The organism is Rhizobium sp. R634, from assembly GCF_002211305.1.
Taxonomy (GTDB): Bacteria; Pseudomonadota; Alphaproteobacteria; order Rhizobiales; family Rhizobiaceae; genus Rhizobium.
The window spans coordinates 1-109,202 of record NZ_LOKW01000010.1 but is presented as its reverse complement, the minus strand read 5'-3'; the positions used below and the strand labels follow the sequence as shown (position 1 = coordinate 109,202).

Below are 109,202 nucleotides of genomic sequence, written 5' to 3'. Positions count from 1 at the left end.
GAGCGCCGAAACGATGCCAGCGGTAACGGTCCATTCGAAACCGAGCGGATTGCCGATCGCAATCGCGATATGCCCCCTGCGCAGACGCTGGGAATCCCCGAGCTTCGCCCAGGCGCCGGTGCCGGAATTGGCGCGGATGAGCGCGATATCCGTATCGACATCCCGGCCGAGCACCCGCCCCTCGGTGACGAACCCATCCGGCGTGGTGACCTTGGCGTCGTCGACCACATGGCTGTTGGTGATGATGAGCCCGTCCGGCGAAATGGCAAAGCCCGACCCATGCCCCTGCCGGCCACCCACCCTCTCGATCCGGCTGACCGCCGGCCCGACCATATCGACCGCCGCCGCGATCGATTGCGAATAGGCATCGATCAGCGCCCCATCACTCTGGGGCACGATGTCCTTATCCATATAACCCATAATCTGATCCTCAGGCGGCAAAACGGCCGCCCCGCCGCCGGCGAAGCAATCACGATTGCAACAGTCCGCCATGGCGATGCTTTATGAGGATTAGATGGTTGGGGTATGGGTTGGGTTCAAGTGAGGGACAGGTCTGTGCCTTTGCGGGCGCCCTCCCGTTCAACGCGTTTGGCGCGCCGACTTCTGTTCCTAACTTTCAGACCTGCCTGCCTGTGCCTTGAATACCAGCACAGCCGCTGATAAGGCCACCTGTGTGGAGGCGCTATGGCTGCAGATCGGGCATCTTATAGAAATCGCGGTGGATTGGTTCAGCGGCTTGTGACGGCCTATAAGCGGTTCCGCTATTTCACCTCCGCCGGCAAGAACCTTGTCGTCAAAAGCAGCGTCGAGTTTAGGATGGTGGACCACGCAATCCTCGAGGTCGGTGAAAACGTCACGATTCAGGACTACTCATTTTTTCAGCTGACCATGCCGGAGCCTAAGGTCTTCATCGGCAACAATACCGTCATCGGCCGGAGAAACATCATCACCGCAAAAAACCGAATTTCAATCGGCAGCGACGTCCTGATCGGTTCCGATGTGCAGATCATCGACCACAGCCACGGCGTCCGCCGAGATACGCCGATAAGGCTGCAAAAGGCAGAGATAGGGTTCGTAGAAATCGGCGACGATGTCTGGATCGGCGTAGGCGCCAGAGTACTGATGAACGTCACAATCGGAAAAGGCGCCGTTATAGGCGCAAACTCCGTCGTCACCTCCGACATTCCGGAATATGCGATTGCGGTCGGCTCCCCGGCAAAGGTGGTAAAGTACCGGTCTTAGGATCGCCAAGAGTGTGACCCATCTGATCGGCATCACCTGCCAAGCCGTCGTGCAATCAACGCACCTGCGTCGCCAATCACAATGGCGGGAACCAGCACCAGCGCCATGCTATGAATGTCCGGAGGAACATCGATTACAATGAGATGAAGCCCGAACCACGGATTGACGATCTGGACGAGATAGATTGACGCCCACCAGATGCCGAAGGGAACCACGATCAGCCAACGCCCGACCCGCGTCGCGCTCCAGCGGTCGGCAGCCTCGGCAACGGCGATATCGCGGGCAGCCTCTATACCCTTGATCGCCTGCTCTGCAGCCAGGCGCTTCTCATCGCTGTCAGCCTCGAGCTTCGCCTTCCATGCCGAAAGCAGCGGCGTGGTAAACATCTCCATGGCACCGCCAAACAGAAGCTTCGCAAGCCAGCTCATCGCGCCCACCCCAACCGGCTGGCAAGATAATACCAGGTTTCAGCACAGAGACCGATGAGGGCGCCGGCCGCGATTTCGAGCATCATGGAAATATCGGGATCGCTCGAGAGCAACCCTCCGATCTCTGGCGAGAAGAGGCCTCTCGCCACCAGCGCGGCGGCGAGATAACGAAGGGCAATACGAATGAGGACGCTTGTCATATCGGATGTCTCCTTGGGCCGCCTTCCATTTCATCCCAGAAAAGTTGAGTCTTGAACTAGGGCGTCACAACAATTTGATTCCGACGGGATCGCGAGAGACTGAATATGCATAGCGCCAGATTGGCGGAGATGTTGTCGCAGCGTGGGCCGATAGGCCGTGGCTTATTCGGAGAAAGCGGCTGGAAATCTATATCGAACGCACAGGTCAAACCGGTGACGTGAAGAGGATCACGCCTAGGAGTTAGGTCAGACGGTAAAGCCCTTTTCGTGCTTCTCGATCGCGTGCGCGTCATGAACGGAAGCGGTATCGACACGCTCAACGGCAGCATCGTCAACATCTTTTTCAATTGGCGCTGCCACCGCATAATATTTCATGATAAGCATCTTCTTTATGCTCCGCGCAGCAGAATGCGACGGCTTTTCGATGTAACGATAGAACGGATAAATCAAAGCCAAAGCCAGCGGGCATACTAGGAGAGGATCAGTCGCAACAAATTTCGCAACTGCAGCGGCTGCAACCACATGCATCAGATAGATCGAAAAACACGCGGCCCCAATGGTTTCGAGAGGCCTCACGGCGCCAAATTCCTCGGCCGCGTTAATTTCCGAAAGCATCCAGCAGGCTGCCAAAACGGCGAAGGGCGTCATCGTCAAATAAAACCCCGCTGGCGTATTGAGTGTTGCCCAGTAGAGAACGGAAGCGGTAACCGCAGTTGCAAAGCGCCAGAAAAGTAAGGGTCCAGGCATTCTCCATCGATCAAAATGCTCAGCAAGATAACAGCCGATGAGCCATGCCGGAAGACCGACCAACCAGTTGAGTTGCGGTCCGTACTTGTGAGCATTGCCGTACTGGTCCGATCCATGGCCAATCGCGACCGCGTAGGATGCTGCAATCGACATTGCGATGATCGGCAACCACCCGATCTTGCGCGACAGCGGCAGGATCAGCGGATAAAGGCAGTAATAAATCGCTTCACAGACGACCGACCAGAGAATGTAGCCGTCAACCACATTGTAGGTTTTGATCCCCGCCGTCTGAGCCAGCGCGAAGGCGACAATTGTCGGAGGCACGATACGCAGAAAGCGGCCGGCTAGGAATGGCAGGGCGTGCATCTCTCTTTGTCGATACGGATAATGGATACAGAAGCCTGAAACAACGAAGAAAGCAATGACAGCAGGATGCCCGGTAAAAATGTACTTGGTAATCCCGGGCATCGAAGGGCCGAGCAGATGAGCAAATACGACCGACAGTGCGGCAATCGCCCTGACGGAGTCTAAGCCTTCGACCCTTTGCGCACTTTGAACTGATGCCATTATGGCAAATAAACGCTAGGCGCAGATGAGCGCAACAGGAATCGCCCGACGGATTTTATTTATTCGCAATGTTGTTTTCCTGGCAACGATCATCATAGCAGATACCAGTCACCACTGACGCGCTTCCCACTCTTCCATGGTTTCAGGGTCCTGCTTGTATTCCCATCTGCCATCTTGATGTCTTCGTCGGCGCCAGAGCTGTCCGTGCGTTGACCATGCACCGCTGGCGAGCCGCACTTTCGGTCGGGAAAGCAAACCGTATTTGTGCCAGTTATAGTCCGTTGGCTTTGGTTTTGTGCGGAAAATCGCCTCGAATAGGTAAATTGGAACGAAGTCGATAAAGGACTGAAGACGGTTTAGGTATTCCAAAAACATCAATTATCCCGCTATTCGATAAATGGGAAAAATTCCCATTTATCGAATAGCGTGTCCGGGGATAGAAATCCATGAGGAATCGATGTCCGAACCGGATTGACGATCGGGTGTTTATCGAACGAACGGCGCGACAGAACCCGATACGAGAATTTTGAACGCGGCACTGACTGCCAGGACGACTACAGGGGTAAGAACGGCCCAAATCGCCTTCCCGATTCTGTTCGCCAGCTTGTCGACGCTTCCCTCGATCCGCGCAAGAGCGGCATTAATATGCGGCTGCTGCGCTTCCAGATTGAGAACGCGCTCCTTCAATCCGCTCACCCTTTCGTGCAGCTTCTCGATCTCGGCCCTGACTTGCTGATCCATGAATCTATTCCGTCCGATTTCCTCTGTCACATAGGCGCCGCTTGTTAATCCGGCGACGCATCAAGAGGCGGGTTGGATAAGCGCAGCCCAGCGCCAAAGATCATCCATCTGGACAGGGGTGATGCGCATGGCTTGGCCAAGGAGGTCGATCCGCGGATCCTCCCGGTGATAGGCCTGAATATCCTCGACCATGATCCTGATCGCCTCTTTCTCCTGCGAAGTCTTGTCGGCCAAGGCGGAAATGGCCTGCAAGATGTCGGCCTTGTAGACAGGTGGCTCCAACTCCAGAGCGGCGAGCCAGAGCTGCCACTTGTAAAGCACGGGGAAGCCAGCCTGAGAGTGAAGATAGGCTTGAACGTCCGGATGCTCCTCGGGAAGAGTCTCGACAGAAGAGCTTTCGGGCCTTCCATAGAAGATCCCATTGAGCTTTCCTGTCACTGCGTTTCTGCTGATGTAGACCGTGTTCATCCGCCCATCCTCGGTACTGTGTAATCATCCCACCCATGACTGGTCAGAGCACAGTCGCCAGTCCCGATTTGAATATCGAAGCGCGCCCAGAATAGGCCGGCGGCTGTCGTTCGCACCTTGCCTCCAATCTGGATTCGTGTATTGCTTATGACATTGACATAAAGGCTAGCATCGGCATTCGCGCCCGAGTGCTCCTCGGTATCGCACCGAAAATTGACTGCTGAACCGTTGCCACCCTGCGCTTGTATGAGCATGCGAGCATCCACCGATATACCATCAGGGAGGCCAATCGGGTTGTAAGCAGGAAAATCAAATGGTGACGACGTATTAATCTCAGCGATAGCCCCCAAGAGCTTCACCCGACTCCCATACTGCTTGAACCCGACAATTTGCGAACTGCCATTCGTCAAAAAAGACCCAATCCGGCTGCTCGGCAGAATCTCCCAGCCCGCCGGCACCGTCACGCCCGACGAAACGTTCGAAAGCGACGCGATGAAATCGCCCACCGTGATGTCGGCAAGCTTGCGCAGCACATAGATATGGTAGGTCTTGCTTGCCGCAACGGCGCCGGTGTCGAGGAAGCCGCCGTTCGAGCCTGCGGACCAGGCGGCGTTCAGCCTCTTGGTCAGGGTCCCGGCAAAGGAGATGTATTTCCCGCCGAAGCGCGCATCGCCAGCGCTGATATCGAGGCTGGTGAGCGGCACGCCGGCATTCGGGTTCGGAACCAGCCCGCGAACGAAATCGGGCATGACGAGCTTGGCTGCGATGGCGTCCTTGTCGGCTTGCAAATCGGAGATCTTCGCGGCCGTCACGGTTCCGTCCGTCGGCACCCAGCCGGCGCCGCCATAGACGCGCATGGCCTGGTCCGCGCTGTTGAAATAGAGATCGCCCACCTGCAGCGCCGATCCGTCAGCCCTGAGAATGGGATTGACCACGGAAGCGCCGAGATAGACATCGGCGAAATTCCTGACGTCCCCGATATTGGCCGCGACGGTCTCGACATCCCCCGTAACGCCCGCAACCGCGACGGTCTGCGCCGCGATTGCCGCAACGGCGGCCACCTCCGCCGCAACCGTCGCAACGGTGGCGATCTCAGCCGCGACATCGGCCGCCGGCGGGATGCTCTGCGCCACGCCCGCCAGTTCCGTCACCGCCTCGATGATCGAGGCCAGCCGCAAGACGCCGTTGATCAGCTCGGCGATCTCCGTTGGCGTCGAGGTCGGAGAGACGACGATCGCCCGGTCTAGCCGCTCGCTCAGCTGCAGGTCGCGCTGGGCGGCGACATCGAGCGCGGTTTCGATCGTCTTTGCCGAAAACGGCCCCTGGTTCTCCAGTTCCGTTTCCTGGGTAAACGGCACGTTGAGCAGCAGGGTGATCGTTTCCGCGGCAGTCGGAGCGCCGCCCGCCGCGGTATCGATCGAGCCGCCCTCGGGATTGCCGACGCCGGAGACGCTGTAGTCGGCGTCGAGCGTCAGGATCTCCTCATCGCCATTGGCGCGCCGCTTGATGACGAGCAGATGCCGCTCGTCGGCGATGAAGAAATCATAGTCGAATACTGTGGTCACCGCATTGCCGGGATAGGGACCGGACCGGCTGTTCGTGCTTGAAATCGTCATGTGCCGTCACTCGCTTGGGTTTCAGGAAGACCATAAGCGCCGATGGTTGTTTCCCCATCTGGCCGGGGTGGATATTGCGAAAGAAACATCAACGCCTATCGATTATCCGCGCCGCCCGATCCGGCAGAGAGCTTCGCAAAGCTATTCGAAGAGATCGTAGGAAACAAAACGCGGAACGCATGGAGGGTGACCTGAAAGTCACTCCCCAGCGCGTCCGCCCGGCGGAACTGAGGGCTTTGGCCCTCAAGGCGCGTTCTTTTAAATGCGCCGTGCCTTTCGATTGACACGGGCGGCTTCCGCGCCTTTATCGAAGCCCTCCACAGCGCGCCGCGCTTGCTCATTAACATCGACGGATGCGGCGTTTCTGGAGGTTTTCGTCTCATAGCGCCTCGCCTTTCCATTGACGGGAGCGATCTCGGCGTCCTTATCCACCCCCTCGACTGCGCGCCGCGCCCGCTCCTCCACATTCACGGCCTCGCCATCTCCGGGCGCTTCCTTCACGAAGCGACGGGCCTTGCGATTAACGCGGGCGGTTTCAGCATCCTTCGCCGTACCCTCGACTGCTTCACGGGCCTGCTGATCGACGCGGGCATCCTCCGCATCTTTCTGCGGTTCCTCCCCGCGCCGCTCAGGATCGGAAGCCTGCTTCGCCGAGACGTCGGCAGGGTGCCGCCGTGCATTCTCTGTAAAGAAAGCGTCGTGTTCGGAGCCGGCAATTTTTGCGGCATACGTCGCCGTTGGGATTTTCAGATCTCCGCCGGCGGCGATCGCCGCGTCAAGATCGCTGCGGCTGATCCAGCCGAGGCGGTCGATTTCCGAGAGTTGATCGATCCCTCGTTTCTTTAAATAATCAACGAATTGGTCGGCCGGAACGTAAATGCTCTCAGCAGGAGTGTTCCGCGTCGCCTGATCAACAAACTGACGAAATGTCTCTGGATCGCGTTGACGCAGATTCGATTCCTGGGCATTTTTTGATATTTCCCCGACGGTCGCTTCCGTCCTCGCAGTTCCCCCACCGGGCGGCGGGCTGCCGGGACTATTTTGGAGTTTTGCGCCTTTTATCATCGCGCGAACGGCCAATTCCATCACCGTGATAGCGGCGCCTGCGGAAAAATTGGCAGCTACGCCGTCCATCAGGCTCTTGTCAGGCTCATAGAAATATTTTGCGATTGCGTTCTGCAACGCTTGCTGACCGACATTCTGAGTTCCCGAAACCGCTGCTTGCAGGCCGACATATTTGAGAAACGCCGTGGCGCCTGCTTTCACGACAGGAGCGGAAATCCAGCGACCGAAGGGAATGCTGCCAAAGAGGCCTGGAGCGATGCCGCTATAGGCAGCCATCGTCTGCATATGCTCGTCCTTGCCAGCCTTACGGGCCGCTGAGGCTGCGTCGCCCGCGTTCTGCGCCACATTATAGGCGACCGCGGCGCTGCCACCGGACGCAAGGGTAATGGCAAGCAGCGGTAACATGGAACCTAAAGCCTCTCCAAACTTGCGACCGGCACTATTCTCCATTCCGGGTCGAGCCTTCAAAAGACGCCCACCAAAGTCCTGGGTCGACGCGCCACCGGACTGCAAGGCCAATGCCAGTGCTTTAAAAGGAGCCTCAAGCCTTGCCGCGGCGCCTTCCGGTGTCTCGTCGCCGGCTAATAGGTCGCTGACCACGGATTGCGCAATATTCGGGTTGATCTCGCCCTGGGCCCATATCTGATCGCGTAGCTCTTTTTCCTGTTCTCGAGATAGTGTTTTACCGTGGATCCCGATAATGGCCGCTGCCAAAGCGGTGCGGGAGGCAGAGTCCGCTGATGTGACTGAAGCGAGAACCTGACCGGTACCTTCCATCGCCTTTCCGACCGACCCAACGGCGCCGCCGGGAACCGCTTTCGCCGCCTCAGCAACCTCCAAAGCGGCTTGGGGTGTCTTCGGATTGAGCACAGCCAGGGCTTCTTCACCCGTACTTACACCGGCTAGCACCTCCTGGAGTACCGATAGAAAGTCCTCCCGCGGGAGATCCAGCTGCTGATTTATCCGGTCCTGTAGCGCAACGATCTCCTCTTTGCTCTTGCCCTTAGCGCCGGCGACCTCTTCTGAGAGCACCTGTTTGACCGTCTTCTCAGGTGGGGCTGGAGTGCTCCCGTTGGGCTGGGCAGCCGGCGGCCTACCGACACTGGAGCCGTCCGCCTTCGCCATGTTCCCAGGTGGCCCGCCGAGCCGTTCGAAATACGCGAGCGTCGCCACGTCATCGCCAGCCAAAGCAGTGTTTTCGGGGGAAAGCAGCCAGTTGGCCAGAACCGGCGCCTGGGAAAGAATCTTCGCGTTTTGCGCCTCCTGCAATGTCTGCCGGAAGCTGTCGCGATATTGCTTCACCAGCGCTAGCGGTGGCACCGGACCGCCCGTCGCCCCCGCATAGTCCTCAGCAAGGCGGAGATCGCTCGCCACTTGATCGGGATCTTCATTCGAAGAGCGAATGACGATACCCGCAGCGGCAGCGTCGGTTCCTAGCGGAGGGATAGTCGGTTTTGTTGGTTCCGGCACAGGGCGGGCTGTCGCCTCCGCCCCGGCGCCGGCTGGCAGAAGATCGCTCGCGGGCTGTTCAGCATGCTCACCGGCACCGGCGGCTTTGGTCCCAGGCCCGCCCGTAGTTGGTATTTTCGCTTCCGGCAGCGTTTCCAATAGCTTGTCTCCAAATATTGTTGGGAGACAAGCTTAGAATCGAGACGGTTGGCATCATGAATGGCGGATGCCGCCATCAGCCCCGGCAGCCAGCGCCAGAAGCGAGGCGATCCCCTTGTAATAGCCCATCGCCTCCGCCTCGTTCGGCTCCCTGCCGAGATCGCGCGAAAGTTCGGATGCCAGCGCTTGCCGGGCTTCGGGCGGGAGATCCGCCCAGTCGGCCAGCTCAAGCACGGGGGTTTCCTTCACCGGTTCCGGCTCGCGCAGCACGAGCGGCAGCAGCAGCTTGTTGCGGATCGATGCAATATCGAACTCGTTCGGCATCTTGCCGTTGTTTTCGTTCTTGAAGGCCGCGATCTCGGAAGCGAACGCGTTCTGAAACCGCGCAACCTGCTGGATCGCGGCCTGCCGCTCGGCGCCGAACCTGCCATTTGCAGTAATGCCGATGGATTCGAGCTGCTTTTGCGATTGCGCGAAGGCGTCGGCCAGCTGCAGGCCTTCGCGTTTCGTCGCTGCCTGCCCGCTCAGCGCGCCGTTCTGCAGCTCCGACATTTCACGGAATGCCTCAGTACCCAGCCGGCCGCGGTAATCGCTGAGATCGATTCCGGCAAATCCATCCGGATCCATCGCAGCATATCTGCGCATATCGTAAAGCAGCACCTCGTCCACCTGCCCCGCCCGACCTTTCGCGGCCGTCTGCATGTAGTTCCACGCTGCCGAGACCGCCTCCATGCCAGCCACCTGGCGGATCTCCCGCGGCACGTCGTCGGGCGTCTTGCCTTCGTCGATCGCCCGCCAGAGTTCGGCCTTGGCCTGCTTGATCCGTGCGTCCTCGGCCCTCGCCTGCGTCTCCAGCGTCGTCTGGATGCGCCGTTGCGTGAGCTGACGGACCTTCTCGTCGCGGATATCGGCAAGGCTCCTGTCGATATCGTCGGCGGAAGGGCCGAGCGCGCGCGGCGAAACCTTGTTGCCGCGCGGCGCCACCGTGCCGCCGCGCGTCGAAAACGGCGCGGCCTGCTCGGGATCGTCGATCAGCGGAAAATACATGCCGTAGCGAGCGGCATTGTCATGGATGTAGTCGAACACCTCCCTCGGCCCGGCCCCGGATTTCAGCGGCCGCCCGTTCCAGCCGAGATCGACGGCATTCGCCGCCCCCTTCGCGCTGCCGATGATCTGAAGCCCGTCGCGAATGGCGGGCGGCGCATCCTCGATCATCGCCGCAAGGTTCGTGGCGAAGCTTTCGTCCAGCCTGTCGACGGCTTCCGCGCCGCCGCCGGCAGCCCGCGCCGCAAGCGCCTGGCGAAACCGTGTCGGCCCGGCATCTGCCACCGTGCGGCCAGCCGGCTCTCCGGCATCCACGAGATCGCCGACGGCATCGGCCGCCGGTCCAGGAACCTGCCTGCCCCTGGTCAGAATCGCGCCCGCCTTGCGCTTGGAGTGCTCGTTGCGGATCTCGCCTTCGAGCGCTTCCGTCAGCATGTCGCTGTCGGCGCCGGTCATCTGCCCGGCATGGTCGTTCCGATAGCGGTCGGCGGCGATCGGATCGTCCTCGGCCAGCCGCAGCGTGATATCCCTGTGGACGCCGGAGACGAACGCGCTGCCGCGCGCCATCATGGTGTCGCCGCTCCAGCCTTCCAGCCGCCCCTGCTCCTGCAGTTCCAGAAGGCCGGCCGCGACGTTCTTCGTCACCAGATCGGGCCGGGTGAAATTCACCACCGCATCCCTGGCGAAGCTGTCGACGCGCTGGGCGGCATTCTGCTGAAACCAGACCTTGCGCTGCTGGCCGGAATAGACGACGGCGCTCTGCAGTGAGGCATTGATCCTGGCGTCGGCTGCACGGCCATAGAGCTCCGCCGCCTCGCCCGTCAGGCCGGCGCCGATTTCCTTGCGCTTTTCCATCAGCCGCCGCTCGTAATCGGCCCGGCCATCGACTGCCGCCTGGCCAGTGAGCGTCATGAACCCGCCCTCGCCGTATCGGGCGTTGCGGTCCCAGGCCGCAAGCTGGGTCTCGCGGTCCTTGGCGCGCATGACGTTATCGAGCGCCTTGGGATCAGGTGCCTTCTGTTCGGCCGCGTCGCCGTTAGATGTTTGCTGCTGGCTCTCGCGCTGCTTCTTAACGTTGGAGATCGATGTCCCCAGACTCTCAAGCCCTTTTGCCAAATCCCCCATGCCCCTGCCGACGGCAGCGCCGAAGTTGTCAGCGTCAGCTTTGACGTCGAGCTTGCTCTGGAAGATCGGCCGCGTCGCAACATTGCTCTGATATTCGGGAACGGTAACCATGGGTCGGCCTCACTTGTTCGCTGTGGTCGGCGTGGTGGACGGTGTGGGTTTGTTAAGTCCCTCGTAGAACCTGCCAGCCCCAGTCAGGATCGTGCCTGCCGCCGTCAGATACCCACCCCTCGCCGCATTATCCCCCTTCATCCGCTCCAGCGTGCCGCCCGCCCGCTGATTGACGGCATCGACTCGGAAGTCATAGGCCTCGCGATAGGCGTTGGTTCGGATTGTCAGGGCGTCCAGCTCGCCGAGGGTGGCGGTATCCACCAGCGTGTCGAGCGGCGAGCCGAAGCTGATGTCGAGCCCGTTCGCCGCCATCGCGGCGGTCTGCGCGCCCATGATCCGCGCCACTTCCTGCCGCTTGCGCTGCTCCTCCTGCGCCCCGCGCTCCAGCGCGTCCTGGGCGCGCCGCTCGGAAAGCTCGGCGTTCATCTCGGCGACCTGCTGGTTGTATTTGCCGGCCGCTTTCGCAGCCTGCCCCTGCTGCACGCTGCCGGCGGCACCGACCAGTGTCGAGCCGAGCGTCAGGGCAAGACCGATATCACACATCGCTGGACCTCAATTCGAATGGGCGGAATTCATGACCCCGCAGGCTGATAGGATCGAAGATCGAAAAACCCAGCCAACGCAGCCAGCGCAGCGAGACGCGGTTGTCGACGTCGACGAGGTTTCTCAGAATGGGATAGTGCCGCAACAGTTGATCCCTCCACTCGACCGAGCCTCGGAGGAAACCGGCGGCATGGCGTTCGATGGCGTCGGTTCCGAGCAGCCACGGCGCGCCGACACCGGCGAGGATGCTGATGGCGCCGACGCCGAAGATCGCCTCGGCCCGCCCGTCGATCAAAACCGTCCAGGCAGCCGATGATTTGCGGAGCGAATAGATGAGCGCCTCCACCGGCGTCATGCCGGAGGCTTTCCACACCTCGTCGCGGTCGGCCTTGCGCATGCGCCGGGCGACCCCTCGCAGATCGAGGGGGCGGAAGGGCACGACGAGGATCTCACCGGCCAAGGCTGATATCCGGCATGATGGCGAGAATGGTCATCGGCAGCGGATCGAACTGCTTGATCCACATGTTGCCGCCCGTGTCCCAGTCCCATTGCGGCGTCAGCGAGATATCGCCGGTGATCGGCTCGATCGGATCATCCCAATCCTCGGTCGAGCGCTGCTTGTATTCCACCAGATGCTCGTCGCCGCGCGCGCCGTCGCGCGGGCCGATGAAGATGCCGCGCGTCTGCTCCACCCGCAGCGTCACGTTGCTCACCGATTTCTGCCGTCCCTGCACGGTGCCGAGCCCGCCGACATTGCCGAGATCGATATCGAGCGTCTGCAGCGCCGAAACGATCGGCAGGCCGACATGCACCTTGGAGGCGGCGACATCGAGCGTCACCGCGCCGCCGCTGACGGTGAGGTTGCGCACGACATTGCCGTCGGCAAGCGCCACCACCTTCTGCCCCTCGAGATGGGCAAGCCCACCGATCACGGTCGTCGGCGCGCCGCTATAGGTTAGGCCGCAATCGACGAAGAAGGCGTCGCTGACCGATTGGAAGACGCGGCTGTGCAGCCGCTCGATGTAGCGCCGGGCCTGGCCGCCGATCGTGCGTTTGACCAGGAAGTAAGGCACATCCTCATTGCCCTCGGCAATGACGGTGACATCCTCGAAGACGGCGTCATTGTCAGGCCCGCTTTCATGGCGCGTCCAGGCCCAGACGTCGTGCTCCTTGAGGTAGGTAAGCGAGACCAGCGCGCCGTTGTCGAGCACGACCCAGGCGATCGAATAAGGCGCCTGGGCATAGGCCCAGGCCTTGATCCGCCGGTTCTCGAAGAGGTGGCGGGCAAGGATCGTCAGGTCTTTGCCAACGAAGCCGTCCTCGGCGTAGACATAGCTGAAGTCGCGGATGACGCCGCCCCGCTCCTGCGCAAAGAGCACCGTATTGCCGATGACGATCGGCTGCACCCGGGCCGCCCCGCGATAACCCTGGTTGTCGATCTTGATAGAAGAGGGAGAAATCGCATCGGATTGCGAGCCGCCGCTAACGATCCATTCCGCTCCCGACGTCAAAAGCATCAGCCCGCGCAGCGCCAGCATCGAGCGGATCTCGTTCACCTGCCGGGCGCGAATGCGGAAGGTCACGGCGTCGCTCGCCTTGGAAGGCGAGGAATAGCCGAAATTCTCGTAATTGGCCGATTGCGACAGCCACACCGCCTGCGGATCGTTCTTCGTCGAGGCGAAGGCCAATCGCTGCTCGATGAAGGTCGCGCAGCGGGGGTAATTGCCGGCGCTGTTGAACGGGTTGCGCGCCGTCTGCGGCGTATCGGCGAGATCGGCCGCGATGTTGTCGTCGTCGAAGGAAAGACCGGCCGTGCCGCCGATATAGCCATAGACACCGTTGTCGTTCTTGTAGACGATATAGCGCGAGGCGCCCGCCACCGCCGACCAGCTGACGCGGTTCTTGCGGCCGGTCACCGTCAGGTCGTTGTTGGCGAAGACAGCCGCCGACGGCAGGCTTTCCTCGCCGCTTTCATTGTCGACGGCCGAGACGCGATAGCCATAGGGCGTGCTTCCCCCGCCGATTGTCGTAATCCCGACGCCCACGGGCGCCGCGATCTTCGGCGCGAAGGTCACGAGGTCGAGCGTCCAGTTGTTGTCAGCATGGCGCGCCAGTTTACGCACGGGATAGTCGGGATGGCAGATATACATCACATCCGCCTCCTGCACGAACACCAGTTCGTCGAGCGCATTATGCGCGTAGGGCGTCGTCACCTCGTAAGGCGTGGCCCCTGATAGAACGAGCCCGCCGTCCCGGAACACCCGGAAATAGAGATGGCCGAATTCCAGAACATAGGATTGCTCGGTGTTGAACTGGAAAGGGATCAGCCGCGCCTCGTTGGCGCTCGCCTTCACCTCGCGGATGAAGGCAAGGCCGGCGCGGTTCGAGGCGCCGCCATGCGGATTGATGAAGAGGTTGAGCGCCGTCTTCAGCCCGCTGCCGTATTTCACCTGGTCGACACGCGCCCAGAGCGCCGGCGACAGTTCGCCGCCGCCGAAGGACGGCTGGTAGGCGCGCAAATCAGCCATTCGCCCGCCCTCCCGTCAGCCCGTCCTGGTCGTCCGTGCCGTCCCAGCCCTCGTTGGCGTCCGCCGTCTGGGCCAGCGCCTGCGTGCTGTTGGCAAGCTGGAACGCATCGGCGCGCACCTGCGGATCGCGCGTCAGCGGCATGGCGAGCCTGACGGCGAGATGCCAGGAGAGCGCATCGACGAAGAGCGGCGTATATTTCGTCGGATCGGTCAGCCGCTCGGTGAAATTGAGATAGGCCGGCGAAATATTGCAATAGATCACGCCGCCTTCGGCATCATAGGCATGCCCGCCCGCGGTGGACGCGCCACCGGAAAAGACGCCGCCCACCGAAGTCTCGCCCGTCACGTCGAGCGCCGAACGAACGCCGCGGATCGCCAGGCAGTCCACCGGCCGGTCATAGGCATAGGCCCACTCCCCCGGCCGGTCGTTCACGATTTCGGCCAGCGAACGCGTCCTGCCGGCAAAGCGCCAGGGATAGGCCTGCAGCAGCGCATCGCGCGCCGGCGCAAAGAAACGGTTGCAGGCCCGCGCCTCCACCGTCGGCTCGCTCAGCGCATTGATGCTGTCCTTACCGATCGAAGCGAGCGCCAGATTGCAGATGGAAATAATGGATGTCATGTCGGTCAGCCCCTTGGGTTGACCGACCTTAGGCTAGGAATGGTTGTCGCGGCGAAACTCCCGCCAACGTTCATGATCGCCTCTGTTCGCAGTTGTGAGCTCGCCTCGGGTCCGCAAGCTGTCCTCCCGCTGTACCGATGCGACAATTGCCTAAGTCTAATAGAGGCCCGGCCCAAGCGGAATACTATGAGCTTCCTTGCTCCGTCGTGGAGCATTCGTCGACAAGCAGAAAGCTGCGTGAGGCGCTTTGTCTATCATCGTAACATATGTCTTGAATGAAGGTATGACCTTCAGCTCAACTGCAAGCGCAGCACAGAAATCCTTATCTTTCCGTGTCTTTAAACAGTGACTGACATTTCGAAAGTTATCTCGGTCTTTTTTGTTGTCGAAGAGTGTAAGCCCCTCGGTCGGCGCCTCAAATTCATCCCATGAAAAACCGCTACGAAATGTCTCTTCGATAAAAGAATCCTTCCAGCTATAGAGATAGAGGGTCATCAGGTTGATAACCAGGTGCCGAAGTATCGACCGAGGTTCCTTGAGCGGGACGCTTGACGGCGGGATAAGTTGTCGAAAAAGAACCATGCTCGCTGCGGCGGCGAGCGCCTGCTGATCGCCTCGGCGCGCATCGCGCCACACCTTCTTCCAGGCCGCAGCGCAGTCCTTATCCAACAGGTCAATCACCTCGGCATCAAATATTTTGCGGCGGTCCTCGCTCATCGCTTTCGCGGAGGAGACGGAAAGTATCAGGGCTAAACTTACCGCGATCCAACATGCTAGTTTCCTTCCTGCCATCGTCCATCCCTTGAGCTTCGTGGGCGCAACCCAGGAACGCCAACACGTTGGCTGCAACATGCTGGATGAAGAGTAAAAAAAGCCCATCATGAGTGCCTCACCCTAAGCCAAACGCTTCGACGATAGGCACAGACTGAGCCACTCCGACGGCTCAAGAGAGCCTCATCCTGAGGTGCCCCGCAAGGGGCCTCGAAGGACGAGGCGGGCGCGCGGCAAGACCCCACCCCAAGAACGCCCTGACTGTGACCTCCGTAGCTTTACTTATCTGCGCGGTCGCTTATGGAAATCTGTCATATCAATTCGGTAGAAAGCCGGATTAGATACGTACATCAGCATCCGGCGCAATCTTTCACCTGCGCCCATGATCTTGCCCGATTGCGCCGGTGACGGCGCAGACTTCCGCCTGCATCAATCCAACCAACCAAGGGAGCCATGCCATGAGCACAGTCACCACCAAGGACGGCGTCGAGATCTTCTATAAGGATTGGGGGTCAAAGAGCGCCCAGCCGATCATGTTCCATCACGGCTGGCCGCTGAGCTCCGACGATTGGGACGCCCAGATGCTGTTCTTCCTGCACAAGGGCTATCGCGTCGTCGCCCATGACCGCCGCGGCCACGGCCGCTCCACCCAGGTCGGAGACGGCCACGATATGGATCATTACGCGGCGGACGCAGCCGCCGTCGTCGAGCATCTCGATCTGCGCAACGCCATCCATGTCGGCCATTCCACCGGCGGCGGCGAGGCGACGCATTATGTCGCCCGTCACGGCCAGCCCCAGGGCCGCGTCGCCAAGCTGGTGATCATCGGCGCCGTGCCGCCGCTGATGGTCAAGACCGAAGCCAATCCGGGCGGCCTGCCGATCGAAGTCTTCGACGGCCTGCGCAGCCAGCTCGCCGCCGACCGCGCGCAATTCTACCGCGATCTCCCGGCCGGCCCCTTCTACGGCTTCAACCGTCCCGGCGCGAACGTGTCGGAACCGGTGATCGACAATTGGTGGCGCCAGGGCATGATGGGCGGCGCCAAGGCCCATTACGACGGCATCAAGGCCTTCTCGGAAACCGATTTTACCGAGGACCTGAAGATCATCACCGTGCCGACCTTCGTCATGCACGGCGACGACGACCAGATCGTCCCGATCGCCGATTCCGCCCTGCTCTCGTCCAAGCTCCTGCAAAACGCCACGCTGAAGGTCTACGAGAAATTCTCGCATGGCATGTGCACCATCAACGCCGAGGTCATCAACGCCGATCTGCTGGCCTTCATCAAGGGCTGATCATCGCAAAATCCGGGCGCCGGCAAGGCGCCCGGCTTCACGGCTTAAACTCGGCGGTTCCCGCCGCCAAAGCCCGCTTCCGCCCAAAAGATCACGAGATCGCCGGCCGCTTTCGGCATTTTCCATGAAACCGTTTCCGCCGGTTCGCGTTTCACGCCCATGAAAAGAGAACGTGAACCCTCATCAAAGGCTTATCGGCAGGATCGTTTCGAAAATACCGAGCGAGCCGCCAAGGAAACCATCGAGGCGGAGCAGCGGGCCCGCCGGGAGAAGACGCGAAGGCTGAAAGAATTGCGCCTGTCGCGCGAAGGCGGCAAGTCTCCCGAGGCGAAATAGATCCCCACGCTCTGCGGCCGCGAGATCGACGCGCCGGCGTCCCGCCGGTCCGTCTCGATCGCTCGCGTCCTTCATTTCAAGCGTTTTCACTGTTGCGAGATTCGGGCCTTCGTCCATCTTGCAGAAGAAACGTCGCGAAATTATCTTTCTCAACAGCGATTCACCGACATCGAAAAGGGCCAGCCGATGTCAGACAAGCTGTTCAGCACACGCGACGAACCGCTCGCCTCCGCGGATCTCGACGTTTGCCGGCGCGTTCATGAAGCTCTCTGCATCGAGCTTGATATCGACAGGGGGAGCGAGAAAGCCGAAAAGATCGGCGCCCTCATCATCGAGCTTTACCGCCAGGGCGTCCACGACGAACATCAGCTTCACCTGATGGCTGGCGGACGGCACGCCTAGAGCATGATGCCGAAAAGTGTAAACGGTTTCGGACGACATCACGCTCTCTTAATGTAGAACAGGACGATTCGGGCCGACCGGGCCTAAATCGTCCTGTTCTAGCGCCTCCTGACTCACGCCGGATAGAATTTCATCTTCTCCGACTGGGGGATGCGGCTCACTGTCCTGAGGATGGTGTAGAGCAACGGATGAACGTGCGTTGTGGTGCCGGTGCCGGAGTCAAGGTTCATGGCCTTGCCATAGAGGGTGGCGTTGTCCTGCACGTTCGTCGCGAATATCTCCAGCACCTTGTAGTTCGATGTGCCGTCGCCGTTGACGACCTCACTGAGGACGGTCCGCCCGGCCCAGAGACCCGGCTGATATTCGAAGATGACCACAGCGCCGCGGGGTATCCCCGACGGCATCTTGATCGTGTCCCAGGTCGTCACCCCGTCCTGATTTCCCGGATGGCCGATCACCTTGCCGAGCGGAAACATCTCGGATGCCGGTGCCTTGGATGGATCCGCATCGGTCGTGAACGCACCGAACACGTCGATAACCCTTGCATAGCGGGAGGACGCCTTGATGGCGTCGTTGACGGCCTTGAGGGTGCCGCTCACACCATTCCAGAGAATGGGGACGCTGTAGGCAGTCGCCGTTCGACCGCCATCCGTTGACGTCATGGTGGGCCAGAGGGTCAAACCGACCACGTGCGTACCGGCGCCATATCTGGTCTTCACGCGGTCGATGAGGCCGAACTTGAAATTGGCCCAGGTGCTGGCCGTTGCATTGTTGTCGTTGCGCCCCGACTGGTCGAAGACGAAAGTCCAGGGATTGAGGCCGCCATTATAGGTGTTCTTGACGATGTCGATCAGTCCCCAGCGCAGTGTCGCGATCGTGCTGCCCGAGCCCGTCAGCTCCAGCTGCGATTTCGCGCCTGGCACGCCCATGATCAGCGGCATGGTTTCGCCCCAGACCGGATCGGGCACGTCGAGCCAGCGGCGCCAGACGCCCATATTGCCGCGCGCATCCGCCGATGCGGCGATCTCCTGGCGCTCGACGAGGCTGTCGGAAAGCACGAGCGGCACCGGCCGTCCGTCCCATCCCTTGGCGAAGATCAGCGCCGGGCCATAGGCCAGCGGCTGCGAGTTGCTGACATTGCCGACCGTATTGTAGAAACCGTCGGGGTCCCGGTCCGGCGTGCTCGGCGCATCGGCCGCCGCCAGCGCCCGCACGGATGCCAGGTCGCCCGCCGCCCAATATTTCTCGCCGCGATGACGCTGAACGCGGTAGCCGCCAAGATAGGTGTTGCCGACCGTGCCGTGCCAGGCCGTGCGGATGCCGAAAAGGGAACGTCGCGGCAGATCCGCCGGCAGCATCACCTGCCCCCAGACGATGCCGGTCGCCGCCGTCGCCGTCGCTGCGGCAAGCCCGCCGAACAGCACCGGATATTCGTTGCCGTCAGGATGCAGGAAGAACACTTCGTCGATCAGCATATCCGCGTTCGGATTGATGGTCTCCTGCGGCGAGTTGTTGCCCTGCTGGACACCGAAGCCGACGAAGGGGATCAGGAAGCTGTTGGTGGGATAGTCGGGAGACCCGAAGTAAAGTTCCGAAGCCTGATAATTGAGGCCAGCCGCATAGGTCTGCGTAAAACCGCCCGGCCACTCCACCCGGGTCGCCGCCGGCATGTAGCGGTTCGTATCGGCCATCCAGGGTGGATGCCCGCTGCCGCTGACCGGCACGACCGGCATCCCGTTATAGAGCGTACGCCCGTCCGCAATGATCACCACGCCGATCACGACCTGCTCGTTGTAGATGACTTCGCTGCCGGAGAGCACGCTGACGCCGAGCACCCGCCGGCCCTCGGTAAACAGCACGCCGCTCTCGGCTTCGCGGATACCCACCACGCGCTGCCCATTGTGCAGCACAGTCCCATCGGGAACGATATGCACGCCGGCCACACGCTGCTCATTGAAAATCTCGGCCATGATGATGCTTCATATCTGGAGTGCAGAAGGAAGGGCCAAGCGCCCTCCCAATGTTCTCTCGGCGTCATCCTCGGCCTTGTGCCGAGGATCTGCTGCCCTTTCGAACGGAAGCAGATGCTTGGGGTACAAGCCGATCAGAACAAACGAAGACCAGACGGCGGGGCCACCGGTCAGAGGGAGAGCTTGCGCCCTCCCCGTCAGTCTTTCACCCGGCAGGCACCACCCAATCGGGCTGCTGCAGGCCGAGCGCCTCCTGCAGACCATTCCCCGGCACGGCAACCTCTGTCGGCGCATCGCCGCCCAAATCTGCCGCGGCCGCACGCCGCTCGACCTCGGCCGCGATCACGCCGTCCGCTTCCTTGACATTCGGCGCCGGCTCGCCGGAGATCGCCTTCGCCAGCGCCTTGCGTTCGGCCGCGCTCAGGCCCTGCCAGTCCTCAGGGATTTCGGCCGCACCATCGGCCTCACCGCCTTTCGGCCTGACGACCCTGGCGCCGCCTGCCCCCTGCGGGGCAAGCCTTGCCCATTTCGGTCGCCTCTCCTCGTCGTTCCAGAGCGCGTCGGGCACGACGAAGGCGGCGCCGATGTCGCGCAGCTCCCCGTCGAAATAGCCCCTTTCATTTGCGATCACCGTCACCATGGCCGGTTACTCCGAAGCCGCGACCACGCCGGCGGTGATCTTGCCTGATGTCGGCGCCGTTCCCGTCAGGTCGTAGAAGAGGCGGAAGAAGCGCTCGTCGGCGTCACGCGGGATCACGTCGATGTTGAGCCGCTTGCCGAGCGCGAGATCGGCGAGCGCAAGCGCGCCTGTCGTGCCGACCTGCTTCGGCGTCGCGAAGGCTTCGTTGTCGTCGACCTGCACCTTCACCTCGAGCGAGGTCAGGTTGTTGAACGCCTCGACCACCTGGATCGAAAGCGGGATCTTCTTGCCCTTGCCGATGTTGCGAACGATGCCGGTGGCGATCGGGCCGAGGTTGATCACATTGGTGCTCGCCGCATCGGCGGTGATCGCCTGCGCATCGGAAAGCAGGCTCTGCTTGTCGAAAATCATCTGAAATGCCTCTCGTCTTGAAGGGAACTGCCCGCCGCCGCCATCGGCGACGGGCCTAAGCCGATCAGGCCGCCGTTACACCGCGGCCGGGCCGCGTTACACCGCGGCCGGCACTGCCGCCTCGGTGTTGAGGATGGCGTCGGTCTCGCGGATCGGAATGCCGCGATAGGCGCGAACTTCCTTGCCCTCGACGGTCATGTGCGTCAGCCCGGTATAGTTCGGGTTGGCCGCCAGCAGGCTTCGGTCGCTCGACTGCACGTCGAGGATTTCGAGCACGTCGCGGTTCATGTAGATCGCGATGCGGCTGGCGACGCCGTCGCGGCGGCGCGACTGCAGGCGGTAATAGGCCTTGCGCATCAGCGCCCAGAGATCGACGCTGCCGGCGAGCATGTTGGAGACGTCGATATTGGCGACGCGGGCGTTGTAGCGCCAGTCCTTGACAAACATGCCGACATGCCAGCACCAGTAGTCTTCCTTGCGGAAATAGGGCTGGCCGCTTTCGTCGAGCACGCGCTGCTCGCCCTTGTCCTCGTGGCTGACGCCGGCCTTGGTGCCCTTGGGATAGAGCAGCGAGGTGGCGTGGTCGCCCCAGGTGACGAACCAGATCGAGGTGTTGTCGCTGCCGGTGCCGCCGCCGTTCACCACCTGGTTGGCGATGGTGCCGCGCGTGTCGGAATAGCTGCTGTAGCGGGCGGACAAGCCCTTGAACTTCTCGGCGTCGTCTCGGTATTGTGGTAGAAGATGCCGGTCGCCACCTCCTGGTTCATCGCCTCCATGAAGGGTGCCGCCGAGGTCAGCCGCTCCTTGGCCGGATCGGGCGCGAGTTTCAACAGGCGCACGTCGACGCCCGACATGGCCTCGACGAAGCCTGTGGTGTCGTCGACCTGCTGCATGGTCGCCTTGGACTGCGGAACGCCCTGGTAGAGGCGGCCCCAGGCGACGGACGGCAGGCCGGTGCGGATCATGTGGCGGTGGGAAGCGCCCATGTTGCATTCGGTCGCGACCGCGTCGTCGAGAATGGGGTTCTGCTGGGACAACAGTTCGACAACCGAGCCCTCCGTCGAGCCCTTATGCATGTCGATCAGTTGAGGGAAGCTATTGCCGATTGTTGCCATGTCTCTTTAGCCTTTCGGTGCATCGTTCGGAAACAGAACATGCGCTGGATCGACGGGTCTGCCCGCTCCTCCGGCGCCGCCGGTGGCCGGGTCGTCTTCCTTGATCAACGCCCCGGCCTTCGCAAAAATACGAATAAGCTCCGGATGGTTGCCGCCACCACTCGCCTCCAGATATTCGCGCAGAGCAGGCGTTCCCATCGTGTTGACGAAGCGGCGGCTGTCGCGCACGGTCCCGTCCCACCTGCGTCCGCCGATCTCCGGATCGGTTTTCGCGTCGTCGGCCCATTTCGAAACCGTCTCGCCCCACACCTTGCCGCGCGTCTCGGCGCGCGCCGCCTGGATGGCGATGAAGCGGTCGGCAAGCTTCTGCGCTTCGCCGTTGGTCAGCCCCAGCTCACGGAAATCGGGGCCGAGCGCTGTGAGCAGCTCCTCGTCGACGGCGATGCCCTCCGGCATGGTAAGCGTGTACTTGCCATCCTCCGGCACCGTGTCGGCCTCGTCGGGCGTGGTCTCGCCGCCATCCCCAGGCTTCCCAAGTGCCGTCTCCTCATCGGATTTGACCGAATCGGCCTGACGGTCATGAGCCGGTTCATGGATTCCCTCGGCACCCTGCGGCGCATCGTCGGGGAAGAGAATATTCTCCGGCTCCGGGCCGCCGCCGCCCGTGCCTTCGGCGCTCCGGCATATGGTTGGCCGGCCGATGCGCTCATGCGTCGACATCATCGTCTTCACTCCTCATGTTGATGGTGACCTGGCGGTCGATGGCTTTGATGGTGGCGATCTCGAGCAGCAGGCTGGGGTAGAAGCGCTGGTCGATCTCGTCGAGCATGGCGATCAGCTTGCGCCCGGCCCCTTGCAGGCCGAGCGTGTAATGCGTCGTGCTCACCGCCTCGCCGGCAAAGGCTTCGCGGTAGATCGCGCATTGCTCCAGCATCCAGAACAGCACGCGCTTGCCCGAAGGCAGCGAGAAGACCTCGCGGAAGGCTGCGGCAAGCGCCTCGCGCTCCTGGCGTTCGGCGGGATTGAAATGTTCGTCGAGCCCGCCCATCAGCCGAGCCCCAGCTGCTGCAGAAGGGCCGCTCCGTTCGGGTTCTCACCGGCGCTCGCAAGCACGGCAGCCGCATCCGCGCCGGATTTCGCCGCCGGCGCCATCTTGGCAGCCATCTCCGCATTTTCGGCCATCTGCTGCTTTTGCGCCCGCGCATCGCGCAGCTGCGCCACCTCGTCGTCGGGCACCACCACCGAGGGCGGCACGCCGAGATAGTCGAAATAGAGATCGACCGCCTCGTCGGCATCGACCTTGTCGAGCACCTCGGGCTTGACGGCCGAGACCTGGCCGAGGAAGGCAAAGCCCCGCTCGATACTTCCCGTCGCCACCGCCTTCTGCGCCTGCGCCAGGATCGAGATATATTCGATCTTCAGTTCCTGATTTTGAAGCTCGCGGGGTGGTGGCGGCAGTTCGCGCCGCCGGTTGAGGATCTGGTAGGTCCGGTCGATCGTCGGCTCCAGCTGCGCGCCGTAGATATTCTCCAGCACCGGCCCGAGCGCCAGCAGCTTCTCCTCCTTGCGTTCGGCGATCTCGAACTGGTTGCGCGGCTGGATGCCCTCCATCTGCGACAGCATCAGGAAGAGGTCGGCATAGAAGGCCTGGCGGATGCGCTCCTGCGTCTCGCGGATATCGCTCGCAAGCTCGGAAAGCCGGAGCTGGATCTCCATCGCCGGCCGGAAGCCGCGCCCGGTGGGATCGTCGACATAGGTGATCTTGCCCGGCAGCAGCGAAGCCGGGTTGTTGCGCATCGAGGTCGGCCCGGTCATCGGCGGGCGCACCAGCTTGTCGATCGCCTCCAGCTTGCGCTGCTGTTCCAGCTGTAGCATCGAGATGTCGCCGAGCGCGATTTGCCCCGGCGAGGTCGCATAGTTGTCGTCGCCGGCAATTTCCCAGGCCGGCCCGATCAGCGGGTTCTCGTCGAAGCCGCTTTCTTCCAGCAGCCGCTTGTCGCCCGCCTGCTCCTCCCAATAATTGGAAAGGAACGGCTTGTTGCGCTTGTCGATCCGGTCAGGATCGCGCGAAAGCCTGGGCTCGATCGCGTGGCAGATCGTCAGCATCTCGTCATAGCGGCCATTGTCGTAGAAATTCTTCACCGTCTGGCTGACATTGTCGTAGCCGAAGCGCGAAACGATGCGCTGCACCGACCAGCGAAACCGCCGGTAAAGCGTCGTCACCCGGCCATTCTCGTCGCGCGAGATCCAGAAGCTGCCATGCAGCAGCTGCTGCATCCGCACCACCTTGTCGGCATCCTCGGACAAGATCCCGACCGACTGCCCGAATTGCCCGAGATCGCCGTAACCGGTGTGAAACGCGTTGTAGACATTGGAGGATTGGAACACCTCGCGCAGCCGCTGCTCGACGGCCGCCAGATATTCCTTCACAGGCGCGAAGTCCTTCAGATCGGGATCATAGGTCGTCAGCCGGAACCACGGCCGCGCCGGCGAGGTGATGCCGGAATGCATGCCGGATTTCAGCGTCCGGTGCGCGAAGGTGCCGGTGCTGTCGATGATCTTGGCGCGGCTCACCGCACCCTCATCCTTGTCGGTCAGCCTCAGCCGCGTCGGCTCGATATAGTCCGAAAGCTGCCGCCACACATTCTCCCACGGCTGTCGGACCCGCTTCAGCTCCTCCATCCGCCGCCGGTGATAGGTGATCTGGCTCTCATGATCAGGTGCGTTGTCGCTCATGCTTATGTCATCTCCATCCGCGCAGCGAAGCTGCATTGGTGCCATTCATGCAGGCACGGCTTGCATTGGTATCCATCCACGCAACCCGGTTGCGTTGGTGCATCCGCACGGCAGCGCCGACGCTGATAAATCCACCGGACAGGATCTCCGCTCTCCACTGTGAAAAGGCCGGCCAGCCCCTCTTTCGTCATGCTCGGGCTTGTCCCGAGCATCTGCCGACGGCGCAGCAGATCCTCGGCACAAGGCCGAGGATGACGCCAGAGGAGAACGCGGAGGTCCAAGCAAACCCTGCGCGAGCGCAAATCCCGCCCCGCCTCACTGCCCAAGCAACGTCTTCTTCTCGGTCGGCGCCGTCGTCGTCACACCACCCGGCGAAGTCAGGATCGTATCCGGCCGCGACCGCACCCGATCCTCCGTCCGCCGCGCCACCGCGGTGCGAACCGCAGCCCCATCCGGCTGCTTCAACTGCGCCGGCTCCGGCGGAAGCGCCGGCGGATCAGGCTGGGAAGGCTTGGAAAACAGACACATGGGACATCATCCATCTAGCTCGCGGGAAATAGCGTCCCGAAAGAGGGAAGAGCGCGGCAGGGCCGGAAGGCAGCAAGGGAGAGTGCGTGTCCGCCCCTGCCCCACAAAACGCTCTTCCCTCCACCCGGGAGGGTTCCACCCATGTCTACGTCCCAGATGGTTGTCGGTACGAACACCCGTACCAACGCAGGAATCGCTTCATCGACATCCGGGAGGCGCTCACCTAGTGCCTTGGCGCTCACCCCACCTTCCTCATTCCTGTGCCCGTCACAGGAATCCAGCCACGGCGCGTCCGCGCCGTGAATAACTCGCGGGGAAAGGTCGACAACGGCATGGCAGTGCGGAGCAGAAGTTCAAATCGAAAATATTACGTGTGTGGCCCGTCAGGGTGCACTTCCAAGCCATTGTTCGATATGCATAACTCCGCCCAATCGATCTTTCGTGGGGATGTATGATTTTCCGAGACCTTTTGGCTGGTTCGCTCGATCGGAAGCGCCAGCGTGAACCTCTTTGCCGAAAGCCGGCGACCTCAAGACAATGACCGCAACATCATCCCCAAATCCGCTTCTCGCCAATATCGCTGCCCTGCTATTGGCAACCGTCATCGGACTTGTCGGCTTTTCGGCGGTCATCCACGTCCAAGGACTTGATGTTCAGAAGCTGCAGACCGGCCCGCTTTTCAGGGGTCTTTTAGCTTCGGCGATCATCACGATCATCGCACCGCCGACCCGCTTCTGGTGGAGAGTCTGCGCTCTGTCCGCCGTCTATCTGATCGATCTGGCGCTAACTGCCGCCATGACGGCGTGGCTGCCGATCGCCTCGGCGAATGGTTTCGTAAGCTTGATGATTGAGAAACGATGGCAAATCGCCCTCTTCGTGAGCGCGACTGTCGGCTATTCAACACTCATCCGGCTCGGTAAAAATCGGCCCGACAGCGCTGTCGCGCCTGTCGATGCCGTCGCAATGTCCGCGAGCGCATCACTGGCCGGACCATGGCCGCGGTTTTGGGCGCGATTGGTTGACTTCTTCTTGATCCAACTGGGCTTAAGCTTTGCAGTTGGTTTGCTGACGTCGATATATGCGCCGGCTCTTTATCTCACGGTGATGGGCAAATTTGCTCCACTCTTCAACTTGATCCTGGTTCCGATAGCTGCCGTTATTCTCGGCTGCATCATGACGTTAACGGGAACAACCATCGGCAAGGCGATTGTCGGCGTTAGAATAACTCTGCCCGACGGTGAAAACGGATCCAACTTTTTCTTCCGGCGCGAGTTTCGGGTCTTGCTGGCGGGCCTTGCCCTCGGTTTGCCTATATTCTGGCCCTTTACCTTCACGCGCCAATACCACCGGCTCAAGGCCGGAAAACCTGCGAGCTATGACCAAGGCGAAGCGCCAGTCGTCGGCGGATCATCCAGACTGCGCACCGCCCTCGGCATGCTCGCCGTTGCGGTCCTGGTCGGCATCACCGCCCACCTGAATTCCGACACCGTAAGATCTGATCTCGAATTAGAGGACTTTCGGCCGTGGAAAAACCCGATCACCAACCGGACCGCCTACATCGCGCACACATGGAAAGAAGGCGAGTTCCCGGACGGCGACGGCAACGTGTTTTACTTCAATTCCGATGCACTTTTCGCCGAAGCCTTGCTGGGATATCAGCGGCTGGATTTCGACGATGTGGACCGCATAAGCTATGCGCATGCCATCGCCGATGCCTTGGCAAAGGAAGTGGTTTTGACATCGCTCTGGGCGCCCGTCACGGTGCGGGGCCACGCCGCGCTTCGCGCAACGGGCAAAAGCCTCACAGCGGCCAACGCAGCCGTGGAGATCACGATCGTAATAGAGGGTCGCAATGCCTGGCGAACATTGGTGTTCGCCCGCGGCCGGCAGGCAGACGCGGTTCCGAACAAGGAGTTTTTTATCAACGAACTCATAGGAACGATCGATTAGCGCATCGATGGAAGGTCGAAACCGAGACTAAGCACCGCCCTCTCCGCCCTCATCCTGAGGTACCCCGCCGGGGCCTCGAAGGACGAGGCCGGCCACCCGCCCGGCGGCACGCCCCCTCACCCCAGCGGACTATACTCAACCTCCACATCCACCCCGCTGCCGGCCCGCACGCCCCTCTCCCGCTTGACCACCGGCTCCGCAAAGGTCAGCGCCAGCGCATCCCCCCGGTTCGGCGAAGGCAGCCCCCGCGCCTTCATGTCCTCCTTGCTCTCCAGCTGGATCTTCCCATCCAGCCGCGCCACCGTCTCCGGCCCGACGAGATCCTGGTAGAGTGACTCATCCTTCGGATCGAGCGCCCCGCCCGCCTTGATCCAGCGCTTCTGCATGCCCCACATCTCGGCCCGCTTGTTGAGAAAGCCGGCATCGAGCGGCTTGCCCGAAAACCAGATCAGCCGCCAGGAGCGGCCCATCACCTCGCCGGCGCTGACGATGCCGGTGCCGTAGCCGGCGTCGACAAACACGGCGTCCGCCTGGTGCTCCTCCTCCAGCCGCGCGATCAGCCCCGCCACCTCCACGTCGTTGTCGTTCCTCGAAAGCGAGGCGAGGCTCTTCGAATAAAGCCCCTGCCGCAGCATGATCTCCAGCGTGTCGTCGCCGGTCCAGGCCGGATCGACGCCGAGGATGACGGGCGCGAAGGCATATTGCTCGCGGCGGAGATGGCGCATCCGCGCCTGGTCGACATCGTCTGCTGAGATGAACTGCATGGCTGACTGGCTCGGAAACTGTCCGCGCACGCGGATCTTGAAGAAATCGCTGTCTTCGCCGTGATCCTCCTGCCATTGCGCGATCTTGGCCTTGTTGGTGCCCTCCACCGTGCGGCTGTCGATCTGGCGTGTCACCCAGCGGTGACGATAGCGGCGGAAACACTCGCGAAACCGCCCGGAATTGCGCGTCGGATTGCCGAAGACGATCCAGATGATCACCGTGTTCTCGTCGGTCAGCGCACCCTCCGCCACCTCCCACACCTTGTCATGGATCTTCGAGGCCTCGTCGAATTCCAAGACAATGATCTTGCCCTGATTGTGCAGCCCGGCGAAGGCCTCGGTATTGTTGACCGACCAGGGCACGAAATCCTGCCGCCACTTGTCCGAGGCCGCCTTGTCCCGGGCGCGGATCGAGGTCGCCTGCACGTCGAACCAATGCGCTGTTATGGAGGAGCGGAACCATTTGCCGATCTCCGGCGCCGTCTTGGTGCGCATCTGCGTATCGGTATTGGCCGTCGTCACCAGCATCGCCTCGTTCCAGCAGGACATCGCCCAGTTGGAGAGCATGCCCATGCAGGCCGATTTGCCGATGCCGTGGCCTGAGACCACCGCGATCTGCAGCGGCTGAAAGCGCGTGGCGGGATCGGCGAGATGATTGCGGACGGCCGAAAAAATATCCCGCTGCCAGGCCCGCGGCCCGGCATGTCCCTCGAGCGCCCCCACACCCCAGTCCCAGGCGCTGAGGCTCCAGGCGAGCGGATCGAACTGGCAATCGCTCGCCAATTCGATAATCCCCTCGTTCGGATCGGCCTTGCGCCCCACCCTTCCAGCATCACCCATCATCTCAGCCCTCCGCCCCGCCGTCACCAGCCTTGCGCGCCTTAGCGCGCGCCAGCCGCTCGCTCAGCGCCTCCAGCCCCTTGATCTCCAGCCGGTCGTGATAAAGCGCGTGGTGCCGCGCCAGCATATCGAGCGCCTTCAGCCGGTCCGCCCGCTTGATCTTCGCCACATGCACCACGTCGCCCTTGGCCTTGGCCGAGGTATTGAACTCCAGCCCGGCAACCGCCGCCGCCGTCCTGTCGTCCCACTCCGAAGGCGCCTTCAGCGCGCCCTCCTCGTCGAACACATCGCGCACATCGCCAAAAGCAATGTCGGCGATCGCCGCAAGCACCCGCTCGGCGCTGATCTCCATTCGCTCCATCTGCGCCGCCAGCACTTTATCGATCGCGCCGCGAACCACCTCGTTCGCCATCAACCGCCAGCTATTCTTGCGTGCTAAATTTTCACTATAGCCCGCCCGCACCGCCGCCTGCGTCGCATTCAGGTCTTTCAGATATTCCGCCACGAACAGCCGCTGCTTCGCCGTCAGTCTCGCCATGGATGATCACGCCCCCGATGAGGCGCGATCATAGAAACGGGATGGTTGGGAGCAAAAATCGAGCGCGACCACATCGGCTCGTTGCAGATAATCATTGGATAACGCCGCAAAGTTGTTGATGCGAGGCCGCAAATCTTGCTATCCCTCCGCCATGAACGAAAGGGTTGCAAATATGAGTCCTTCTCGTGTGGGTGGTCGTATCGAATGCTTGGACGGCTTGCGTGGTCTCGCCGCCCTCTGGGTCCTGGTCGGACACGCCCATATTCTCACAGGCTTCAAGGTTCCGCTGATCGGCGATCCCGAACTGGGCGTGGATCTTTTCATCATGCTCTCGGGCTTCCTGATGGTCTTCCACTATCAGCGCAGACGCGGCAGGGAGCCATGGGAGGCAACGAGCACGTGGACCACCTTCTGGATTCGCCGCTACTTCAGGATTGCGCCCCTCTATTACGTGATGCTCGTCGCCGCTTTGACGCTAGGCCCGCTCATCTACGATGCCCGAATGGTGATCGACGCCTATAACGGCGTGCAGCCGCAGCTTGCGAGCCGATATCTCGACAGCAGCCTGTCGAATTATCTCGCGCATTTTTCCTTCCTGTTCGGCCTCAGCCGCGCCTATTCTTTCAGGACGGCGCTTCCCGATTGGAGCATCGGTCTCGAAATGCAGTTTTACGCCGCCCTGCCATTTATCATGATCATCGTCGGCCGCGTCGGCTGGATCAAAGGCATCACCGGCGTTGCGGCGTTCGGCGCACTGGCGACATATGTGTGCCACAAGGTCGGATACACGTTTCAGATGCCCACATTCCTGCCGCTCAAGATGCATGTCTTCGCAGCCGGCATGCTGCTCGCAGGCGCCCTATGGACGAATGAGAAGCGCGCCTATTTGTTCGCAGGCTTTGCCGGCTATCTCGTCATCGCCCCGATCGGCGGCGAGATGGACTGGCTCCATCAGATCACCAGGCTCGTCCTGGTCCTGACCTTCTTCGCGCTCATTCACACAGAGCGCCTGCCGCCGCTCGCGGCCCGGATAGCGGCTCCCGTCAGCAACTGGCTCGGCAACCGCTTCTTCCATAATCTCGGCGAGCTTTCCTTCGGCGCCTATCTCATCCACCTGCTGATCATGCAGCCCGTCGTCGCCTATCTCATTGGCGCTATCGATGTCACCAACCCCGTCCGCTGGGCTCTCACGCTGCTGATCACGATGCCGATCGTCTATGCGCTCGCCTGGCTCGGCTATACCTTCATCGAAATGCCCGGCCAAAACATCGGCAAGGCGCTCACCAAACCACGAGCCTCCGCTTAAAGAAGCCGTGTCGGCCGCGATCCGCTTTCCGGTCGCGGCCCTAATCCAAGGCCTTCTCAAGGATCGTCTTCCTGTCCCAGGAAACGCCATCGGAAAATTCGATCTTCTCGATGCCCCAATAGCCTTCGGACACGAACTGCTGTTCGACAGTGACGACCTCGCCCGTCGCAAGGACGATCACCAGCAGCTTCGTCGCATCCCGCAGCAAGGATACATCGGAGGCGGTAAGGTCGATCAGGCGAAGTGTGTCGATCTCGTTGGACATGTTAACGCCGTCATTGACAACATCGTAGCCATGGCCGCCGGCATAGACGTAGGTGTCGTCGCCGAAAGATCCCGAAAGCTTGTCGCCTCCGTCAAGTCCGATCATCAGATCGTCGCCCATGGTGCCTTCCATGGTGTCCGAGCGCGCCGTGCCTTCGATGCCCTCGGGCATAACCACGCTGATATGCGCGCTGATATCCTGCTTCGACCAGATCGTGCCGTCGTTGAAGCTAATGTTTTCGATCCCCTTCTGGCCACCGGCGAATGCCGACTTTATGAGGATCGACCCACTTTCGGCTATATCAATTGCACTCCGTTCAAGCGCGCCCACTACGCTGTTGCCTCTCCTGCCCGCACGGATCCCGGACTCCACCAGGATTGATCCGTTCTTGGCCAGATCTTCGGCGCGGACCGGAATTGCAATGATGAGATCGTCGCCCTGTTGGCGAAGGCCGATATCGCCAGGGCCTATGTCGGAAAAGAGCAGCGTGTCGAAGCCGCTGTCCTCGATGGTTTCGAGGATGGTGTCATTCCCGTCGCCGCGGGCATAGCCGTAGATATCATCGCCGGGTCCGCCGGTCAAAAGATCGTCATCCCAGTTGCCGAAGAGCGTGTCATCCCCTTCCTCACCGCGAATTTCATCCTGCCCTCCCCGGCCATATACCACGTCATCACCCGCACCGACGTGGATCCGCTGGTTGCTGTCTGGGTCGGATTTGAGGACGATGTTGTTGACGGCCCGCGCGCTATCGCGCGATGTCTGGCCGTGAATGCTCGTCGATAAAATCAGGGTCAACCCAAGGATCAGGATTGTCCGCCGCACACTCGAATTCAACGCTCTCTCCGTCCCAGGCAGGAAATGCCCGAGTGCATGAGGTTGGCCTTGCTCTGACGCGCCCGCCGGCCGACCGCCAAGGGTGAAGGCACCGAAGCATTGCCCCCTGCCATCCAGGAGGCAACGCCGCTCATTGAAACCGCTATCTCACGCGGAAGGTCACGGGCTCGTCGTCTCGCTGCTCGTGGCGGCCGTTTCGGTCGCATCCACGCCATCTGCGGCATCAGTCGTTTCCGATGTCTCGGTCGGCGTCTCCACAATCGTCGCAGGGTCTGTCGTCTCGGTGCCCTCAGCCGTCTCGCCAGTCGGGATCTCGGTCGCCGGAGTTTCAGTAACAGGCGTCTCAGCAACAGGCGTCTCGGTCGTCGGTTCTTCCGCCACCGGGTCTTCCGTCACCGGAGCCGCTGCCGCCAGCGCGTCCCTCATCTGGTCGATCGTGCCGACGGCCATGCCGATGCCGAGCGTGTCCTTCGCCCAGCCGAGAGCCTCGGGGCTGAGCGTGCCGGTCTTGGTGGCCGACGCCAGCGCTGCCATCAGGGCGGCATCGCCGAGAACGGGATCGTCAGCCGGCGGCGCGACGCCATTGGCGAGTTCGTACTGAGCATAGGCGGTGGCATAGGCCGAGAGCGCCGCCATCTTCGGATCTGCGGTATTCATCAGTGCGTGGTAGTTGCGCTTCAGCGAGTTCAGCTTGGCAAGCTCCGCCGCAGGCTTCTTCGAAGGCTTGGCTGCCGGCGCCGTGGCAAGGGTCGTCTTCTTGGTCGCGCCCTTGGTACCGACGGTCTGCTTGGCCGATTTGGTCTTGCCGGTCTTACCGATCTGGGCGGATTTGCCGGTCTGGGCGGATTTGCCCGAGCTTTTCGCGCCGCTGTTGGTCTTGCCGCTGGAGCTGCTCTTTCCGCCGCTGCTCTTGCTGCCGCCATGGCTGCCGCTGTTGCCGCTGCCACTGCCACCGCCATGGCTGCCGCCGCCACCGCCACCGCCACCGTTACCGCCACCGCCGCCGTTACCGCCGCCATTGCCACCCTTGGCGAAAGCGGGCGAGAGATCGGTGAAGACGATGTTCAGGGGCGCCAGCGCCACAGTCGTGGAGAGACAGAGAACGCCGAGAAGTCTGGAGAGCCGCATGGTAGTCCTTCCGATAGGCAGAAAATGCCGTTACACCGGAATTATTGAAGCAGCCGCCCTATAAAGATCTCATTGAGCATCTTCTTTCAATTTGAACTTTCCGCCGAATATTCCGCCATGCAGTGCCTCATTGTTTCCCAAAATGAAACTAAATCCCTTTCGCTGCGTTATCCCCTCGATACATCCGTTTACCCAAGGTGAGTGACATGAAAAGATTCGCCATCATTGCCCTGTCGATAGCGACGGCCTTCTCCGGCATGCCGGCATCGGCAGGCCCTGCCTTTGTGCCGAGTCCGGTACAACAGGCGGCGCAGCCGGCACCCGGAGGCAGCGATGCCCGGATCATGCAGGTCGGCTGCAATAACTTCACGAACTGCCCAGGCCAGTTCAACAACGGCCGCAGATGGTATCCGAGACGCCACTACAATCGTGATCGCAGCTACTATCGCGACCGCGATTATTACAGGGACGATCGTTACGGCCGCTATAACCGTCGCTATCGCCACCACGACAATACCGGCGCCATCATTGGCGGCCTGGCAGCCGGCGCCCTCATCGGCGGCATCATCGCCTCGCAGCCCCGCGCCTACAGCTCGCGCGGCTACAGCTCGCATGCCGAATATTGCTACGCCCGTTACCGGTCGTATCGCGCCTACGACAACACCTACCAGCCGAACTACGGCCCACGCCGCCAGTGCCGGTAAATCCAGTCCGCCGGCCCTGCAGCAAGCCCCGCATGAAAGTGCGGGGCTTATTGCTGCACCGTAGACGCTTTTCATCTTCCCGCAGCCGTGCCTGTCTTTCCGGACTTGCATGGCTTTGGATAGACAGTCGATGACTTCAAGAGATACAGCAAAGCCCGCCTCCCGTGTCATCCTGCTTCCGCCGGACTCGGAAAACCTGTCAGCCTTCGAGGCCGCGCTCGCCGCCGGCTGGTCTCCCGATCCGCGCCGTGCTGGCGACGAAGCCTATGTAAGCAGCGAGCTCCAGAGGCTGCGCCGGGACAGATCGAGATTCCTTAACGATCTCATAGACCGCGATAAAAAGCCCGGCTCTGAACCCGCGCTGATCACTCATCTCTTCTGGATCTGGGACGGCGAATTCTGCGGCACTATCAGCCTGCGCTTTCAACCTGGCACGGAGGAGCTGCCGCCAGAAGTGTCGGGTCATGTAGGATATTCCGTCGTGCCGTGGAAACAGGGCAATGGTCATGCGACCGCCGCGCTGAGGCTCCTGCTCGACGTCGCGGAAAAGCAGAACCTCACAAGCCTCGTCATCCTGTGCAATGAAGACAATGACGCATCGCGGCGCGTCATCGAGCGTAACGGCGGCCAGCTCTTCAGGCGCGGCCCGCATCTTTCCGACAGGCCCCAGCAAATTAAATTGTATTTCCGGCTACGCCCTGGCACCACGGCCTAGCCATCCACATGGCATAAGACGGACGGAGCACGGCTTTTCCGTCCCCGGCCCCGTCCGTCCCGGCAGCCCAGCCTCGGGGTGGGGCTGAGCATTCGGTCAATAAGCGGCGGCCGGCTTCGGCTTCTTCTCCGTCCATTGCGGCGGCGCGCCGTATTTTGCGGCGACGGCGCCGACCAGCCCGGGTTCGCGGCCGAAGGCATCGCAGGCGACGTATTTCGGCTTGCCGCCCAGCCAGGATTTCATCCGCTGGCGGGAGGGAAGCGAGAGGTCCAGCCCCTTCGGCTCCTTGCCTGCAATCAGCATGCGCGAGAATTCGCTGCTGAATTTCGAGGCGAGGCCGTAGGCGTCGCCCACCTCGGAAACGCGCGGATTGTTCTGCAGCGAGTTCGCCCCGCGTGCCCAGACCATCGCCGCCCGCTGCGCGCCTGATTTGTCGACCGCCTCGGCTTCCACCGCCAGCCCGCCGAGCCCGACCGGCAGGCGCGGCACGCCGACCGGCAGCGCAAAGCCCGTGCCGACGGTGACGACCGTGGAAACGCCCGCCATGGTCTTGTTGGTCGGCACGATGTCGGTGACCATCGAGCGGATCGTCAGGTCCGCGCTCCCGCCTGCTGCCACCATCTGGTATCTGTCGCTCAGGGAAATGCAGAGCGCCCGGTCGAGCGCATTGGCGACCATCGCCCGGTCGGCAGGCGATTTGATGCGGCTCGCCGCAGCGAAGCCGAAGCGTGTCGGCTCGATCGCCACCGTCTTGATCGGGGCGAGACTGAGGCCATCGACATAGACGCGCGATTTCGAAAGCTTGCCCTTCGGCGCGCCGAGATTGGAATAGGTGGAGAGTGTCCCGCTCGCCTTGAGCGGGACCGAGCTGCACCCGGCCGCAGCAGCGGCCAGCGCCAGCGGCAACGCGAGCGACACCGCTTTCGAAGCCTTTGAAAAAGATGAAATAAAAGGATTTCTGCGCACTCTCTCTGGCCTCCGTCGCCGATAATGTCAGGCGAAATTGGCGGCGAAGAATTGCGGCAGCATTACATCGTTTCCGGCAGCATCGGCTGCCGGAAACAACCGGCGTCATCCGAGTTGGATCGCCACCTCGGTGCCGGCCGCGGCACTTGCGATGCGAACCTCGCCGCCATGGTTCAAGACGATCTGCTTGACGAGGCTGAGGCCCAGCCCCGCCCCGGTGCTCTTCGGCGTGACGCGGTAGAAAGGCTCGAACACCAGTTCCCGGTGCTCGGCCGGAATGCCCGGCCCCTCGTCGGCCACGCTGATCCGCCCGCCGCCCATATCCGAGACTGAGACCGTGATCATGCCTCTGTTGCCGCCATGGTCGATGGCGTTGCGCACCAGATTGCTGACGGCCCGCGGCAGCGCCGAAGGGCTGCCCTTGCGTTTCAGGCTCTCGACCTCACTCTGAAACGAGATCTGGTAGCCGGCGCCGATGGCGAGCGGCGCAAGGTCGGCCACCACGCCGCGGGCGATCTCGACGAGATCGACGGTCTCCTGGAGATCGCGCGCCTGATCGTTTCGCTCGAAATCGAGCAGCTGTTCGGCGGTCTCGGCGAGACGCGCGACGTCATCGAGCAGCCGCCTGCGATCCTGCCCCTCCGCCGTCCCGTCGATCCGGGTCTGCATGATCGCGATCGGCGTCCTCAGCTCATGGGCCGCATCCATCAGGAAGTGCTGCCGCTTGCGGAATTCGTTTTCCAGCCGGCCGAGCGCCTCGTTGAAGGCGATCACCAGCGGCGCGACCTCCCTTGGAATGCCGTCCAGCGGCAGGCGCGCATCGTAGCGGCGCGGCTCGATCTCCGAGGCTTTGCGGGCAACCTCGCTGACGCTGGCAAGCCCCCGCCCGACGATCCTCGGAACGGCGAGAAAGACCGCGGGCAAGGCAATGGCAAGCAGCGGCACGTAGATCGGGTAGACGGCGCCCATCAGCGTAATGACAGGCCAGCCCTTGTCGGCGACGCCGCCGAACAGAACCCTGAGCTCGCCGATCGCTGTCTCCACGCTTTCCACCGAAGCGATCTCGTCCGTGCCTGCCGATCCCCTGATATCGGCCCCTTCGAACAGATAGGTCAGGCGCGCAAGCTCGGCATAGACTGGAGGAACGGTCCCGTAGGAGACGAAAGACCCCTTCGTCGTCGCCGCGACATACCAGAGCCCGTCATACTGCCGCTTGAGCGCCTCGAGCTCCGGCGTATCCCTTATCTCGAGCCGTCCTTCGGCATCGAGCGCAGCGGCCGGAGCCAGCGCCGCGGTAATATGATCCTCCAGCGCGACATTCGGAGAGAGGATCGTCGCGCCATAGAAGCAGAGCCCGATGGTGACCGCTGTCACCACGCCGACGAAGACCAGGCTGAGCTGCCAGCTGAGGCGCCACCAGAGCGACGGATTGGTGTTTCCTGCCCCGCCCATCATTCTTCCTTCATGAGATAGCCGACGCCGCGGATATTGTGGATCGAGACCTCCGCACCCGCATCGGCAAGCCGCTTGCGCAGCCGCGATATATGGGCGTCGAGCGCGTTCGACTGGATTTCTTCTTCATAGTTGTAAACGGCCGCCTCCAGCGTCGAACGCAACACCGTCTTCTCCTTGCGCCTGGCGAGCGCGGCCAGCACCAAAAGCTCGCGCCGCGGCAGATCGAGCGGTGTGTCGCCGACGGTGACGCTCAAATGCAGGGGGTCGATCACCATCCGCCCGGCCGTGATCTTCAGCTCGGAAAGGCTCGGCGGCCGCCGCAGCACGGCCCTGAGCCGCGCCATCAGTTCCTCCACCAGGAACGGCTTGCCGAGATAGTCGTCGGCGCCGAGATCGAGCCCTTCCACCCGCTCCTTCGGCGCGTTCAGCGCCGTCAGCACGATGATCGGCGTATCCTTGCCGGTGCGCCTCAGCTCCGGAATGAAGCGCAGCCCCTCGCCGTCGGGCAGGCGCCGGTCGAGCAGGATCGCGTCATAGAGGTTCTGCCGCGCCAGCTCCACGGCATCGGCAAGATGCGCCGTGTGATCGGTCACGATCCCATGCTTGTCGAGCGCCGCAGTCAGCGCTTCGGCCAGCTCCTTCTCATCCTCAATCAGCAGAATCCGCATCGCCCAACCAACCCTTGCGCCCCTGTTTCGGCCGCAAGGGTTGCAGCAACATTACGGAACTTGAAAGGCAGCCGGTCATGCTGCTGCAATTGTTCCACCGGAGGATCAGGCACCACAATTCAGGACCTCGACATGATCCACTTAAAATCCATCCTCCGCCTCCTGGAGACCTACTTCCTCTCCGCCTTCATCCTCGCCAGCCTGCTGGCCGGGCCGCTGATTATTTTGGTCGTGCGGTAGAGACTACGATCGAAAGCTGTCGCGAAAGACGCCGATCCGTAATTCGTTTTAGACTTGCTACTTGGCGAGCTCAAACCAGAAGACATGAAAACGACGATCGGAATCTGCTCGAATCGACGTGGATCAAATCTCGAAGGAACATAGTGACAAGCCGGCAACCCGGTGCGTTCAAGATGGCCGGCGCGACGATAGCCAAGATCAGCACTATGCGCGGAGGTTAGTTTACCTCTGCGGCGATAGAGGCATGGCAACACTTCATTGAGCGAGCTGACAAGGCTGTCGTCATCTTTGCGATCTCAGACACACGCAGGTTGGGAACCACATTGTTCGCGCCAGCTTGACCTATTATTTACAAACGCGGCTGAAAATGATCTTTGCCCGATGATGGGTGAGACGGACTGAAATGAGCAAACGACCTAAAGCAGCAATCAAGCCCGCTCTTTTAGTATGGGCCAGAGAGACCGCTGGATTTGACCTTTCGACCGCGGCTGAAAAGCTCGATGTCGACGAGGAAAAGCTTGTTGTCTGGGAGACTGGCGAGGACCAGCCGTCTATTCCGCAACTGCGCAAGATAGCCGAGCTTTATAAACGGCCTCTTGCGGTACTCTACCTTCCGGAGCCGCCCGTAACATTTCAGCCGATGCATGATTTTCGACGTTTGCCTGATCTCGGCCTCCGTCGCTTTTCACCGGAATTGACGCTTGAAATCCGTTCAGCGCAACAGCGGCGCGAACTTGCATTGGAACTGTTCGAGGATGCGGACGAAAAGCCACGGATCTTCAACCTTGCCACCAACATCAAGGAGAACCCGGAGGCTGTCGGCACGTCTATCCGGGAGGCATTGAAAGTTGATTACCAGCTTCAGGCTCGCTGGCGTGATCCCAGAGTCGCATTCCTTGCCTGGCGTTCAAAGATCGAGGACGCGGGCGCACTCGTGTTTCAAGCATCGCATATCGAAAGCGACGAAGCGTCTGGGTTTGCGGTTTGGGCAGACGTGTTGCCCGTGATGGTCATAAATCGAAAGGACGCTTATTCTCGCCGGGTTTTTTCGCTTCTGCATGAACTAGTCCACCTGATGTTGCGACAAAGTGGAGTTTCTGACTTAGAAGCGGACGGCCCGCGTCAGCAAAATGACGAGCGGGTGGAAGCGTTTTGCAATTATGTTGCGGCCGCCACATTGGTTCCTCAAGACTTGTTGCTCGCCGAACCCATTGTTGTGGCGAGAGGAGCCGGTCGCCACGAATGGAATGATGCTGAAGTCCAATCTCTTGCGACGACCTACAGCGTCTCTCGCGAAACCATCGCACGTCGGCTTCTGGCGCTTCAACGTGCGTCAGAAGACTTTTATGTGCGGAAGCGTCGGCAATATGCCGTGGAATACCAGCAGCAGCGCCAACGAGAGAAGGAAAAGAACGAAGGGAAGCCAATCCCACGTAATATGCCCCGTGAAACTGTTGCAGATTTTGGAAAACCATTTGTCCGCCGAGTGATCGAGAACTACCATCAGGATCGGATAAGCCTTTCGGAGGTTTCGGGATATCTGGGCGTGAAAGTTCGACATGTTCCCGGTATCGAACGGCAGTTAGGCTTTTAGTCGATGGCAGTGAGACGAGTAACTTACTGCATGGATACAAGCTCGTTGTTGCATGCCTGGTTTCGCGCATACCCGCCGAAACGCTTCCGCAGTCTTTGGTCTGCCCTGGATAAACTTATTGACGAGGGAAGATTGCTTGCCTCCATCGAAGTCTTTCATGAACTGAAAAAGAAAGATGATGACGTCTTCGCTTGGGCGAAGGTTCGAAAGGAGACACTTTTCCGCGAAATCGACGACGCGGTACAGAACGAAGTCGTCCGGATCATGCAAATCTACCCAAAACTCGTTGATACAGGGAAAGGAAAATCTGGCGGCGATCCGTTTGTCATCGCTCAGGCGCTGGCATCGACGCCGCAACTTGTCGTAATTACTCAGGAAGCTGGCGGCTCAGCCGACAAACCAAAAATTCCCTTTGTCTGCGATCGGGAAGGCATCCGCCATATCAATCTTCTGACGTTGATCGAGGAAGAAGACTGGAGCTTCTAGTTAGGTCAACGCCGCCCCCTCGCCAGCCGCCATCTTCCCCCGCACCTCCAGAAACGCCGCCGTCAGCCGCGCCAGCACCGGCGAGGTCACCGTCCCGTTCGCCCCGCCGACCGGATCGACGATGTGGATCTGCCGGAGATCCTCCATGAATTCGTCCCAGAGCGGCTGCCTGCCCTCTTCCAGAAGCTGCGCCCGAATGCTGAGATCCTCCGTCACCGGCAGGTGACGCCTGCCCCAGGCGCCGATCATGGCAAAGACGGGCACGAGCTGGATCGCCGGCTCCGTCAGGCTGTAGATCGCCTTCTGGCTGTGGCTCGGATCGTCCCGCTTGCTGATGAATCCGAGCGAGAGCAGCCGCTTCAGCCGCGCCGCCAGAATGTTGGAAGCGATGCCCTCCTGCGAATTGTTGAGCAGATCGCGGAAATGCCGGCGGTTGCCAAACATGATGTCGCGGATGATGATGAGGCTCCACCGGTCCCCCAGCACCTCCATCGTCAGGTTGATCGGGCAGCCGGACCGCAATTCCATATCCACGAGGTATCTCCTGTAAAAACCAGTTGCATTATAGGATCGCTTATGCGAGAAAACAACTAGTTTCAAATTGCAATCACATGGAGGAGAGCATGTCCAAGGTGCGCGTTGCGGGGTTTTCCGTTTCCGTGGATGGTTTCGGCGCCGGGCCGGAGCAAAGCCTGGATGATCCGCTCGGAAAGCGCGGGCCGGAAATGTTCCAATGGTTCTTTCACACCCGTACCTTCCGCGCCATGATGGGTAAGGACGATGGCTCGACCGGCATCGACGAGGATTATGCGTCGGGCGCCATGGCCAATTTCGGCGCCTTCATCCTCGGGCGCAACATGTTCGGCCCGATCCGCGGCGAGTGGCCGGACGATGCCTGGAAGGGCTGGTGGGGCGCCAACCCGCCTTACCATGCGCCGACCTATATCCTGACCCATTACCCGCGCGAGCCGATCGTCATGGAGGGCGGCACCACCTTCCACTTCATCACCTCGGGCATTCATGAGGCGCTCGACAAGGCAAGGGCTGCGGCCGGCGGCAAGGACGTCAAGATCGGCGGCGGCGTTTCAACCGTGCGCCAATATCTTCTGGCCGGCCTCGTCGACGAGCTGCACTTCGCCGTCGCCCCCGTCGTGCTCGGCAAGGGCGAAGCCATGTTTGCCGGCATCGACCTCCCCGCCCTCGGCTTCAGCGTCCGCGAGCATGTGGCGAGCGAAAAGGCGACCCACATCGTGCTGGCGAAATAGTCCTCTCATGCAGGCACGGCCGAGCCCACCACAGAATTTCAGCAGACGGTACAATAACGAACCGTTCTGACGAGCCTGTGGTGTTCTCGCGCAATCGGCGTAAGATAGTGGAGTCGGCCCATCAGATTTCGGCGGGACCGCTTGAGAGTTCATACGTGCTCTTGCCGTTACCGGAGGGCATGAAATTGCTTCAATCGCTCATTTCTCTCGATGACCGCGAAATAAACCTGGTCACTGACGCCGTTCAGCACTGGTGCAGCGAAAACAAGCTCGACATCGACAGCGTCGAAGGCCGCCGCGCCATCACCATCGCCGTCGACCTCGTCCAGACCAACACCGCGCCCGAGCAGCTTCTGGCCGAACTGTCACAGCAGATGAACCAGCGGTAAAACCATCCGCTTCAGCAAGCTTCATCCGAAACCTACTGCCTCAACCAAGGCAGCCCGCCAAGCGCCCCTTAATCAGAGGTGCCCACCTCGATGCCTCATTCTGGGGTGCCCGACCTCGAAGCCTCATCCTGAGGTGCCCCGTGAGGGGCCTCGAAGGACGAGGCGGGCGCGCCGGCGGTTGAGAGACGCAAGAAGCGGCGTTGGAGCACGTGCTTCCAGGGATCGCACTTCTCACTATCGCAATCTTTGGCCTCTCCCCAGCGGCAGGGCGCGCTGCATCTAATACCAGTTTCCTGCCACTCCTATTGCGCAATACAAGCCACCTCTATTGCTAATTCCACGCCAAATCTAATACCAATTCCGTGCCATCTCTATTGCTAATTTCACGCCATTCATCCAAAGATGGTCACACCGTCGTAAGCGGATGGAAGTTATGAGCGAATTGCTACCGCGTCATTTACAAACAGAGTTGGAGCACGCGCTGAGATCGTCTAAAGTCGTGAACATTGTTGGTCCACGACAAGTAGGTAAGACAACTCTCGTCCGAGACCTCTTAAAGACAGGAAATTTCATAACTCTTGACGACGAGAACGTCCTTGCCGCACTCGAAGCTGATCCGAAGGGATAGCTAGATGCTTTAATTGCCGAAATGCCCTCAGGCCCTCTGATCATCGATGAAGCCCAGCGATCGAAGAAACTGGCGCTCGCCATAAAACGGACAGTCGACGAAAATCGAAATATGGGTCAATTCGTCCTGACGGGCTCCTCCAATATTTTCACGTCCTCGCAGGTAGCCGACTCCCTTGCGGGCAGAGTTCAGACGATGACGATGCTTCCATTAAGCATGGCAGAAGCAAGACGCATGGGACCTGCGCGAATCCTTGATTGGGCATCCGCCGAGGATGGCCCCAATCCGGCAGCTCTACCAAAACCAGAGGCAAAGTCCCGAGCTGACTACATTGAAATGATTTTAGCAGGAGGATTTCCAGAAATACGGAACTTAGACGCACCGCAAAGGAGGCGTCGGTATCGCGACTACATTGACAGCGTGGTGGAACGTGACGTCGCTGACGTACTGAAGATCAGAAAGTCGGACACCATGCGGCGACTAATCGATCAACTTGCCGCCCGTGTTGGAAACGAGCTGAATGTCGAGAGCCTTAACAGGCAGTTTAATGGGGTTCAGAGAAAAACAATCGAAACTTACATGGATATTCTAACCAAGCTATCACTTTTGAAGCGACTTCCAGCTTGGACCTCTGGCGAGACAGGAAGGGACATCAGACATCCTAAGGTCCATCTTGTCGACACGGGTATCGCGTCTGCGCTGAGGAGTATGAACTCGCAGAGTTTTAATATCGATGCAAACCCGACGGCCTTGGGAGGGCTGTTTGAAAATTTCGTCCACAACGAACTGGCTAAATCTCTCCCGTTCCAAAAACAGGAATGGAGGCTCTACCATTGGCGATATGATAAAGGACGTGAAATCGACATCATCGCCGAGGCAGATCGAACGATCATAGGTTTCGAAATGAAGACCTCAACATTGGTCGAAGAAGATGATTTCCGACATTTGCGGTGGTTCAGAGACGATGGACCAGGCAAGACCTGGAACGTAATTGGGATTATCGTTTACATGGGGGATCGACTACTCTCCTTCGGGAAGAATATGTTTGCGCTGCCGCTCTCCGCCTTTTGGTCTTTTCCCGCATAGCGATTAGCCTCGAAAGAGGCTGCGCTTGGTGGCATTTGCGACATAACTCCGCAAACACGCAACAACTGCCACCCATCTTGCACATCCCCTCACCCTCACCTAAGGCAATGCAACCTCCCTTGCGCAAGGCCGCCCGGTGCTCCGCTTTACCCTCCACGCCCTGATCGTCATCATCCTCACCCTGCTCACCCAGATCGGCGGCATCGCCTATCTCCTCGCGCTGGCCGCCGCTCGCGCCATCGGCACGCGGCGCGTGCCCGCCAGGCTGGCGCTCTTCCTGCTTCTTTATGCCGGCGCCACCCTGGCCGCGAACTTCACCGCGCCGATGTTCGGCCGCGTTCCCCTCTCCTGCCTTGCCGGCGCCACAGACCGGCTCGTGGTCCGCTCGCCGCTCTACTGCGCGCTCAACCGCAACTACGTCACCCCAGGCGTCCGCGATCTCGCACAGGCCCTCGCCGCCCATATGGACCAGGCCTTTCCCGGCACCATCACCGTCGCGCTCGATGCGAATTTTCCCTTCATACGAGGCTTCCCGCTGCTGCCGCATCTCTCCCATGCCGATGGCAAGAAGCTCGATTTCGCTTTCTACTACAAGAATGCGGACGGTAATTTCCTGAATGGCACCACCCGCTCGCCGATCGGCTATTTCGCCTTCGAAGAGCCCGCCCCCGGCGATGAACTGCCCTGCGCCGGCCGCAACGACTGGCTCACCACTCGTTGGGATTTCGATGCGCTGCAGCCGCTCTTCCCGGCCTATCGCCTCGAGGAGCACCGCACCGCCGCCGCCATCGCCTGGTTGACGACGGAGGGCGTGGCGCGCTTCCACCTGCAGAAGATCTTCATCGAGCCGCACCTGAAAAACGACCTCGGCGTCACCGATGCCCACGTCCGCTTCCAGGGCTGCCGCGCCGCCCGCCACGACGACCATATCCATATCCAGGTCGAGTGAGCCGGCGCGCTCTACATCGATCGCCGTCTTGCGAGACGCCCGCCGACCAGACCGCGACGGGCGCTCAAAGCCGCTCCAGCCTGTCGTCCGGAATGGTTTCGCCCCAGGCGTTCATCGCATTCAGCACGTCGCTCAGCGATCTTCCCAGGTCCGTGAGTTCATAGACCACGCGCGGCGGCGTCTCGGCATAGGCCGTGCGCGTCACCAGCCCATGCGCTTCGAATCTGCGCAAACGGTGCGTCAGCGTATGGGCGCTGATCCCCGCCAATGTCTCCCGCAGCTCGGTGAAGCGTCTCGGGCCGTGCAGCAGCTCGCGCACGAGCAGCGTTGCCCACGGGCCGTCGAGCAGCAGCAGGAAGCGCTCGACGCCGCATTGCGGCAATTTATTTTCGCCCATGCCGATTTTTCTCCAATAGTGCATTTGACGTAACTGACTTCATTACTGCACCAACATTAATGCAATGTCTGCACTAATGAAAGGAAATCGCATGTCTTACGTCATCCATGGCGCCGCCGGCGCGCAGGGCGGGCCGCTCTTCAGGCGTCTGCTGGCCTCCGGCAAAGCCGCTGTAGGCGCGGTGCGCAACACCGCCGCGCTGGAAGGAAAACCCACCGTCGCGGTCGACAACGGCTCGGTCGAATCCCTGGTTTCCGCCTATCGCCATGCTGATGGTGTATTCGTTCACCTGCCGGTGACGGCCGAGCCCGAGCGCGTGCGGCAGGCGAAAAGCATCGTCGAAGCCATCAACCGTGCCAGGCCCGGCCGCGTGGTGATCTCGACCAGCGGATCGATCGTCGACAGCCCCGGATCGGTCTTGCAGGCGCCTGACGACAGCGCCGTCGCGATCCTCACCCGCGGCGTTCGCGAAAGCGGCCTCTCCCATGCGATCGTCGAGCCGCGGCTTTATCTCGAAAATCTCCTGCTTCCACCGATATTCGAGACGGTGAAAGCCGAAGGCATATTGCGTTACCCCTTCGGCGCCGATTTCGCCGTGTCGTGGAGTTCCCATCTGGATGTCGCCGAAGTCGCCGAACGGCTGCTTGTCGATCATTCGGTGAGCGGCCTCGTGGGCGTCGGGCAACGTCCCGGCCTCGATGGCGCGGCGCTGGCACAGGGCTTCTCCCGCCATCTCGGCCGTCCGGTCGCCTTCGAAGCGCTGTCGCCGGAAGGCTTTGGAGATCTCCTCACCCCGCTGTTCGGCCTCGGTGCCGCCGCCACCGTCGTCGGCCTTTATCAGGCGCTCGCCCAGGCGCCGGACAATGTCATTGCAGAAGAAACGAGCGCACAGCGCCGCCTCGCAATGGCGCCGCGCAGCGTTAGGCAGTGGCTGGCCGATATCCTGAACTGACCGGAAGAGCATGGTGCCGGAAAATCGCCGCCAGGCGCCGGCATCATGCCCTAATCCGCATAGGCCTCGTCATAGGCGCGCTGCGCGGCAAAGATCGCGTCCATGTTCTTTTCCGCCCAATGTGTCAGCGCCGACACCGTGTCGGTCAACGTGCGCCCGAGCGGCGTCAGCGCATATTCGACGGTGACCGGCACGGTGGGAAAGATCGTCCGCGAGATCAGACCGTTCCGCTCCAGCTTGCGCAGCGTCTGCGCCAGAACCTTCTGCGATATGCCCTTGATATCGCGGCGGATATGGTTGAAGCGCACCGGCCCGCTCTTCAGCCGGTCGAGAATGAGCAGCGCCCATTTGTCCGCCAGCCGGTCCAGCACCAACCGGGTCGGGCAGCGATCCTCAAAAACGTCATAGGCCTGTTCGATCGCCTTCATCTGCTCTCTCTTTGCCGGTTTAGATTTCTCCAGGGGAAGCGTAGGTTTCCCCGACGAAACCAGGTTACGAAAAAGTGCTCTCTTTTCCAATCCTGATTTGCCTGTATCTATCCAATCGTTAGATAGTTTCCAATAGATACCAAGGAGAGTGGCATGAGCAACAAGATTCTCGTTCTCGGCGCGACGGGCACCGTCGGCAGGCATGTGGTGGAAGGGCTTCTCGCCAAGGGCGAAGCCGTCAAGGCCGCTTCCCGCGCGGGCAAGCCGGTCGCCGGCGCCGAAGGCGTCGTCTTCGATTATGCCAGGCCCGAAACCTTTGGCCCGGCCTTCGAGGGCGTCGACCGCGCCCATGTGCTGCTGGCCTCGGGCTATGTCGATGCCAAGGGCATGCTGCTGCCGGTCATCGAAGCGGCCGCAAGCCGCAAGGTGAAGGTCGTCTTCCAGAGCGTGATCGGCGTCGATGCCGATGATTCCATTCCCTATCGCCAGGTCGAGATCGCGCTCGAAAAATCCGGCACGCCTTACGTCATCCTGCGCCCGAACTGGTTCTCCGATAATTTCCACACCTTCTGGAAGCCGGGCGTCGACCACGGCCAGATCGCGCTTCCGGCCGCCGACGGCAAGTCGAGCTTCATCGATGCCCGCGACATCGCCGCAAGCTCCGTCGCCGCGCTGACCTCCTCCGCCTTCGACGGCAAGGCCTTCAACCTCACCGGCCCGGAAGCCCTGTCCTACGAGCAGGCGGCCGCCATCCTCTCCGAGACTGTCGGCAAGCCGATCGCCTATAACGCCATCACCGACGAGGCCTTCATCACCATCCTGACCGGCGCCGGCGTGCCGGCCGATTACGCGAGCTTCCTCGCCTCGATCTTCTATCCCGTCCGCCAGGGCTGGACCGCCGTCACCACCGGCGACGTCGAAACCCTGACCGGCAAGCCCCCGCGCTCGCTGAAGACCTACGCCGCCGATTACGCCGCGGCGTTGAAGGCATAGTCGCAAGCACAAGCCTGCGCGCCGATCGCCACCGTCTTGGCTGGCGACAAACGCGCGCCCGTCGTCATGCTCCGGCTTGTCCCGAGCATCTGCCTCCGGTGCAGAAGATCCTCGGCACAAGGCCGAGGCGTCCGGTTTGTGCCGATAACCGCCCCTCGCCCTAACCCTCTCCCCCTTCCGACGGGGAGAGGGAACGTGCCCTGCGAGAGGCTGAAGAGAGACGGAGAGGTCGCGACTTGTCCCTTCTCCCCGCAAGCGGGGAGAAGGTGGCGGCAGCCGGATGAGGGGCAGAAACAGACCCCTTACATCACCATCGAACAAGCGCCTTGCCTCGCCGCGCCCGAACGAGCCAGATCCGGCCAACTCTCCAGCCCCAGACAGCCAGCCCGCATAGTGTGCTGGACGTGTAGCTGATCACCAGGATGAGGATGCAGGCGACCGCCACGAGAAGGCCGATTTCGTCATCGGCGTCGAAAGCCGCCTCAGCAAGCGCTCTGAAGAAAGATCCGGAATCGCGACGAGGCCGCCGTTTCCTAGTCTTCGCATCTTGGTCGCCCATCGCCCCTCCGCGGCATCAGCTTATCGAGAGGTAGGAACGCGACGGAGCGCTTGCAACGGCGGGCACGGGACGGAAGCGCAATATCGACGCCACTTGCATCGGCAAGATATGTCGGATGGAATAAGGCCTACGACGCCTGCCCTGACAGAGACCCGACCGACGACGCCAGATGTTCCGCCCCAACGAAATCCTCATCCTGACGGGTCCGCCCGGCTCAGGCAAAACCACCGCCGCAAGCCGCATCGCGCAGCTGCCCGGCAGCCCGAAGGTCCACCTGCATTCCGACGATTTCTGGAGCTTCATCAAGACAGGCTCCATCCCACCGTGGCAACCCGACGCCCAGTCCCAGAATGCAACGGTGATGGATGTGCTGGCAGGCGCGGCAGCCCGCTATGCCAAAGGCGGCTTCTTCGTCCTGCTCGACGGCATCATCGGCCCCTGGTTCCTGGATGCCTTCCGGGTGATCGAAGCCCCCTCCACTACATCGTCCTCCGCCCCGACCTCGACGAAGCCATCAAACGCTGCCGCGAACGCGGCGGCGAAACCCTGACCGAGCCCGCACCAATCTCCGACCTCCACCGCCAATTCGCCAATCTCGGCGCATTGGAACCCCACGCGCTGCCGGTCACAGGCCTGAGCACCGACGAGACCTGCGACGCGATCGCCAAGGCCATGGAAAGCGGCCGCTTCCGGCTGAAGTAGCCCGCGCAGGCCCGTGTGCCGCGCGGCGAAGACGCAACATTGTGCCGCAACGCTTTCCAGCGAGCCAAGCACCGCCCTCTCTCCAGCCTCATCCTGAGGTACCCCGCAGGGGCCTCGAAGGACGGGGCTGGCCACCGGCTCGGCAAACCCCCACTTGCTCGCTGGCCAAGGCGGCATCTATCGCAACGGCAGCTCGTAGCTCCGCTTCAGCGTCTCCATCGGCACATCGGTCTTCACGCTGAGCACGCTCGGAATACGGGTCAGGTGATCCGCCTGGAAGCGCCAATAGCTGTGCAGATCGGCGGTGACGATCCTTAGAACCGCATCGCACTCTCCTGTCGTCAGGTAGCATTCCATCACTTCCGGAAAGCGCCTGATGGCTTCGGCAAAGCGCAGCGTGACTTCGGCATCCTGCGTCTTGAACCACACGCGGGCGAAAACCGTCAGCCCGGCCCCGACTTTTTCAGGGTCGAGCACGGCGACATAGCGATCGATGATCCCCGCTTCTTCCAGCAGCCGCACGCGGCGCAGGCATGGCGAGGGTGAGAGCCCAACCTCCTTTGCCAGTTCGACATTCGAGATACGCCCGTCGCGCTGAAGGACGCGCAGAATATGGCGATCGATGGGATCGAGAGTGATTGGCATTTAATAGCTCTGCAGAATCCTAAGGCGGCATTATATGCCAAAGTTTCGCAATTTCTGGGATAATTCGCAAGCTCATTGCGACCGGCTTGATCTATCGTTCCACGTATTCCTGTGGAGAGAACAAATGGCAAGAAAGAAAGCAAAAATCGTCCTCGCCTACTCGGGCGGACTGGATACGTCGATCATCCTCAAATGGCTGCAGGAGACCTATGGCTGCGAAGTCGTCACCTTTACCGCCGATCTCGGCCAGGACGAGGAACTCGAGCCGGCGCGGGCGAAGGCCGAAATGCTTGGCGTCAAAGACATCCGTATCGTCGATCTGCGCGAGGAATTCGTCCAGGATTTCGTGTTTCCCATGCTCAGGGCGAACGCGCTCTATGAGGGGCAATATCTCCTCGGCAGCTCCATCGCCCGGCCGCTGATTGCCAAGCATCTCGTCACCATAGCCCGGGAAGTCGGCGCGGATGCCATCGCCCACGGCGCGACCGGCAAGGGCAATGATCAGGTCCGTTTTGAGCTCGCCGTCAGTGCGCTCGATCCGTCGCTCGAAGTCGTCGCCCCATGGCGCCGGTGGGACATCCGCTCCCGCGCTCAGCTTCTGGAATATGCCGAGAGGCACCAGATCCCGGTGCCGAGCGACAAACGCGGCGAAGCGCCCTTTTCGATCGACGCCAATCTCCTGCACACCTCGACCGAAGGCAAGATCCTCGAGAATCCAGCCGAGATCGCGCCCGCTTACATCTATCAGCGCACGGTCGATCCCGTCGATGCACCCGACGCTCCCGAGACCATCACCATCGGCTTCGAAGGCGGCGACCCGGTTTCCGTGAACGGCAGGCTTATGACGCCGGCGGCCCTGCTGAGCGAACTCAACCGGCTCGGCGGACGGCACGGCGTCGGACGGCTCGATCTCGTCGAAAACCGCTTCATCGGCATGAAGTCGAGGGGTGTTTACGAAACACCGGGAGGCACGATCCTGCTTGCTGCCCATCGCGGCATCGAATCCATCACGCTCGATCGGGCCGCCGCCCATCTGAAAGACGAGATCATGCCCCGCTACGCCGAGTTGATCTATAACGGCTTCTGGTTCGCGCCCGAGCGGGAAATGCTGCAGGCCCTGATCGACCGCAGCCAGGCCTTCGTCAGCGGCGAAGTGACGGTCAGGCTCTACAAAGGAAGCGCCACGGTCATCTCCCGCACCTCCCCCGCGTCGCTCTACTCCGCCGACCTCGTCACCTTCGAGGAAAGCTCGATCACCTACGACCACCGCGACGCCGAAGGCTTCATCCGGCTCAACGGCTTGCGGCTCAAAAACTGGGCAGCCCGCAACGGAGGGTGACCTTCCCCAAGCCCCGCCTTCCGGCGAGCCAAGCACCGCCCTCTCTCCAGCCTCATCCTGATGAGGTGCCCCGCAGGGGCCTCGAAGGACGGGGCTGACCACCCCGCCTTGGCAAAGCACGCGCCCTGCCCGCACAAGGCCTCACCCCCATTGGAGGCCACGGGACTATAAGATCAAATCGCCTCCCGCTCGATTTAAATCTTCATCCCGCAAAGGCCCGCAGCAATGCCAGCCCTTCGGGCCAATCGCCGAGCCCGCTCTGCCCGTTGACATGCCCCGCCGCGCCGATGATTTTAAGGTCGCTTCCCCATTCAGCCGCCCTCGCCTCGGCATGGGCGAGCGACCCATAGGGATCGTCGGTGCTCGCCACGATCAACGACGGGAAGCGGAAGCGCTCGCGCGGCGGGCCGGCAAAACCCGCCGCCTCCCCCGGAAAGGCCGCGGAGGAAGGATCGGGCACGGCGACGAGGAACGCACCGCGGGCCGGTGCGACCGAAATCTTCTGCCAATGCGCGACCAGCAGGCAGGCAAGGCTGTGGGCGACGAGAACCGGCGGTTCCGCCGCAGAGCGCACCGCCCGGTCCAAGGCCGCGATCCAGTCGGAAAGCTTCGGCTCGTCCCAGCTTGCCGGCGAAAAGCGGCGGATGGAAGGATCGGCCTCCTCCCACAGGCTTTGCCAATGATTGGTTCCGGAATTGCCGATGCCCGGCAGATGAATGAATTTGCTCACGCTTCACCTCTTGGCTGCTTTCAGCGCATATTGTCCGTTTACAGCAGCCGGGAGAATTGGCATTCATCGGAAAAGAACAGCGAAAACCGATGGATTGAAGGCAGATGGCAAAACTGACCGATTACCGCGCCGGGCTCGATCCGACCGATATAGCCATGATCGAGATCCTGCAGGACGACGGCCGGATCAGCGTCTCGGAACTCGGCAGAAAGGTCGGCCTCTCCCAGCCGGCCGCCTCCGAGCGGCTGAAGCGGCTCGAGGAGCGCGGCATTCTCACCGGCTACAAGGCGGTCGTCGATCCCGCCTCCCTCGGCCTGGGCATGATGGCGGTCATCCGCCTACGCACGACCCATGAACACATCAAACCCTGCCTGAAGCAGTTCGCCGAAATGCCTGAGATCATCGAGGTGCTGCGGCTGACGGGGGAGGATTGTTTTCACCTGAAGGTCGTCGTGCCCTCGCCCGCCGGTCTGGAGGCCATCGTCGATTCCGTCGCCCGATACGGCTCGGTGACGACGGCCATCGTCCTGCGCAGCGAGCGTCCGAAGCCGCTCGGCCGCGCATTGATCGCAAAACTTGGGGTGGCGTGACGCCTACAGCGTGTCGCGCAAAAGTGTGCGCGGTTTTGCGATAACGACACGCGTAAAAACAAAGATCTAAAGCACGGGAAGCGAATCTGAAAGATCGCGACGTGCTTTAGTCCTCATTTAAAACGATCTAAAAATCCTACACCGAGAATTAATCGATTTTAATTTTATCATTAAAATTTTCTTGTTGCGCCGCAATGGAAACTGGATTTTAACTTTGTGCGGGTGCTCAGTTGGTTCGTTGGAGGAACTCGCATGACTGTGACATTTCCGCTTACCGAGAAGCGCGATGCAGACGCATTGCTGAAGCATTTGACGCAGCACAAGCTGACTTTCCCGGGCAACTGCGCCGTGTCGCTGAAGGCCCAGGTCGCCCACGTTTCCTCGCCGCACACCACCGCGCTCGGCGCCGCCCGCACCGCCTGGTAGGTATCGTCCTTTCGCCGTGACGCCGGCGCGGCAGCCCGTCACGCCGGACTGCCGCAACCGGCACCCGCTCAGGCGATCCGCTCATCCCCTGCGGATGCCGAGCAACTTGTAATGCGTGCCGCCGAGATCGCCGTCCTTCGGATAGTTCTGATAGCAGACGCTGTCGCTCTGATTGCCGCCGAGGATCTTCACCGTCGGCCCGCCCTCGTCGGCGACGAAGAAGCCCACATGCCCATCCGAGCCGCTCATGGCGCCGCGGGCGAAGACGGCGATATCGCCTTCCCTCGGATTGTCGGTCACGTTCTCTCCCCAGTTCTTCCAGCTTCGCGCATCCTGCCGGTCGGTGCCGACCATGCCGGCCTGCTCGACGCAGAAATTGACGAAGGAGGAGCACCAGGCGACGCTGTCGTCCGTTCCCGACCAGTGGTTGGTGGATTTGTGATACATGACGATGCGCGGATTGTTGCCGCGGCCGGGCACCTCGGCGATGCCCCTTGCCAGCTCCGCTTTGGCGACCGTGTAAGGCGTCGTGCCGATCGCCTCTTCGATCGGGAAGCCGCCGGACAGCACCTTCAGGAAGCTCGCATGCATGTAGCCGTCGACCGTGCCGTCGCCGTCGAGATCGACCTTGGCCCATTCGCCGTGGCGCTCCAGGATGGTGACCGGCGTGCCGAGCGGAAGCGCCCTTTCGACGGCGAAGCTCTCGCCCGGCCCCCGGCGCAGGTTGAGCCCGCCCGCGGCGCTGACCTCGGCGAGTTCCGAATGCCGCTCGACCGAAGCCGCCAGTTCCCGGGAGGCGCCGAGCATCAAGGCGCTGCCCTCCGCATCGGCGCGGAACTGGCCGAAATCCTTCCATCTCCCGCCGACCATGTTGCCGTCATAGCCGATCCCCCGGTAGTTGAGTGGCGGATGGATCTGGTAGAGCGCCCATTGGTCGGTGGTGAGCATCGCCCGCGTGCCAGACCAGCCGGTCGCCGCCGCCAGCCAGATGAAATCCACATAGCCCGCATCGCGCACCGCCCGGCCGACCGCGCCGGACCCGTAGACGCCGACGCGGTACTTGCCGCTCAGCCGCCGCGAAACGCTCTTGAAATAGGCTTTGATCGAGGCGATATCGGCCGCCTTGTAGTAATCGTGATCGACGGAGAAGTAGATCGCCGAATTTTCCGGCTGCCCATAGGTCTCGGCCAGTGCGAGAGCCCGCTCGCTGTCGCGCGCCCCGGACTCGGCATCAAGATCGCCGATAGCGCCGCCGGCGCCGCCGCGCTGCTGAAAAACCACGGCCAACGACAGCCCCGCCTCGAGAATATCGTCATATTCGGCCTTCTCGATCCGCTTCTGCGGCAGCCTGTTGGAATTGCTGTGATTATAGTAACGAATGACCGTCTCGACGCCGGATGCTTTCAGCTGATTGGCATATTGGCCCAATTCCCATGGGCTATCGATGACCTTATGCATATCGATCCCCTCAATTCTTTAAGAATACAGTCAGCCCCGAAGTAAAATTATCACCCGCACTTTTAAGGTGCAATAATCACTAATGATTAACCGTCAATTGTCTCGACGAGCGTCGCTTTGCGGCACGCGCAGCAAGGATATGCGGTCACGCGGGACGGTCCTGATGCCACATCTCGAATTCGGCCACGCCGCGAATGCCGTGATCCATCACCGCTTCGTAAACCAGCGTGCTGGAAACCGTTGCCGCACCTTGCGAGCGCTCGGCCAGCACACTCTTGATCTCCAGGATCGCTTCCCGGTCCGCGTCGGTCAGACGCGGCAACAGGGTCTTCAGGTGAGCAATGTCGGGCTGCCGGTCGGGCTGATCGACCAGCCAGATGTCGATGGTCCACATCGTCTGATCCGGCATTTGAACGGACAGCCAGAGATAAAGCCCGTCGGGATATTTCCCCGGCTCCCTGTTCCATCTGCCGCTGTCGTTCCGAAAACGCACCGCGACGACGCGGTCCGTCATCCGCATCAGCCGAGCGCCGATGGCCGTAAACGCCTCGAACGCCTCGGCGTTGATCTCAGGGCAAACCACCGTGATATCGATGTCGCGGCGGACCATGAGCCCCATCGCCGAGCTTCCAACCCGGATCGCCTGCCCGAGATCGCCGAGCAGTTCGTCGAGCCGCAGCGCCCGAACGACCTCATCGGCCTGCAGCCTCCTCTGGACGTCTAGCAGATCGGACATGTTGTCTCCGTACACGCAGCCGCCTGATCAGCGAACAGGCGTGCAGCTGCCGACATCGGCCGGCTTGACGCGGCCGGCCTGGAGATCGCTCCATTGCGGTATCGACGGGTCGGGACCGCCGATCCTCGCGTCGAACGTGGCGCGGTCCACCTTGATCATCCGCCCGCTTGTCGTAAACGAGACCATCTCTTTCTTGCTGACATAGGCAAGGCTCGCATCCATCCGGCAGAAGAACTGCTTGCTGCCGTTGGAGACGACCCAGCCATAGGCGCCGGCCTTGCTCTTGGCGAGCTTGCCGACCGCGTAATTCTGCCCGGCGAGCTTGGAAAAGGATTCCGCCTGAGCGATGCCCGGCACGACGGCAAGACCGATCACCGCAACGGCGGCCAACTGCTTGAACGAAATAGACATCAAGTTTCACCCTGGATTGAAAGACACCAGTCCTCTACATCAAGAGGAGCCGGACACAACTTTAATCTGCACGAATGCTGAATGGGAAAGCAACAAGGCATCGGTTTTCGCGCCGGACTTTTGATGCCGGAATACCCGGCCATTCACCGGAAACGGATCTAACCAGCCAAGGCCGGAGCAAAGCCCTGACATGAAGCCGCATTACCGCATCTTCTTCATCCAGTTTGCCGTCGCCGTTTCGCTCGGTGCGCTTCTGTCGCGCCTGCCCGACCTGCAGGTGAAATTCGGATTGAGCGAAGGCGAGCTCGGTGTCCTGCTCGTCGCCATGTCCTCAGGCGTGCTCTTCGGCCTGACCTTCTCGGGACGGCTGATCGAAAGGCTCGGCGCGCGCAGCACGGCCTTCGTCACCGTCTTCGCGGCGGCGGTGCTGTTTGCGGCCATCCCGTGGATGCCGTCGGCGCCGTCGGCCGCGCCGCTGTTCTTCCTCGCCGGCATTTTTACCGGCGCCTTCGAGATCAACGCCAACATCGAGACCGACCGCCACGAGGCGCTGCTCGGCTATCGCATCATGAGCCGGGCGCACGGCATGTGGAGCCTCGGCTTCTGCCTCACCGCCTTCGTTGCCGCCGGCATGCGCCAGGCCGGCGTCTCGATCGAGCTGCACAGCCTCATCGTGCTTGCCGCCGTGCTGATCTCGGGCACGGTTGTCTTCTCCGGCATCGCCAACGCGCCCCGGCAGCCGGACACCCATCCGGGCGAGGCCTCGCATGTCTCCCTTCCCACAATCGGCCTCATGCCGCTTTGCCTGATTGCCGCGGCACCGCTTCTGGCCGAAGGCGCCAGCGTCGACTGGTCGACGATCTATATGCGCGACGTCTTTGCCACCCAACCCTTCGTCGGCGGGCTGAGCGTGACGCTGTTCTCGCTCGCCATCGCCATCGGCCGGCTCGGCATGGACCCGCTCGTCGATCGCTTCAATCCGCGCCCGGTCGCCATCGCCCTGCTGGCGATCGCCACCGCCGGCCTCGTTCTCGTGGCGATGGCGCCCAGTCCCCTCGTGGCGCTGATCGGCTTCTGCCTCACCGGCATCGGCTGCTCCTCGGTCTATCCGCTCGCCATCTCGGCCGCTGCCCGCCGGACGGACCGTCCGGCCTCGGTCAACGTCGCAGCGCTCGGCCAGACGACCTTCGTCGTCTTCTTCGCCGGCCCGCCGCTGCTCGGCTTCATCGCCGAACATTTCGGCATCCGCTTCTCCTACTGGGCCGTCGTTCCCCTGATGCTCGCCGCCCTGCTGGTCAACAAGGCGCTCGCCACCGCCCCCGCGACCGCCATGGGCGAGCCCGAACTCGGACGGCCGAATGCGTGAGCGGCAGGTCACAAAACCTCCGGAATTTGCAGCTTCAACGTGAAGACAAATCGCCGGGAGGAGATGCCTTTGTTCCGAAAGATCAGCGCCATGCTATCGGCGTCCTTGCTGCTCCTGCCCGCTGCCGCTCATGCGCAGAATATCTGCAAAACCAGTTACAAGCCGGGCGAACAGATCGAAACGCGCTTCATGGGCATGGAATATGCGCTGATGATGTTTGCCCTTGCGGAGAAATATTGCGGAGCGCCCCGGCAGCAGATGCGGCCATATTTTCTGGGACATCTTGAAAAGCACGGCTGCGGCCCCGGAACCGAGATTTACGCGGACGTCGAGAAATCGATAGCCTGGCTGGAGGACGCAAGCTTGAAGCGCCTCGCTCAAGGCGGAGATTCCAAGCTCGCATTGAGCGACCGGCAGGTACGGGAATGGGCATCCACTGCGGTTCAAGACCTTGGCGGCTGCGAGGCTCTGAAGCAGGGGCAAGATCAAGGGTTTCTGAAATAGGAGCAGCCGGTGCCCACCCCAGGCATCGCGCACCCCTCACCCATTGAACACGATGGCGATCTTGTTCCCGGCCGGGTCGCGCATATAGGCGGCGTACCAGTCCGGCCCGTATTGCGGACGCGGATCAGGCCCGCCTTCGTCCGTCCCGCCATTCGCCATGGCGGCCTCGTAGAAGGAATGCACCTCGGCGCGCGATTTCGCCATGAAGCCGATCATCGCGCCGTTTCCGGCGCTCGCCGGCGCACCGTCGAACGGCGTGCAGACCCAGAGAACGAACCCTTCGCCCGTCCCGCCTTCGGAATAGGCCCGCCAGCCCGGAAATTCCTGATGCTGCCGCCAGCCGATCGTCGCCAGGACGGCATCGTAAAAAGCATTCGACCTGACGGAATCGATCGCGCCGACCGTTGCGTAGACACTCATGATTTTCCCTCTCCCAGTTGCAGGTTCGGGTGATTTATAACTGGCAATTACGAACATAACAAGAACATTGGAAGCCACGGACAAGCCACCCAATCATTGCCCCCGCCCCACCGACCGCATATTGCAGTCCCACGGATAGCATTCACTGCCGATCTCAAAGAAAGCCCCGCCGATGCCCCCTCTCAAACACGCCCTCCTCGCCGCATTCACGCTGCTGGCGGCCGCAGCCGGCTCCCTGCGATCCGCGCAGGCAGACCCCTGCCAGCCGCAGAGCTTCGAAGGCGCCGATTACATCGTCTGCACGGTGGACCCCGGCAAAGCCGACCTTCGCCTGTTCTGGAAGGGCGCCGATGGCGAGCCGTACCGTTATTTCTCCAGCCTCGCCGAAGCCCTTCAGGCCGAGGGGCGCAAGCTCGTCTTTGCCGTCAATGCCGGCATGTACCGGCAGGATTTCTCGCCACTCGGGCTTTACGTCGAAAACGGCAAGGAGTTGAAACCCGCCAACAAGGCAAAGAACGACGGCTCCGCCGGGCCGGTGCCGAATTTCTACAAGAAGCCGAATGGCGTCTTCTACCTCGATGAAGCCGGCGCCACGATCCTGCCGACCGGCGAATTCCTCAAGCGCCGCCCGGCCGCGCGTTTCGCCACCCAGTCCGGCCCGATGCTGGTCATTTCAGGCAAGCTGAACCCGATCTTCATCCCCGGCTCCACCGACCGCACCCGCCGCAACGGTATCGGCATCTGCGCCGGCGGCGCGGTGCGCTTTGCAATCAGCGAGGACGGGGTGAATTTCCACGATTTCGCCCGGCTGTTCCGCGATCAGCTGCAATGCCAGGACGCGCTCTTTCTCGATGGCGGCCGCGGTGTCGGGCTCTACGATCCCGCGCTTGGCCGCAACGACCGCTCCTGGCACGGCGGCTACGGTCCCATCCTCGGCCTGGTCGAGTAACGCCTCAGCCTCCAGGCGGATAGCGCAGGCCGTCTTCGGCCGGTATCGCTCCGTCGGTGATTTTTGCGGGCTGCACTTCGTCCGTCCCCATGAGATGGAAGACGGGCCGGCCGGCATCGATCAGGTAATCGGCGATGATCCGGCGGTGGCACCGCCACCAGACGGACTCGGCACACATGATGGCAGTGCGCCGTTTCGCCGAAATCGCTAGCAGTTGGAGCAGCCCCGCCCGGAACTCCGGCGATAAGGCATAATCGGCATAATTGTGAAAGCTGCGATTGGTCCAGAAGCCGTTTGCCTCCTCGGGAATGCCGGATTTTTTGCGCAAGCCGCCGAGTTCGGCAATCCTGGCATAGGCAATCTGGTATGGCGCGAGTTCGCTGCCGAGCACGTCCTCATTATATTGAGGATTGGCGCGCGAGCGCGGCATGCGGCGCACGTCGATCACGAGTTCGACCGCTCCGCAACGCAGGAGATTGACGAATTCGGCGATCGTCCGTGTCGAGTGCCCGATCGTGAAAACGGACGGGACATCACGGCTTTCCGGACCTGGCGGCGAAGCGGCCGTCCGCATCAGCGCGTCGTCTTCCCCGGCTCCTCGCTGACACCGACGCGATGCCGATAGACCATCTCCCAGCCCTTCCAGCCATTGAACAGGAGGATCGCCGTGGCGACCAGGGACAGCACCAGTCCGGTGGGCACGATGAAATCCGGCCCCTCGGCCAAACGCCGCCAGAGATTGACGGCCTCGATCAGAACAAGAACCAGGTTGCCGACCATGTGAAACCAGGCATCGCGCAGGCCGCGAATGCGGCTGTCGCCGAAAAAGTCGATGAAGCCGGCGATTGCGGCGAGTGCCGCCATGACAAGTCCGGCGCCGAGCATCCAGTTCGCCGCCGCCGCCCAGGCCGGGTCACCCGAGCGGGCGTAGACGATGTCGACGACGAGCGTTCCGGCGAAGGCTGCGACCGGAAAGGGGATCAGCATCGGATGGATCGGATGGCCTGCTATGCTGAACGTACTTTTCGGGTTCATCCTGTCTCTCTCCATGCCACACAACGCGCCGGATGGCAGCTGTCGCCCCCTAACATCCAGGAGGCCTCATCTGTTCCGTTCCACGCCGAGATAAGCTGAAGCCAGGCAAGGGAGCGGCGATCGGCGTGAAAAGCCATCGCGGCCGCCGCCGCCTGAACCGCAGTTGAAATATCGACGTCCCGGTGCTAATCGCAGTGTCGGGTCTGCAGTTCACCCAGGCATCGCCGTTCTCCGGAACACGCTAAACCTGACAGGTAAGACGATATGGACACCGATCCCGTGCCATGTCGGAAGGGCGATCACCGATAATCCATCTGGAGCGGCACGACCAAAGGATAGGTCATGTCCAGAACACGCATTCCGCTCAATGTGAGCGACACCTCCGCATTCGCCAAATCGCTGCGGGCGCAGCTCTCCGCGCATCCGGGGCTTCCCTCGCATCTGCATTTCCTCAACATGCTGGCAAGAGCCGCCGGCCACGGCAATTTTCAGAGCCTGCGCGCCAGGGCCGATGCCGGGAACGAAGAAGCCGTGCCGGCGCCCGCCCCCGCCGCCGGGCGGGAGATCGACCGCAAGCTGATCGACCGGGTGCAACGCAGCTTCGACGATCAGTTTCGCCTGACCCGCTGGCCCTCCCGACGCATGGACCAGATAACGGCGCTCTGGCTTCTCTGGTCGCAAATGCCGGCGGCGCGAGACATGCCGGAAAAGGAAATCAACGTGCTTCTCAAGGAAAGGCACCTGTTTGGAGATCACGCCCTGCTGCGGCGCGAGCTCTGCGAACTCCGGCTGATGAACAGAACGCGCGACGGCAGCGTCTACAGGCGCATCGAGCGGCCGATGCCGCCGAACGCGGCCGCAATCCTGCGTCTGCGCTCATCCCGCTGACGGCCAGGCCCGCCGCTCATTCCTGTTTCGTCTCGTCGTCCGCATCCTGCTTGCGGCGCGACCGCAGATTGCCGAAACCCATATAATGGTCGGCATCGGAGGTGTTCCAGCGGCCGGCAAGGAAGATGATGGTGACGGCGGCGGCGATGATGAGCAAGGCATAGATCATGTCCATGCCCCGCATGTAGCGCGCCGCGCGCGGCCGGACAGTCATGCTCCCGTCGCCCTCAGAAAAACGGCCGGGATGATCCAGGCATTCCGGCCCGCAGGCTTGCGTTCTGTGCCTGGGCGATTTTCCAACCGGAGCCGGATTTGATAAACTCCCCTTCCGTCCAACCTTGCGAGGCAGCCATGGCCGACGAGACAGTCAATGTGCGCTACATGGTCGAGAACGTCGAGGCGTCGGTGGAATGGTACGTCACCCATCTCGGCTTCTCCCTGATCTCCAAACATGCGCCCGCTTTCGCCGATGTCAGGCGCGGCGCCTTGCGTCTGCTCCTCAGCGGTCCGGCGAGCTCGGCCGGCCGGCCGATGCCCGATGGCGAGCAGCCGGCGCCCGGCGGCTGGAACCGCATTCACCTGGTCGTCGATGATCTCTCAGCCGAGGTGGCGCGCCTGCGCGCAAGCGGCGTCCGCTTCCGCAACGATGTGGTCACCGGGCCGGGCGGCGCGCAGATCCTGATCGTCGATCCCTCCGGCAATCTCGTCGAACTCTTCCAGCCCGCGCAGCAATAGCCCCCGCGCGGCATCAGGCCGGAGCGTAAACCAGCCTGATCACATTCTCGTCGATCCGGTCATGGCTGAGAAGCCGCAGCGGCGGCCGGGGTCCGGCGAAATACGGCGTGCCGTGGCCGAGCACGACGGGATGCAGATAGATGATATATTCGTCGATCAGCCCGAGTTGGGTGAGGCTGTAAGCCAGCTGCGGGCCGGCCACTTCGATCTCCCCGTCCCGCTCGGCCTTCAAGGCCCGCATCGCACCCTCGAGATCGCCTTGAACGAGAATGGCGTTCGGCCCCACAGACGTCAGCGAGCGCGAAACGACCCATTTCGTCTGGCTCCGCCATGCCGCCGCATATTCCCGCTCCGGCGCACCCCATTCCGGATGCTCGTCGTCCCAGTAGCGCATGATCTCATACATCGTGCGGCCATACACGCTGCCCGCCTGCTGCTGCGCCGACTCGATGAAATGGCGAAAGAGCACCGGGCTCGGCCCAAACGCCATATGATCGACGTAGCCGTCCAGCGACTGGTTCATTCCGAACACGAGCTTGGCCATAGCCACTTCCTTTCCCTGGAGGGCACATCCGTGCGGAGCTTGTCAGCTTATGCGATGGAGCCAAGCTAGCGCGACTGCTTTTGTTTTGCAATTGGTTTACGTCCGCATTATGGAGAAGCCCGGCTTAACGATCTGCTTCCGCTTTCTTAAATCTCGCTTGGTAGCCTGCGGCTATCAGACCTGCGGGGCTCCAATGGACATAGGCGATTTCACGACGTTTGGATTTGCGGCGATACCAATCATCTTGGTCAGCGCTCTCCTGACGTATCGTCAACTCGCCAAGGGCAGCTTCAGGCTCGAATACACCTGGCTGATGATCAAGATACTGGCCATAACCCTAGCGATGACGGCTCTCGGCCTGTGCTATTGGGGCGATAGCTGCACCACCAGCGACTCGTTGAAAGGCCTGTTCGCGCTGATAGGGCTTGTCGGGCTCTTTCTCTCGTTCTTCGTCGTACCCGTGATCGGCGGCGGCCTGGTTGGGCAGGCCCTTGCCTGGCTGACGTGGCGTACGTTCAAACGCCTGAACGCTTGAAGAGGCGCGGCCTTCGCCGTCATCCCTTCGCTGGCTCCCAGAGCTCGATCGGATTACCCTCAGGATCGTGAATCCGCGCAAAGCGACCGACTTCGGAGTCCCACTCGGCCCGCGTTTCCACAGCGATCCCGCTTGCCTTGAGATTTGCCATCAGCCCATCGAGATCATCAACCCTGAAGTTGATCATCCACTGTTGTTCTGCTCGTCCGAAATAGTCGGTATCCCTGGAGAAGGGGCCAAAAATGGTCATCCCCGCCTCCTGCTGCCAGACGGATTTGTGCAGGTCGGCAATCCCAAGATGCCTCTCATACCACGCGGCAAGCCTGGCCGGATCCGCCGCCCTGAAGAACACACCGCCAATTCCCACGACCTTCGGCATGCTGCCTCCCGCTGTTTCAGAGGTGATCTCAGCGATCTCGCCCCGTCACCGCCCATTCAGCGGTATCGTGATCCGGGTGCTGGTTGCTGCTCTTCTTGATCGCCGCCGCCCAGTCGGCGCCGTTGGTTTCGGTTGCGCCGGTATTTTCGATGGCCGTGATCGTATCGAACCATGTCACCATGTTCTCGGTGCAGGTGTTGGCATGCGGCGGGAAGGCGTGCGGATCGTCGAGCGAGCCGATCATCAGGTTGGTGCGGCCGTTTTCGAGGTGGTGGAAAAACAGCGGAGTGCCGCAATTGGCGCAGAAGCCGCGCTCGACGAGCTCCGAGCTCTTCCAGACGCTCGGCTTCCCGCGTGTCCAGCTCAGCGCATCGTCGGGCGCGGCGACGAGCGCGGCAAAGATGCCGCCCGAGGCTTTCTGGCACATGCGGCAATGGCAGAGATGCGAATTGTCGAACATCGCGGTTGCGCGGTAGCGCACGGCGCCGCACTGGCAGCCGCCGCTTAACTCCATCTCGATGCGTTTCATGCTTCTCCTCCCCGATAGGCCGGCAGGCCTAATCTTTTAGGTTGTCGTCTTTTGATCGTCCAGACGCCAAATTGTGTCGTTTCCGCATCACTTTCCGTCAGGTTGTAATTTCCTGCTTGGCAATGGCGAAATGCTCGGCTACAAGATGTCCACCGCTCCAGATCGAACAAAAGGGAGGCGTTGAATGACAGTATCGATCATCGAAACCTCCCCCCGTGGAATGCTCCGACAGTAGGTCATTCCCATTCGCGGCCCGCCTTGAGCGCGCCCGTGCGGTTTATTCTTCCTTCACAGCCCGATTGATCTGACGGGATCACTTCGTCTCCCGCGTGGGCTGTGTCTTTTAACTCTCGATTTTGAGGACCGGCGCCGACACGTGCCCGGGGCTGAATAAAATGACTCGCAAGAAGCTCGATTTCCGCGCCGATGCCTATCGCCAGGTGCTCGGCTTTGTCTTCCATCACTGGCGCCACCGGAAGGCATTGGTGAGCACGATCATCGTGCTCGTCGTCGCCAGCACGCTCGCCGAAGTCATGGTGCCGGTCTTCTCCGGCCGCATCGTCGATGCCATCGCCGGCGGCAATGCGGCCGATGGCGCCCTCAGCGCCTTCGCCGTCGTCGTGGTGCTGGGCTTCACCAGCGTCGCGCTGCGCTGGTTCATTTTCAACGGCATCATCCGGCTGACGCTGCGCATCATGGCCGATGTGGTCAATAACGGCTTCCACAAGGTGCAGCGCTTCTCGACCGACTGGCACGCCAACAGCTTTGCCGGCTCGACGGTGCGCAAGATCACCCGCGGCATGTGGGCGCTGGATTCGCTGAACGACCTGTTGCTGGTCGCCCTGCTGCCGTCGATCGTCATGCTGGTCGGCGCCAGCATCGTGCTCGGCAGCTACTGGCCCGTCATGGGCCTGTTCGTCGCCTTCGGATCGCTGGTCTATATCGGCGTCACCGTGGCGCTTTCCATGGGCTTTGTGTCGCCGGCGGCAAGGCTTGCCAATGCCTGGGACACCAAGCTTGGCGGCGCGCTCGCCGATGCCATCAGCTGCAATTCGGTGGTCAAGGCCTTCGGCGCCGAGAAGCGCGAGGAGACGCGGCTCAATCACGTGCTCGCCAAGTGGGACAGCCGCACGCGCCGCACATGGAAGCGCGGCACGACGAGCGGCACCATCCAGGGCTTCATGATGGTGTCGATGCAGGCAGGCATTCTCGGAACCGGCCTCGTCATGTGGCGGCAGGGCCTGGCGACGCCTGGCGACATCACCTTCGTGCTGGCGATGTTCTTCGTGCTGCAGGGGTATCTGCGCAATGTCGGCCAGGATATCCGCAACCTGCAGCGCGCCGTCAACGACATGGAAGAGCTGGTGCTGCTCGACAAAATGCCGCTCGGCATCGAGGACAGGCCGAACGCCATGCCGATCGAGATCGGCGCCGGCGAGATCGTCTTCGATCGCGTCACCTTCCAGTATGGCGCGCATCCCACGCCGCTTTATGAGGACTTCTCGGTCATCATCAAGCCGGGCGAGCGCGTCGGCCTGGTCGGCCATTCCGGCTCGGGCAAGACGACCTTCGTCAAGCTCATCCAGCGCCTCTACGATGTCAACGCGGGCGCAATTCGCATCGACGGGCAGGATATCGCCGAGGTCAGGCAGGCGAGCCTGCGCGGCCAGATCGCCATCGTCCAGCAAGAGCCGATCCTGTTCCACCGCACGCTGGCGGAAAACATCGCCTATGGCAGGCCGAACGCCACGCGGCGGGAGATCGAGCAGGCGGCGAAACAGGCCAATGCCCACGGCTTCATCATGGAGCTTCCCAAGGGCTATGAGACGATGGTGGGTGAGCGCGGCGTCAAGCTCTCGGGCGGCGAGCGGCAGCGCGTCGCCATCGCCCGCGCCTTCCTGGCCGATGCACCGGTGCTGATCCTCGACGAGGCGACCTCGAGCCTCGACAGCGAGAGCGAGGTGCAGATCCAAGAGGCCATGGAACGCCTGATGGACGGCCGCACCACGCTCGTCATCGCCCACCGCCTGTCAACGGTGCGCGCGCTGGACCGCCTGCTCGTCTTCGACAAGGGCAAAATCGTCGAGGAAGGCGACCACCAGGCACTGATCCGCCTCAACAACGGCATCTACCGCCGCCTGTTCGAGCGCCAGGCGCTGGAACTGACCAAGGGCCTGGTGGCTTAATTGGAATGCCGGGGCTGACGCCCCGGCGTCTCTGCGACTGACGAGGATCGGCCAACCTCTCCTTCCGTCATGCTCGGGCTTGTCCCGAGCATCTGCCTCCGTTCGACAGGGCAGCAGATCCTCGGCACAAGGCCGAGGATGACGTCGAGGTTTGCGGACAACCGAAACGCGAGGCCACGGCTCTCAAACCACGTCCGCTTCCACCAAAACCACAGATTGACAACCTCCCATGCCTGCCTATCGTCGGTCGGCGAAGAAAACCTGGCGGTGCCTATGCCTGAAGTGACGCGACATCTGATCGATCGAGGCGATGGCGCTGCCGTCGAGCTTTTTCAGGTTACAGCCACCAGTGCCGCGCCGGCAGGCGCAATCCTGTTCGTCCACGGCAATCAGGGCGGCCTTCGCCTCGGCGCGAAGGAATTCGCCGATAGCGGAGCCTTGCTTCGCTTTTCGTGCGGCTTGAACATCACGGCGGCAGCCGTCTCACAGCCCGGCTTCGGCGCTTCGGACGGCCCGGCCGATGTCTGCGGTCCATCCACCCAGCGGGCGATCATGGCCGCCCTCGCCTTCCTGAAAGAACAACCCTCCGTCGCTCGCGAGCGCATCGTCCTCTACGGCAACAGCAGGGGCGCCGTCGCTTCGGCCATGGTCGCCGCCGAGCTTCCCGATCTCAGAGCCGTCATTCTCTCAAGCGGCGTCTATGATCTCGAAGCTGCCTTTGCAAGCGGTCCGCCCGGCCTGCAACGAGCAATCGAAACCGAAGCCGGCCTGTCGAAGCAAGCCTTTCTTTCGCGCTCGGCCCTGCACCATGCGCATAAGATCCGGTCGGAGGTACTTCTCCTGCATGGACGGCACGACGACCGCGCGCCCCTCGCCCAGGCCGAGAAATTTGCCGAAGCACTGTCCGACGCCGGAGCCCCGGTCAGTCTCAGCATCTTCGAATGCGGGCATCGTATCCCGCGCGAAAACTCCCAGTCAGTCCTCCGGCCGTTCCTGCAAAGCATATTCGATCCTGCCGTGACCTATCACTAGGCTCGCATGGCGGCTCTTCCGGAATCAGGTCCGACGTTGTCCGATATGCCACAACCGGACATTGCCTCCATTTCGCAACGTTGCTAGGCATGGTCAATTTCAGTCTCCCGATCATACCTGGACCCTCCTGCGAGCACATATGAAATTCGTCGTTATTATGTTGGCTGTACGTGTCATTTTCGCTCTTCTGATCATAGCCGCCGTCGTAATTCTCTTTCTCGGAATACGCCGCCTCTGGCGCCGAACGCAGCCCGATCAACCCGTTCGGAGAGGTCTCATCGTAGCTCTCGGTCTGGGGGCTCTCGCATCGCCCTTCATTGCTATGAAAGTTGCGGAGCGAAACTACGTTCTCGCCCGCGTTCCGGAACCGCTCGAAGTCGCCGAGATCGAATATCGTCTGGAAGAATCCTGGGGCGCCGGTTTCATGCCCGGGGACAACGAGACCGGTTTCGTTGTCTATCGGCTGACCGACGAAAGCGCAGACTGGGCGCGCAAACAGGGAAACCGGCTGGGTAATATGCTTGGCGGAGCAAAAGGATCGTGGCGCCAAACGCCTGTCGATGACAGCAGCGACGAAACAGCCACAAGCCTATGGCATCCCTACGACCGCGATGCCGATATGGTTGCAGCAGGGCTCCCCTTGCGCCACCCTCCCACGATATTCGAATATCTGGAAAAATACGGCTTCGGCATCCCGATCGAGAAAGGGCGCGACCAAGAAGCCGACCAGGCAATCCAGTCAGGTGAATCCTTCTACTCCTATGGAAAAGGCGGCAGCGTCACGATCGTTGATCCGGGTCGGGGCAAGGTTTATTTCGCCTATGCCGGATGATCATCCGCCACCATTGATATCGCATCATTTTTTTTGATCCGCTCCCTCCTTTGCTCGGCGCGTTGACCTATCTCTGTGAAGCCGGCGCGCATTCTGCATGCGCACTCGCGGCGTCCAACGATAACCCCTCAGGAGAAAAGAATGACAGGCAGTGCCCAGACGGAAGAAGACCGCATCCGCGAAACCGAACGTGCCCGGCTGCGCGCCCTCGTCGAAGCCGATATGGCCACGGCCAAACCTCTTCATGCCGAGGATTTTCAGTTGATCACGCCGATCGGCCTGGCCCTGTCGCGGGACGAATATCTGGGCGCGATTGCGTCGGGGAGCATCAAATATCTCAGCTGGGAGCCGGGCGATATCGCCGTGCGCCTTGATGGCCGCACCGCTGTCATCCGCTACCGCGCGCGGCTCGAAGTCATCTTCAACGGCCATCATGTCCCGTCAGCGGAATATTGGCATACCGACACCTATGAGCATCGCGACCGATGGCGCGTGGTCTGGTCGCAGGCGACGGCCATCAGCCGTTAAACCAATCCAGGCAAAGCGGCGCCGATGTCGATCCCCCCCTTCCCGGCAAGACAATGACGCCTTAGGGTAAGGCGCCCGATCACCCACGGAGACACCCCATATGGCCGAGGTCTTGCTGTTCCATCACGCCCAAGGGCTGACCCCGGGTGTGCGCGCCTTCGCCGATGGCATCAGGGCCGCCGGTCACACCGTGCATGTGCCTGATCTGTTCGGCGGACGCACCTTCCCGAGCATCGACGAGGGGCTCGCCTATATCGGCGAGATCGGATTCGACGACATGCGGGAGCGCGGTGTCCGCATCGCGGATGACCTGCCGCCTGCGCTGGTCTATGCCGGCTTCTCCTTCGGCGTGCTGCCGGCGCAGAAGCTGGCGCAGACGCGGCCCGGCGCCCGCGGCGCCCTGCTCTTTCATTCCTGCCTGCCGATCAGCGGCGAATGGGCCTTCGGCCCCTGGCCGGAGGGTGTCCCGGTCGAGATTCACGGCATGGACAACGACCCGATCTTCGCAGGCGAAGGCGATATCGACGCCGCCCGCGAAATTGTCGGCAAGGTCGAGGACGCGGAGCTTTTCCTCTACCCCGGCGACCGGCACTATTTCGCCGACAGCTCCCTTCCCTCCTACGACGCGGATGCGGCAGCACTCCTCACCGCCCGCGTGCTCGAGTTCCTGGCTCGCGTCTGAGCGCATTGCGCTCGTCCTCAGGCCTTGGTCTCCCCGGCTCTGGTCGCCGGCTTCAGCAGGATGATGAGCAGCAGGCCGGCGACGATAAGGGCCGCGCCTTCGAGATGATAGCGTTGCAGCTGTTCGCCGAGGAACAGGTAGGCGAGCACGGCGATAAAGATCGTCTGGATGTAAAGCAGCACGCCCGCCCGCGCCGCGCCCAGGGCCTCGATGCTGCGATTGAAGAGATAATACATGACCGCGCCGCCCGGGATCGCGACATAGCCGAGCGCGATGAGGCCGCTCGTATTCAGCGTCGAGCGCTCGTCCAAGACAAGCTCGAACAGGTAGAAAGGCAGCGCCGTCAGCACCGCCGCCCCGAGGAGGAGCACCAGGAGCGCAAGGCGATTCAGATCGAATTTCGCCCGGCGCAGCAGGACGGTATAGAGGCTGAAGCAGAACGCGCCGGCAACAATCCACAGCTCTCCGGGATTGAGGTCGAGCCGCAACAGCGCAGCCGGGCTTCCCTTGACGATGATGACCACGATCCCGAGAAAGGCGAGGATGGATCCGATCACCTGCCAGCGCCCCATCGGCTCGGCCAGAATGAAACGGGCGAGAATCATGGTGAGGATCGGGATCAGCGCGATGATGATGCCGGCGGTCGTCGCATCGGCATGTTCGAGGCCGACGAAGATCAGGCCCTGGCAGATCCCAAGCCCCATGCCGCCGATGGCGAGCAGCTCGAGGCCGCGAGCCCGCATGAGCGCGACCATGGCGCCGAAATGCCGGTGCACGATCGGCAGCAGGATCGCCCAGGCGATCAGCACGCGCCAGAAGCAAAGCGCCCAGGGCGGCATCTCCGAAGAAACCCATTTCGCGGCGATATAGACGCCGGCCGACAGCAGCCAGCAGAAAATCCCCACGGAATAGGCCCCTGCAAGCGAACCGCCCGCCGCCCGTTCCGTCCCGACCGTGTCACGATGGACCGCCAAGACATGTATCGCCATGGCCCAGTTATGCCACAATTCCTAGGCGCTGCACAGATGAGGAGCAGCCCGGCGCGCCCGACCGGCTATGTCCGCAAGATCTTCGCCATCGCCTTGCCTTTGGCCAGTTCGTCGATCAGCTTGTCGAGATAGCGGATTTCGCGCATGGTCGGCTCTTCGATCTGTTCCACGCGCACACCGCAGATCAGGCCCGTGATCGCCGCGCGGGCCGGGTTCATCCGCGGCGCCTGCGCAAAAAAATCCTCGAAGCTGGTATTGCGCGCCAGCTCTTCTGCCAGCGTCTCCGGGCTGTGTCCGGTCAGCCAGCAGATGATCTCATCGACCTCCGCCTTCGCCCGTCCCTTCTTCTCAGCCTTGGCGACATAATGGGGATAGACGCTGGCGACGCCGACCGAATAGATGCGATGCTTCGTCATATCTCCTCCTGGACCTGCCGTTTGAAGTCACGGCTGAACGGGCGCGCGGTCTGAACACGTATAGCGTCTGCGGCACTCCAGATCAGGATCAGCCTGATTGCGCGTTCACAACGAACTCGCGCATGAGTGCTGCGCATTCTTGATGGTGCGTCTCCAGCAGGAGGTGCGCCCCATGGTAGATGTGCATGTCGATGCGGTCGAGTTCGCGGGCGTAGGCAAGAACCTCTTCGATCTCGAAATATGGGTCATGCCTGCCCCAAAGCAGCAGCGCCAAGGGCTGATATTCGCAATGATAGGCCGAGATATCGGGAAAGCGGCTGACGTATCGCCCATAGTCTTCGAAGATGCGGAATTGTATATCGACGAGACCTGGCCGGCTCATCCGCTCCCAATCGAGATGCCAGCCCTCTGGAGGGAACTGCGGTTTGAGTCTTTCCGGGATGTCACCAACATAGGTATGCCGCACCCCCTCGAAGTTTAGCCATTTGGGGAGTTTTTCTCGGTTCTCCGGAGTGGGATCGGACCAGTAGGCCTTGTTGGCGTCCCAGTCCGGACCCAGGCCTTCCTGATGGGCATTGCCATTCTGGATGATGAGCCCCAGCACGCGGTCGGGACGGGCAAGTGCCAGAGAGTAAGCGACAGGCGCACCGAAATCATGGATATAGAGGAAGAATTGCTCCATCCCGATCTCTCGCATCAGAGCGTCGATCGTCCGCGCCATCGCCTCGAATGTGTACTCGTAATCGTCGGGTGCCTCCGTGAATCCGAACCCGGGCAGATCGGGCGCAACGACCCATGCCACCTCGGCCAATGGGCTGATGACGTCACGGAAGCTATATGATGAGCTGGGTTGACCGTGGAGAAGCAGAACGCCGGGCGCGTCTCTCGGCCCCGCCTCGCGATAGAACAGCTCCACCCCATCCACGACGACCGTGCGATGATGGGCCTTTTGAACGTCCAACATGTCAGTCCTCCTGCTTACATTCTAAAATGAAACCTGTTAGCATGATTTATCCGGTTACGCATGTAACCGTTCAACGAGCCATAAGGGGTTAAGTTCCGTGTCGAGCGATCACACGATCTGGGTGGCGGAACATTTTATCGGCGGCCACCCCGCACTGGATTTTTCGAACGCCGTCTTTGACCGGCGCAACCCACCGGCGCACAATGAGCTCTTCAACTCGGCTCGGGATGTCGGGACCTGGCTGCTCGCTGCAGGGTTGGCGAAAGAGGATGAAGCAGGCGCGGTAGCGGAATTGCGAGATCACCGCTTCCTCGACGAAGTTCATGAGATCCGTGAGTCGTCCTATGAACTCTTCAACGCGATTGCCGAAAGTGAGGAGCCGCCATCACAGTCGCTTGGTCTTTTATTCTCAAGCGCAGCCCGCCTGCTGCAAACCCGGCAGGTCGGTTGGGACGGGACGCTCCTGCATCTCTCTTCCGATCAATGGAAAAATCCTGCCGCGGTGAGCGCATTTTTTGCACAGCTGTCGATCGAAGCTTTTTTTACCTTGCCGCGCGCCAGGATGCATGCCTGCCCCCGATGTGGCTGGCTTTTTGTGGACACTTCGCGAGGGGGGAAGCGCCGCTGGTGCAACATGCGGATTTGCGGGAATCGCGAAAAGATCACCCGCTATCGAAGTCATTTTGCATTTTGACCGGCCCATTGCCGCAGTCGTCTTGAGCCCTAAGTCATAGGGCCGCCAGGAGGATTTCGCCGATGAAAGAACATGCAGTCGTCATCGCCGGCGCCGGCCCGACCGGCCTGACGCTCGCAGCCGAATTGGCGCTTGCCGGCGTCGATGTGGCAATCGTCGAGCGCCGGCCCGACCAGCAGCTTTTCGGCACACGGGCCGGCGGCCTCAGCGCCCGCACGCTCGAGGTTTTCGATCAGCGCGGCATCGCCGATCGTTTCCTTGCGGCGGGGCAGATCGCCCAGCTCACCGGCTTTGCCGTCACCCGTCTCGATATCAGCGACTTTCCGACCCGGCATAATTACGGGCTGGCGCTGCGGCAGAAGCATATCGAGCGCATTCTCGCCGCCTGGGTCGGCGAACTCAGCGTGCCGGTCTATCGCGGCCGCGACATCATCGCTTTCGCCGAGGACGATGCCGGCGTCACCATCGAGCTCTCCGATGGCGCCGCGCTCAGGGCGGCCTATCTCGCCGGCTGCGATGGCGGCCGCAGCCTCATCCGCAAGGCGGCCGGCATCGCCTTCGAAGGATGGGATGCGACAACAGGCAATATCCTCGCCGAGGTGGAGATGGCCGAGGAGCCGCCGCTCGGCATCCATCGCACCGCCCTCGGCCTCTACGCCTTCGGCCGCGAGGAATATGAAATCCGCGACGGCAAGATCATCTTCGCCAGCGAAGGCCCGGTCGGCGTCATGGTGCCCGACGGCAATGCCGGCGCCGCCGCCGAACCGACGCTCGACGATCTCAGCCAGGCGCTCGTCGCCGCCTTCGGTACCGATTACGGCATCCATAACCTCAAATGGATCTCCCGGTTTACCGACATGTCGCGGCAGGCGGCGGCCTATCGCAAGGGCCGGATATTGCTCGCCGGCGATGCCGCCCATGTGCATTCGCCGGTCGGCGGGCAAGGGCTCAATACCGGCGTGCAGGATGCCGTCAATCTCGGCTGGAAGCTCGCCCAGGTGGTGAAGGGACTATCGCCAGATGCCCTGCTCGACACCTACCACGCCGAGCGCCACCCGGTCGCCGCCCGCGTGCTGCGCGCGACGATGGCGCAGGTCGCCCTGCAGCGCACCGACGAACGCACCGAAGCGCTGCGCGACATCGTCACCGAACTCCTCGGCATGGACGAGCCCCGCAGACGGATCGCCGCCGAAATGTCCGGCCTCGCCATCCGCTACGACTTCGGCGAAGGCCATCCCCTCCTCGGCCGCCGCATGCCCGACCTTGATCTGACCACAGCGGCCGGCCCGACGCGCCTCTTCACACTGCTGCACGATGCCCGGCCGGTGCTACTGAACCTCGGCGCGCCAGGCAGTCTCGGCATCACGCCCTGGGCGGACCGCGTCAAATCGGTTGACGCCTCATATGACGGGTCATGGGAACTGCCGGCCCTCGGCCCGGTCCCCGCGCCATCGGCGGTCCTGATCCGGCCCGACGGATACGTCGCCTGGGTCGGCGACGGCAAGGAGCACGGTCTTCATCAGGCGATGAACCGCTGGTTCGGCCCGCCTCGCTGAAAAAGCGAGGCCAAAGAAGCGCGATCCCAGTCATGGAAGGCATATACCGGCGATTGACCGGTTCAATCGCGGCTGGCAATTGTAGCGAACTGCGGGAGATCGACACCGCAATTCTCAAAGGCGATTTGATGGATTCTATTCTTTATATTGCGCCGATCTTGATTTCCATGTTCCCGAACGCTCCCGATCTGCCCGAGAGCTTTTCCATAAAATCGCTCGATGCGATCGAGGCCAAATGTCCGGAATTCGCAAAGAACGCACCCGACGCGTCACTGATTTTTACGTGCGATAAGGACGAACGTTCTTTGAGAATGGTAAAGGTCCTGACATTCGACGGCCGTTCCTACATCAAGGATCCAGAGACCCACGCCAGACAAATCTTGCTGGATGTGCGCGATATTATACATGAAGAATTTCAAATAGAGGCCGAAATACCAACTTGCCACATAAGGACCGACTCCCTCGGAAGATGCAAAAGGGTCTATAGTTTACGTGGCTCCAGGGATTTCGATGGAGCGACTTTAGCCATCAACCCCATCGAGGAGCAAATGGACAGCTTCTCCTATTTCTTCGTCCTGGACTGGCAGCATCCGAACTGACTGCCATTTGGCTCGCACGTTCCGCTATCTCCTGACCTGTGGCAGCCACACCCAAGCGTCATTGTTCCGTCATGCCCGCCGTCTGCCAGTCCTCATCGCCAGGGCGACGCCTGCCAGGATGAGAGCAACGCCTGTCATGAACTGGAGGCCGATCCTGTCGCCGAACATCAGTGCGGAGGCGGTGATCCCGAAGACGGGCTGAAGATACTGGATGCTGGCCGCCACCGGCGCAGGCACCTCGCGCAGGATGCGCAGCCACAGGAACAGGCCGGCGGCGGTCACGATCAGGCCGAGATAGGCGGCTGCTCCCAATGCCTGCTCCGTCATCTCGAAAGGTGTCCGGTAGGCTTCCAGGCCCGCCCATGGCGCAAGCGCGAGAAAGCCGAAGAAGGTACTCCAGGTCGCCACCACCACAGTGCCGTGCCTGTGCGAAAGCTCGACGCTCCAAACGTAATAGAAGGCGACCGCCAGCGCCGAGACGAGCATCCAGATCGGGCCGAGCATGGTCGTGGCGGCTGATCCCGAGCCGCCCGCATTTTCCAGCGCCACGACGACGATGCCGGCGAAGGCCGCCGACACGCCGGTCAGTTGCAGGCGCGAAACCGGCTGCCCGAGCCGGATCGCCGCGAAGAACACGATGAACAGCGGGATGGTGGCGGACAGGATGGTGCCGACCGAGGCCGAAGTCCCGGCGACGCCGAATGTCTGCGTGACCTGGCCGATGCCGATGCCGAGAACGCCGAGGCTCGCGACGGCAGGCAGAGCCTTCAGCGGCAGCGGCTTCCTGCCGATGAGCAGCAACAGCATGAGCGGAAGGGCGAAAGCGAAGCGGAGAGCCGTCAGCGTCAGCGGCGGCATCGTCGCCAGCCCGAGCTTCGTCACGGGGATAGACAGGCCCCACATCAAGGCCAGCAGCAGCATCGCGCCGAGGCTGGGCAGCGTGACCGGACGCATGGCGGCCGGGGCAAGGGAAGCGGGTTCGGTGACGATCTGGCTCATGGTGCTGGCAGCTGGCTGTCGTTGGTGAATTCAGCCGGCATCTAAGACCCGGAACCCCTTGCGGACAAACCATTTGTTGTCACATGATGCGTGAGGAAATTTCACACATAGGTGCGCCATGGCCGACCGGCTTCCACCCCTGCAGACGCTTCGCGCCTTCGAGGCGACCGGGAGAAGATTGAGCATGACACTGGCGGCTGAGGAGCTGCACCTCACCCATGGCGCGGTCAGCCGCCAGGTCAGGGCGCTGGAGGATTATCTCGGCGTTCCGCTCTTTCGCCGCATGACCCGTCGCATCGAGTTCACCAGAGAGGGTTCGGCCTTTTTCGCCGCCGTGACGCGTCTGCTCTCCGAACTCGCTCGGGAAGCCGAAAGCATTCGCCGCAGCAATGATACGGCAAGGCTCGTCCTCAGCTCCGGCGTCTCCTTCGCCAGCAAATGGCTGACGCCGCGCCTGCACCGGTTGATGGCGCGTTATCCCGATTATGATGTCCAGCTCGAAGTGACCGATGCCGATATCGACTTCTCGAAATCGCAGGCCGATGTCGCCATGCGTTATGGCGATGGTCGATACCCTTATGCGGATGCGGAGCGGATCATGAACGAAACCGTCAGTCCCGTCTGCTCGCCGGATTATCGCCAGCGGATGGGCGGGCTCGGCTCCGCCGGCGATCTGGCCTCGTGCCGGCTGATCCATGAGAACGGCATGAAGGCCGATTGGCCGCGCTGGTTCGAGATGATGGGCATTGCCGCCCTGCCGGCGCGCGGTCCGGGATACAGTCATGGCAGCATGTCGATAGAGGCCGCCATCCGGGGCGAAGGCGTGGCGCTGGGGCGAAGCGTGCTCGTTGCCGAAGATATCGCCGCCGGCCGCCTCGTCGCGCTTTTCCCCGAGAACACGATCGACGTCGAGCATGGATACGATCTCGTCTATCCCTCGGGAAACCGAAGCCATCCCAAGGTCTGCGCCATCAGGGACTGGATTGCCGACGAGGTGCGGCAGTTCAAGGCCGTGGACGGAGCGCGGCGGCAGGCATGACAGTTCGCCGCGCGGCATCGTCGTCTCTATCCCTTACGCCGGCATTCAGGCAGATAGAGAACCGGGAAAGCGCAACTTGGGCTTGAAAGGATCGAAGGGCGCGTTAGCCTGCTTCTCCCTGCTACAGCCGAGTCGGCTTGAACACGCGAGGCAATGCGCATGACGGCTGTGATCGAGGCCCGGGGCGTCAGCAAGCGCTTCCGGCAGCATAAGCGATTTCCGGGTCTCCTCGGCGCCTTCAAGACGCTGGTAACAAGCGAATATACCGAGGTGCTCGCCGTTTCCGACATCGGCTTCGATATCGGCGCCGGCGAGGCCGTCGGCTATCTCGGGCCGAACGGCGCCGGCAAATCCACCATGATCAAGATGATGACCGGCATTCTTGTGCCGAGCGAAGGCTCGGTTTCCGTGCTCGGCCGCACGCCGCATCTCTCCCGCATGGCGAACGCCCGCGAGATCGGCGTCGTCTTCGGCCAGCGCAGCCAGCTCTGGTGGGACCTGCCGCTGATCGACAGCTTCACCCTGCACCAGCGCATCTACGATATCCCGGCCGCCCGCTACGGCGATAATCTCCGCCACTTCAGCGAGCTGCTCGATCTCACGCCCTTCCTCGATCGCGCCGTGCGCCAGCTCAGCCTCGGCCAGCGCATGCGCGCCGAGATCGTCATGTCGCTGCTGCACGATCCGAAGATCCTGTTCCTCGACGAACCCACGATCGGCCTCGATGTCGTCGCCAAGGATGCGGTGCGCCGGTTCCTGGCCGAGATCAACCGCGAGCGCGGCGTCACCATCATCCTCACCACCCACGACCTGCAGGATATCGAGACCATCTGCCCGCGCCTGATCATGGTCGATCATTCCAGGCTGATCTTCGACGGCGAGCTGAAGAGCCTGCGCGCCGCCCTCGGCTCCGCCCGCCGGCTGACGCTGGAGTTTGCGGCCGATCCCGGCCCGCTGCACCTCACCACCGCCTCGCTCGTCAGCGACGAGGGCCTGCGCAAGAATTACCTGATCGAGCGCGAAGACGTGTCGCTGGTCCGCATCCTCTCCGAAGTCGGCGGCGATCGCGGCCTGAAGGACGTGGCGCTGCACGAGCCCGATATCGAAGAGGTCATCCGCACCTTCTACCAGCGCCGCAATGCCGAGCAGCGCCAGAGCGCCAAGGTTCGCGTGTCATGAGCGCTTACCTCGCCTTCGCGCGAAGCTCTTTCCATGCGCAGCTCGCCTATCGCAACGAGGTCTGGGCCAATATCTTCGGCAAGCTGGTGCAGGTCTTCGCCCGCGTCGCCATCTGGCTCGCCGCCTTCGCCGGCATCGGCAGCAGCGTCGTCGACGGCGTCTCGCTGCAGCAGATGGTGACCTATGCCCTGCTCGGCGGCGCGGTGATGGGCGCCACCCGGCCGGAGCGGGTGATCAACGAGATCGGCCGCTCGCTGAAATCGGGCGATATCGCAGTCTGGCTGCTGAAGCCCATTTCCTATCCGCTCTATCTCTTCGCCAATGAAAGCGGCTCCTTCTCCTATCGGCTGCTGACCCAGGTGATCCCGACCATCGTCGTCACCGCCCTGTTTTACGGCATGCTGCCGCCGGCAAGCCTGTTCGACGGCGCCATGTTCCTCGCCTTCTGGGCGCTCTCCTTCATGCTGATCTTCCTGATGTCGGCGCTGTGCGGGCTCATCGCCTTTTGGCTGATGACGAGCTTCTCGCTGGACTGGATCCTCGGCGCCCTGCTGCAATTGTTCTCCGGCCTGTTGGTGCCCTTCTGGTTCTTCCCCGAGCCGCTCGCCACGATCGCCCGCCACCTGCCCTTCGCCTGGGTGGTCTATTATCCCAATGCCGTCTATCTCGGCCGGCTCTCCCCAGCCGATATCTGGCTGCATTTCGGCCTCGGCCTCGCCTGGGCCGGCGTTTTCCTCGCGGGCGTGCTCTGGCTCTGGCGCTGCGCTTCCACCCGCATCACCGTGCAGGGAGGCTGAGCCGTGATCCTCCACCACATCCGCGTCATTCCGCTCTTGGTGCGCATGTTCATCCGCTCGCAGATGGAATATCGCGGCGCCTTCTGGCTCGATCGCTTCGCCCAGATCCTCTCCTATGGCAGCGTCTTCGCCACGATCAGCATCCTGCTTTCCCGCTTCGATACGCTGGGCGGCTGGACATGGTCCGAGCTCGCCTTGCTCTACAGCTTCCAGCTGCTCGCCTATTCGCTCGGTGCGGCGATGAGCTTCACCCAGCTGCGCGACCTCGAGGAGCAGGTGCGCCTCGGCACTTACGATGCGCTGCTGGTCAAGCCCTTCAGCCCCTGGGTCTATCTGATCTTTTCCGGCCTCAACATCGGCTATGCCGGTCACATCATCCTCGCCCTGCCGCTGATGGCCTGGGCCATTCTCTCGGTCGATTTCGCCTGGACGCTCCCCGCCGCACTCTTCTTCGTCGCCGCGCTTCTCAGCGCCACGCTGCTGACCGCGGCCCTCATCACCATGATCGGCGCCACGGCGCTGATCTGGGTGCGCTCCAACCATCTCTTCTCGATCTTCTTCGGCTTCTGGGAATTGATGCGCTACCCGCTGAACATCTTCCCCGGCCCCATCCAGCTCACCCTGCTCACCGCCGTGCCGCTGGCGCTGACCAGCTCGGTGCCGGTCGGCGCCCTGCTCGGCAAACCCATCCCCATCCTCGGCCCCCTGGCCGCCCCAGCCTCCCTCCTCGCCGGCCCGCTCTGGGCACTGCTCGCCATGGCCTACTGGCGCTACGCCAACAGCAAATACCAGGGCGCCGGGGGATGACAGACGAAAGCCGCGTGACATGAATTTGCTGGACTCGCTGAAATCGATGCTGGGCGTCCGCAAGCGCCGGGACGAACCGGATCGCGCCGATAATGACGGCGCGCCGAGCGAGGCGGAGATGCAGTCCGCCCTTCTGACGCTCCAGCAGATGCTCCGCCCCGCCGTCTTCGGCGAAATCGGCGGCGAGCGTCCCGAGAAAGACAACCGCGCCATGAGCTGGTGGGGCGGAAACTTCCTCGGCGCGGAAGGCGAGACGGTACCCGTCTGCCAAACCTCGGGCCGGCCTCTGCATCCGCTGCTGCAGATCCGGCTGGATGAACTGCCCGAGGCCTTGCCCGCCTTTTCCGGCATCGCCCTCGTCACCATCTGGATCGACCTTGGCGACATCCCGCTTCACGATGCCGAGAACGGCCGGGGCTTTGCCATCCGCACCTATCGCGCCATCGCCGGCCTCGTGCCGATCGGCCCCGGCTACCGGGAAAGCTCCGCCCTGCCGACCTTCCCGGTTCTATGGCGCGCAAGCGCCTTGGAGCAGCCGAGCTGGGACGACATCGCCTTCGAACTCCCGGACCGCGTGGCGCGATCCAACCGTGACGAATGGTTCTTCGAAAGCCGCTACGCGAAGGAAATAGGCAAGCACCGCCAGACATGCCCCGTCAAACTCGGCGGCTGGCCGACCTGGATCCAGGGCGAAAACCGCCCCGCCGACAGCGCGTTCTGCCTCCAGATCGACAGCACCGACAAAGGCCGCCTCTATGTCGGCGATGCCGGATCGGTTTACCTGTTCCGAACCCCGACCGGCTGGTCCCTCCGCTCGGACTTCTACTGACATGGGCTTGCCGACCCCTGATGCCTAAGCCAGCTCCCCCTTCAGGATAAGAAGTTCGCGATTGGAAGCCCGCAGGGCAAAGCGGCAGGCTTCCTGATAGGCGGGGTCATCGTAACAAGCTGTGGCAAGCTCGTATGAGGGAAATTCGACGATCGTTACCCGATGTGCATCCCGCGCTTCCTTCAGCGCAGGCGGAACTTCAAGAGGATTGATGCGCGCATTGTATTTTTCGCCGATCGGCTTCCACAGCTTGCCATATTCGCGTTGCGCTTCCTGGTCGGAAATTTCCTTTCCGATGATAAGCCAGTACCCCTTCATGACGCCGCTCCTGCTGTCGGAAAATTGCTTCGCTCGTGCTTGTATCAGAGATCGCGAAGAACAAGTTTGGTTTCTCCGCACGAATGCCTGTTTCACACAACTGACGTCTGCACAGTGAGTGAACTCGGGACCAGTGGTACCTCCAGCGACCTGCCGTGCGACCACGGCACGTCCTCTCCTCCTCATTCCTGTGCTCGTCACAGGAATCCAGCCACCGCGCGTCCGCGCGGTGAATGAACTCAAGGCCGATGCCGGCAGCAGCTGACACGGCATTTCCACCCTTCCGCCGCCCATACGAAATGTTACCGCACGCTACAACCCGTGATCTCTCCACCCGCCAACCGCGCATCGCGACCCCGATGCCACCGTTCTGCAACTGCCTGTTGGGACTTTGGTCCAACTAGCTCTAATCTCAGAATGATTTAAGATCGGGCTGCCCTTTCGAAAGGGCGCGGAGGAAGCCTGGCAATTAGAGTTGTGCGTTTGCGTATGCCGGGCTTCCCCCCGATTTTGACGGTTGCGGTCCGACGATTTTTTTCCCCAGGTTGCAGCAACTTTCGCCGACGGGCAAAGCCGCTTCACGCATTCAACCCGACATCGATATCGGCCATCACCCCATAATGATCGCTCGGCCATAGCCCCTCCACCGGCCGGTCGAAGACGCGCTCGGCCGTCAGGATCTCCGCCCGGCCCTTCGGATGCGCATCCCACGATCCGACCAGCACATAGTCGAACCGCTTGCCATAATTCTTCTGGCCGATGATCTGCCCGGCGCCTGCCCGGGCATTGGGGTTCTCATCCGTCCAGGTTTCGCCGGCGCCGCTGCCGGCCCTCTCCCAGGCGTCGTGGTAACAGACGCTCTGGCCCGCGAGCGACTGCCGGCCGGTGAGGAAGCGTATCGATGCGGCTTCCGGCCCGGCATTGAGATCGCCGGCGATCACTGTCGGCAGCGCCTGCCGGTGCCTGGCGTCGAGTTCGCTGAGCGCCACCGCATGCCGCTCGCGCGCAGCCTCCGCCGCCGGGCGCCAGGCCGCCGTCGTGGCGATGAAAAGCAGGCGGCCGACTTCGCCGAGATCGACGATCGCGGCAAGGCTGGCCCAGGGCACGTCGGGCGCCTGCGGAATTCTCGGATCGAGCACTTCGACGACGCTATGCGGCAAACGCGTCGCAATCGCCGTGCCGCCGTAGCGATCGGAAAAAGGCGGCTGGAAAGCCTGCAGCTCCTGCTGGTGCGTCACCTGCATGCCGAGCCCCTCGACGATCGTATCGAGGCTCTTCCTCTCCGGCGTCTGAATGACTTCCTGCAAGGCCAAGAGATCGGGCTTCAGCCGGCGAAGCTCCCGATTGATGACCTCATGCCGCCTGATATCACCTTCGACATTCCAGACATTCAACGTGACGACACGCACACGCATGGCTTCGAACCTGTTCTGTGGGAATGCAGGTTAAAGCAGCGACGGGCCGATAGGTTCCCGCCCGCGCACCCGCCCCGTCCTTCGAGGCCCCTGCGGGGCACTTCAGGATAAGGCTCTCTGGGCCTTGCGCGACACGCCGCGACGCCCACCACAGCGCGGCATCCTCCAACGCTCCTCATCCTGAGGCGCGCAGGCCGATAGGCCGGAGCCTCGAAGGACACGCGCCAACACCGCTCCTCGCATCCATACCGCCGCCAAGCCCGGCTCGTCCTTCGAGGCCCCTGTAGGGCACTTCAGGATGAGGCTCACTCTGAACTGCTCGACTTATTTCAGCCCCTCGGGCTCGCCTTCGCCATCCTCGGAAACAGACGGCTTACCCTTATCGGGCCAGGTATATCGAAGCTCTTTCCAGGATTGCCGCCAGGGATAGAGCCTGGGGCACGCAAACTTCAGCCATTCCTCTTCGGAATTCCGCTGCACCTCTTTGCGCTCATCCTCCACCGAAGGCTCCAATCCCACGAGCACCAGCCGCACAATATGTCCGACAGCCGAAAATATCCAATCCGGATTGAAAGATCGCCAAGCGATCCGGCGTCAATCAACGGCGGTCACACTGCCCCTTGAGACACCCTGACCTGCCCTATCTGGCCGCCGCCGGAGCCGGGCCGGAATGCCCCGTCAGCAGAAGCCTGATGCCAAGCCCGATCATCACCAGGCCGGTGAACCGCTCCTGCCATGCCAGCAGCCGCGGCCAGCGATAGAGAAAATGGCCAACCGATCCGGCCGCCAGCGCGACGGATCCCAGCGACAGCAGCCCCATCAGCTTCTGGATCGAGCCGAGAATAAGAAGCTGCAGCCACACCGGCCCCGCCGAGGGATCGACGAACTGCGGCAGGAAGGCGAACATGAAGAGCAGCGATTTGGGATTGGTCAGATTGTTGATCGCGCCCTCGCGCACCGCCGACCAGCCCGATGCCGGCCTGACCTTGACCGCGCCGGCATGCTTGCCGAAGCTCGTCCATATCATCCTGCCGCCGAGATAGATGAGGTAGACCGCACCCGCCCATTGCAGCACCATCAGCGCGGCGGGATAGGCGCCGAGCAGCGAGGCAAGCCCGAGCACCAGCAACCCGACCTGCACGGTGCCGGAAACGAATATCATGCCGAACACCGCCAGCAGCGCGGTCCTGCGCCCCTGCCCGACACCCCGCGCCATGATCAGCATCATGTCCGGCCCCGGCGTGATCTGCAGCACCGTCAGCGCAAGGAGAAAGGTGAGAAAAGTCGAAGCGTTCGCCATGCTGGTCTCGATCGAAACGGAATGCGGAAAGGTTTCCGTCTCGATATCACTCCGCAGCCGGAGCCGCCATGAATATGTCGGCTTGCCAGGCGGCACATGGGTCTTCGCCTTTCCTTTGCGCTCGGGCGCGCAACTGAAGAGCGCTACAGGCCCCTACGGCCAAAGGTGGCCCCGCCGCGGCCTTGCGGGCGAGGCGCCGCAGGGATTTCAACCCTGCCCGAAGGCTTCGAAACGCGTGGCGGATCGAAGGAAGGAGAGTCCGGGACATGATAATTGCTCGGCAGCAGGAGCAGAGTGAGCCCGTAGCCGAAGTTCGTGGCCTTCACTAGCTTGGAGATGATGTCCACCGTCGTCCCATCAGGGATCAGCAGCGGGGCAAGATATGCGATGGCATTGATCGCGATGGAGGCCGTGATAAGGATACGCGGGTCCCAGCCTATGTCGCGGACTCGAGCCGCCTGGGTGCTGAAGCTTATCCAAAAAGCCGGCAATAGCATGATCCCCAGGATGAGAAACATCGCACCCGCCCCCATGCCCTGCCGGCCTCCGAGCGATGACTTCATGATCCACAAGCCGCCGCCGATGATGCCGCCTATGACGAGAGTGGTGGCCACGCACACGGCCAGATATTGCAGCCTCCTCAGGCGCCCGCGAAACGTGAATAAACTCTCCAGCATTGCAACCCCCTGCTTCGAAGCGGCAACACACCACACAACTTCTTCAAATCATTGAATCCGATCGATAAAATGCGAGGAAACACCCGCGCCCGCACACGGCTTCGCCCTGTCACGCGCGCGGCAGTCACGCCACATGCACCATGGATCTTCTTGACAATGCAGGAAAACGGCCCGAACCCTGCATCGACATTTAACCGCGCGGGTAGCAGTGCATGGTGCAGGTATCAAATCCCCGGGAGGCTTTTCCTGAGATAGCAACATCCGCAAATCCGGCGGTTTTCTTCGATGGCGAAGATGCTCTGCTTTGTTATGAAGCCGCTGACCGGACGGGAAGCAGCAATGTCGTTCTAAAGTTCAGCGGCGTTATCGATATTCGGATCACGCCCATGAATGTCGAAGGCCTGGCGGCGTGCAGATATCCGGTGAAGCCATGGGCTTTCAATGAGATCGTCGGCGGCGAGGAGACGGCCAGATGGAGCGCTCTCAAGCCGCGGCTCTGGCTGATCTCTTTCCATGATCTGATGATCGAAGTGATTTTTGTGTCAGTTTCATTCCTCAGTCGCGAACAGGTACGCGAGCCGCCACACAAAACATTGATTAGTTTCCTGCGCCACGACCCCGTCGAAGACACCGGCAGTCATTGAGCCCGGGATGCTTGAACCCGACCAGCAGAATGTCCGCTGGATCAGGCAACAGGCTTTCAGCCGGAGCGACCAAAGCCTGCCCTGTCTCTCCCTCACCCGCCCGACGCCGCCGTAAACACCGCCAGCTGCGCGGCAAAAGCGCGCTTGTAGGCAGGCCGCGCCTCGCCGCGCGCGACATAGGCGGCAAGGTTCGGATAGTCCGCCAGCAGTTGCGATCCTTTCAGCCTCAGCAGCACCGTCACCATCAGCAGGTCGCCGGCGCTGAAAGCCCCGTCCAGCCACTCGGCATCGCCGAGGCGGCGGGAGAGATCGTTCAGCCGTTTGCGGATCGTGGTTTCCAGCGCCTGCAGGCGCTGCTCGTACCAGGGCTGGTCGCGCTCCAGGATGGTGGCAAGCGCGCGGTCGAAGATCGGCGGCTCTATCGTGTTGAGGGCGGCAAACATCCATGCGATCGCCCGCGCCCGGGCGTTGACCTCCTCCGGCAGCAGGCCCGGATGGCGCTCGGCGATATGGAAGACGATCGCCCCGGACTCGAAGAGCGCGAGATCGCCTTCCTCATAGGTCGGGATCTGCCCGAAAGGCTGAAGCGCCAGATGCTCAGGCTCTCTCATTGTCTTGAACGAGACGAGCCGAACCTCATAGGGCTCGCCCACCTCCTCCAGCGCCCAGCGCACGCGCATGTCCCGCGCCAGCCCCTTGCCGCGATCGGGCGATTTTTCAAAGGCGGTGATGGTAATGGTCATTATCGTTCTCCATAGCTGCCTGCCTTGAAGACGCCTGGCCGAAGGCCGATCCGACATCACGCGCAAGAAAATCACCGCGCAGCCGGTTCAAAGACGGTGGCCGACCCCGTCCTTTGAGGCCCCTTCGGGGCACCTCAGAATGAGGTCGGAGAGAGGTTCGCGGCTCATCTTGCCGCAATCTATAGCGGCGCGGCACACTGACCAGCTCTGAAGCCACACAGCACACCGGCCAGTCATGGAACCACGTGGCACAACGATCAGCCCTCATCCTGAGGTGCGCAGGCCATAGGCCGGAGCCTCGAAGGACGGGGGCGGGTGTTGGGCACCACGCCGGCATCCACAGGTGCCGGAAGCAATGGCCAACCCCGCCCCTCCCAGATCAAGCCTGCGGCAGCGGCGGCAGGATGACTTCCGCCCGGTCGCGGCGGGTGACGAGGCTCCAGATTTCCTCGGCGACGTCGTCGGGGTCGATCACCAGAAATTTCGGGTCGAGCGGCATGCCGCCGGCTGTGGCGGCGCGGAGCCCGGTCGAGCGGTCGAGGAAGGCGCCGATATTCACCGTGCCGGCATGGACGCCCTTCCCCGCGACTTCGGCATTCAGCGTGAAGGCGTAGTTGCGCGCCGCCGCCATCAGCGGGCCGACACCGCTCATCCCGGGGATGGTGACGACGGCCGAGAGTCCGCCGACGATGACGACCGCGCCGTCGCCGCGCGCCAGCATGCCGGGCAGCACCGCATGCGACACCTCGACCGGCGCGAAGGTGAAGATATCGGCCATCGATCTGAGCTTTGCGCCATCGAGCTCCACCGCCGGCACGAAACCGGCATCCGACGGCACCGGCGCATAGACGGCGGCGTCGATCGCGCCGAACCGTTCCTCGATCGCGCGCGCCAGCGGCGCGATCCCTGCGAGATCGGTGAGATCGGCCGGGAATGCCGCCGCCTCGATGCCGGCTGCGGCAAGCTCGGCCACGCGCTCCTCCAGCGGGCCGGCGCGGCGCGCAACCAGCGCGACGCGATAGCCTTCGCGGCCGAAACGCAGGGCGAGCGACCTGCCGAGCCCGCTGCCCGCGCCGAAGAGAGCGATGGTCTTTCTGTCAGTCATAACTTACTCCTTGAGGATGGTATGTTTTACTGACCAGATATGATATTTTGACTGCCTGCCCCGCAAGAACGCATATTTTTGAGGCCTGGTCACATGCATATGCCCACCCCGCCGAAACAGCCCGGCACGCATCCGAGCTGCATGAAGGTCAACGAGATACTGAGCCGCATGGGCGACAAGTGGACGATCATGGCGATCACCATGCTCTCCGAGCAGCCGCGCCGCTTCAATGAATTGAAACGCCTGATCGGCGGGATTTCCCAGCAGATGCTGACCCGCACCTTGAAGGCGCTGGAGCGCGACGGCATGCTGACGCGCAAGGTCTATCCGACCGTCCCGCCGCAGGTGGAATATGCGCTGACCGATCTCGGCCGCTCGCTCTCCGTCCCGCTCTTGCAGCTTGGCATGTGGGTGCTGGATCACCTCGATGAAATCGAGGCGCACCGGGAAATGCATGATAGAGGCGCGCAGTAGTGGAGCGAGCCGGCGCCGGCCGCCCCGCCCGCAGAGGCAAAATCACGAACGGAAGCGCAGGTTGCGCCGCGTCAGCTGGCTGACGGAGGTGCAGCCCATCAGCTTCATGCCGCGCTCGATCTCGGTGCGCATCGTCTCCAGCGCGCGCTCGACGCCGGGCTGGCCGGCGGCGGCGAGCGGGAAGAGGTAGTAGCGGCCGAGCCCGACCGCCTTCGCGCCGAGCGACAGCGCCTTCAGCACATGCGTTCCGCGCTGCACGCCGCCATCCATCATCACGTCGATCCGGTCGCCGACCGCATCGACGATTTCGGCCAGCTGGTCGAAAGCGCTGCGCGAGCCGTCGAGCTGGCGCCCGCCGTGGTTGGACAGCACGATGCCGGTGCAGCCGATCTCGACCGCGCGCTTGGCGTCCTCCACCGACATGATGCCCTTCAGGCAGAATTGCCCGCCCCAGGCCTGCACCATCTCGGCCACGTCGTTCCACGACATGGAGGGGTCGAGCATCTCGGTGAAATAGCGGCTGATCGACAGCGCGCCGCCATCCATCTTCACGTGGTTTTCGAGCTGCGGCAGGCGGAAGCGTTCATGCGTCAGCCAGTCGATCGCCCAGGAGGGTTTGATCGCAAATTGCGTCATGCCGGCGAGATTGAGCTTGAAAGGGATGGCAAAACCGGTGCGCTTGTCGCGCTCGCGGTTGCCACCGGTGATGCTGTCGACCGTCAGCATCATCGCCTGCACGCCCGCCGTCTTCGCCCGCGCCATCATCTCGCGGTTCAGCCCGCGGTCCTTGTGGAAATAGAACTGGTAGACCTGCGGCCCGTCGCTGATCTCACGCGCCTCCTCCAGGCTGATCGTGCCGAGCGAGGAGACGCCGAACATCGTGCCGTGCTTTCCCGCCGCGGCCGCCACCGCCCGCTCCCCCTGATGGTGGAAGAGCCGCTGCAGCGCCGTCGGCGAGCAATAGACCGGCATGGACAGCTTCTGCCCCATGACGGTCACCGACATATCGACATCGGCCACGCCTCTGAGAACATCCGGCACCAGATCGCAATTCTCGAAAGCCGCCGTATTGCGCCGATAGGTCACCTCGTCATCGGCGGCGCCGTCGATATAGTCGAAGATCGGCCCGGGAAGACGCTGCTTGGCCATGCGCCGGAAGTCGTGGAAGTTATAGCAGTCTGTAAGGCGCATCTCTTTGCTCGACCCGTTCAAGTTTTCGGGCCGCAACCTAATGCACGATTCGAAATCTTGCCAAGGCTTCGTTGTACGATTTGCGACCTGTTTGTCGGGATATTGCCGCTTGAGCGGTTTCCGCGCGCAATCAGTCGATGCCGGATGAACCCTCACTATGCCGATCCACCCGCCACGGCGGATCGATGCGGTTGGATCCGCCGAAATAGAGCACGATGCGGTTGCCGCCGGGATCGAACAGCTCCGCCTCACGCCACAGCCAGCTCTTGTCCTCCGGCCCGCCCGAAAACGTGAGACCGGCTGCACCGAGCCTGGCGACCCTCGCGTCCAGATCCTCACACTCGAAATAAACCGTCGTCCCGCCGCCGCCTTTCTCTCCCTGATGCAGCGAAAAAGTGCTGTCCCCATCCGGGCAGACGAAGCGCGCATAACGCGGACGCGCCTCGACGATGGCGCGAAGCCCAAGCGCACGATAGAAATCCCACCCCGCATCGAGATCAGGCATCGTGACGGTCACTTGATTGAGGCGCATGTCCATATTCTCCGCTGAGCCCGATGAGCCGGCCCGCCAACACCGCTACCGCACCCCACCCGATCCTCCAATACCCTTGCGCCGGCGCGGCATCCTCCAGCCTTTCTCGCTGGCTGCCGCACCGCGGCGCTTATAGGCGCGGCACCCTCCAACGCTCCTCATGGGCGCGGCACCCTCCGACCTCCCTTAGGGGCGCGCGGCACCCACCGACCTCCCTCATCCTGAGGCGCGTAGGCCGAAGGCCGAAGCCTCGAAGGACACGCGCCCACGCCGCTCCTTGCAGCCATCAACCCCAGCGCACCCGCCCCGCCCTTCGAGGCCCCTCACGGGGCACCTCAGGGTGAGGCTCTCCTAAATGCCGTGCTTATTCTCCGGCACCCCTCTCGTTGGTTCGGTACCCACGCCCTCGCGGGCGCGGCACCCTCCGACCTCCCATAGGGCGCGCGCGGCACCCGCCGACCTCCCTCATCCTGAGGCGCGCAGGCCGAAGGCCGAAGCCTCGAAGGACACGCGCCCACGCCGCTCCTTGCAACCATCCGCCGCCGGCGCAGGATCGCGCCGGCAGCGTCGCACGTGCAGCTAGAACATATCCCGCCCGTCGCTGCGCGGGTCACCCTCCACCCGATGCGGCTCGTAGAGCCCGGCGCGGGCCTTGCGCCGCCACGGCCGGGAGAGATCGCCGGGATTGTCGTCGATATCGGCAAGGGCAATCGCGGGCGTCCCGTCCGCCGGGCATTGCGCAGCCCACCGGCCGCCGGGAGCGACGATTCCTGATACGGCCGGATCAGCCAGTCCGGGATGCGTCGAAAGAGAAAAACTCAGCCAGTATCTGTTGGTCGATGCATGCCCCTGCGCCTCGGCGGCGAAGGCCGCTTCGTTGGCCGGAACGCCGCCAGTGGTCGAAAACAGTACGCAATGCACGTCCAGCCGCTCATATTCCGCGAAAATCTCGGGATAATGGCACTCCATGCCGAGCGAGCAGCCAAAGCGGATGCCGTCCACCTCGAAGGTGACGGGGATCGAGCCCGGCGTGTACATGAAGGAGATCTTGGTGTTGGACAGCAGCCACTCATCATAGCGCGTCACCAGTTCGCCGCGGTCGGAGACGACATAGAGGCTGCTGTGCGGTCGGTGCGGCGCTGTCAGCTGATGCGCCGAGCCGATCACCGCCCAGAGCCCTAGTTCGCGCGCAAGCTTCCGCGTGGCATCCAGCTCCTCGCGCAGCACGCCCCATTCGAACCGCCGCCAGTCGGACGCGCCGATTTCCTTTGGCCCGACCTCCGACATGATGCGTTTGTTCGGCGCGCAGATGGTGCCTTCAGGGAAATGCACGAGTCGCGCATCCGCCTCCCGCGCCTGGCGCATCAGCCTCCGCATCTCCTGCCCGCTTTGGCGAAGCCTGGCGATATCGCGCGGATCGTCCGCGTGTATGGTCTGCGCCACGGCCAGGCGCAACCGTCCGGCCTGCTGGCTCTCATCCTTCCGAGGGCCGCGGCGCATATGCATGAGAGCGGTCGTGTAGGATTCACCGGTCTTGGCGGCGCGAGCGCGCACACGCCGTTTGAAGTTTGCGTTTTCGGTCATATTTTGGCCTTCCCAGTCTCGGACGGCATTCCCCGGCAAGCCCATCCCAGACGTCAGGTCCAAGGTTGGCGACCCGAGACGAAAAGTCCCTTTGCCTCCTGATGAAGACCCTGCCGGGGAGGATCGAAGGAGGTTCGGCGGAAGGTCACGCCGGACAAAAACATGCCGCCGCGCCCTCGATTCGTCAATTCTTGAAATGGCCTCAACGCTGCCCCACAAGATGCCCTTCACTAGCCTCTCCCGACATTTCGACACGCCTAAGCCCCTCCCTCGGCGCGATCATGTGCGGCAGCTTGATCGCCGAGGCCAGGCGGAGCCCTGCCAGCAGCCGGATGAAATGCCAGCCGAGGTCAAGCTGGCCCGGTTCGATGCCGAGCCGCGCCGATTCCGGAAAGGCGTGATGATTGCCGTGGAAGCTCTCGCCGAAGGTTACGAGCCCGAAGCGCGGCAGATTATAGCCCTGCACCGCGACATGATCGACGCTCCAGCCCTGATGGCCGCCGCGATGGGCGAAATGGCCGACCAGCCAGTGCCCGGTCAGCGACACCGATATCCGCACGGCGATCCCCCAGACCAGCCACGGCAGCCCGCCAAGCGCCAGGAGCACGAGCGCGAGCGCGAGAGGAAGCTGCTGCGCCATCCATGTCGCCTCGAGAAAGCGATAGAAGCGATCATTCCGCACACGCTCCTCGATGACGAAACGCGGCGGATGATCGAGCACCACGACGCAATGCTTCTGCCAGTAGGCGTCGACGAGGAAAGACCGCCGATGGGCGTAGAGATCATGGCAGTCCCGCTGCCGTTGCGCCCAGTCGCGAATGTCATGCGCGTAGATCATGCCGAAGGGGCCGGCCATGCCGACCAGCGTGCCGAGATAGACGAGGATGTGCTCGATCCAGAGAGGCGTGTTGAACGAGCGGTGGATCAGCAACCGGTGCATGCCGACCGAATGGCCGAGGCAGATGGTGATGCCGGTCGAGAGGATGAAGACGGCAAGGGCGCTCCAGCTGAAGGTCAAGGGCCCGCCGATGACGGCAATCAGCGTCATGGCGGTGATCCAGATCGACTTCGCAGGCGCCCAGGCCACCCTGCCCTTCACCGGATCGCTGCTGTCGTCGATCATGCGTCCTGTTGAAATGCTGCTCACGGCAAACTCCTTCCCATCGGGCGCATTCTTTGCTTGAACGCCGCCCGTTAATTCATTAATTAAGGAATTACCTAATTACTTTGCACGAACCGATATAATTAAGCAATAAGCTAATTGCTTAATTATTCCAGGGATCGATGCGACGATGCCGCTGGCGAGGAGACGGATTTGGAAGACGAGACTTTCGACGACGCTGCGGAAGGCGGCTCTGCCGGCGCCCAGCGGGTATTCCACGCACTTTCCAGCGCGCCGAGGCGCAAGATCCTCGCTTATCTCTCGGCATCGGGCCTGACCGCCGGTGAAATCGCCGACCGCTTCAGCATGTCGAAGCCCGCTGTTTCGCAGCATCTGTCGGTGCTTGAAGCCGCGGGGCTGATCAAGCGCGAGAAACAGGGCCAGTTCGTCCACTATTCCCTGATCGAAAACAATCTCGTCAACGTGCTCAACGGTTTCGTGCAGGAGGTCTGCCCGATCGGCCGGCCGATCAAGAAGGAAAGCCAGGCCCGCGCCCGCGCCAAATAAAAACCGCGAAACCCATCAAAACAACCACCTGCCGCCGTCGCCTGAATCAAATTCTCAAGCGGAGCGCTTTTACTGGCTCCGAAACTCGTGGCAGACTGTCCCGGCCAGGAGATCATCGAGAAGGCCGGAACCATGCACAAGTTCACCGTATCCATCGCCCGCGAGATCGAAGCCGACACCGCCGAGGAGGCCGCCCTGCTGATGTATCAGGAGCTGGCGAAGGGACCGGTGCCCGACCGCTACACCGTCACCGACGAGGCCAAGGTGACGGCGGAACTGAAGCTCGACCGCGACAAGGCGGATGAATTCGCCAGCATCGACCACACCGCCGATCCGGGCAATTGGTAAGCATAGGCCGAAACTAAACCATGCTGGAATATGATCCGCATTACCCGACGATCCTGCCGCCAGGCATCGCGCTTGCGCTTGTTTTCGCGCTGAACATCCTGATCCCCATCCTGGCCATTGTCGTCGCGCGAAGGATGAGGCGGCGCAGATGGCTGCTGCATGCGGTTGCGTTTCTCTGGGTGCTGTTGTCGGCATTCACGCTTTCCGCGTTGGCAATGCCGGCGATGGCGCCGGACGAAGAAGCTGGACCTGGCGAAGGGTTCATCCTGCTTCCCGTCCTGGGGGAAACGCCAATCGTGCTCTTTGTTTACGCACTCATTTTGGCTTTCCTACGCTGGCGTAGTCCAGCAGTCCGGCAAGAGAGATCCGCAATATTTCGATGAGCGGCGTTCTCATCGCACACGGAAATCCAATTTTGCACCAATCCCGAACTGCGCTTGTCGCAAAACCCAAGCTGCCGCCGCAATCGTCCGCCTGAGAGGGACGCCACGGCGATGCCCGACGCTCAAGAGAGCCTCATCCTGAGGCGCCCCACAGGGGCCTCGAAGGACGGGGCGGGCGCGGTGATGTCGGATGAATGCAAGAAGCAGCGTTGCAGCGCGTGCTTCGAGGCTCCGGCCTTTGGCCTGCGCACCTCAGCATGAGGAGCGTTGGAGGATGCCGCGCTTCACGCCAGATACTCGATGACGGAGCACCACCTCTCCTCTGTCATTCCTGTGACAGGCACAGGAATGAGGGTGGAGAGGTGAGTGACTCACAAGAGCTTCGAGGACTTGGCGGGTGCTCTTACCATGACGAATACAAGGGGGATGCTTCACAAGCTTTCAAGGCATTTCAAGCATCCCGGCTTTGCACCAATCCCGAACTGCGCTAATCGCCAAGCCCAAGCGCCACCGCCAAGGAAACAACGTGACCTCACCCATCAAAATAGCCGTCGCCGGCATAAACGGCCGCATGGGCCGGGCCATCCTGCCGCTGCTCCAGGCCGATCCGGCTTTTGCCTTCATCGGCGGCATCGGGCGTTCCGGCGCGTCAGGCGAAGGGTTGATCGATCGTGCGGCCGCGATTGCGGCGGCCGATGTCATCCTCGACTTCACCACGGGCAGCGCCGCCGCCGAGCTTGCCGGATTGTGCGCGGCATCGGGCGGGCCGGCGCTGGTGATCGGGGCAACCGGTTTCGAGCCGGATGAGCTGGAGCGGATCGCGGAGGCCGCCCGCAGCATTCCCATCCTGCGCTCCGGCAATTTCTCGATCGGCCTCAACATGCTGCTCGGCCTCGTCTCCCAGGCCGCGCGCGCCCTTCCCGCCCATGCATGGGATATCGAAATCCTCGAAGCCCATCACGCCAGGAAGATCGACGCGCCTTCCGGCACCGCGCTGATGCTCGGCGAAGCGGCGGCGGCCGGCCGCGGCGTCTCGCTCGCCTCTGTCGAGCGGCGCGGGCGCGACGGCTTGACCGGCGAACGCCCATCCGGTGAAATCGGCTTCGCCGTCCTGCGCGCCGGCGGCATCACCGGAGAGCACAGCGTGCTCTTCGCCGCCGCCGAGGAAGTGATCACCCTCTCGCATTCGGCCCTCGACCGCGCCATGTTCGCCCGCGGCGCACTCGCCGCCACCCGCTGGATCGCCGGCCGCCGCGCCGGCGAATACACCATGGCGGACGTGCTGGGCCTGGCTGCGGATACAGGCGGACAAGCCGAGTGAATACAGCAGCTTGAAGTGTCCGCCTGAATCAAATTCTAAGCAGCCTCCCGTGACCGATCGGGTATCGCCGGCAGCGGGCATCGGGACCTTTTCGCTCACGCTCAAGAGAGCCTCACACTGAGGCGCCCCAGGGGTCTCGAAGGACGAAGCGGGTGCAGGAAGCAGCATGCGGCGCGTGCTTCCAGGCTCCGGCCTATGGCCTGCGCACCTCAGCATGAGGAGCGTTGGAAAACGGCGCGCTTCACGCCAGATGCTCGATGGCGAAGCACTACCTCTCCTCCCTCATTCCTGTGCTCGTCACAGGAATCCAGTGCGCCCAAGTCCTTGGGCGCGAGAAACTCGTTTCCTTTCCATAGAGTCATTCACGGCGCGGACGCGCCGTGGCTGGATTCCTGTGACGGGCACAGGAATGAGGGGGGAGAAGTCGGTGCCTCTCGGCCTGCGCACCTCGGCATGAGGAGAGGTGGATACTCGGAGAGACCTTGAGAGCAAGGCGAGCGCGTCCAATTCTGAATCCCGCCCTACCCCACCAGCCGCCACGCCATCATCACATCGTCGATCTCCCTGCCATCCTCCAGCACGGCGCCGGGAATGCGGCCGATTTCGGCAAAGCCCTGCCGCTGGTAGAAGCGCATCGCCGCCGGGTTTTCGGCGTTGACGAACAGCTCCAATTGCCGGAGGCCGATCGACCGCGCGTGATCGGAAATCGCCTCGAGAAGCCTGACGGCAAGCCCCGTGCCGCGCAGGCCGGCGCGGACATAGACCATGACGATCGTGGCGCGGTGCGCCATCTTGCTCGACCGCTGCCGGAACAGGCCCATGATACCGACGGGCTGGCCGTCCTGAAAGGCGATGAAAACCGGCTCGCTCAGCCGGTTGCGCCACTCCTCGAGCGACAGCACCTCCCAGTCTTCGTAGCGGCTGGCGAAGGCGGACGGATTGGTGCGCAGCGCTTCCAGCCGGATCTGCCGGAAAGCCTCCACATCGTCCGGCCCCACCAGCCTGATCGTCACGCCGCCTGCATCCATCATCGCCTCCCGGGATATGAAACACTGTCATTGCAGGCGGCTCCGGCCGATGCAACCCGGAAGATGTGTGCTTCTATTGCTTGGGGCGGTCGCGTGGGCGAGCGGCGGATGCAGAAGCAACGCTGCGGCGCGTGCTTCGAGGCTCCGCCCTTTGGGCTGCGCACCTCAGCATGAGGAGCGTTGGAGGATGCCGCACCCTGATAGTTGGCGTCGGAGGCCTTTGCGCCAACGCTCAAGAGAGCCTCATCCTGAGGTGCCCCGCAAGGGGCCTCGAAGGACGAGGCGGGTGCCCTACCCAGTAAAAGAGAAGTAGCGTTCGGCGCGTGCCTTCCACCAAGCCAGCTTATGTGAAGAGGGCACACCCCCTCTGCCCTGCCGGGCATCTCCCCCACAGGTGGGGAGATTGGCTGGGCGCGATGGTTTCCCCAAACAACAGGCCTCATAGCCCGGCGAAACGGTAATTGGGCACGAAGTTTGCGCCACTTGCCGATCTCCCCACCTGTGGGGGAGATGGCCGGCAGGCCAGAGGGGGTGCCCGCGGCACGCCCTATCAAAGGTTTTGTTTCATAGACAACCGAACGCGCCCAAATCCTCAGGCGCAAGAGCCAATAAAGCCATTCACTGCGACGGCGTCCCCACCCGGCCGCCTTTGCGGACGCCTGACGGGTCGGCGTCCGCCGGGCTCGTCGGTCTGAGTTCCCATTGCGCGGGCGGGCGGGCGGGTTGGTCGGCGGTCGGCTCGGGGGTCGATCGCACGATGATGTCATCCGCCTGCTCGCTCGGCCGAGCGGCCGTCTGGTCGTCCGGCCTCTCCATGTTGAACGGCGCGATCTGACGGATGACGACGAGAAGAACTAGCCCGACGACCATACACACCAACGCATAGACAACGAAATATTTCAGTGCATATCCCTCGCTGATTGGCAGAGCGGCCTTGACAGCGGCGTAAATGATATTTCCTCATCTTTGAATGATACTTCGAGAGAAGGCAATAGATTTTAATCGTCCCAAAGAAATTTCAGAATTGCACAGCAGAAAATAAGCTCGTTATTAAAGAGACTTGCAAGCATCTCGCGCGATGCTCGATTTATTCCTCGTCATCCCGGCAAAGGCGAACGCCGGCCGAAACCCTTTAGCCTCGCCTGTATTGCGCCCGGAATTCGCGCGGGCTGCAGCCTTCCCGCGTGTGAAAGACCCGCGAGAAATAGAACGGGTCTTCGATGCCGACCGCGGCTGCGACGGCTTCGATCGTCTCGTCGGTGGTGACGAGCAGCTGCTTGGCCTGGTCCATGCGGACGCGAAGCTGGAAGGCCTTGGGCGGCAGGCCGGTCTCAGTGATGAATCGTCGTCGCAGCGTAGCGGACGAGATGCCGTGCTCGGCGGCAAAAGCCGCAAGATCGAGCGGCCGCAGCGCCCTGCCCCGCAGCACCTCGACGAGATCGCCCGCCGCCGCCTCGCTGCCGCGGTCGGCAGCAGTGCCCGCCTGCTGCACAGCGGCGATGACGATGCGATGCAGCGCCAAGGCTGCCGAAGCCTGGCCGAGATGGCTGTCGTCGGCGAGATCGGCATGCAGCCAGCCGAAGAGCCGCGCCATCTCTTCGGGGCGGCGCAGCGCCACCAGCGGATGCCGCTCTCCTATCAGCCGCATGCGCACGAAATCGCGCGCGAACGAGCCTTCGAACAGCGCCCAGCGCTCGTCCCAGCCGTTTTCATCGGGCCCATAGGAATGGATGCGGTTCGGAAACAGCCAGAAGAGCGCCGGCCCTTCCACGGCCTGGCGGCCGCCGGCGGCGGTTTCGAGAAAACCCTGCCCGCGCTCCACCAGCACAGCCGCGAAGCTCGGCAGCTTCCTGTCCTTCACCGCGTGGCGCGCATGCTGCCGGCCGCTGCCGGTGACAGCAAGCCCGCCGGCCGCGGCAAGCGGCGAACGATAGATGGCTTCGGCTTCTCTCATGAGCGAAAAGTCCAGCTGCAGCTTTCCTCCATGGCGATTGACGCAGGTCCGCAGCAATCTGGAGGTAGATGAACTCAAGCCATGGATGCATGAAATGTCAATTGCCGGGTTGAGAACGCTTGAGACACCCCTTGCCGCCCATGGCAGGACGATCCCCGCGCAAAGGCTCGGCCTGCTTCAGCCGACCGATCCCACCATCGGCGTCGCGGCCATCCGGCGCCGTTACGAGGAACATGGCTATGTCTGGCTGAAAGGCCTGCTGCCGCGCGCCGAGGTGATCGATTTCCGCCGCTGGGTCTTTACCCGCCTCGCCGAAACCGGCCTCTTGGCGCCGGGCCATGATTTCGCGCTCGGCCTCGCCGCCGGCGAAGGCGTCGATTGGAGCCTTGCCGACCGCCGCCTGATGTCGCTCGTCCGCTCGGCCGCCTATGAAGGCTTCTGCGCCCAGCCGCCGCTCGTGCGCTTCATGGACGCCTTTCTCGAAGGCATTTCCTACCTACACAAGCGCAAGCTGATGCGCTACGTCAAGCCCGGCACGCCGGCGGCGACGCCCGCCCATTACGATCTCGTCTACCTCCGCGGCGGCACCAGCCGGCTCGTCACCGCCTGGATCCCGATCGGCGACACGCCCGCCGAGATGGGCGGCCTCGTCTATCTCGAAGGCTCGCACGCCATCGGGCGCGGCATGGAGGCCGAATTCCGCCTCCGCAGCGGCGATCTTACGCCGGAAGAGCGGATCAGCGCCTATAACAGCCACATGGCCGAAGGCGGCTGGGTCTCCAAGGATCTGCCCGATATGGCCGAACGTTTCGACGCCCGCTGGCTCGCCGCCGATTACGAGGCCGGCGACGTCGTGCTGCACTCCCCCTACATGATCCACGCCGCCACGACCAACCAGGACCGCGCCGGGCGCCTGCGCCTCTCCACCGACATTCGCTTCCAGAACGTCGACGACGAAATCGACGCCCGCTGGAGCAACCATTGGAGCCTTGGGGATATGCTGTAGGGGGTGGGGAGACGGCCCGCGAGGAAAGCCCGGAGTAATTTCATCCTTTGATGGACTTGTTCGCGCCGCGCAACCGCCTTATCCAATAGGTTGTTCACCTGCCGCAGCCGAGACTGCAATAGATCATCGATGAAAATCCTCTCGCTTCTTCGAAACAAAAAGCTTGCCTGGAATCCCGACACATTCCCGACGCCATGGGATGCCGGTCGGCCGTCCCTCTACCGCTTCGTCAGGGAGAACGGCAGCGATGCCAACCTGCCCGACCAGGAAATCTATTTTTCCAAAACCGAGGTTTCATGGGTCGGCGGCGCCGTGGACCACATTGTAGCGCCTGAAAACGAGCCGGCGCGGGCGAAGGCCTGGGCCGTCTATCCCGCCCTCAAGGCTGCGCTTGCCAGACCGTCGGCCGAAAGCCTGAAGCGGCTTTACGACGCCATGAACCGGGACGCGGCAATCGAATATATCGACAGCCTGGTCGGCTTTTCGGCATGGGAACTCGACAGCGGCAAGCTTCAGGACCTCATGCGCTGGCTGGCGTCGAACGCGCCGGACCGCGAGGTGGTGAAGGCGGCGATCGCGTTGCTCGGAGCCAAGCGCAACCCTGACAATATCGACCTGTTCCGGACGCTCGGCCGGCACGATGAGTTCGCTATGTTTGCCAATGTCGCGCTGATCAACACGCTCGACGACCCGGAGATGGAAATCTGGGACCTCGCAAAACGCCTCGACGGCTGGGGCAAGATCGATGCTGTCTCGCGGCTCTCGAATACGAAAAATGCCGAGATTAAATCCTGGATGCTGCGGCACGGCTGCGCCAATTCGATCATGTATGAGTATCTCGCCTATACCTGCGCCACGGCGGGCAATCTCATCGAGGCCCTGCGCGCCCGAACCGTTGACGAAGAGCTGCTGTTGGGCGCTTCCGACATTATAGGCGCGCTTTTTTCGGGTGGCCCGGCGCAGGATATGTTCGATTATAGCGATGGCGCCGAGGCCGTTCGCCTGTTCGTCGGCCATCTGGATCGCGACGGGCTGAGCCTCGCGCAATGCGGCGCGCTCGTGCGCATTGGCGAGTTTCTCGCCGACGAGGATCCCGCCTGGGAACGGCAGCCGGGCTGGTCGCCGCAGGAACGCCAGACCATCAGGCAGCAGGTAGCGGCCATCCTGAAACGGCAGCCGCTGGCGGAACTGGCCGAACCCTGGCTGGCAACGGGCGATCATCTTCGCTTCTATGACGCCATAACGATTGCCAGGTTTCTCGAGATGGATATTTGGCAGATCTACCTCACGCGGCAGTTGGCAGGCCACAATTCCTGGTATTTTCTCATGCAGACGGACAATCCGGAGCGGATCGTTCGAGTGCTGGATCTTGCCCGCTCGACATTCGACTTTCGCGACGTGGCGACGGGGCCGCAACTGGAAGGCATCGGCTACGGCGAGAAATACCAAACCCATGCCGCGTTCGATTTCATCGTCCAGGATCTGCGCAGATTCCCCGGCAAGGGCTGGGACTTCATCGAGGCCAGCCTCCAGAGCCCGGTGATCCGCAACCGCCACATGGCGCTGAAGGCGCTTGACGCCTGGGGCCGCGAAAACTGGCCGGCCGATGCCGAAGCGCGCCTCTCGGCGGCGCGAGAAATCGAGCCCGACGCGAAAGTGAAGGCAGAAATCGCCCGCCTGCTCGCCGACAGGAAATGAAAAAAGGCATTGAGACGTGTGAACGTCCTACTTATGAAGCCGGCACCTGCCCCAGCGCCGCCGCCTGTTCCAGGCTGATGCCGTTGGCAAGCGGATCGGCGTGGCGGTGGGCGAGCCGCCATTCTCCGCCCTCGCGGCGATAAACCAGGGTGACGCGCAGCGCCCAGTCCTGCATCGGCAGGCCGCCGACCTCGACGCGGGCGCGCTCGATGACGGCGAGGACCACCATCTCGGCCGAGCCATAAGCCTGCACGAGTTCCTGCTCGAAGTCGCCATTGGCAAAGAACCGGCCGACCGACTTCCAGCGCTCCTCCGTCAGCTCCGCCCCGCGCGTCGGCCGGCCGCCGAAGGGAGACATGAGGATGAAATCGGCCGCAAGCGGGTTGAGAGCGCGGTAGGTGTCGACATCGCCGCGCATCAGCGCCGCATTCGCTTCCGCGGTGCGGCAGAAGAGTTCGGCGCATCGGGCGTCGGGCGCGCCCGCTTCGGCAAGTTTGAGATGGGATGCGGATGACATGAGCCTGCTCCTTCAGCAATACGAACGCCTATTGCGCCGCCGCCGGACACTCCCACTTCATGAGTGCTGAATCCAATGATATGATTTCAGCGATATGCTGAACCAGATTGATCTTTCCCGCACCGATCTCAACCTCCTCGTCCTCTTCGAGGCGGTGCTGGAGGAGCGTCATGTCGGCCGCGCGGCCGCGCGGCTGAACCTCACCTCGTCGGCCGTCAGCCACGGCCTCGGCCGGCTGCGGCGGCTCATGAACGACCCGTTGTTCCTGCGCACGCCGAAGGGCGTGGTGCCGACGGCGCGCGCGCTGGAGCTCGCCGCCCCGATCGCCGATGTGCTGGCGCGCCTGCGCAGCGTGCTGTCGTCGGCCGAGCCCTTCGATCCCGCCACCTCCGGGCGCCGTTTCACCATCGCCGCCCCGGACGGCATTTCGGCCGTGCTGCTGGCCCCGCTTCTCGCCGAGCTTCGCCGCAGAGCGCCCGGCATCGATATCGCCATCCGCCAATTGCTGCCGGCGCAGGGCGAAAGCGCGCCCGAACGCGCATGGCGCGGCGCCTTCACCGATCTCGAAGACCGGCTGACCGATATCGCCGTCCTTCCCACCGGGCACATTCCGGAGCGCTTCCATGTCAGCGGCCTCTATGACGAGGATTTCGTCGTCGCGATGCGCGCCGGCCATGCCTTCGCCGGCGAGCCGACGCTTGAGCGCTATTGCGAGCAGCAGCATCTGGTCGTTTCGCTCGGCGGCGATCCGCATGGCTTCGTCGACGAGGCGCTGGCCCGCCAGGGCCGCAGCCGCCGGGTGGCGCTCACCGTGCCGAACTTCATGTTCGCCCTCGCCATCCTTGCCGAAACCGATCTCGTCTGCGCCCTGCCGAGACGCTTTGCCGTCATGCATGCGGCGCGCTTCGGCCTTGAAAGCGTCGATGTGCCGCTGGAACTGACGCGGTTTCGCATCAATGCCGTCCTCCCCAAGGTCGCGCTGATGGATACCGGTGTCGCCTGGCTGCTCGCCGTTCTCGAGGAAGCGCAGCCGCCTTTGCCGTAAGCGTGCGTCGGACGTCCGCCGCTCCCCATAACCCTTTCGCTGCCGAGACAGCGCCGGCAAGATCGGCTAGATTGCCTGCTGCCGGCAATGAAGCTTCGAGGAGGGTCCGTCAGCACCGGCGGGCAGCCGGCATGGGGGATCATATGTCGGCAATCGCATCTCTGTTTCAGGAAGCCGCCCGGCTTGCGGCCGCCTTTCGCCAATCCGCTCCCGCCCGCCATGTGCCGCGCCATGATTACGCCGCGTCGCTCGCCACCTTCGACGAGCCGCTGCCGGCGGCAGGCGCCGATATGGGCGATGTGATCCGGGAGCTCGCCGAAAGCGCCGAGCCCGGGCTGCATTTCACCACCGGCCCGCGCTTCTTCGGCTGGGTCATCGGCGGCTCGCATCCGGTCGGCGTCGCGGCCGATTTCCTGACCAGCGCCTGGGGCCAGAATGCCGGAAACCACACCGCCGCGCCGGCCGCGGCCGCCGTCGAAACCATTTCGGCCAGATGGCTTCTCGATCTCCTGAAGCTGCCGGGCGAAAGCTCGGTCGGCTTCGTCACCGGTGCCACGGTCGCCAATTTCACCTGTCTTGCCGCCGCCCGCGGCGAGGTGCTGCGCCGGGCCGGCTGGGATGGCGATGCCAAGGGCCTGTTCGGCGCGCCCGAGATCACGGTCGTGATCGGCGACGACGCCCATACGACCGTCTTCTCCGCGCTGCAATTCCTCGGCCTCGGCCATGACCGCGTGCTGCGCCTGCCGACCGACGCGATGGGCCGGATCGATCCGGCCGCGCTCCCCGGCGCGCTTGCATCGTTCACCGGCCCCTGCATCGCCGTTCTCCAGGCCGGCCAGATCAATACCGGCGGCTTCGACGATTTTGTCAGCCTCATCCCGGCGCTGAAGCAAAAGGGCGCCTGGGTGCATATCGACGGCGCCTTCGGCCTCTGGGCGCAGGCTTCGGAGAAGTTCAGGCATCTCAGCCGCGGCGTCGAGGCGGCCGACAGCTGGGCGACGGACGGCCACAAATGGCTGCAGACGCCCTATGACTGCGGCTATGCGATCGTCCGCGACGAGCTTGCCCACCGCCGCGCCATGACGATCGCCGCAAGCTACCTGCCGCTCGCCACCGAAGGCGAGCGCGATCCCTCCCATTACGTGCCGGAGCTTTCCAGGCGCGCCCGCGGCTTTGCCACCTGGGCGATGCTGAAACATCTCGGCCGCGACGGCATCGCCGCCCTCATCGACCAGTGTTGCGCCTCGGCCCGCCTGCTCGCCGAGCATCTGGCGCGCGAACCCGGCATCGCCATCCTCAACGAGGTGACGCTGAACCAGCTCATCCTCCGCTTCGCCGCCGACCGGCCGGACGAAGAAAGCGACGCCATCACCCGCAAGACCATCGAAAAGATCCGCGCCGAAGCCACCCTCTTCGCCGGCGGCGCCAAATGGCGCGGCCGCGACGTCCTGCGCCTCTCCGTCACCAACTTCCAGACAACCGCGGACGAGGCCCGCCTGGCGGCGGACAGTATTATTGCCGCTTACAGGAGTGTCGGCCATCCTGCGGATCACCCTTCCGGATAAGGGCTGCCCCTTGTGTCAGGCCGGTATTACATCGAGACAGGCCGCACCCTCTCTCCGACCTCATCCTGAGGTGCCCCGCAGGGGCCTCGAAGGACGAGGTCGGCCACCTGCGCTCACTCTGCCTCGACCGGTCCGCGTTTCGACAGTTCCGGCAAGGCTTCATAATCCATGGCGATCAGCGCCTCCTTCTTCCGGCGCGACCAGCCTTTGATCTGCCGCTCGCGGGCAATGACGTCGAGGATGCGGTCATAGGTTTCCGTGAAGACGAGTTCGACCGGGCGGCGCTTGGCTGTATAGCCGTCATAGATGCCGGCATTGTGCTCCCAGACGCGCGCCTCGATCTCCTGTTTGGTCAGACCGGTGTAGTATGAGCCGTCGCTGCAGCGGAGGATGTAGACGGTGACTTCCATTGCCGCGAGGCTAGCATGGTGGAAACGCAGCCGGCAAGATTGCGGGGTACGTTATACGGAGCCACCCGCCCTCGTCCTTCGAGGCTCCGGCCTATGGCCTGCGCACCTCAGGATGAGGGCTAGTCGGTGTGCCGTGTGACTGAGGCTGACCGTTGTGCCGCGTAGCTGAGGGTGATCTTTGCGCCGCGTGGCTTCTCGGATCGGTGTGCCGTGCCGCTATGTTTCCGGCGAGACAAGCCGCTCGCTCTCTCCGACCTCATCCTGAGGTGCCCCGCAAGGGGCCTCGAAGGACGAGGTCGGCCACCGGCCACTGCTGCCGACATTCCACCAACCGGATCGCCTATTGACTCGTCCCCAAGCAAAGCTACCGTCCACTCCTCCGGATTGAGAATTTGCCAAGCTTCCCTTTGCTCGCCTCACGGTTTTCCCATGTCCCGATATCTCCCCGCGATTGCCGCCCTTCTCACGCTGATCCCGGCCGCCGGCCATGCCAGCGAGGCGCGGGGAAAATCGGCGCCGCCTTCTCATAAGGGCTGCGTGGAAGTCAGCGGAACGGCCTTGCCGGGAGCGGCCGGAGGCCCGGCCTATGGGGCGGCCGAGCTGAAATGCGGCGCAAAGCTCTCGCTGGTGCTTCGCCGCCAGACCGGCAGGAACGGCAACCTTCCCGTCTGGGCCGATGTCGATCAGGTGACGATCACCAGGCCCAGCCCCCGCCACGAACTTCTGCAGCCGGTCTATTGCTCATCGAGCCGGTTTCCCGGGGACGCCGTCTTCGCACTCGGCAGAATGGCAGAGCAGCCGGATGGCACGCATCGGTCGGAGAATGTCGTCAAGGCCTGGCGTTTCGATATCAAACGCGAAAGGCTGGCCTCCATCCCCGTCGACGGCGTGCTTTGCGAGCTGGACGCGGTCGATTGACGGCCGGGTGCCGAGCCCGCCTGCCCTTATCCTTTCGGGCGCCGGCTCGAATCCGATTTGCGGCGACTTGGAAATCCCTCAAATTCACGACAAGATCATCCCGCTCTAGCTTTTTCGGGGAGGACTCTGATGGAAAACCATGAGCCGTTTTTGCGCGAGGCGATTGCGCTTTCGCGATCCGCGATGGAACACGGCGGCGGCGAACCGTTCGGCTCGGTGCTGGTGAGGGACGGCGAAGTGATCCTGCGCGCCGAAAACACCGTCTTCAGCGGCCGCGACATGACGAACCACGCCGAGATGAACCTGGTGAAACTGGCGGCGCAGCATTACGACGCTGCCTTTCTCGCCGGCTGCACGCTCTACACCAGCACGGAACCCTGCGCGATGTGCGCCGGAGCGATCTACTGGTCGGGCATCGGAAGCATGGTGTTTGCCTGCTCCGAAACCCGGCTTGGCGAGATTGCCGGGATCGGCTTGAACGTGCCGAGCCGGGCGGTGCTGCAAACCGGCGCACGCGTCGTCACCGTGGTCGGCCCGACGAACCTCGAAGACGAAGCCGCCGAAGTCCATCAGCAATTCTGGCCGAAGCATCTGGGCAAGGCCTGAAGCCACGCCGAGGTCAGGATCCATCAAATCGGTGCCGGAAGATACGCCCCAACCCCGCCACGGAGGTTTGGAAGGACGTTTTTAAGGAGGCCCAACATTTTAAAAATGCGCGAGATAAGGCCTGCAGATCCCGGCTGCACCCATTTTTTAAAATGTTGACCTCTCTTAAAAACCTCTTTGTCAATCCTAAGCTATTGGAATCAAAGGGATGGAGTGGCAAGAAGGTTTTTAAGGAAGGAGATATCGGGCTTCATCGTCGAACGGCGACGACGGAGCTGGCGCGGTAGCGCGACAGCTGGACCCGGTTGGACTGGTTGCCGCCGAAGAGATAGACGTATTGGCGCCGCTGGTCGAAATGGTCGAACAGACTGACGTGGAAACGCCTTCCGCTGCGGATCACCACCACGTCGCCGCGCTTGGCCGAGCGGGCGAAGACCGGCTTGCCGAACTTCATCCAGGAGCGCGCCATGTTGGGGTTGTCGGGCGGCTCCCTCGAAGATCGCTTGGCGACATAGGCCAGGAACGCCCCGCACCAGGAAGTGCGCCTCGGATTGACGCTGAGGAAGGAGATGGAGCGTTCATGCATGCTTTTGTATCGGGACGCCGTGCCGAGCATGTCTGCCTCACAGGGCACGGCAAGCGCCGTGAGGACGATGACGAGAATAACCCTCATGGTTTCCCACCATTGTTGCGAAGATCATGATGATCTCAATTGTGACGAAGAATAAAATGCGGGCGGAAACGTAAAGATGAATCATGGCGCGAATGAGAAGCAATTTATTCGTGTATTTTCGAGGATAATCTGAAGATAATCTTAGCGCGGCAGGCTCTGTCGGCCCGGCGCGCAGATGGGAAAAGCCTGCCTCGCGAGACGCCCGCGGCCTCCACCCTGCTTAACCGATATTCCATGAGGGATCCTCAGAATACTTGGGAGGCACTGACAATACATTGCCGCGCCAAACCCGACCGAGCTTCACCGACCATTGCCGGGATTTAACTGGCTTTTCCGGCCATCCTCCTCCACGCTGGCCCCAACGAAAGGAAGGCGGATGAAGAGGCGGACCCTTGTGCTCGGCGGCGCGGCCATCGCGGCGTCATCAGTGATCGCGGCAGCCATCTGGCCGCGGCGCCACGTCGCCATCGCCGCCAGGACCTTCGACTGGAAGGCAAGCGACTTCCTGAGCGGCGGCACCGAGGCGGTCGCCTGGGAGGCGCTGCCCGAGCCGCTCTTCCGCGCCCGGCCGAACTGCGTTGCGACGCTCGCCCAGACCCTCGGCCCCTGCCATGTCAACAATGTCCCCGCCCGCCAGGATGTTTCGGAGGGTAGACCCGGCCTGCCGCTGCGCCTTGCCGTCCGCATCGTCCATGCCGGCGATTGCCGGCCGGTGGAAAAGGCCGATATCGAGATCTGGCACACCGATCATCGCGGCATCTATTCCGGCCGCGAGGCCGCCGAAATGTGCACCTTCGGCGATGCCGAGGCGACCAGCGGCCTCGCCTTCCGCGGCCGCCAGCTGACCGATGCGCAGGGCCGGGCAAGCTTTCTCACCGCCTATCCCGGCTGGTACAGCGGCCGCACACCGCACGTCCATTGCCGCATCCTCGTCGACGGCAGGGAGCTCCTCGTCAGCCAGATCTATTTCGACGACGCGCTGAGCGACATCGTCTACGGCGAGCACCCCGACTATGCCGGACGTCCTGCCCGCGACACCCGCAACGACGCCGACAACCTCATCCCCGACGACGCCGCCGACCACATCTTCGACTTCGAAAAACTCGACGGCGGCGTGCTTTCGGCGACGATTACCATCGGTCTTGCGGCGTAAGCGGCGATCTCCATCCGCCTTTCGCTTGCCGCCCGGGGTGAGGCGAAAGGCCATGGAAGCTGTGCCGTGTGGCCCCTCATCTGCCTGCCGGCATCTTCTCCCCGCCGGGGAGAAGCGGAATCACAGCAACGTCTTGCCCTTCTTGAAGACATCATTTGAGGACGTGGAGCTCTCGACTCCCCTTCTCCCCAGCTGGGGTCCGAAGGACGGGTCGAGACCTGCGGCTCGACCCCGGTCGGTGGCCCGGAGGGCCGGATGAGGGGGCCACACGGCACACCTCCAATATCACGGACTTTAACCGCCCAAGAGGTTTGGAAGGACGTTTTTAAGAGGCCTCAACATTTTAAGCGGGCAATTTTCTCCTCTTCTCTGAACCAGATGCAGCATTCCTGCGTATTTCTCTCGACAGCGGAAAGAAGCAGCAAGGGGTGGTGGCATGGCCAGGAAAGAAGGCGTCGCCCGCATCGCCGGACGCGCCGCCGAACAGGGGCTGGCCCGGCTGATGATGCGGTTGCCCGCGACGCGGGGAACGATCCGGGCGGCAGCGGCGAGCGATCCCGATCTCGGCGAGATGTGCAGCGCCTATGGCGAAGTCTGCGCCGTGCTCGACCGCATGCGCAGGGATAAGGCGTCCGATCCCGCGATCCTCGCCGAATATGAGAGCATCTGCACGGAGATCGAAGCAGAAGTCCTGCTGACCCTGCTCGGCGAAAACTAGACCAGCGCATCCTCGGGATGGAGGATGACGCTCAGCACCAGCCCATCCTGATAATGCGAAGATTCCGGCGGCGGCGGGATGTTGGGATGCCAGAAGGCGTTGCCGGTTTCGCCGGCGCCGAAGAGATCGGCCACGTCCAGCGGGCCGAAATAATTGCCCTTGTCCGCCACATCACTGCCTTTGTCGAAGCCATCATGGCCGAAGCGGCGAAGCAGCAGGCTTTCGGAGGAAACGCCGTCCTCGCCGAAGGGATCGCCGTGATGGCCGTGGTCCGCCTCCGCCTTCATCTTCGTCATGCTGTCCTGCCCGGCATAGGCGCTGTCGGCCATCAGGCTGAGGCTTGCCTCGGTGGCGACAAGGCTGTCGGCGCTCGCAAACGTGGTCTCGCTCTCGTTGACCGTCGTGTTGTCGTAGACAGGAAAGGTGCCGGCGGCGATGATCGTTGGCGATATGCTGTAGGGCGTCACGTCGCTGGCGATGAAATTGTCGTGGAACGAGCCGGAGGCAGGCCGGTCGACCTTCAGCGCCGCCTGCGTCAGGTCGTCAAACAAGTTGCCATAGATATCGATGCCCTCGCGGACATAGCTGGGCGTGCCGGCGGCGCTGACCGCCACACCCCAGACGCCGTCGTGAATGTAGTTGCCGGAGATGTCGTAGTCGCGCGTGTCGCCCTGGTCGCCGAGGCCGATGGCATAGGACCAGCTGTAGCCGCCATAGCCCGAAATATCGTTGCCGTGGATGGCGACGTTGGTGCCGGCCTGCGCGCCGATCCCGAAGCCGCCGCCGATGATCGTATTGTCCTCGACCACGGCATTGACCGGCCGCACCAGCGCGATCACGCCCTTCGGCGTCACCGCACCCGTCTGATCCAGCGTGTTGCCTGAAATGGCGATATTGCTGCTATCGTTCATCTGCACGGCATCGGCCGCCGTGCCATGGGCGTTGGTGACGGTGTTGTTGATGAAATTGACGCCGTTGACCTTCTCGATCCACACGCCGTCGCCGTTGACGTCGTTGATCGTGCTGTTTTCGATGGTGATGTTCGAGCCGGTCCGGAAGGTGATCGAACCTGACTTGGACAATCCAGTGTGTTCCACTTCGACATTGCGAACGGTCCAATTTGAGACATAACCGCCGTAGATGGCCGCCCCTCCGGTGTCGGAGATCGTGATGTTCTCGATGACGATATTCGAGGCATAGAGGCTGTGAATGCCGTCATTTGGGCTTTGGATGACGGGCGCGTCGCCGACGCCGTAGCTGCCGATGGTGATCGGCGCATCGACTGTGCCGGAATATTTCAGGTCGAGCTGATCGTTATAGACGCTGCCGGCGGCGAGCAGCACGCTGTCGCCCGGCTGCGGTTTCAGGTTTTCCACCGCCCAGAAGGATTTGAAAGGCGCGTCCTCGCTGGTGCCGGCGTTCGTGTTGGAGCCCGTCGCTGAATTCACATAATAGATTGTCATCTCGCCTATTCTCGCATTATCGCCCAGCCGTCGGGTGACGGCTGCAACGAGTGGATCGGATGCGGTCGGGGGCTGAAGGCCATCAGGATGGCGTTCGATTGCCGTTACGGCGGCGGGCCTGGGTGGGGCCTTGCTCCCGAGAAGCGCCTGGCGGTGGCTGCATCTACGAGAATACAACTTAAGGGAAAATTAGCGAGGAAACAACGACCGAAGGGTGAATGAACGGTAACGTACGGTCTGATGGTTTACGTAAGGTAAGTTGCCATCACCGATGGCCGCCCTCGTCCTTCGAGAGCCTCAGGATGAGGCCGGGGAGAGGTTGCGGCTTGTGTCATCAGAGCCAGGCAATGGAGGGTGCGCCGTGAGGCCCCCTCATCTGCCTGCCGGCATCTTCTCCCCCTGGGGAGAAGAGGAATCGCAGCTGCGTCTTGCCCTTCTCGAAGGCATCGTTTGTGGACGGGAGCTCTCGGCTTGCTCGCTTCTCCCCAGCGGGGAGAAGATGCCGGCAGGCAGATGAGGGGGCCACACGGCACATCTTTCATTGCCCTTCACATGAAGCGCATGCGAAGGGCACATATCCCACAAACCGCAGTGGCAGAGGGTGGAGGTCATACCCCCACCCCAACTCTCACCGCAACAAATCATCCATATGAATGAACACCGTCAGCGTATCCCCGTCGGTATGCTGGGAGTTCCCATCATTGATCCCGTAGCCGAAAGTCTCGCTCACATGGCCGTCATGGGCGGCCGGCAGCTTCGTCTCGTCGAGCGTGTAGGCATAGCTGCCGTCCCGTTCGACGTGGATGGAGCCGTACTCGCCGGTCAGCGTCAGGCCGTGCTTGCCGACGCTTTCGCCGTCGAAGCGGCGCAGCACCAGCGTGTCGTTGTCGGAGCTGTCGTTTTCCAGAAGATTGCCGCGATGGGCTTCGCCGTTATCGGTGAAGATCTTCAGATTATCGTGGACGGCGACGACGGCCGGGTCGGCGACCGCCGCTTCCGTCGTGGCAGGAACCTTGGTCTCGGTGGCGGCAAGCGTCGTCGAGACATTGGCGACCGTCTGGTTGCCCGTGACGGTGAAGGTATGCGCATCGACGATCGAGGGCGATATGCTGGTGGCCTTGGTGCCGCTCTCGATCGTGTTGTTGTAGAAGGAGCCGGAGGCCGGCCGGTCGACCTTCAGAGCCGCCTGGGTGAGGTCGTCGAAGGTGTTGTCGTGCACCTTGATATTGGTGCGGGTATAGCTGGCGCCGACTGGGCCGCTGACGGCCACGCCCCAGGCGCCGTCATGGATGTGGTTGCCGGATATGTCGTAGTCGCTCGCGCTGCCCTGATCGCCGAGGCCGACGGCGAAGGACCAGTCGTAGCCGTGATAGCCCGAAATGTCGTTGTCGCGGATGGCGACGGTCTTGCCCGCCGGCGCGCTGATGCCGAAGCCGCCGCCGGTCAGCACATTGTCCTCGATCACTGCATTGGTCGCCCGCACCAGCGCGATCACGCCCTTCGGGCTGCTGGCATCGGTCTGGTCGAGATGGTTGCCCTTGATCAGGATATTGCTGCTGTCGTTGACCTGCACGGCATCGGCCGTCGAGCCGTTGGCGCTGGTGACGCTGTTGTTGATGAGCTTGACGCCGGCGACCTTTTCGATCCAGAAGCCGTCACCCTTGACGTCGGTTACCTTGCTGTTTTCGACCGTGATGTTCTTGCTGTTGCGGAAGGTGACGGCGCCGGCGCTTTCCGACTGCCCCGTCTTGGCGATCTCGACATTGCGCACCGTCCAGTTGGTGACGCTGCCGCCATAGATGCCCGCACTTCCGGTATTGGAGATCTTCAAATTCTCGATGACGATGTTCGAGGCATAGAGGCTGTGAATGCCATCGCCGTTGCTATGAATGACGGGGGCCGCCCCCGTGCCGTAACTGCCGATCTTGATCGGCGCGCTTTCGGTGCCGGAATATTTGATATCGAACTGCTCGTTGAAAACACTTCCCTTGGCGAGCAGCACACTGTCGCCCGGTTTCAGTTTCAGAGATTCCACTTTGGACAAAGTCGCAAAAGCCGAGGTCTGGCCCGTTCCGCTGTTGCGGTCGGAGCCAGTCGCTGAGTTCACATAGTAGATTGTCATATCGCCAATGTTGCCCTGTTCGTCGGATCGCTACATCGCCACTGGAATCGACCGGGACCGGCCCTCCGAATGCGGCGGGGGGCAAACCTCCACGGCAAAAAGGCGAGAAGATGGTGTCAATGCGGCAGCTGGCCGGTTTGCGGGTCTTATTCCACAGGCGGCGGGCCGAGCTCCGCTCAGCCGCAAGAAAGCTGCAACCCCGGTTCGGGAACCATCGACTTCAAGGCGAACAAATCCGGGTTGTACGCTTTCGTACATTCCCGCCTTCGGCCCGTGCGGCAGGTGATTCGTCCCTGCCGGCCCTCGAAACGCGTGATTTGGCAGGGCTCGCTTCATACAGGAGGCCCCGCCGCGCGGAGCGCTTCGGAAGTGAGGGTGCCGGATTTTCGGTGCCCGCGGGCGCCGCTTTCCATGCTTCCCCAACGAGGGGCGGGTGGCCGACCCCACCCACCCTTGTATCTGCACGTTAGAGATTTTGTGCGATGGAAGCGATTGCGCCTCTGGCCGGGTGGCCACCCGGCCAGAGGCGTGACGAAGTCGCCCGCCCTCCCTCCGGTTACAACCGTGAATGAGCCTGGGATCTTCGTCATCGTCACGTACGACCGAATAGTCGCTTGG

118 protein-coding genes and 3 pseudogenes (1 of these 121 running past the window's edge) are annotated in these 109,202 nt (G+C 62.3%); 54 read left to right on the top strand and 67 right to left on the bottom strand.

The window, feature by feature from the left end; translation table 11 throughout:
* Positions 1-420, bottom strand: partial view of a trypsin-like peptidase domain-containing protein gene (locus ATY77_RS13630; RefSeq protein ID WP_088687767.1) — the 5' end (the start) only. 528 nt of this gene lie to the left of the window's left edge; 420 of the gene's 948 nt are visible here — the first part of the coding sequence; the start codon lies at positions 418-420; its stop codon lies beyond the left edge, outside the window.
* A 264-nt stretch (positions 421-684) separates the two neighbouring features.
* On the opposite strand from ATY77_RS13630, the gene ATY77_RS13625 reads away from it, so the two are divergent.
* Positions 685-1,242: an acyltransferase gene (locus ATY77_RS13625; protein ID WP_088687766.1), complete on the top strand. Its 558-nt coding sequence runs from the start codon at positions 685-687 to the stop codon at positions 1,240-1,242.
* A 32-nt stretch (positions 1,243-1,274) separates the two neighbouring features.
* Here ATY77_RS13625 and ATY77_RS13620 read toward each other — a convergent pair whose 3' ends face one another.
* From ATY77_RS13620 to ATY77_RS13560, 14 genes are all read right to left on the bottom strand, one after another.
* A complete protein-coding gene (locus ATY77_RS13620) occupies positions 1,275-1,670 on the bottom strand; it encodes a hypothetical protein (RefSeq protein ID WP_088687790.1) in 396 nt (131 codons plus the stop codon).
* The gene (locus ATY77_RS13615; protein WP_088687765.1) at positions 1,667-1,870 is read right to left on the bottom strand and encodes a hypothetical protein; all 204 of its coding nucleotides are present in this window, start codon (positions 1,868-1,870) and stop codon (positions 1,667-1,669) included. Before ATY77_RS13615 ends, ATY77_RS13620 begins: the two co-directional genes overlap by 4 nt.
* Before the next feature lie 246 nt (positions 1,871-2,116).
* A complete protein-coding gene (locus tag ATY77_RS13610) occupies positions 2,117-3,184 on the bottom strand; it encodes an acyltransferase (RefSeq protein ID WP_088687764.1) in 1,068 nt (355 codons plus the stop codon).
* Between the two features lie 108 nt (positions 3,185-3,292).
* A complete protein-coding gene (locus tag ATY77_RS32490; protein ID WP_141103930.1) occupies positions 3,293-3,559 on the bottom strand; it encodes a hypothetical protein in 267 nt (88 codons plus the stop codon).
* Positions 3,560-3,670: 111 nt separating this feature from the next.
* Positions 3,671-3,925 carry a hypothetical protein gene (locus ATY77_RS13605; RefSeq protein WP_088687763.1) on the bottom strand — a complete coding sequence of 85 codons (255 nt, stop codon included), beginning with the start codon at positions 3,923-3,925 and terminating at the stop codon, positions 3,671-3,673.
* A gap of 60 nt (positions 3,926-3,985) precedes the next feature.
* Positions 3,986-4,393 (bottom strand): hypothetical protein, encoded by a 408-nt coding sequence (locus ATY77_RS13600; protein ID WP_088687762.1) that lies wholly within the window; start codon positions 4,391-4,393, stop codon positions 3,986-3,988.
* Positions 4,390-6,009, bottom strand: a complete 1,620-nt coding sequence (locus ATY77_RS13595) for a hypothetical protein (protein WP_088687761.1) — start codon at positions 6,007-6,009, stop codon at positions 4,390-4,392. Before ATY77_RS13595 ends, ATY77_RS13600 begins: the two co-directional genes overlap by 4 nt.
* A gap of 258 nt (positions 6,010-6,267) precedes the next feature.
* Entirely contained in the window at positions 6,268-8,682 is a 2,415-nt protein-coding gene (locus ATY77_RS13590; RefSeq protein ID WP_088687760.1) for a hypothetical protein, read from the bottom strand.
* 54 nt (positions 8,683-8,736) lie between these two features.
* Positions 8,737-10,962 (bottom strand): hypothetical protein, encoded by a 2,226-nt coding sequence (locus tag ATY77_RS13585; protein ID WP_088687759.1) that lies wholly within the window; start codon positions 10,960-10,962, stop codon positions 8,737-8,739.
* A 9-nt stretch (positions 10,963-10,971) separates the two neighbouring features.
* On the bottom strand, positions 10,972-11,505 hold the full coding sequence (locus ATY77_RS13580; RefSeq protein ID WP_088687758.1) for a hypothetical protein: 534 nt from the start codon (positions 11,503-11,505) through the stop codon (positions 10,972-10,974).
* The gene (locus ATY77_RS13575; RefSeq protein ID WP_088687757.1) at positions 11,498-11,965 is read right to left on the bottom strand and encodes a hypothetical protein; all 468 of its coding nucleotides are present in this window, start codon (positions 11,963-11,965) and stop codon (positions 11,498-11,500) included. Before ATY77_RS13575 ends, ATY77_RS13580 begins: the two co-directional genes overlap by 8 nt.
* Positions 11,955-14,033 carry a hypothetical protein gene (locus tag ATY77_RS13570; protein WP_088687756.1) on the bottom strand — a complete coding sequence of 693 codons (2,079 nt, stop codon included), beginning with the start codon at positions 14,031-14,033 and terminating at the stop codon, positions 11,955-11,957. Before ATY77_RS13570 ends, ATY77_RS13575 begins: the two co-directional genes overlap by 11 nt.
* Entirely contained in the window at positions 14,026-14,652 is a 627-nt protein-coding gene (locus ATY77_RS13565) for a hypothetical protein (protein ID WP_088687755.1), read from the bottom strand. Before ATY77_RS13565 ends, ATY77_RS13570 begins: the two co-directional genes overlap by 8 nt.
* Before the next feature lie 156 nt (positions 14,653-14,808).
* Positions 14,809-15,534: a hypothetical protein gene (locus tag ATY77_RS13560; RefSeq protein ID WP_088687754.1), complete on the bottom strand. Its 726-nt coding sequence runs from the start codon at positions 15,532-15,534 to the stop codon at positions 14,809-14,811.
* A gap of 347 nt (positions 15,535-15,881) precedes the next feature.
* Between ATY77_RS13560 and ATY77_RS13555 the strand changes: the two genes are divergently transcribed.
* The 3 genes from ATY77_RS13555 (at position 15,882) to ATY77_RS33175 (ending at position 17,456) form a co-directional block, all read left to right on the top strand.
* On the top strand, positions 15,882-16,718 hold the full coding sequence (locus tag ATY77_RS13555) for an alpha/beta hydrolase (protein ID WP_088687753.1): 837 nt from the start codon (positions 15,882-15,884) through the stop codon (positions 16,716-16,718).
* Between the two features lie 159 nt (positions 16,719-16,877).
* Entirely contained in the window at positions 16,878-17,054 is a 177-nt protein-coding gene (locus ATY77_RS13550) for a hypothetical protein (protein ID WP_190233585.1), read from the top strand.
* Between the two features lie 186 nt (positions 17,055-17,240).
* Positions 17,241-17,456, top strand: a complete 216-nt coding sequence (locus ATY77_RS33175; RefSeq protein WP_088687751.1) for a hypothetical protein — start codon at positions 17,241-17,243, stop codon at positions 17,454-17,456.
* Positions 17,457-17,569: 113 nt separating this feature from the next.
* Here ATY77_RS33175 and ATY77_RS13540 read toward each other — a convergent pair whose 3' ends face one another.
* The 8 genes and pseudogenes from ATY77_RS13540 to ATY77_RS13505 all read right to left on the bottom strand — a co-directional run bounded on the left by ATY77_RS13540 (position 17,570) and on the right by ATY77_RS13505 (position 24,856).
* Complete coding sequence (locus tag ATY77_RS13540; RefSeq protein WP_088687789.1) at positions 17,570-19,189, bottom strand: hypothetical protein; 1,620 nt, start codon at positions 19,187-19,189, stop codon at positions 17,570-17,572.
* Between the two features lie 442 nt (positions 19,190-19,631).
* A complete protein-coding gene (locus tag ATY77_RS13535; RefSeq protein WP_088687750.1) occupies positions 19,632-20,066 on the bottom strand; it encodes a hypothetical protein in 435 nt (144 codons plus the stop codon).
* 6 nt (positions 20,067-20,072) lie between these two features.
* Positions 20,073-20,477, bottom strand: coding sequence for a Bbp16 family capsid cement protein (locus ATY77_RS13530; RefSeq protein ID WP_088687749.1), 405 nt, complete (start codon positions 20,475-20,477; stop codon positions 20,073-20,075).
* Positions 20,478-20,573: 96 nt separating this feature from the next.
* Positions 20,574-21,553 (bottom strand): annotated as a pseudogene (locus tag ATY77_RS33450) (major capsid protein).
* A 45-nt stretch (positions 21,554-21,598) separates the two neighbouring features.
* Complete coding sequence (locus ATY77_RS13520) at positions 21,599-22,315, bottom strand: hypothetical protein (RefSeq protein WP_245314337.1); 717 nt, start codon at positions 22,313-22,315, stop codon at positions 21,599-21,601.
* The gene (locus ATY77_RS13515; protein ID WP_088687747.1) at positions 22,299-22,640 is read right to left on the bottom strand and encodes a hypothetical protein; all 342 of its coding nucleotides are present in this window, start codon (positions 22,638-22,640) and stop codon (positions 22,299-22,301) included. The genes ATY77_RS13520 and ATY77_RS13515 overlap by 17 nt, the downstream gene beginning before the upstream one ends.
* Positions 22,640-24,328 carry a portal protein gene (locus ATY77_RS13510; protein WP_088687746.1) on the bottom strand — a complete coding sequence of 563 codons (1,689 nt, stop codon included), beginning with the start codon at positions 24,326-24,328 and terminating at the stop codon, positions 22,640-22,642. Before ATY77_RS13510 ends, ATY77_RS13515 begins: the two co-directional genes overlap by 1 nt.
* Before the next feature lie 315 nt (positions 24,329-24,643).
* Positions 24,644-24,856 (bottom strand): hypothetical protein, encoded by a 213-nt coding sequence (locus ATY77_RS13505; protein WP_088687745.1) that lies wholly within the window; start codon positions 24,854-24,856, stop codon positions 24,644-24,646.
* A 537-nt stretch (positions 24,857-25,393) separates the two neighbouring features.
* Between ATY77_RS13505 and ATY77_RS13500 the strand changes: the two genes are divergently transcribed.
* Entirely contained in the window at positions 25,394-26,806 is a 1,413-nt protein-coding gene (locus ATY77_RS13500; RefSeq protein WP_141103928.1) for an RDD family protein, read from the top strand.
* 116 nt (positions 26,807-26,922) lie between these two features.
* Here ATY77_RS13500 and ATY77_RS13495 read toward each other — a convergent pair whose 3' ends face one another.
* Both ATY77_RS13495 and ATY77_RS13485 read right to left on the bottom strand, forming a co-directional pair.
* Positions 26,923-28,413, bottom strand: a complete 1,491-nt coding sequence (locus ATY77_RS13495; protein ID WP_245314336.1) for a terminase — start codon at positions 28,411-28,413, stop codon at positions 26,923-26,925.
* Position 28,414: 1 nt separating this feature from the next.
* The gene (locus ATY77_RS13485; protein ID WP_088687742.1) at positions 28,415-28,948 is read right to left on the bottom strand and encodes a terminase small subunit; all 534 of its coding nucleotides are present in this window, start codon (positions 28,946-28,948) and stop codon (positions 28,415-28,417) included.
* Positions 28,949-29,120: 172 nt separating this feature from the next.
* Here ATY77_RS13485 and ATY77_RS13480 point away from each other — a divergent pair, with 172 nt between their 5' ends.
* Positions 29,121-30,254, top strand: coding sequence for an acyltransferase (locus ATY77_RS13480; RefSeq protein WP_088687788.1), 1,134 nt, complete (start codon positions 29,121-29,123; stop codon positions 30,252-30,254).
* A gap of 40 nt (positions 30,255-30,294) precedes the next feature.
* On the opposite strand, the gene ATY77_RS13475 is transcribed toward ATY77_RS13480, so the two are convergent.
* Together ATY77_RS13475 and ATY77_RS32845 are read right to left on the bottom strand one after the other, a co-directional pair.
* Entirely contained in the window at positions 30,295-31,353 is a 1,059-nt protein-coding gene (locus ATY77_RS13475; protein ID WP_088687741.1) for a calcium-binding protein, read from the bottom strand.
* 159 nt (positions 31,354-31,512) lie between these two features.
* Complete coding sequence (locus tag ATY77_RS32845; RefSeq protein ID WP_088687740.1) at positions 31,513-32,481, bottom strand: hypothetical protein; 969 nt, start codon at positions 32,479-32,481, stop codon at positions 31,513-31,515.
* Positions 32,482-32,687: 206 nt separating this feature from the next.
* Here ATY77_RS32845 and ATY77_RS13465 point away from each other — a divergent pair, with 206 nt between their 5' ends.
* Together ATY77_RS13465 and ATY77_RS13460 are read left to right on the top strand one after the other, a co-directional pair.
* The gene (locus ATY77_RS13465; protein ID WP_088673547.1) at positions 32,688-33,185 is read left to right on the top strand and encodes a BA14K family protein; all 498 of its coding nucleotides are present in this window, start codon (positions 32,688-32,690) and stop codon (positions 33,183-33,185) included.
* 130 nt (positions 33,186-33,315) lie between these two features.
* The gene (locus tag ATY77_RS13460) at positions 33,316-33,900 is read left to right on the top strand and encodes a GNAT family N-acetyltransferase (protein WP_088687739.1); all 585 of its coding nucleotides are present in this window, start codon (positions 33,316-33,318) and stop codon (positions 33,898-33,900) included.
* 96 nt (positions 33,901-33,996) lie between these two features.
* Here the strand turns inward: ATY77_RS13460 and ATY77_RS13455 are convergent, their stop codons facing one another.
* From ATY77_RS13455 to ATY77_RS13445, 3 genes are all read right to left on the bottom strand, one after another.
* Positions 33,997-34,866 carry a DUF3313 domain-containing protein gene (locus ATY77_RS13455; protein ID WP_088687738.1) on the bottom strand — a complete coding sequence of 290 codons (870 nt, stop codon included), beginning with the start codon at positions 34,864-34,866 and terminating at the stop codon, positions 33,997-33,999.
* 105 nt (positions 34,867-34,971) lie between these two features.
* The gene (locus tag ATY77_RS13450; RefSeq protein ID WP_088687737.1) at positions 34,972-36,318 is read right to left on the bottom strand and encodes a HAMP domain-containing sensor histidine kinase; all 1,347 of its coding nucleotides are present in this window, start codon (positions 36,316-36,318) and stop codon (positions 34,972-34,974) included.
* Positions 36,318-36,989 (bottom strand): response regulator transcription factor, encoded by a 672-nt coding sequence (locus ATY77_RS13445; RefSeq protein WP_088687736.1) that lies wholly within the window; start codon positions 36,987-36,989, stop codon positions 36,318-36,320. Before ATY77_RS13445 ends, ATY77_RS13450 begins: the two co-directional genes overlap by 1 nt.
* A gap of 643 nt (positions 36,990-37,632) precedes the next feature.
* Between ATY77_RS13445 and ATY77_RS13435 the strand changes: the two genes are divergently transcribed.
* Positions 37,633-38,823, top strand: coding sequence for an XRE family transcriptional regulator (locus ATY77_RS13435; RefSeq protein WP_088687734.1), 1,191 nt, complete (start codon positions 37,633-37,635; stop codon positions 38,821-38,823).
* A 30-nt stretch (positions 38,824-38,853) separates the two neighbouring features.
* Positions 38,854-39,309, top strand: coding sequence for a DUF4411 family protein (locus ATY77_RS13430; protein WP_190237628.1), 456 nt, complete (start codon positions 38,854-38,856; stop codon positions 39,307-39,309).
* Here ATY77_RS13430 and ATY77_RS13425 read toward each other — a convergent pair whose 3' ends face one another.
* Positions 39,310-39,843, bottom strand: coding sequence for a helix-turn-helix domain-containing protein (locus ATY77_RS13425; RefSeq protein WP_088687732.1), 534 nt, complete (start codon positions 39,841-39,843; stop codon positions 39,310-39,312).
* 89 nt (positions 39,844-39,932) lie between these two features.
* Here ATY77_RS13425 and ATY77_RS13420 point away from each other — a divergent pair, with 89 nt between their 5' ends.
* The 5 genes and pseudogenes from ATY77_RS13420 (at position 39,933) to ATY77_RS13405 (ending at position 43,626) form a co-directional block, all read left to right on the top strand.
* On the top strand, positions 39,933-40,574 hold the full coding sequence (locus ATY77_RS13420; protein WP_088687731.1) for a dihydrofolate reductase family protein: 642 nt from the start codon (positions 39,933-39,935) through the stop codon (positions 40,572-40,574).
* A gap of 185 nt (positions 40,575-40,759) precedes the next feature.
* Complete coding sequence (locus ATY77_RS13415) at positions 40,760-40,963, top strand: hypothetical protein (protein ID WP_088687787.1); 204 nt, start codon at positions 40,760-40,762, stop codon at positions 40,961-40,963.
* Positions 40,964-41,387: 424 nt separating this feature from the next.
* Positions 41,388-41,804: pseudogene (locus ATY77_RS33445) on the top strand (AAA family ATPase); the annotation flags it as partial.
* A complete protein-coding gene (locus ATY77_RS13410) occupies positions 41,787-42,677 on the top strand; it encodes a DUF4143 domain-containing protein (RefSeq protein ID WP_348627671.1) in 891 nt (296 codons plus the stop codon). The pseudogene ATY77_RS33445 and the gene ATY77_RS13410, both read left to right, overlap by 18 nt.
* Before the next feature lie 136 nt (positions 42,678-42,813).
* On the top strand, positions 42,814-43,626 hold the full coding sequence (locus ATY77_RS13405; protein WP_088687730.1) for a hypothetical protein: 813 nt from the start codon (positions 42,814-42,816) through the stop codon (positions 43,624-43,626).
* A 64-nt stretch (positions 43,627-43,690) separates the two neighbouring features.
* On the opposite strand, the gene ATY77_RS13400 is transcribed toward ATY77_RS13405, so the two are convergent.
* Positions 43,691-44,023 (bottom strand): helix-turn-helix domain-containing protein, encoded by a 333-nt coding sequence (locus ATY77_RS13400; protein ID WP_088687729.1) that lies wholly within the window; start codon positions 44,021-44,023, stop codon positions 43,691-43,693.
* Positions 44,024-44,114: 91 nt separating this feature from the next.
* Here ATY77_RS13400 and ATY77_RS13395 point away from each other — a divergent pair, with 91 nt between their 5' ends.
* Positions 44,115-44,975, top strand: a complete 861-nt coding sequence (locus tag ATY77_RS13395) for an NmrA family NAD(P)-binding protein (RefSeq protein ID WP_088687728.1) — start codon at positions 44,115-44,117, stop codon at positions 44,973-44,975.
* A gap of 50 nt (positions 44,976-45,025) precedes the next feature.
* On the opposite strand, the gene ATY77_RS13390 is transcribed toward ATY77_RS13395, so the two are convergent.
* Complete coding sequence (locus ATY77_RS13390) at positions 45,026-45,403, bottom strand: helix-turn-helix domain-containing protein (RefSeq protein WP_088687727.1); 378 nt, start codon at positions 45,401-45,403, stop codon at positions 45,026-45,028.
* A 153-nt stretch (positions 45,404-45,556) separates the two neighbouring features.
* Between ATY77_RS13390 and ATY77_RS13385 the strand changes: the two genes are divergently transcribed.
* Together ATY77_RS13385 and ATY77_RS13375 are read left to right on the top strand one after the other, a co-directional pair.
* On the top strand, positions 45,557-46,396 hold the full coding sequence (locus ATY77_RS13385; RefSeq protein WP_088687726.1) for an SDR family oxidoreductase: 840 nt from the start codon (positions 45,557-45,559) through the stop codon (positions 46,394-46,396).
* Between the two features lie 728 nt (positions 46,397-47,124).
* Positions 47,125-47,657, top strand: a pseudogene (locus ATY77_RS13375) (AAA family ATPase).
* 177 nt (positions 47,658-47,834) lie between these two features.
* Here the strand turns inward: ATY77_RS13375 and ATY77_RS13370 are convergent.
* The gene (locus tag ATY77_RS13370; protein WP_088687724.1) at positions 47,835-48,302 is read right to left on the bottom strand and encodes an Lrp/AsnC family transcriptional regulator; all 468 of its coding nucleotides are present in this window, start codon (positions 48,300-48,302) and stop codon (positions 47,835-47,837) included.
* Between the two features lie 124 nt (positions 48,303-48,426).
* On the opposite strand from ATY77_RS13370, the gene ATY77_RS13365 reads away from it, so the two are divergent.
* A complete protein-coding gene (locus ATY77_RS13365; RefSeq protein ID WP_088687723.1) occupies positions 48,427-49,641 on the top strand; it encodes an argininosuccinate synthase in 1,215 nt (404 codons plus the stop codon).
* A gap of 202 nt (positions 49,642-49,843) precedes the next feature.
* Here the strand turns inward: ATY77_RS13365 and ATY77_RS13360 are convergent, their stop codons facing one another.
* Positions 49,844-50,371, bottom strand: coding sequence for an alpha/beta hydrolase (locus tag ATY77_RS13360; RefSeq protein ID WP_088687722.1), 528 nt, complete (start codon positions 50,369-50,371; stop codon positions 49,844-49,846).
* Positions 50,372-50,475: 104 nt separating this feature from the next.
* On the opposite strand from ATY77_RS13360, the gene ATY77_RS13355 reads away from it, so the two are divergent.
* The gene (locus tag ATY77_RS13355; protein WP_088687721.1) at positions 50,476-50,961 is read left to right on the top strand and encodes an Lrp/AsnC family transcriptional regulator; all 486 of its coding nucleotides are present in this window, start codon (positions 50,476-50,478) and stop codon (positions 50,959-50,961) included.
* 252 nt (positions 50,962-51,213) lie between these two features.
* The gene (locus ATY77_RS32840; protein ID WP_190237627.1) at positions 51,214-51,387 is read left to right on the top strand and encodes a hypothetical protein; all 174 of its coding nucleotides are present in this window, start codon (positions 51,214-51,216) and stop codon (positions 51,385-51,387) included.
* A gap of 81 nt (positions 51,388-51,468) precedes the next feature.
* Here the strand turns inward: ATY77_RS32840 and ATY77_RS13350 are convergent, their stop codons facing one another.
* From ATY77_RS13350 to ATY77_RS13340, 3 genes are all read right to left on the bottom strand, one after another.
* Entirely contained in the window at positions 51,469-52,845 is a 1,377-nt protein-coding gene (locus ATY77_RS13350; RefSeq protein ID WP_088687720.1) for a TIGR02594 family protein, read from the bottom strand.
* Between the two features lie 145 nt (positions 52,846-52,990).
* Positions 52,991-53,581, bottom strand: a complete 591-nt coding sequence (locus ATY77_RS13345) for a hypothetical protein (RefSeq protein WP_088687719.1) — start codon at positions 53,579-53,581, stop codon at positions 52,991-52,993.
* A gap of 27 nt (positions 53,582-53,608) precedes the next feature.
* Entirely contained in the window at positions 53,609-53,992 is a 384-nt protein-coding gene (locus ATY77_RS13340; protein ID WP_088687718.1) for a hypothetical protein, read from the bottom strand.
* Positions 53,993-54,182: 190 nt separating this feature from the next.
* Here ATY77_RS13340 and ATY77_RS13335 point away from each other — a divergent pair, with 190 nt between their 5' ends.
* Entirely contained in the window at positions 54,183-55,358 is a 1,176-nt protein-coding gene (locus tag ATY77_RS13335) for an MFS transporter (protein WP_088687717.1), read from the top strand.
* 69 nt (positions 55,359-55,427) lie between these two features.
* Entirely contained in the window at positions 55,428-55,862 is a 435-nt protein-coding gene (locus ATY77_RS13330; RefSeq protein WP_245314334.1) for a hypothetical protein, read from the top strand.
* Positions 55,863-55,898: 36 nt separating this feature from the next.
* On the opposite strand, the gene ATY77_RS13325 is transcribed toward ATY77_RS13330, so the two are convergent.
* Positions 55,899-56,282 (bottom strand): VOC family protein, encoded by a 384-nt coding sequence (locus ATY77_RS13325; RefSeq protein ID WP_088687715.1) that lies wholly within the window; start codon positions 56,280-56,282, stop codon positions 55,899-55,901.
* Positions 56,283-56,454: 172 nt separating this feature from the next.
* Between ATY77_RS13325 and ATY77_RS13320 the strand changes: the two genes are divergently transcribed.
* Positions 56,455-57,231: a phosphodiester glycosidase family protein gene (locus ATY77_RS13320; protein ID WP_088687714.1), complete on the top strand. Its 777-nt coding sequence runs from the start codon at positions 56,455-56,457 to the stop codon at positions 57,229-57,231.
* Between the two features lie 4 nt (positions 57,232-57,235).
* Here the strand turns inward: ATY77_RS13320 and ATY77_RS13315 are convergent, their stop codons facing one another.
* Together ATY77_RS13315 and ATY77_RS13310 are read right to left on the bottom strand one after the other, a co-directional pair.
* Entirely contained in the window at positions 57,236-57,805 is a 570-nt protein-coding gene (locus ATY77_RS13315; protein ID WP_088687713.1) for a DUF488 domain-containing protein, read from the bottom strand.
* The gene (locus tag ATY77_RS13310; RefSeq protein ID WP_088687712.1) at positions 57,805-58,266 is read right to left on the bottom strand and encodes a DUF2231 domain-containing protein; all 462 of its coding nucleotides are present in this window, start codon (positions 58,264-58,266) and stop codon (positions 57,805-57,807) included. Before ATY77_RS13310 ends, ATY77_RS13315 begins: the two co-directional genes overlap by 1 nt.
* Positions 58,267-58,608: 342 nt before the next feature.
* Between ATY77_RS13310 and ATY77_RS13305 the strand changes: the two genes are divergently transcribed.
* A complete protein-coding gene (locus ATY77_RS13305) occupies positions 58,609-59,154 on the top strand; it encodes a DUF2087 domain-containing protein (RefSeq protein WP_088687711.1) in 546 nt (181 codons plus the stop codon).
* 16 nt (positions 59,155-59,170) lie between these two features.
* On the opposite strand, the gene ATY77_RS13300 is transcribed toward ATY77_RS13305, so the two are convergent.
* On the bottom strand, positions 59,171-59,368 hold the full coding sequence (locus ATY77_RS13300; protein WP_088687710.1) for a hypothetical protein: 198 nt from the start codon (positions 59,366-59,368) through the stop codon (positions 59,171-59,173).
* Between the two features lie 137 nt (positions 59,369-59,505).
* Here ATY77_RS13300 and ATY77_RS13295 point away from each other — a divergent pair, with 137 nt between their 5' ends.
* Positions 59,506-59,889, top strand: a complete 384-nt coding sequence (locus ATY77_RS13295; RefSeq protein ID WP_088687709.1) for a VOC family protein — start codon at positions 59,506-59,508, stop codon at positions 59,887-59,889.
* A 13-nt stretch (positions 59,890-59,902) separates the two neighbouring features.
* Here the strand turns inward: ATY77_RS13295 and ATY77_RS13290 are convergent, their stop codons facing one another.
* Positions 59,903-60,433: a dihydrofolate reductase family protein gene (locus ATY77_RS13290; RefSeq protein WP_088673520.1), complete on the bottom strand. Its 531-nt coding sequence runs from the start codon at positions 60,431-60,433 to the stop codon at positions 59,903-59,905.
* A 193-nt stretch (positions 60,434-60,626) separates the two neighbouring features.
* Here ATY77_RS13290 and ATY77_RS13285 point away from each other — a divergent pair, with 193 nt between their 5' ends.
* Positions 60,627-60,968: a hypothetical protein gene (locus ATY77_RS13285; RefSeq protein WP_141103925.1), complete on the top strand. Its 342-nt coding sequence runs from the start codon at positions 60,627-60,629 to the stop codon at positions 60,966-60,968.
* 19 nt (positions 60,969-60,987) lie between these two features.
* Here the strand turns inward: ATY77_RS13285 and ATY77_RS13280 are convergent, their stop codons facing one another.
* Both ATY77_RS13280 and ATY77_RS13275 read right to left on the bottom strand, forming a co-directional pair.
* Positions 60,988-61,347 carry a VOC family protein gene (locus tag ATY77_RS13280; RefSeq protein WP_088687707.1) on the bottom strand — a complete coding sequence of 120 codons (360 nt, stop codon included), beginning with the start codon at positions 61,345-61,347 and terminating at the stop codon, positions 60,988-60,990.
* A gap of 28 nt (positions 61,348-61,375) precedes the next feature.
* The gene (locus tag ATY77_RS13275; protein WP_088687706.1) at positions 61,376-61,876 is read right to left on the bottom strand and encodes a GFA family protein; all 501 of its coding nucleotides are present in this window, start codon (positions 61,874-61,876) and stop codon (positions 61,376-61,378) included.
* Between the two features lie 395 nt (positions 61,877-62,271).
* Here ATY77_RS13275 and ATY77_RS13270 point away from each other — a divergent pair, with 395 nt between their 5' ends.
* The 5 genes from ATY77_RS13270 (at position 62,272) to ATY77_RS13250 (ending at position 67,136) form a co-directional block, all read left to right on the top strand.
* Positions 62,272-64,062: an ABC transporter ATP-binding protein gene (locus ATY77_RS13270; protein ID WP_088687705.1), complete on the top strand. Its 1,791-nt coding sequence runs from the start codon at positions 62,272-62,274 to the stop codon at positions 64,060-64,062.
* Between the two features lie 273 nt (positions 64,063-64,335).
* Positions 64,336-65,094, top strand: coding sequence for a prolyl oligopeptidase family serine peptidase (locus tag ATY77_RS13265; RefSeq protein WP_088687704.1), 759 nt, complete (start codon positions 64,336-64,338; stop codon positions 65,092-65,094).
* A 139-nt stretch (positions 65,095-65,233) separates the two neighbouring features.
* Positions 65,234-65,926, top strand: coding sequence for a hypothetical protein (locus ATY77_RS13260; RefSeq protein WP_088687703.1), 693 nt, complete (start codon positions 65,234-65,236; stop codon positions 65,924-65,926).
* 141 nt (positions 65,927-66,067) lie between these two features.
* Positions 66,068-66,454: a nuclear transport factor 2 family protein gene (locus tag ATY77_RS13255; RefSeq protein ID WP_088687702.1), complete on the top strand. Its 387-nt coding sequence runs from the start codon at positions 66,068-66,070 to the stop codon at positions 66,452-66,454.
* A gap of 100 nt (positions 66,455-66,554) precedes the next feature.
* Positions 66,555-67,136: a dienelactone hydrolase family protein gene (locus ATY77_RS13250; protein ID WP_088687701.1), complete on the top strand. Its 582-nt coding sequence runs from the start codon at positions 66,555-66,557 to the stop codon at positions 67,134-67,136.
* A 17-nt stretch (positions 67,137-67,153) separates the two neighbouring features.
* Here the strand turns inward: ATY77_RS13250 and ATY77_RS13245 are convergent, their stop codons facing one another.
* The 3 genes from ATY77_RS13245 to ATY77_RS13235 form a co-directional block, all read right to left on the bottom strand.
* The gene (locus ATY77_RS13245) at positions 67,154-68,125 is read right to left on the bottom strand and encodes a DMT family transporter (RefSeq protein WP_088687700.1); all 972 of its coding nucleotides are present in this window, start codon (positions 68,123-68,125) and stop codon (positions 67,154-67,156) included.
* Positions 68,126-68,190: 65 nt separating this feature from the next.
* Complete coding sequence (locus ATY77_RS13240; RefSeq protein ID WP_088687699.1) at positions 68,191-68,541, bottom strand: DUF2200 domain-containing protein; 351 nt, start codon at positions 68,539-68,541, stop codon at positions 68,191-68,193.
* Positions 68,542-68,629: 88 nt separating this feature from the next.
* Entirely contained in the window at positions 68,630-69,505 is an 876-nt protein-coding gene (locus ATY77_RS13235; protein ID WP_088687698.1) for an alpha/beta hydrolase, read from the bottom strand.
* Between the two features lie 97 nt (positions 69,506-69,602).
* Between ATY77_RS13235 and ATY77_RS13230 the strand changes: the two genes are divergently transcribed.
* From ATY77_RS13230 to ATY77_RS13220, 3 genes are all read left to right on the top strand, one after another.
* Complete coding sequence (locus ATY77_RS13230) at positions 69,603-70,199, top strand: ABATE domain-containing protein (protein WP_245314333.1); 597 nt, start codon at positions 69,603-69,605, stop codon at positions 70,197-70,199.
* Positions 70,200-70,261: 62 nt separating this feature from the next.
* Entirely contained in the window at positions 70,262-71,755 is a 1,494-nt protein-coding gene (locus ATY77_RS13225; RefSeq protein ID WP_088687697.1) for an FAD-dependent monooxygenase, read from the top strand.
* 32 nt (positions 71,756-71,787) lie between these two features.
* Entirely contained in the window at positions 71,788-72,354 is a 567-nt protein-coding gene (locus ATY77_RS13220; RefSeq protein WP_088687696.1) for a hypothetical protein, read from the top strand.
* Positions 72,355-72,423: 69 nt separating this feature from the next.
* On the opposite strand, the gene ATY77_RS13215 is transcribed toward ATY77_RS13220, so the two are convergent.
* Positions 72,424-73,353 (bottom strand): DMT family transporter, encoded by a 930-nt coding sequence (locus tag ATY77_RS13215; protein WP_245314332.1) that lies wholly within the window; start codon positions 73,351-73,353, stop codon positions 72,424-72,426.
* Between the two features lie 118 nt (positions 73,354-73,471).
* Between ATY77_RS13215 and gcvA the strand changes: the two genes are divergently transcribed.
* From gcvA to ATY77_RS13190, 5 genes are all read left to right on the top strand, one after another.
* On the top strand, positions 73,472-74,392 hold the full coding sequence (gcvA, locus tag ATY77_RS13210; RefSeq protein WP_088673508.1) for a transcriptional regulator GcvA: 921 nt from the start codon (positions 73,472-73,474) through the stop codon (positions 74,390-74,392).
* Between the two features lie 159 nt (positions 74,393-74,551).
* Complete coding sequence (locus ATY77_RS13205) at positions 74,552-75,571, top strand: ATP-binding cassette domain-containing protein (protein ID WP_088687784.1); 1,020 nt, start codon at positions 74,552-74,554, stop codon at positions 75,569-75,571.
* On the top strand, positions 75,568-76,368 hold the full coding sequence (locus ATY77_RS13200) for an ABC-2 family transporter protein (RefSeq protein ID WP_088687695.1): 801 nt from the start codon (positions 75,568-75,570) through the stop codon (positions 76,366-76,368). Before ATY77_RS13205 ends, ATY77_RS13200 begins: the two co-directional genes overlap by 4 nt.
* A 3-nt stretch (positions 76,369-76,371) precedes the next feature.
* On the top strand, positions 76,372-77,175 hold the full coding sequence (locus ATY77_RS13195) for an ABC-2 family transporter protein (protein ID WP_088687694.1): 804 nt from the start codon (positions 76,372-76,374) through the stop codon (positions 77,173-77,175).
* Between the two features lie 19 nt (positions 77,176-77,194).
* Complete coding sequence (locus ATY77_RS13190; protein ID WP_088687693.1) at positions 77,195-78,004, top strand: DUF1963 domain-containing protein; 810 nt, start codon at positions 77,195-77,197, stop codon at positions 78,002-78,004.
* Between the two features lie 24 nt (positions 78,005-78,028).
* Here the strand turns inward: ATY77_RS13190 and ATY77_RS13185 are convergent, their stop codons facing one another.
* The 4 genes from ATY77_RS13185 to ATY77_RS13170 form a co-directional block, all read right to left on the bottom strand.
* On the bottom strand, positions 78,029-78,322 hold the full coding sequence (locus tag ATY77_RS13185; protein WP_088687692.1) for a DUF1330 domain-containing protein: 294 nt from the start codon (positions 78,320-78,322) through the stop codon (positions 78,029-78,031).
* Between the two features lie 578 nt (positions 78,323-78,900).
* Positions 78,901-79,737 (bottom strand): endonuclease/exonuclease/phosphatase family protein, encoded by an 837-nt coding sequence (locus ATY77_RS13180; RefSeq protein ID WP_088687691.1) that lies wholly within the window; start codon positions 79,735-79,737, stop codon positions 78,901-78,903.
* Positions 79,738-80,377: 640 nt separating this feature from the next.
* A complete protein-coding gene (locus tag ATY77_RS13175; RefSeq protein WP_088687783.1) occupies positions 80,378-81,037 on the bottom strand; it encodes a LysE family translocator in 660 nt (219 codons plus the stop codon).
* A gap of 143 nt (positions 81,038-81,180) precedes the next feature.
* Complete coding sequence (locus ATY77_RS13170) at positions 81,181-81,714, bottom strand: DUF805 domain-containing protein (protein WP_141103924.1); 534 nt, start codon at positions 81,712-81,714, stop codon at positions 81,181-81,183.
* Between the two features lie 212 nt (positions 81,715-81,926).
* On the opposite strand from ATY77_RS13170, the gene ATY77_RS13165 reads away from it, so the two are divergent.
* Positions 81,927-82,358: a hypothetical protein gene (locus ATY77_RS13165; protein ID WP_245314331.1), complete on the top strand. Its 432-nt coding sequence runs from the start codon at positions 81,927-81,929 to the stop codon at positions 82,356-82,358.
* A gap of 92 nt (positions 82,359-82,450) precedes the next feature.
* On the opposite strand, the gene ATY77_RS13160 is transcribed toward ATY77_RS13165, so the two are convergent.
* Positions 82,451-83,101 carry a glutathione S-transferase family protein gene (locus ATY77_RS13160; RefSeq protein WP_088687689.1) on the bottom strand — a complete coding sequence of 217 codons (651 nt, stop codon included), beginning with the start codon at positions 83,099-83,101 and terminating at the stop codon, positions 82,451-82,453.
* Between the two features lie 379 nt (positions 83,102-83,480).
* Positions 83,481-84,206 carry an SDR family NAD(P)-dependent oxidoreductase gene (locus tag ATY77_RS13155; RefSeq protein ID WP_088687688.1) on the bottom strand — a complete coding sequence of 242 codons (726 nt, stop codon included), beginning with the start codon at positions 84,204-84,206 and terminating at the stop codon, positions 83,481-83,483.
* Between the two features lie 93 nt (positions 84,207-84,299).
* Here ATY77_RS13155 and ATY77_RS13150 point away from each other — a divergent pair, with 93 nt between their 5' ends.
* The gene (locus ATY77_RS13150; protein ID WP_088687687.1) at positions 84,300-84,680 is read left to right on the top strand and encodes a helix-turn-helix domain-containing protein; all 381 of its coding nucleotides are present in this window, start codon (positions 84,300-84,302) and stop codon (positions 84,678-84,680) included.
* A 42-nt stretch (positions 84,681-84,722) separates the two neighbouring features.
* On the opposite strand, the gene ATY77_RS13145 is transcribed toward ATY77_RS13150, so the two are convergent.
* The 4 genes from ATY77_RS13145 to ATY77_RS13130 all read right to left on the bottom strand — a co-directional run bounded on the left by ATY77_RS13145 (position 84,723) and on the right by ATY77_RS13130 (position 89,134).
* Positions 84,723-85,871 (bottom strand): alpha-hydroxy acid oxidase, encoded by a 1,149-nt coding sequence (locus tag ATY77_RS13145; RefSeq protein ID WP_088687686.1) that lies wholly within the window; start codon positions 85,869-85,871, stop codon positions 84,723-84,725.
* A 130-nt stretch (positions 85,872-86,001) separates the two neighbouring features.
* The gene (locus ATY77_RS13140; protein ID WP_088687685.1) at positions 86,002-86,403 is read right to left on the bottom strand and encodes a VOC family protein; all 402 of its coding nucleotides are present in this window, start codon (positions 86,401-86,403) and stop codon (positions 86,002-86,004) included.
* Between the two features lie 579 nt (positions 86,404-86,982).
* Positions 86,983-87,987: a carbon-nitrogen hydrolase family protein gene (locus tag ATY77_RS13135; RefSeq protein WP_088687684.1), complete on the bottom strand. Its 1,005-nt coding sequence runs from the start codon at positions 87,985-87,987 to the stop codon at positions 86,983-86,985.
* A gap of 202 nt (positions 87,988-88,189) precedes the next feature.
* Positions 88,190-89,134: an acyl-CoA desaturase gene (locus ATY77_RS13130; protein WP_088687683.1), complete on the bottom strand. Its 945-nt coding sequence runs from the start codon at positions 89,132-89,134 to the stop codon at positions 88,190-88,192.
* A gap of 168 nt (positions 89,135-89,302) precedes the next feature.
* On the opposite strand from ATY77_RS13130, the gene ATY77_RS13125 reads away from it, so the two are divergent.
* From ATY77_RS13125 to dapB, 4 genes are all read left to right on the top strand, one after another.
* Complete coding sequence (locus ATY77_RS13125) at positions 89,303-89,656, top strand: metalloregulator ArsR/SmtB family transcription factor (RefSeq protein ID WP_088687682.1); 354 nt, start codon at positions 89,303-89,305, stop codon at positions 89,654-89,656.
* A gap of 132 nt (positions 89,657-89,788) precedes the next feature.
* Positions 89,789-90,004, top strand: coding sequence for a hypothetical protein (locus ATY77_RS13120; RefSeq protein ID WP_088673761.1), 216 nt, complete (start codon positions 89,789-89,791; stop codon positions 90,002-90,004).
* 20 nt (positions 90,005-90,024) lie between these two features.
* Positions 90,025-90,387 carry a hypothetical protein gene (locus tag ATY77_RS13115; RefSeq protein WP_245314330.1) on the top strand — a complete coding sequence of 121 codons (363 nt, stop codon included), beginning with the start codon at positions 90,025-90,027 and terminating at the stop codon, positions 90,385-90,387.
* 526 nt (positions 90,388-90,913) lie between these two features.
* Positions 90,914-91,708 carry a 4-hydroxy-tetrahydrodipicolinate reductase gene (gene dapB / locus ATY77_RS13110; RefSeq protein WP_088687681.1) on the top strand — a complete coding sequence of 265 codons (795 nt, stop codon included), beginning with the start codon at positions 90,914-90,916 and terminating at the stop codon, positions 91,706-91,708.
* Between the two features lie 521 nt (positions 91,709-92,229).
* Here the strand turns inward: dapB and ATY77_RS13105 are convergent.
* From ATY77_RS13105 to ATY77_RS13090, 3 genes are all read right to left on the bottom strand, one after another.
* Entirely contained in the window at positions 92,230-92,736 is a 507-nt protein-coding gene (locus ATY77_RS13105) for a GNAT family N-acetyltransferase (protein ID WP_088687680.1), read from the bottom strand.
* Positions 92,737-93,354: 618 nt separating this feature from the next.
* On the bottom strand, positions 93,355-93,606 hold the full coding sequence (locus ATY77_RS13095) for a hypothetical protein (RefSeq protein ID WP_348627670.1): 252 nt from the start codon (positions 93,604-93,606) through the stop codon (positions 93,355-93,357).
* A 262-nt stretch (positions 93,607-93,868) separates the two neighbouring features.
* Entirely contained in the window at positions 93,869-94,690 is an 822-nt protein-coding gene (locus tag ATY77_RS13090; protein ID WP_088687677.1) for an AraC family transcriptional regulator, read from the bottom strand.
* Positions 94,691-94,784: 94 nt separating this feature from the next.
* On the opposite strand from ATY77_RS13090, the gene ATY77_RS13085 reads away from it, so the two are divergent.
* Both ATY77_RS13085 and ATY77_RS13080 read left to right on the top strand, forming a co-directional pair.
* The gene (locus tag ATY77_RS13085; protein ID WP_088687780.1) at positions 94,785-95,696 is read left to right on the top strand and encodes a phytanoyl-CoA dioxygenase family protein; all 912 of its coding nucleotides are present in this window, start codon (positions 94,785-94,787) and stop codon (positions 95,694-95,696) included.
* A 129-nt stretch (positions 95,697-95,825) separates the two neighbouring features.
* A complete protein-coding gene (locus ATY77_RS13080; RefSeq protein ID WP_088687676.1) occupies positions 95,826-97,394 on the top strand; it encodes a hypothetical protein in 1,569 nt (522 codons plus the stop codon).
* A gap of 31 nt (positions 97,395-97,425) precedes the next feature.
* On the opposite strand, the gene ATY77_RS13075 is transcribed toward ATY77_RS13080, so the two are convergent.
* A complete protein-coding gene (locus ATY77_RS13075) occupies positions 97,426-97,911 on the bottom strand; it encodes a nuclear transport factor 2 family protein (protein ID WP_088687675.1) in 486 nt (161 codons plus the stop codon).
* 94 nt (positions 97,912-98,005) lie between these two features.
* Here ATY77_RS13075 and ATY77_RS13070 point away from each other — a divergent pair, with 94 nt between their 5' ends.
* Together ATY77_RS13070 and ATY77_RS13065 are read left to right on the top strand one after the other, a co-directional pair.
* Positions 98,006-98,956 (top strand): LysR family transcriptional regulator, encoded by a 951-nt coding sequence (locus tag ATY77_RS13070; protein WP_088687674.1) that lies wholly within the window; start codon positions 98,006-98,008, stop codon positions 98,954-98,956.
* Between the two features lie 143 nt (positions 98,957-99,099).
* The gene (locus ATY77_RS13065; RefSeq protein WP_088687779.1) at positions 99,100-100,521 is read left to right on the top strand and encodes an aspartate aminotransferase family protein; all 1,422 of its coding nucleotides are present in this window, start codon (positions 99,100-99,102) and stop codon (positions 100,519-100,521) included.
* A gap of 113 nt (positions 100,522-100,634) precedes the next feature.
* On the opposite strand, the gene ATY77_RS13060 is transcribed toward ATY77_RS13065, so the two are convergent.
* Positions 100,635-100,931, bottom strand: a complete 297-nt coding sequence (locus ATY77_RS13060) for a GIY-YIG nuclease family protein (protein WP_088687673.1) — start codon at positions 100,929-100,931, stop codon at positions 100,635-100,637.
* A gap of 429 nt (positions 100,932-101,360) precedes the next feature.
* On the opposite strand from ATY77_RS13060, the gene ATY77_RS13055 reads away from it, so the two are divergent.
* Together ATY77_RS13055 and ATY77_RS13050 are read left to right on the top strand one after the other, a co-directional pair.
* Complete coding sequence (locus ATY77_RS13055) at positions 101,361-101,849, top strand: hypothetical protein (RefSeq protein ID WP_245314329.1); 489 nt, start codon at positions 101,361-101,363, stop codon at positions 101,847-101,849.
* Positions 101,850-101,978: 129 nt separating this feature from the next.
* A complete protein-coding gene (locus ATY77_RS13050) occupies positions 101,979-102,455 on the top strand; it encodes a nucleoside deaminase (protein WP_088687672.1) in 477 nt (158 codons plus the stop codon).
* 250 nt (positions 102,456-102,705) lie between these two features.
* Here the strand turns inward: ATY77_RS13050 and ATY77_RS13045 are convergent, their stop codons facing one another.
* Positions 102,706-103,128: a TIGR02594 family protein gene (locus ATY77_RS13045; protein WP_088673487.1), complete on the bottom strand. Its 423-nt coding sequence runs from the start codon at positions 103,126-103,128 to the stop codon at positions 102,706-102,708.
* A gap of 376 nt (positions 103,129-103,504) precedes the next feature.
* Here ATY77_RS13045 and ATY77_RS13040 point away from each other — a divergent pair, with 376 nt between their 5' ends.
* Positions 103,505-104,281 (top strand): protocatechuate 3,4-dioxygenase, encoded by a 777-nt coding sequence (locus ATY77_RS13040; protein ID WP_088687671.1) that lies wholly within the window; start codon positions 103,505-103,507, stop codon positions 104,279-104,281.
* A gap of 436 nt (positions 104,282-104,717) precedes the next feature.
* Positions 104,718-104,999 (top strand): nodulation protein, encoded by a 282-nt coding sequence (locus ATY77_RS13035; protein WP_088687670.1) that lies wholly within the window; start codon positions 104,718-104,720, stop codon positions 104,997-104,999.
* On the opposite strand, the gene ATY77_RS13030 is transcribed toward ATY77_RS13035, so the two are convergent.
* Both ATY77_RS13030 and ATY77_RS13025 read right to left on the bottom strand, forming a co-directional pair.
* A complete protein-coding gene (locus tag ATY77_RS13030) occupies positions 104,996-106,462 on the bottom strand; it encodes a right-handed parallel beta-helix repeat-containing protein (RefSeq protein ID WP_088687669.1) in 1,467 nt (488 codons plus the stop codon). The genes ATY77_RS13035 and ATY77_RS13030 overlap by 4 nt on opposite strands.
* A 628-nt stretch (positions 106,463-107,090) precedes the next feature.
* On the bottom strand, positions 107,091-108,584 hold the full coding sequence (locus ATY77_RS13025) for a right-handed parallel beta-helix repeat-containing protein (protein ID WP_088687668.1): 1,494 nt from the start codon (positions 108,582-108,584) through the stop codon (positions 107,091-107,093).
* Between the last annotated feature and the right edge of the window lie 618 nt (positions 108,585-109,202).

What these genes read in the sequence shown, in the direction of transcription:
- ATY77_RS13560 (WP_088687754.1), bottom strand. Translation starts at nt 15,534, where the DNA reads ATGATGGGCTTTTTTTACTCTTCATCCAGCATGTTGCAGCCAACGTGT.
- ATY77_RS13520 (WP_245314337.1), bottom strand. Translation starts at nt 22,315, where the DNA reads ATGATGTCGACGCATGAGCGCATCGGCCGGCCAACCATATGCCGGAGC.
- ATY77_RS13340 (WP_088687718.1), bottom strand. Translation starts at nt 53,992, where the DNA reads ATGTCTATTTCGTTCAAGCAGTTGGCCGCCGTTGCGGTGATCGGTCTT.
- ATY77_RS13205 (WP_088687784.1), top strand. Translation starts at nt 74,552, where the DNA reads ATGACGGCTGTGATCGAGGCCCGGGGCGTCAGCAAGCGCTTCCGGCAG.
- ATY77_RS13260 (WP_088687703.1), top strand. Translation starts at nt 65,234, where the DNA reads ATGAAATTCGTCGTTATTATGTTGGCTGTACGTGTCATTTTCGCTCTT.
- ATY77_RS13400 (WP_088687729.1), bottom strand. Translation starts at nt 44,023, where the DNA reads ATGGGCGAAAATAAATTGCCGCAATGCGGCGTCGAGCGCTTCCTGCTG.
- ATY77_RS13310 (WP_088687712.1), bottom strand. Translation starts at nt 58,266, where the DNA reads ATGAACCCGAAAAGTACGTTCAGCATAGCAGGCCATCCGATCCATCCG.
- ATY77_RS13430 (WP_190237628.1), top strand. Translation starts at nt 38,854, where the DNA reads ATGGATACAAGCTCGTTGTTGCATGCCTGGTTTCGCGCATACCCGCCG.
- ATY77_RS13585 (WP_088687759.1), bottom strand. Translation starts at nt 10,962, where the DNA reads ATGGTTACCGTTCCCGAATATCAGAGCAATGTTGCGACGCGGCCGATC.
- ATY77_RS13225 (WP_088687697.1), top strand. Translation starts at nt 70,262, where the DNA reads ATGAAAGAACATGCAGTCGTCATCGCCGGCGCCGGCCCGACCGGCCTG.
- ATY77_RS13255 (WP_088687702.1), top strand. Translation starts at nt 66,068, where the DNA reads ATGACAGGCAGTGCCCAGACGGAAGAAGACCGCATCCGCGAAACCGAA.
- ATY77_RS13090 (WP_088687677.1), bottom strand. Translation starts at nt 94,690, where the DNA reads ATGAGAGAAGCCGAAGCCATCTATCGTTCGCCGCTTGCCGCGGCCGGC.
- ATY77_RS13240 (WP_088687699.1), bottom strand. Translation starts at nt 68,541, where the DNA reads ATGACGAAGCATCGCATCTATTCGGTCGGCGTCGCCAGCGTCTATCCC.
- ATY77_RS13065 (WP_088687779.1), top strand. Translation starts at nt 99,100, where the DNA reads ATGTCGGCAATCGCATCTCTGTTTCAGGAAGCCGCCCGGCTTGCGGCC.
- ATY77_RS13080 (WP_088687676.1), top strand. Translation starts at nt 95,826, where the DNA reads ATGAAAATCCTCTCGCTTCTTCGAAACAAAAAGCTTGCCTGGAATCCC.
- ATY77_RS32845 (WP_088687740.1), bottom strand. Translation starts at nt 32,481, where the DNA reads ATGCGGCTCTCCAGACTTCTCGGCGTTCTCTGTCTCTCCACGACTGTG.
- ATY77_RS13420 (WP_088687731.1), top strand. Translation starts at nt 39,933, where the DNA reads ATGTCCAAGGTGCGCGTTGCGGGGTTTTCCGTTTCCGTGGATGGTTTC.
- ATY77_RS13315 (WP_088687713.1), bottom strand. Translation starts at nt 57,805, where the DNA reads ATGCGGACGGCCGCTTCGCCGCCAGGTCCGGAAAGCCGTGATGTCCCG.
- ATY77_RS13345 (WP_088687719.1), bottom strand. Translation starts at nt 53,581, where the DNA reads ATGTCCGATCTGCTAGACGTCCAGAGGAGGCTGCAGGCCGATGAGGTC.
- ATY77_RS13185 (WP_088687692.1), bottom strand. Translation starts at nt 78,322, where the DNA reads ATGAAGGGGTACTGGCTTATCATCGGAAAGGAAATTTCCGACCAGGAA.
- ATY77_RS13610 (WP_088687764.1), bottom strand. Translation starts at nt 3,184, where the DNA reads ATGGCATCAGTTCAAAGTGCGCAAAGGGTCGAAGGCTTAGACTCCGTC.
- ATY77_RS13160 (WP_088687689.1), bottom strand. Translation starts at nt 83,101, where the DNA reads ATGACCATTACCATCACCGCCTTTGAAAAATCGCCCGATCGCGGCAAG.
- ATY77_RS13580 (WP_088687758.1), bottom strand. Translation starts at nt 11,505, where the DNA reads ATGTGTGATATCGGTCTTGCCCTGACGCTCGGCTCGACACTGGTCGGT.
- ATY77_RS13070 (WP_088687674.1), top strand. Translation starts at nt 98,006, where the DNA reads ATGCTGAACCAGATTGATCTTTCCCGCACCGATCTCAACCTCCTCGTC.
- ATY77_RS13325 (WP_088687715.1), bottom strand. Translation starts at nt 56,282, where the DNA reads ATGAGTGTCTACGCAACGGTCGGCGCGATCGATTCCGTCAGGTCGAAT.
- ATY77_RS13600 (WP_088687762.1), bottom strand. Translation starts at nt 4,393, where the DNA reads ATGAACACGGTCTACATCAGCAGAAACGCAGTGACAGGAAAGCTCAAT.
- ATY77_RS13410 (WP_348627671.1), top strand. Translation starts at nt 41,787, where the DNA reads ATGACGATGCTTCCATTAAGCATGGCAGAAGCAAGACGCATGGGACCT.
- ATY77_RS13215 (WP_245314332.1), bottom strand. Translation starts at nt 73,353, where the DNA reads ATGAGCCAGATCGTCACCGAACCCGCTTCCCTTGCCCCGGCCGCCATG.
- ATY77_RS13500 (WP_141103928.1), top strand. Translation starts at nt 25,394, where the DNA reads ATGACCGCAACATCATCCCCAAATCCGCTTCTCGCCAATATCGCTGCC.
- ATY77_RS13530 (WP_088687749.1), bottom strand. Translation starts at nt 20,477, where the DNA reads ATGATTTTCGACAAGCAGAGCCTGCTTTCCGATGCGCAGGCGATCACC.
- ATY77_RS13495 (WP_245314336.1), bottom strand. Translation starts at nt 28,413, where the DNA reads ATGATGGGTGATGCTGGAAGGGTGGGGCGCAAGGCCGATCCGAACGAG.
- ATY77_RS13035 (WP_088687670.1), top strand. Translation starts at nt 104,718, where the DNA reads ATGGCCAGGAAAGAAGGCGTCGCCCGCATCGCCGGACGCGCCGCCGAA.
- ATY77_RS13050 (WP_088687672.1), top strand. Translation starts at nt 101,979, where the DNA reads ATGGAAAACCATGAGCCGTTTTTGCGCGAGGCGATTGCGCTTTCGCGA.
- ATY77_RS13620 (WP_088687790.1), bottom strand. Translation starts at nt 1,670, where the DNA reads ATGAGCTGGCTTGCGAAGCTTCTGTTTGGCGGTGCCATGGAGATGTTT.
- ATY77_RS13075 (WP_088687675.1), bottom strand. Translation starts at nt 97,911, where the DNA reads ATGTCATCCGCATCCCATCTCAAACTTGCCGAAGCGGGCGCGCCCGAC.
- ATY77_RS13280 (WP_088687707.1), bottom strand. Translation starts at nt 61,347, where the DNA reads ATGCCGAAGGTCGTGGGAATTGGCGGTGTGTTCTTCAGGGCGGCGGAT.
- ATY77_RS13040 (WP_088687671.1), top strand. Translation starts at nt 103,505, where the DNA reads ATGAAGAGGCGGACCCTTGTGCTCGGCGGCGCGGCCATCGCGGCGTCA.
- ATY77_RS13180 (WP_088687691.1), bottom strand. Translation starts at nt 79,737, where the DNA reads ATGCGTGTGCGTGTCGTCACGTTGAATGTCTGGAATGTCGAAGGTGAT.
- ATY77_RS13060 (WP_088687673.1), bottom strand. Translation starts at nt 100,931, where the DNA reads ATGGAAGTCACCGTCTACATCCTCCGCTGCAGCGACGGCTCATACTAC.
- ATY77_RS13085 (WP_088687780.1), top strand. Translation starts at nt 94,785, where the DNA reads ATGTCAATTGCCGGGTTGAGAACGCTTGAGACACCCCTTGCCGCCCAT.
- ATY77_RS13505 (WP_088687745.1), bottom strand. Translation starts at nt 24,856, where the DNA reads ATGTGTCTGTTTTCCAAGCCTTCCCAGCCTGATCCGCCGGCGCTTCCG.
- ATY77_RS13220 (WP_088687696.1), top strand. Translation starts at nt 71,788, where the DNA reads ATGGAAGGCATATACCGGCGATTGACCGGTTCAATCGCGGCTGGCAAT.
- ATY77_RS33175 (WP_088687751.1), top strand. Translation starts at nt 17,241, where the DNA reads ATGTCAGACAAGCTGTTCAGCACACGCGACGAACCGCTCGCCTCCGCG.
- ATY77_RS13245 (WP_088687700.1), bottom strand. Translation starts at nt 68,125, where the DNA reads ATGGCGATACATGTCTTGGCGGTCCATCGTGACACGGTCGGGACGGAA.
- ATY77_RS13105 (WP_088687680.1), bottom strand. Translation starts at nt 92,736, where the DNA reads ATGGATGCAGGCGGCGTGACGATCAGGCTGGTGGGGCCGGACGATGTG.
- ATY77_RS13250 (WP_088687701.1), top strand. Translation starts at nt 66,555, where the DNA reads ATGGCCGAGGTCTTGCTGTTCCATCACGCCCAAGGGCTGACCCCGGGT.
- ATY77_RS13030 (WP_088687669.1), bottom strand. Translation starts at nt 106,462, where the DNA reads ATGACAATCTATTATGTGAATTCAGCGACGGGCTCCAACACGAACGCC.
- ATY77_RS13235 (WP_088687698.1), bottom strand. Translation starts at nt 69,505, where the DNA reads ATGTTGGACGTTCAAAAGGCCCATCATCGCACGGTCGTCGTGGATGGG.
- ATY77_RS13120 (WP_088673761.1), top strand. Translation starts at nt 89,789, where the DNA reads ATGCACAAGTTCACCGTATCCATCGCCCGCGAGATCGAAGCCGACACC.
- ATY77_RS13390 (WP_088687727.1), bottom strand. Translation starts at nt 45,403, where the DNA reads ATGAAGGCGATCGAACAGGCCTATGACGTTTTTGAGGATCGCTGCCCG.
- ATY77_RS13570 (WP_088687756.1), bottom strand. Translation starts at nt 14,033, where the DNA reads ATGGCTGATTTGCGCGCCTACCAGCCGTCCTTCGGCGGCGGCGAACTG.
- ATY77_RS13285 (WP_141103925.1), top strand. Translation starts at nt 60,627, where the DNA reads ATGGACATAGGCGATTTCACGACGTTTGGATTTGCGGCGATACCAATC.
- ATY77_RS13515 (WP_088687747.1), bottom strand. Translation starts at nt 22,640, where the DNA reads ATGGGCGGGCTCGACGAACATTTCAATCCCGCCGAACGCCAGGAGCGC.
- ATY77_RS13275 (WP_088687706.1), bottom strand. Translation starts at nt 61,876, where the DNA reads ATGAAACGCATCGAGATGGAGTTAAGCGGCGGCTGCCAGTGCGGCGCC.
- ATY77_RS13290 (WP_088673520.1), bottom strand. Translation starts at nt 60,433, where the DNA reads ATGGCCAAGCTCGTGTTCGGAATGAACCAGTCGCTGGACGGCTACGTC.
- ATY77_RS13510 (WP_088687746.1), bottom strand. Translation starts at nt 24,328, where the DNA reads ATGAGCGACAACGCACCTGATCATGAGAGCCAGATCACCTATCACCGG.
- ATY77_RS13305 (WP_088687711.1), top strand. Translation starts at nt 58,609, where the DNA reads ATGTCCAGAACACGCATTCCGCTCAATGTGAGCGACACCTCCGCATTC.
- ATY77_RS13350 (WP_088687720.1), bottom strand. Translation starts at nt 52,845, where the DNA reads ATGCATAAGGTCATCGATAGCCCATGGGAATTGGGCCAATATGCCAAT.
- ATY77_RS13025 (WP_088687668.1), bottom strand. Translation starts at nt 108,584, where the DNA reads ATGACAATCTACTATGTGAACTCAGCGACTGGCTCCGACCGCAACAGC.
- ATY77_RS13140 (WP_088687685.1), bottom strand. Translation starts at nt 86,403, where the DNA reads ATGCGCCTCAATCAAGTGACCGTCACGATGCCTGATCTCGATGCGGGG.
- ATY77_RS13540 (WP_088687789.1), bottom strand. Translation starts at nt 19,189, where the DNA reads ATGCCGGTCGTGCCGGTCAGCGGCAGCGGGCATCCACCCTGGATGGCC.
- ATY77_RS13300 (WP_088687710.1), bottom strand. Translation starts at nt 59,368, where the DNA reads ATGACTGTCCGGCCGCGCGCGGCGCGCTACATGCGGGGCATGGACATG.
- ATY77_RS13450 (WP_088687737.1), bottom strand. Translation starts at nt 36,318, where the DNA reads ATGGGCGGGGCAGGAAACACCAATCCGTCGCTCTGGTGGCGCCTCAGC.
- ATY77_RS32490 (WP_141103930.1), bottom strand. Translation starts at nt 3,559, where the DNA reads ATGTTTTTGGAATACCTAAACCGTCTTCAGTCCTTTATCGACTTCGTT.
- ATY77_RS13335 (WP_088687717.1), top strand. Translation starts at nt 54,183, where the DNA reads ATGAAGCCGCATTACCGCATCTTCTTCATCCAGTTTGCCGTCGCCGTT.
- ATY77_RS13625 (WP_088687766.1), top strand. Translation starts at nt 685, where the DNA reads ATGGCTGCAGATCGGGCATCTTATAGAAATCGCGGTGGATTGGTTCAG.
- ATY77_RS13155 (WP_088687688.1), bottom strand. Translation starts at nt 84,206, where the DNA reads ATGACTGACAGAAAGACCATCGCTCTCTTCGGCGCGGGCAGCGGGCTC.
- ATY77_RS13170 (WP_141103924.1), bottom strand. Translation starts at nt 81,714, where the DNA reads ATGCTGGAGAGTTTATTCACGTTTCGCGGGCGCCTGAGGAGGCTGCAA.
- ATY77_RS13605 (WP_088687763.1), bottom strand. Translation starts at nt 3,925, where the DNA reads ATGGATCAGCAAGTCAGGGCCGAGATCGAGAAGCTGCACGAAAGGGTG.
- ATY77_RS13265 (WP_088687704.1), top strand. Translation starts at nt 64,336, where the DNA reads ATGCCTGAAGTGACGCGACATCTGATCGATCGAGGCGATGGCGCTGCC.
- ATY77_RS13115 (WP_245314330.1), top strand. Translation starts at nt 90,025, where the DNA reads ATGCTGGAATATGATCCGCATTACCCGACGATCCTGCCGCCAGGCATC.
- ATY77_RS32840 (WP_190237627.1), top strand. Translation starts at nt 51,214, where the DNA reads ATGACTGTGACATTTCCGCTTACCGAGAAGCGCGATGCAGACGCATTG.
- ATY77_RS13135 (WP_088687684.1), bottom strand. Translation starts at nt 87,987, where the DNA reads ATGACCGAAAACGCAAACTTCAAACGGCGTGTGCGCGCTCGCGCCGCC.
- ATY77_RS13190 (WP_088687693.1), top strand. Translation starts at nt 77,195, where the DNA reads ATGAATTTGCTGGACTCGCTGAAATCGATGCTGGGCGTCCGCAAGCGC.
- ATY77_RS13145 (WP_088687686.1), bottom strand. Translation starts at nt 85,871, where the DNA reads ATGCGCCTTACAGACTGCTATAACTTCCACGACTTCCGGCGCATGGCC.
- ATY77_RS13535 (WP_088687750.1), bottom strand. Translation starts at nt 20,066, where the DNA reads ATGGTGACGGTGATCGCAAATGAAAGGGGCTATTTCGACGGGGAGCTG.
- ATY77_RS13150 (WP_088687687.1), top strand. Translation starts at nt 84,300, where the DNA reads ATGCATATGCCCACCCCGCCGAAACAGCCCGGCACGCATCCGAGCTGC.
- ATY77_RS13550 (WP_190233585.1), top strand. Translation starts at nt 16,878, where the DNA reads ATGAAAAGAGAACGTGAACCCTCATCAAAGGCTTATCGGCAGGATCGT.
- ATY77_RS13485 (WP_088687742.1), bottom strand. Translation starts at nt 28,948, where the DNA reads ATGGCGAGACTGACGGCGAAGCAGCGGCTGTTCGTGGCGGAATATCTG.
- ATY77_RS13365 (WP_088687723.1), top strand. Translation starts at nt 48,427, where the DNA reads ATGGCAAGAAAGAAAGCAAAAATCGTCCTCGCCTACTCGGGCGGACTG.
- ATY77_RS13055 (WP_245314329.1), top strand. Translation starts at nt 101,361, where the DNA reads ATGTCCCGATATCTCCCCGCGATTGCCGCCCTTCTCACGCTGATCCCG.
- ATY77_RS13370 (WP_088687724.1), bottom strand. Translation starts at nt 48,302, where the DNA reads ATGCCAATCACTCTCGATCCCATCGATCGCCATATTCTGCGCGTCCTT.
- ATY77_RS13565 (WP_088687755.1), bottom strand. Translation starts at nt 14,652, where the DNA reads ATGACATCCATTATTTCCATCTGCAATCTGGCGCTCGCTTCGATCGGT.
- ATY77_RS13095 (WP_348627670.1), bottom strand. Translation starts at nt 93,606, where the DNA reads ATGGTCGTCGGGCTAGTTCTTCTCGTCGTCATCCGTCAGATCGCGCCG.
- gcvA (WP_088673508.1), top strand. Translation starts at nt 73,472, where the DNA reads ATGGCCGACCGGCTTCCACCCCTGCAGACGCTTCGCGCCTTCGAGGCG.
- ATY77_RS13395 (WP_088687728.1), top strand. Translation starts at nt 44,115, where the DNA reads ATGTCTTACGTCATCCATGGCGCCGCCGGCGCGCAGGGCGGGCCGCTC.
- ATY77_RS13615 (WP_088687765.1), bottom strand. Translation starts at nt 1,870, where the DNA reads ATGACAAGCGTCCTCATTCGTATTGCCCTTCGTTATCTCGCCGCCGCG.
- ATY77_RS13460 (WP_088687739.1), top strand. Translation starts at nt 33,316, where the DNA reads ATGACTTCAAGAGATACAGCAAAGCCCGCCTCCCGTGTCATCCTGCTT.
- ATY77_RS13480 (WP_088687788.1), top strand. Translation starts at nt 29,121, where the DNA reads ATGAGTCCTTCTCGTGTGGGTGGTCGTATCGAATGCTTGGACGGCTTG.
- ATY77_RS13320 (WP_088687714.1), top strand. Translation starts at nt 56,455, where the DNA reads ATGCCCCCTCTCAAACACGCCCTCCTCGCCGCATTCACGCTGCTGGCG.
- ATY77_RS13165 (WP_245314331.1), top strand. Translation starts at nt 81,927, where the DNA reads ATGGTGCAGGTATCAAATCCCCGGGAGGCTTTTCCTGAGATAGCAACA.
- ATY77_RS13175 (WP_088687783.1), bottom strand. Translation starts at nt 81,037, where the DNA reads ATGGCGAACGCTTCGACTTTTCTCACCTTTCTCCTTGCGCTGACGGTG.
- ATY77_RS13465 (WP_088673547.1), top strand. Translation starts at nt 32,688, where the DNA reads ATGAAAAGATTCGCCATCATTGCCCTGTCGATAGCGACGGCCTTCTCC.
- ATY77_RS13445 (WP_088687736.1), bottom strand. Translation starts at nt 36,989, where the DNA reads ATGCGGATTCTGCTGATTGAGGATGAGAAGGAGCTGGCCGAAGCGCTG.
- ATY77_RS13045 (WP_088673487.1), bottom strand. Translation starts at nt 103,128, where the DNA reads ATGAGGGTTATTCTCGTCATCGTCCTCACGGCGCTTGCCGTGCCCTGT.
- ATY77_RS13435 (WP_088687734.1), top strand. Translation starts at nt 37,633, where the DNA reads ATGAGCAAACGACCTAAAGCAGCAATCAAGCCCGCTCTTTTAGTATGG.
- ATY77_RS13385 (WP_088687726.1), top strand. Translation starts at nt 45,557, where the DNA reads ATGAGCAACAAGATTCTCGTTCTCGGCGCGACGGGCACCGTCGGCAGG.
- ATY77_RS13555 (WP_088687753.1), top strand. Translation starts at nt 15,882, where the DNA reads ATGAGCACAGTCACCACCAAGGACGGCGTCGAGATCTTCTATAAGGAT.
- ATY77_RS13295 (WP_088687709.1), top strand. Translation starts at nt 59,506, where the DNA reads ATGGCCGACGAGACAGTCAATGTGCGCTACATGGTCGAGAACGTCGAG.
- ATY77_RS13270 (WP_088687705.1), top strand. Translation starts at nt 62,272, where the DNA reads ATGACTCGCAAGAAGCTCGATTTCCGCGCCGATGCCTATCGCCAGGTG.
- ATY77_RS13200 (WP_088687695.1), top strand. Translation starts at nt 75,568, where the DNA reads ATGAGCGCTTACCTCGCCTTCGCGCGAAGCTCTTTCCATGCGCAGCTC.
- ATY77_RS13595 (WP_088687761.1), bottom strand. Translation starts at nt 6,009, where the DNA reads ATGACGATTTCAAGCACGAACAGCCGGTCCGGTCCCTATCCCGGCAAT.
- ATY77_RS13355 (WP_088687721.1), top strand. Translation starts at nt 50,476, where the DNA reads ATGGCAAAACTGACCGATTACCGCGCCGGGCTCGATCCGACCGATATA.